Consider the following 103,116-nt stretch of genomic DNA (forward strand, 5'->3'; position numbering starts at 1 on the left):
GCTGCTCCACCCCGCGTCCGTGGAAGCGCACTATACTCCTCATGGGATCTGATGCAACCCATTTTTTAGAAAAAACGTAAAAAAAACCGTGGTCTGCTGAATTTTCCGACGGTTTTTGTCTTTTTATGTAAATCCCCGGGGTGGGGGCGGAGGATGATTTAATTATCCGGTTCCCTCTGCTATCTTCGCCACAGACAAATCATTAAAGGCAGCATTAATGAAAGGAAACCGGGTAAAATATGCAGTGACGGGGGTTATTCTGGCCTTACTTGCCGGATGTTCTTCAAAACCTACCGATCGCGGTCAACAGTATAAAGATGGCAAGCTCGATCAGCCGTTTGCATTAGTTAACCAGCCTAATGCACATGGCGCACCGGTCAATGCCCGGGATTTTGCCAGTCAGGTCAGACAGATTCAACTCGCTTCCGGCGGGCTATTTAACCGCAACCGCAGTACCTATCAGGCCATTGAAAGTTGGCTGGCCGCAGGTGGCAATACCCGGCAGTTACGGCAGTTTGGTGTAAATGCCTGGCAGATGGAAGGGACTGATAATTACGGAAATGTACAGTTTACCGGTTATTACACTCCGGTTATCGAAGCCCGTTATACCCGACAGGGAGCATTTCAGTACCCTATCTACCGGATGCCACCTCGTAAACGAGGCCACAAACTCCCCAGCCGTGCCGAAATCTATAATGGTGCGCTCGATTCACGTTACGTGATTGCCTGGAGTAATTCCTTAATCGATAACTTTATGATGGATGTGCAGGGTAGCGGGTATGTGGATTTCGGCGATGGCCGTCCACTGACCTTTTTTGGCTACGGTGGCAAGAATGGCTGGGCCTATCATAGTATTGGCAAAGAATTGATCGATCGCGGTGAGGTGAAGCGCGAAGATATGTCAATGCAGGCTATTCGTGAATGGGCGCAGAATCATTCTTATCAGGAAGTTCGGGCTTTACTGGAGACCAATGCTTCTTTCGTATTCTTTAAACCGGAAGAGTATACCCCGGTCCGGGGTGCCAGCGCGGTGCCTCTGGTAGCCAAAGCCTCGGTAGCCTCCGATCGCTCACTGATCCCGCCAGGTACGGTGCTGTTAGCTGAAATTCCGCAACTGAATAATCAGGGTAAATTTAATGGTACCTATCAGATGCGGCTGATGGTTGCTCTGGATGTTGGCGGAGCGATTAAAGGTCAACATTTCGATATTTATCAGGGAATTGGCCCCGGTGCCGCACAACTTGCTGGCTTTTATAATCACTATGGACGAGTTTGGGTGTTAAAATCAGCCCCCGGGACAGGACTACTGACCCGTTAATTGTCCGGGCCTCCTGCGGGAGGCCATCAAGAGTATGGTGACCTGAACCCTACAATGTTCCGGTCATGAAGTTAATCAAAGAGGAACTATGCCGGAAGTTACCGATAGCTGGCGCCAGCGGTTTGGCGGTACAGGGCGTCTGTATGGTCAGCAGGCGTTGAATTATTTTGCGCAGGCCCGTTTTTGTGTGGTCGGGATTGGTGGCGTGGGTTCATGGGCCGCAGAGGCGCTGGCCCGTACCGGTATCGGCAGTCTGACATTAATCGATATGGATGACGTTTGTGTCACCAATACTAACCGGCAGATTCATGCACTGCGCGGCAATGTCGGCCAATCCAAAACAGAAGTGATGGCTGAACGTATTCGTCAGATAAACCCGGAATGTGATGTGGTGTGCGTGGATGATTTTGTCACCCCGGATAATGTTGCCTCTCTTATCGGGTCTGGTTTTGATTATGTGATTGATGCTATCGACAGTGTCAGGCCAAAAGCCGCATTACTGGCTTACTGCCGCCGTTACAAAATTCCACTGATTACCACCGGCGGGGCTGGTGGCCAGATTGACCCGACCCAAATCATGGTCGCCGATCTGGCCAAAACTTTTCAGGATCCATTGGCGGCGAAGTTACGCGAACGGCTGAAGTCAGACTATTCAGTGGTAAAAAACAGTAAGGGTAAGCTGGGGATTGATTGTGTCTTTTCCACCGAAGCGCTGGTCTACCCACAACCGGATGGGACGGTGTGTGCCTCGCGCAGTACTGCAGAAGGGCCCAAGCGTATGGATTGTGAAGCAGGATTTGGTGCTGCCACCATGGTTACCGCCAGTTTTGGTTTTATCGCGGTTGCTCACGCGCTGAAGAAATATCTCGCGCGCAGGCAGCGTCAGAGTGCCGCGTCAGCCCTCTGACGAGTCATCCTGTTCAGGTTTCTGCCGCTTGTCTGATGGCGGCAGCCAGTGCATCCAGGCCACTACTGCGGCTGGTACTTAATTGTTGTTTCAGCCCGAGTTTATCAAAGACAGCCAGCGGGTCCAGACTGAGGATTTCGCTGGCTGTTTTTCCTTCGTTGATAGTCAGCAGAACAGCCAGTAACCCCTTGACGATTCGGCCTTCACTGTCGCCATAAAAATGCAGACGGCCATCCGGCAGTTTCTGACTCCCCAGCCAGACCCGGTTTTCGCAGCCAGAGATCTCAATCGCTGGTTGTTTCAGAGTTTCCGCCAGTGGTGGCAGTTGTCGGCTTAACATGATCAGTTGCCGGTAGCGCTCTTCCCAGTGTTGAAAACCAGAAAATTGCTGTAGCAGCTTAGCTTCCGTGATCTCACTCCCAAACGGATGAGGCGCAATTATTTCATTCATGAATTTACTCGCTTAACAACAGAACGGCTGTGCTGACCGCATGGACCAGGGCGTCCACATCCTGCTGATTATTGTATGGGGCAAAAGAGGCTCGTATCGTGCCAGGGGTGTTCAGCGCGGCCATCAGTGGCTGAGCACAGTGTTGTCCGGCGCGCAGAGCAATATTCTGTTCGGCCAGTAAGGTCACCAGATCAGCAGGGTGGATGCCCTCAATAGTAAATGACAGCAAGGGGGCTGAGTGCTGCCGAAAACTGCGGAAGCCGGGCAGCGCAGACAGCCGAATTTCTGCGTCACTGGCCAGCGACTGACTCCACCTCTCTGCGTGTGACAGATTAACCTCAGACAAAAATTTCAGAGTGGCATTAAACCCATAAACGCCGGCAATATTCGGGGTACCAGCTTCAAAGCGCCAGGGCGCGGGGCGCGGGGTAAAGCCTTCAAAGCTGACGTCGTCAATCATTTTGCCACCACCGAGCCAGGGGGTCATTTCACTGAGTCGTTCTTCACGGGCAAACAGTACACCAAGTCCGGTCGGTCCGTACATTTTATGGCAGGAAAACAGATAAAAATCGACCGCCAGTTGCTGTAAATCTGGCGGCTGATGAACCACTCCCTGTGCCCCGTCGACCAGAACCTTCACCCCGGCGGCATGTGCCAGCGCGACGATTTTTTCTAAATCGGGCAGGGCTCCGGTAACATTTGACATCTGACTAACAGCCAGCAAGCGGGTTTTTGGCGTCAGCAGTCCGGGTAACAGGTCATAACGTGGCAATCCCTGCGCGGTGACCGGCCATTTGACCACCTCTGCGCCACGCTGTTTCGCAATCATCAGCCATGGCAGCAGGTTGGAATGATGTTCCATTTCGCTGACCAGAATCTGATCACCTGGCGCTAATTGTTGACTCAGCCAGCTGTTAGCGACCAGATTTACCGATTCGGTCGCCCCCCGGGTCCAGATGATCTGCCGTGCAGCACCAGCATTAAGTAAATCAGCGACCTGCTGACGGGTATTTTCATATAATTCGGTCAACCGCCGGGCCTGAACATGTTGGCTGCGGTGAACCGTGCCTGAAGTGCGGTAAAATTCCCGGGTGGCTTCTGTCATTGCCCGCGGTCTCAGGGCGGTAGCCGCACTGTCCAGATAGATCTCCCGGCTGTCCAGAGCAGGGAACTGGCGGCGAAATTCCGCAGGGTCAAAACCATTCATAACATACTCGTATCTGATAAATTTAAGATAAGCCTGAAAATGCCTCTGTTTACTGGCGGATTATCCACTTTGTCTTATGCTTTTATAAGCTGACTGTCAGCAGAGATTCGCATAAGACAGTTGTCACTGCGATCACTGACAGGCCGCGTCATTCAATGATGACTGACAGTATAAGATACCCTGATTAAGGAGATAATAAATGAAAAAGCCTATTGCAGCAGCATTCGTTGTTTCAGCACTGGTGTTTACCCTGGCGGGTTGTTCTTCTAATTATGTTCTGCACACTAATGATGGTCGTACTGTGGTTACCCAGGGGAAACCCACCGTCGATGATGATACCGGCATGATGGTTTACAAAGACAGTAATGGTAACAAACAACAGATTAACCGCTCTGACGTTAAAGATATGACTGAAGTCGGACAATAATTGGTGACAGCCGCTGTGCTGACAGCGGCTGACTGATGGCCCCAGACACCTTTGGTGTCACGGGGCCATTGCTCCGGGTAACGACTTTCGACAACTGCCACCACCTTGTTTTTTGCTCCCCTGTCAGGCTGTCCATCCTCAGCTTTCTACCAGGTACACCTGCCCCTGTTATGCTTTTTTTGCATTAACTAAATCTATCCAAAATGAGTAAATAATCACGCGCAAACGATTGGCTTCTGATGTGGTACGACGTGGCATGCATAAGTATTGCAAGGGGGTTGTCTGGTAGTGATATGTGCTGATTAGTGGTTTACAGGCAAAAAAAAACACCGCAAAGAGCGGTGCTGTAAAAAATATAAACTATGGACAGACAGGGTATATCACAGGAAATTAAGCAGGTCTGAAAAACAGACCCAATGCAAACACAACATCACCACCCAAAGCCAAAAGCCTCTGGTACCCTGAGGTACAAGACGCTTTCCGTTCCGGCTCAGGAAGTGGCGCAACTATAGGTATTTGCTGGAGCTTCCTCAATGGACAATTTATAATGCTTCGGATTAATATAACTAATACCTGAATCGTGACGGTTTCGGTATCCCTGAGTCTGTGAATCTGAAGAGTGTTATGTCCAAACGTCTGCCACCACTCAATGCGCTGAAAGTTTTTGATGCAGCCGCGCGGCATTTGAGTTTTACCCGGGCTGCCGAAGAGTTGTTTGTTACCCAGGCAGCGGTGAGCCACCAGATTAAGTCACTGGAGGATTTTCTGGGGTTAAAACTTTTCCGCCGCCGTAATCGTTCATTATTACTGACCGAAGAAGGTCAGAGTTATTCGCTGGATATCAAAGAGATTTTTGCCTCGTTAAATGATGCCACCCGCAAACTTCAGGCGCGCAGCGCCAAAGGGGCATTAACCGTCAGCCTGCTCCCCAGTTTCGCGATCCAGTGGCTGGTCCCACGCCTTTCCAGCTTTAACCAGGATTGCCCGGGGATTGATGTGCGAATTCAGGCCGTCGACCGCGAAGAGGATAAACTCTCCGATGATGTGGACGTCGCGATTTTTTACGGTCGCGGTAACTGGCCAGGGTTACGGGTCGAAAAACTCTATGCTGAATACCTGTTACCGGTCTGTTCTCCGGCCCTGCTGACCGGAGAGTTTTCCCTCAAGAGCCCGGCGGATCTTAGCCACTTCACCCTGCTGCATGATGCATCGCGGCGTGACTGGCAAGCCTATACCCGTCAGTTGGGGTTAAGCGGCGTGAATGTTCAACAAGGCCCGATATTCAGCCATTCTTCGATGGTTTTACAGGCCGCAATTCACGGACAGGGGATCGCGCTGGCGAATAATGTTATGGTGCAGAGCGAAATTGAGAGTGGGCGATTGGTTTGTCCGTTTAATGATGTTTTAGCCAGCCAGAACGCTTTTTATCTGGTTTGTCATGACAGTCAGGCAGATCTGGGTAAAATAGCCGCTTTCCGGCAATGGATTCTGGCGCGTGCTGCCAGTGAACAGGAAAAATTTCGATTCAGGTATGATTAATTCTCGCCGCAGTGTCTGAGGGCAGGATGAGGAGCAGGTGATGTCCAGCCGTACTATGTTTATTTTTGTGGCTGTCAGCGGTTTTCTGCTGGTGGCTTTTGGGGCATTTGGTGCCCATGTATTAAGTAAAACTCTGGGAAATAATGAAATGGCCTGGATTCATACCGGGCTGGAATATCAGGCATACCATACCCTGGCCATTCTCGGGCTGGCCGCAGCCATGTTACGCAGAGCGAATATCTGGTTTTACTGGAGTGCAGCGATGCTGGCACTGGGCACCGTCTTGTTCAGCGGCAGCCTGTATTGTCTGGCACTGTCTCACCTGAAGTTTTTCGTGTTTATTACGCCAGTCGGGGGACTCTGTTTCCTGGCCGGATGGTTTTTGATGTTGATTGGCGCTCTGCGTCTGAAAAAGAAGGGTGAGCAGCCATGAATAAAGTCTTGTTATATTGCCGGTCGGGTTTTGAAAAAGAGTGCGCGGCGGAAATTACGGCGCGTGCAACTGAATTACAGGTATTCGGTTTTGCCCGGGTGAAGGACAACTCCGGCTACGTAATTTTCGAATGCTATCAGTATGAAGATGCCGATAAACTGATTCGGGAGATTGCTTTCCAGTCACTGATCTTTGCCCGGCAGATGATTGTAGTGGGAGAGCTTCTGCGGGATTTGCCACAGGAAGACCGGATTTCGCCGATAGCCGGGATGTTGACCGGGGTAGTAGAGAAGGGCGGCGATCTGCGGGTTGAAGTTCCGGATACTAATGAAGCGAAAGAATTACTGAAATTCTGCCGTAAGTTTACGGTGCCGTTGCGTGCGGCATTACGTAAGGAAGGTATTCTGCTGAATTATGAAAGCAGTAAACGTCCGGTGGTTCATGTATTCTTTATCGCTTCCGGGACCTGTTATGTCGGATATTCCTTGCCTGAGAATAACTCGCCACTGTTTATGGGCATTCCCCGGCTTAAGTTCCCGTCCGATGCGCCCAGCCGTTCTACGCTGAAACTCGAAGAAGCGTTTCATGTGTTTGTACCGGCGGATGAATGGGATGAGCGTCTGGCCAGCGGCATGTACGCCGTGGATCTGGGGGCCTGCCCCGGGGGATGGACTTATCAGCTGGTGAAACGCAGTATGATGGTGTATGCCGTGGATAATGGCCCTATGGCGCCATCACTGATGGAGACCGGGCAGGTGATGCATCATCGCGAAGATGGTTTTAAATTCCGTCCACCTAAAACCAACATCAGTTGGCTGGTGTGCGATATGGTAGAAAAACCGGTGCGGGTTGCTTCCCTGATGACAGAGTGGCTGGTCAATGGCTGGTGCCGTGAGGCGATTTTTAACCTGAAACTGCCGATGAAAAAACGCTATGAGGAAGTTTCACAAAACCTGCAAATGATTGAACAGGCACTGACTGCCGGTGGCGTGAATGCTCAGATTCAGGCCCGGCAGTTATATCACGACAGAGAAGAAGTGACAGTTCATATCCGGCGTATCTGGAGTGCTCATCCCGGCCGGCTGGACGAACGGGGGTAACCCCCGGATTTATCTGCTGCCCGGCAGATAACGTAAACTTTTCAGATTGCCCTGCAAACAGAGCCCGGCAGAGAGCCGGGACACCTGACGTGACAGCAGGGCGGTTTCCATTTCCCCTCGTAATTTTTTCTGCCACTTTTCCGGCACCTGATCCAGCTGTTGATATAACTGTTCCAGGTTATGGAAACGACTTATCAGTTCGCTGGCACTTTTGGGTCCGATACCGGCCACTCCCGGGATTTTACTGCTGCTGATACCGCATAATCCCCAGTAATCAGGCAGTTGTTGTGGCGTTACCCCATATTCTTCACGAATAAAAGGCACGTCGAGCCAGCGTTTCTGAAAATAGTCGCGCAAACGGATATCCGGGGCCAGTAACTGGCAATAGCCTTTATCGGTCGACACTATGGTGGCCTGATGCCCGGCCTGCGACATTTTACTGGCCAGCGTGGCGGCCAGATCATCAGCTTCATCTTCACCGGCTTGCCAGCAGTGAACTCCGGATTGTTCAAATATCTGCTGAAGTGTTGGCATCATCTGGCGTAACTGTTCCGGCATTTCCGGACGTCCGGCTTTATAACCCGGCAGCAACTCATGCCGCCAGCCGTGACGATGCAGGGGATTATCAAACACCGCCACCACATGCGTAGGCTGACTGTGCTGCAGTAACTGGTGAGTCGCGGCACGCACACCGTTAACACACTGATCCCCCTGAACGGCATGAATCCGTCGGATAAGGTTTAGCGCATCGATAATTAACAGATGATAAGTCATAACCGCCGGAAATAAGTGACCAGGAGACCATCAGGTGATGGAGAGATTGCCGGCGACCCGGGCCGCCGGCAGACCATACTATCAGATGATAATTTCGTAGCAGGGTTCATAAGCACTGCCCGGTAATTTCATCCGGTGCTGAGCAATGAAGCCCTGCAACAGAGCATCCATCCGTTGCATAATATCGGCATCACCATGAATTTTAAATGGCCCGTGGGCACGAATTTCCCGAATCCCGGTATCTTTCACATTTCCTGCGACAATACCTGAAAACATACGACGCAGATCCGCGGCCAGTTTATCCTTGGGCTGATCCTTATGCAGGTTCAGTGCCGTCATATTGGCATGGGTCGGCTGGAACGGCAGTTGCAGTTCGGGTTCAATACGTAATGACCAGTTAAAACTGTAGGCGTCACCGGTCTGGCGACGATACTCTTTCACTGCCGGCATGGCCTGTTTTATCGCTTTGGCCACTGCCGGTGCATCATCAATAATGATTTGATAATGACGGGTGGCTTCTTCTCCCAGGGTGTTAACGATAAAATCATCCAGCACGCGAAAATAGTCGGCGCTTTCCCGGGGGCCGGTCAGAATTAACGGTAACACCTGATGCTGATTGGCCGGATGCATCAGAATCCCTAACAAATACAACAGCTCTTCCGCGGTGCCTACCCCCCCGGGAAAAATGATGATGCCATGAGCAATCCGCACAAAAGCTTCCAGACGTTTTTCGATATCTGGCATGATAATCAGCTCGTTGACCAGCGGATTAGGGGGTTCTGCCGCAATGATTGACGGTTCGGTCAGGCCGATAAATCTGCCTTCGCGATAACGTTGCTGTGCGTGACCGACCGCCGCCCCCTTCATCGGTGCTTCCATAACACCGGGTCCGCAGCCGGTACAAATATTCAGTTCCCGCAGACCAAGCTGGGTACCCACATCACGGCAGTATTGATATTCAACCGCATTCACTGAATGGCCACCCCAGCACACGACGTTATTCGGCAATTCGCCGATATGCAGTGCACGGGCATTCCGCAGGATGGAAAATACCAGGTTGGTAATAAAGGCTGAATCTTCAGTATGAGGATCCCGAAAAGCCTGAGAATTATTCAGTTGTCCGGTCACGAACAGGATATCACGCAGTACTGCGAATAAATTGGCCTGCAACGAACGGATAATTTGTCCGTCAACAAAAGCATCTTCCGGCGGGTTGATTAATTCCAGTTTCACACCGCGTTCACGGCGTAACACATTAATATCAAAATCCCCGAAGCGGGATAACAGCTGCTGGCTGTTATCGGTCAGACTTCCGGAGTTCAGTACCGCCAGTGAGCAGTTACGGAACAGTTGGTATAAATCACTGCTGGCGGTTTGCTTCAGCATATCCACTTCCATCTGGGAAAGCAGATCCATTGCCCCGAGCGGGCTGATATGTGTAATCAAGAGAACTCCTTACTCCCCATGGGGAACTGCTGCATCATACATCGGCTGAACCAGGAATTGCCGTGACTGAGGCTCCCTGTCCGGTCATCAGTCTGATAACCGGGTTCTCTAAGTATCGCTTTAGTCTGAATTTTAACAAGGTTTATCCGTGCGGATTCTGTGGTAAGACAGGACCGGAAACAGTGACCCCGGGTGTCACGGAGTTGCCGGTCAGAGGAGGTTAACCAATACTCCGCCAGCAGGAACAGGATATTCCCGCAAGGCAGAGATAGAGATAAGGAAAGGGTTACTGGCGGGCCAGACGTACCGTTGGGGCGTCAAAACTGACGTTGCTGCGCCATGGGTTAATATCCAGGCCTCCACGACGAGTATAACGGGCATAGACGGTCAGTTCTTCAGGCTGACAAAATTTAAGCAGATCACAAAAGATGCGTTCCACACATTGTTCATGAAATTCGTTATGCTGCCGGAAAGAGAGCAGATAACGCAGTAGTGGCTCACGACGGATACGCGGTCCGCGATAGCGTATCATCACTGACCCCCAGTCTGGCTGAGAAGTGATCAGACAGTTCGACTTTAGTAAATGGCTAACCAAAGTCTCTTCTACGACCTGAGGTTCGGTGGCACCGGCCAGCAGGGTATTATCAAAACTATAGTTATCTACGCTCACTGGCAGTGAATCGATACATTCTCCGCGGAAGGAACCCACAGGCTGACCTTCAAATTCGTCCAGGTTGTGCAGGGTAATTCTGACATCTCCCTGAGCGCAGGCCGAGAGGTCCTGTTCAAGAGTCTGTCTGACCGATTCCATGTCGGCAAATTTTGTCTGATTAAAGCTGTTGAGATAGAGTTTAAAACTTTTAGATTCAATCAGGTTAAGACTGGCGGCACTCAGGGCCATATGACCGATGGCGACCCGGGGAACTCCCAGAGAATTCAGCCACGAGAGTTCATATAAGGTCCACAGATCCTCTCCGTGGAAGGGTAAATTATCATCGTGCAGCTTCAGGGCATCGCGGTTAAGACTTCGCGGCACCGGCTGTAACAACTGTGGTGCATAATGTTCTGTGTAAGAGGTTTGTTTCCCAAGGGGCAGCCCTTCAAGCGCCTGGTGATGGTCATAATGATTCATAACAGTACCACTGGTAAAATAGAGTTGTGCTCAGTGTACCCGATCAGAAGTGAGAAAATGAATGATGCAGCAAACCTTAGATGCCATGAGGCAGTTTAGCCGCCGTTATTGTGATGAGTGGCAGCAGAAAACCGGCCATCTGCCCTACAGTCGTGAGCTGTATGGCATTGATTCACCCTGTGAAGTCAGCCGGGATACGCAGGGAGTTTACTGGCAGCCGCAATCCTTTACTCTGCCTTCATCGCTGGATGCGGTAGAACGTGGCCTGGAGATAACCCTGCAACCGGCGGTCACCGCCTGGTATACCGCTCAGTTTGCCGGGGACATGCAGGCTGAATGGTTCGGATTGCCAGTAACTTTGCTGCAGGTATGGAATGAAGATGATTTCAGTCGTGTTCAGGAAAATTTGATTGGTCATCTGGTGATGAAGCGACGACTGAAACAGACTCCCACCTTATTTATTGCGGCGACCGACCAGGATACGGAAATTATTTCGATATGCAATCTCAGTGGCGAAGTCATCAGAGAGTCACTGGGTACAAAAAAACGTGAAGTTCTGTCAGAAACTGTCGATGATTTTCTTAATAAATTAGGTGTTGTTGTAACAAAATAACCTGTTTTTAACGATTAATACGTAAGAGATCTCTTACTTCAGGTGTAAGAGATCAAAAATCAGATTTTATTTCAGCCAATCATAATATGCATAAAACCCTATTTTTTCAGTGGTTTATTTTAAAGTCATTGAAATATATAGATAAATAGGATTTTTTCAGTGAAAATTGTGTTGCGAAAAATAGCAACTCTGACAGAATAGCTTCCACAGGCAGGATGCCATGGATACTTAGGTTTTCAGGATGAAACCAACCCAGGGAGGGTGGTGTTTTACAGGATGTAAGACACCGCAAGGCGGGTTAAGGAAGAACCAGCCTGCTCTGACAAAGAGTGAATAACACCTCCGAAGGAGGGAAAATTGCTGTAGCGGATGTATAGCGCCTCATTGGACCGGATCGCAGTCAGGATGACCTTGCTGATACTGAATAAGTCCACTGAATTGCAGGGAGCAAGAATGTAGCCGGATTGCTGCGAACAGACTGGGAGTACTGTTTTTTACAGTACTCCCTTTTTTATCCCCTCGCTTTCGCCGGTTGCAATGTTATGCTGGCGCGGTTTTTATCCGTATTCAGGAGATACCCGTGACTTCGCATTCGATTATTCTGCAGCGGCTGGCTCAGCTGGAACAGATTCTGCGTGACCATCAGTTATGGCAGCAGAGTGCTCCCGAACCTCAAGCCCTGAGCAGCGACCAGCCTTTCTGTCTGGATACGCTGCATCCGCTGGAATGGCTGCAATGGGTATTAATCCCTCGCCTGGCTGCCCTTGTTGAGACCGGTGGAGAATTACCCGCCAATATGGCAGTGACCCCTTATTTTGAAATGGCGCTGGAGCCACAGCTTAGCGTCCGCCCCGTGTTACTGGTGACCTTAAGTCAGCTTGACGGTCTGTTTGTACAAGAATCTGTTTAATGCTTGAAATTATCTATCAGGATCAATGGCTGGTCGCGGTCAACAAACCGGCAGGTATGCTGGTTCACCGTAGCTGGCTGGATCGCCATGAAACTCGTTTTGTCATGCAAACCCTGCGTGATCAACTGGATCAGCACGTATTCACCGTACACCGGCTGGATCGCCCCACGTCGGGTGTGTTGTTGTTTGCGTTATCAGCCGAAGTTGCCAGACTGTTATCTCAACAGTTTGAACAACATCAGATGCGGAAAACTTACCACGCCATTGTGCGTGGCTGGCTGAATGAAGAAGGGATCCTCGATTATCCGTTGATGGAAGAGCTGGATAAAATCGCTGACAAACATTCACAGGTTCCGCGGGAAGCTCAACCGGCGGTGACCGGTTATCAGCCTCTGGGGCAGGTGGAGTTACCGGTGCCGGTGGGACGTTATAACAGTTGCCGTTACACGCTGATGGAACTCAGCCCGCGTACCGGAAGAAAACACCAGTTGCGCCGTCATATGTCTCACCTCCGGCATCCGATCATCGGTGACAGCAGGCACGGTGATTTACGCCAGAACCGGGGGGCCGCTGAACATTTTGGTTGCCGGAGACTCATGCTACACGCCAGCCGGCTGGAGCTGACTCATCCGGTCACCGGAGAACTATTGCAGTTGCAGGCCGGACCCGATAGTGTCTGGGTGCAGGCTTTTGAACACTTTGGCTGGCAGGCGTTGCTGGCGAAATTACCCGCCGTGACTCAGGCTGAGCAAGGGAGCAGCAGTGCCCCGGCGAGCACAGAGGAAAGTTAATGGCTAATATCGGAATTTATGTCGGTACAGTGTATGGCAATGCGTTGCTGGTCGCAGAGCAGGCAGAGCCGCTGTTGGTCGCGGCCGGCCATCAGGTGCAGATATTTGAAGAGCCTGATCTCAGCCAGTGGCTGGATGAGAGTATCAACGTCCGGCTGATTATTACCTCGACCACAGGACAGGGCGAACTTCCTGACTCGATTGCCGGGCTGTATTATGCGATCAAAGAGCAGACAGGTTATCAGCCTTCCGTCCGCTATGGTGTCATTGCTCTGGGCGACAGCAGCTACGAAAACTACTGCGCCGCAGGATTGTTATTTGATGAACTTCTTCAGGAACACCAGGCCCGACGAATAGCTGATGTTTTGCTGATTGATGCCGGTGAACATCCGGAGCCTGAAGAGGTTGCCTTACCCCGGATTGAACAGTGGACCGGCTTGCTGTAGTCCTCAGTCAGGCTGAACGAGGGTTATTCCTCAGCCAGCCATTGTTTTCCTGCGATAATAACCTTTTCTGCTTCATCAAGCAGTTCAAAGATCTCCGGCTCCAGCTGACGGGGATCAGGCTGCTTACGCAACGCTTCCTCCAGCCGTTGACAACATTGTTGTAACTGCGGTACGCCACAATAAGCACAGCTACCCTGCAGTTTATGGACCTGATGCAAAATATCCTGATGCAACCCGGGATGCAGTGGACCGGTTAATACCTGTTGTACCTCGGGGAGTGAATTCAGCAACATTTCCAGCATCTCTTTTGCCAGACTGGTTTTTCCGGCCGCCCGTTGCAGGGCGAGTGGCCAGTCGATGACACTGTCCGGCGAGTGTGGGGGTTGTTTTGTCGGCGGCAGGGCATAGCGGGATAACAGCCGGTAAAGGATTTTTTCATTGACCGGTTTAGCTAACGATTCATTCATCCCGGCCGCTAAAAATTGCTGTTGCTGTTTTTCCAGAGGGAAAGCAGTGACAGCAATAATCGGAGTATGTTGATGCAAAGGCAGTTCACGGATTTGAGCACTGGCCTGCAAACCATCGATTTCCGGCATCTGCACATCCATCAGGATGGCATCGAGTGGCCTCTGACTGGCGATGTCGATAGCCTGTTTAGCGCTTTGACATAATATGCACTCAGTCACCTGATCTTTTAGCAGCGCGCCAATCAGTTTCAGGTTAGCCGCATTGTCATCCACGGCCAGAACGGTCAGTGGCAGGCGAGGCATCGCAGCCAGCGGTACTTCCTGTTTGGATGAGAGTGGCTGATAGCGCAGGGCCTGAAGAATTTTCGCAAGCGTCAGAGGTTTTACGATAACCCGCAGACCCTGTTGTCTTAGTGTTTCAGCATCGGGCATCAGGGGGGCTGGCAGCAGCATAATAATTTTTCGGCCATGCTGATGCAGTGTCTCAGGGAGGCGGGTCGACAGGAGTTGTTGTACTGTCAGGTCCGGCGGCACTGCATAGATCAGCCAGTCAGCCTGTTCAGGCGGCAGTTGCTGTGTGGTCTGGAAATGTTGTACCTGCCAGGGTAAACCGCTCAGGGAGGTAATGCCATCGCAGGCAGCCTGTGGGTGCGATTCAATATAAAATAGCTTTTGGCCGTTGATTGCCGGATACTCTGCGGCCACTGCCGGTGGTTGCTGGCTCAGGGGTAAAGTCAGTAATACGGTGAATATTGTGCCCTGCGGATCATGGTGGCTGACGTCGATGGTGCCGGCCATTTTATGCACCAGCTGACGGGTAATTTCCAGCCCGAGACCTGTGCCGCCATGACGGCGGGAAATACTGGCATCCGCCTGGGTGAAGGCATCAAAAATCCGGCTTTGTTGCTGTTGGCTAATCCCGATGCCGGTGTCACTCACCTGTAATTGCAAAGTGACTTCATCAGGTTGTTGATCCATGGCTTTGATGGCGACTCTGACGGTGCCGCTGGGAGTGAATTTTATGGCATTGTCGATCAAATTCATCAGTATTTGCCGGAAGCGCAACGGATCACCTTTCAGGTTATCGGGGAGCTTCGGATCAATACTGACGGTCAGTTCCAACCCTTTATCGTGGGCGGCGGGCGCCAGAAGTCTGAGTGTTTCATCCAGGGTCGCCTGTAACGCAAACGGAATGGACTCCAGTGTGAGCCGCCCCGCTTCAAGTTTAGAGAAATCCAGCACATCGTTGATGATTGCCAGCAGATGACTGGCGGAGCGCTCAATAGTTTTCAGATAATCGCGCTGAGTCTCATTCAGGGGAGTTTTGAGTAACTGGCGACTGAAACCGATGACACCGTTCAGCGGAGTACGTAATTCATGCGACATGGTGGACAGGAATTCGGACTTAAGGCGCACAACCTGCTGCGCTCTTTTATTCGCCAGGTCCAGTTCAATATTACGAATTTCCAGTTGCTCCAGGGTTTCACGTAAATCTGAGGTCGCCTGATTAATGCTTTCCTGCATCTCTTCATGGTATTCCTCCAGTGAAGCGGCCATCCCGTTGATCCCTTTCTGTAGCAGGCTGAGTTCCCCCGGGATGACACCCGTGACCCGGCTGCCGGGATGTCCGCGACCGATCCGGTCCACCGTCAGGGCCATTTTGCGAATAGGCCGGGTGATATCATTGCTTAAACGCCAGGCAATCAGTAATGCGGTTCCCAGGCTTGTGATGAGCAATAACGCAGAAATAAAAATTTCCTGGTAGAGTTCCAGACGGATAGCCCGTAAATCCAGTTCAATAGCCACATAGCCAAGGATATTTTTCCCGTGACTGCGGCTACCCGGCGATGCTTTTTCCGCCTCATTTCCACGGGATATTATCGGGGTTCGCAGGATGGTGAGGTTTCCCTGACGGATTATGGTCACATCGTCGGTGAAAGGCGTGGTGTGGCTGCTCATCATCAACCCGGTGTTCTGATTATTGTTCGAACTGACATACAGCTGTTTTTGGTTGTCGAACACACTAATCGCACGGACAATAGAAGAATGACGCCGGTGCAACAGACTGACCAGATTTCGAATGGCATCTTTGTCATAATAGGTCATGCCGTATTCGCAGGAGACAGCCAGAGGTTCTATGATATTAGTACCCGCGAATAACAGCTGACGTTGCAATTCACTATAACGATGAATAACAAACCAGGAACTCATTAACAGACCCAGGGCTAAGGTCGGTGCCAGAGTCAGCAGAATCATCCGTGCGCGCAGGCTGAGTTTAGTCATAATTTTTACGGTTGATGTTTTCCATCCGCTCCCTGAAATTTGCCGGCATTTGCTCCGGTAGCTGTTGGGCAATGTGTAATATTAAGAGAATAAATAACTGATGGTGCAATTTTACTCGTCTGCAAAGCGTAGCCGCCCACAAAAAGAGCTGGAGGTTACCATTGATGAACTTGACCCTTTTGGACAGGGGGTCGCCCGCCATCAGGGCAAAACGCTGTTTGTCAGCGGGGCACTGCCGGGGGAACGGGTCCGCGTGACAATACTGGAAGATAAACGCCAGTTTTCCCGGGGTAAGGCGACCCGTTTACTGAGCACAAGTCCGCAACGTGTCGCACCGCGCTGTCAGCACTTCGGGGTTTGCGGGGGATGTCAGCAGCAACATGCTACCCTGGAGTTGCAACACCAAAGTAAAACGGCGGGTTTGCAACGCATGTTGAGTCAGTCTGCTGGCCGCAGTATTGACGTTGAACAGATTATCAGTGCCGATGAGTGGCATTATCGTCGCCGTGCCCGGCTCAGTTTACGGTGGAATAAACCACAGCAACAACTGGATATGGGGTTTCGAAAAAATGGCAGTAATGACATCGTTAATATCAGTCAGTGCCCCGTATTGGTGCAACCCCTCACCCGGTTGTTGCCTGAGCTGCGCCAGTGTTTAACCGAATTACAGGGCGTTCGTCATTTAGGACATCTTGAACTGGTTCAGGCAGACAACACGACGGTACTGGTATTGCGGCACCTGAAACCATTTTCTGCCGAAGACTTAGCAAAACTGGAACGATTTTCGCAGAGTCATCAGCTGACGTTGTTTTTTGCGGCGGACAATGACACTCTGCAACATATTTGCGGAGAAATGCCCTATTATCAGTCGCATAACCTTAAGTTGTCCTTTAGTCCTCAGGATTTTATTCAGGTTAATGATAAGGTAAACCAGCAGATGGTGGCCACGGCGATAGACTGGCTGGCATTGCAGCCCGGGGACAGGGTGCTGGATCTGTTTTGTGGTATGGGTAATTTCACCCTGCCATTAGGAAAATTTGTAGAAAATGTGGTGGGTGTGGAAGGGGTTGCAGCATTAGTCCGTCAGGCAGCGTATAATGCGCAGGATAATGATTTGCCGAATGTCTCATTTTTCCGGCACGACTTAGAGCAGGATGTGACAGGTCAGCCCTGGGCAACACAAGGATTCAACAAGATATTACTCGATCCGGCCAGAGCCGGTGCAGCAGGGATAATGTCACATATAATCGCACTGGCACCTGAGCGAATCCTGTACGTATCCTGTAATCCAGCGACGCTGGCCCGTGACAGCGAACCGCTACTGGCGGCAGGGTATGCCCTGCAACGGGTCGCAATGCTGGATATGTTTCCCCACACCAGCCATCTGGAATCAATGGTGCTGTTTAGCAGAACCGAAACGACCTGACGGGTCGTCATGCAGGAGAAGTTATGGTTGCGGTACGAAGTGCGCATATGAATACGGCGGGGGAATTTGCCCTTGAACAGTGGATTGCCAGTCTCGGGATTGCTAATGAGCAGTCCTGTCAGCGTCTGGCGGACTGCTGGCGTTATTGCGAAACGGAAACCAGAGACCATCCGCTGCAACCTATGCTGCTGTGGCGCGGTATTGAGATGGTCGAAATTCTGACTGAGCTCAGTATGGACAACGATACCTTGCGGGCAGCACTTCTTTTTCCGCTGGCCAACGAGAATGTCGTCACTGAAGAGCAGTTAGAAGAACGTTTTGGCAAAGGGATCGTTTCGCTGGTTCATGGTGTGCGTGATATGGATGCTATTCGCCAGCTAAAAGCCACGCATAATGACTCCATGGCTTCAGAACAGGTGGATAACGTCCGCCGGATGTTGCTGGCCATGGTTGAGGATTTCCGTTGTGTGGTTATCAAACTGGCAGAGCGGGTCGCACATCTGCGGGAAATGAAAGATGCCCCGGAAGATGAACGGGTTCTTGCCGCCAAAGAGAGTACCAACATTTATGCGCCACTGGCCAACCGGCTGGGAATTGGTCAGCTGAAATGGGAGCTGGAAGATTACTGCTTCCGATACCTTCATCCGGACGAATATAAACGTATTGCCAAGTTGCTGCATGAGCGGCGGATTGACCGTGAGCAGTATATTGAGAATTTTGTCGACAGCCTGCGACAGGAAATTGCCCGCGAAGGTGTGCGTGCCGAAGTTTACGGACGACCAAAGCATATCTATAGCATCTGGCGTAAGATGCAGAAAAAATCGCTCTCTTTCGATGAACTGTTCGATGTTCGTGCGGTGCGTATTGTGGCAGACCGACTGCAGGATTGTTACGGTGCGTTGGGGATTGTCCATACCCTTTACCGTCATCTGCCCAGTGAGTTTGATGATTATGTCGCGAACCCGAAACCTAACGGCTATCAGTCGATTCATACGGTCGTCTTAGGGCCTAAAGGAAAAACGGTAGAAATTCAGATCCGCACCCGGCAAATGCATGAAGATGCTGAACTGGGGGTGGCGGCACACTGGAAATATAAAGAAGGTCCGGGGATTACCAGTGCGCGTGGAGCCGCCGGCCATGAAGAGCGCATCGCCTGGTTACGCCGTCTGATAGCCTGGCAGGAAGAGATGGCTGACAGCGGTGAAATGCTGGAAGAAGTTCGCAGTCAGGTGTTTGATGACCGGGTGTATGTGTTTACCCCGAAAGGCGATGTTATCGATCTGCCGGCAGGTTCAACGCCTCTGGATTTTGCTTATCATATTCACAGCGATATTGGTCATCGTTGTATTGGTGCCAAAATTAGCGGGCGGATCGTGCCGTTCACCTATCAATTGCAAATGGGTGATCAGGTCGAAGTGATTACCCAGAAACAACCCAACCCCAGCCGGGACTGGCTGAACCCAAATCTGGGATACATTACCACCAGCCGTGGCCGGGCCAAAGTTCATGCCTGGTTCCGTAAACAAGACAGAGATAAAAATATCCTTGCCGGGCGGCAGATCCTTGACAGTGAGCTGAGCCGCATGGATATCAGCCTTAAAGAAGCTGAAAAGCTATTGTTGCCCCGTTATAACATGACCTCGATGGATGAGGTTCTTGCCGCGATTGGTGGCGGAGATATTCGTCTTAACCAGATGGTTAACTTCCTGCAAGGGAAGCTGAATAAACCGACGGCCGAGGAAGAAGACCGTATTGCGTTACGTCAGTTAACCCAGAAGAACCACAACCCACAGCACGTGCATAAAGAGAGCGGTCGGGTCGTGGTGGAAGGTGTGGGGAACCTGATGCACCACATTGCCCGTTGCTGCCAGCCGATTCCCGGCGATGATATTGTCGGATTCATCACTCAGGGGCGGGGGATTTCCATTCACCGTGCTGACTGTGATCAACTGGCAGAGCTGATGAATCATGCGCCAGAACGTATTGTCGATGCGGTCTGGGGGGAAAGCTACTCCAGTGGATATTCGCTGGTGGTTCGGGTGGTCGCGAACGATCGTAGTGGGTTGTTGCGGGATATCACCACCATTCTGGCGAATGAAAAGGTGAATGTTTTAGGCGTTTCCAGCCACAGCGATACCAAAAAGCAACTGGCGACGATCGATATGGATATTGAAATTTATAACCAACAGGTACTGGGGCGGATTCTGGGTCGTCTGAACCAGGTTCCTGATATTATCGACGCCAAACGCCGCCATTAGCATCTTACAGCGCGGTGACCCGGAGGATACGGAGTCACTGCGATCTTCTGCCCACCTTCCTGATTTCCGGATTGAGCAATGAATGAATCATACACTGCACTTCAACGTCTGCTAACCATTATGCAAAAGTTGCGGGATCCGCAGCAGGGCTGTCCCTGGGATAAACAGCAAACTTTCGACAGCATTGCACCCTATACCCTCGAAGAGACTTATGAAGTTCTGGACGCTATTTCCCGTCAGGATTTTGTCGATTTGCGGGAAGAACTGGGCGATTTGCTGTTCCAGGTCGTGTTTTACGCCCAGATGGCCGGGGAGCAACAGCTGTTTGATTTTACAGATATATGTAACAGTATCTGCGCCAAACTTGAGCGTCGACACCCCCATATTTTTGCCGGTAATGATCGCAGCGATATCACAGAGATTAACCGTCACTGGGAACAGTTGAAACAACAGGAACGTCAGGCAAAAGCCCTCACTTCAGCGCTGGATGATATTCCGCGTGCCATGCCAGCTCTGATGCGGGCCTGTAAAATACAAAAACGCTGTCGCAACGTCGGTTTTGACTGGACGGAAACCGGGCCGGTACTGGATAAAGTGCACGAAGAAATTGCCGAAGTGATGGAAGAGGCCAACCGACCGGTCATTGACCCGCAGCGGCTGGAGGAGGAGATTGGTGATCTGCTGTTTGCCACCGTTAACCTTTCACGGCATCTTGGCAGTAAGGCTGAGACCGCGCTGCAGAAAGCCAACGATAAATTCGAAAAACGTTTTCGTCAGGTAGAGCAGATTATTGCTGAACAAGGATTGACGATGCAGCAAGCCACTCTTCCGCAAATGGAAGAGGCCTGGCAACAGGTCAAAAAGCAGGAGAAATCGGGATCCTGAGTTTCGCAAAACCGCTTCTGCGGCGTTAAAGTACGCCGCAGAAACAGCTATAACCGAAAGTTTTACCTCAGGTTTAGTACTCGCCTTTTTCACCCGGCGCAGGAATAAAGGTTGGCTGTCCCTTCACCCCGGAATAGGTCAGGATAAGTATCGTTTCTTCATTACCGCTGACCCCCCGGTGGTAGTCATTAACAGACTCAGTAAATGCCTGACCCTGTTTAAAGGTTTCTGATTTTCCGGACGCTTTGTCCTGCAGAGTCAGCTGGCCTTTAAGGACATAGCCGGCATTTGGAAAACCATGCTTATGACAGGGGAGCGCTGAATTCGCCGGAATCGTCAGTTTGATGACCGTTAGTTCCGGACGTTCTGTCGGATAATGGTCATAGGGTTTACCATTCCATGATGACTGGCTCTGGGCCAGGATATCTGCCTTACCTGATGCTGTTGGTGGATCCGCAGCCAGAGTAGATGCAGATACAGACAATAAGCTCAACGCGAAGACAGGCAGGGTAAAGTATTTTTTCATATTAACCTCTGATCGTTATTTATTCACTTTAAGCCGTTCAGGCAAACTAAGCGTAGTTAGAGATAACAGGAACTTTCCATTGACAAAAAAAGAACATTATGTTTCACATTTAGTAACATTATGGGTGTTGTTTAGGTGAGGGATTGTTTTACGGCGATGATTGCAAACAAGAATCTTGTTATTTTTTACCCTTTAAGTCAGAAATTAGCGCCCGGGTGTGCTCACAGTCAGTTTTTACCGTGGCTAACACGTTTCAGCTTTTTGATTAAAACTGAAAGAATTGTGATTAAAATCAACCCCTGAGCCCCTTTTATCGCGTAGTGTGTCGGTTACGCAGAGTGAAGAGGCTTTGAATCATCATTTGTGGCGGATGCGCCTTTCAGGTAGACTGTGTTCCCGTCCTGGTGATTCCACCATCTTTAAACCTTAACTCTCAGGTTCAGCATGACAACGAACTATATTTTTGTGACCGGCGGGGTCGTTTCCTCTCTGGGTAAAGGCATTGCTGCAGCCTCTCTGGCAGCTATTCTTGAAGCTCGTGGTCTGAAAGTGACCATTATGAAGCTTGACCCTTATATTAACGTCGATCCAGGCACCATGAGTCCCACCCAGCATGGTGAAGTATTTGTCACTGATGATGGTGCAGAGACGGATCTGGACTTAGGTCATTACGAGCGTTTTATCCGTACACGGATGTCCCGCCGTAATAACTTTACTACCGGACGTATCTACTCTGAAGTGTTACGTAAAGAGCGTCGTGGCGACTACCTGGGCGCGACGATTCAGGTGATCCCGCACATTACTAATGCGATTAAAGAACGCATTATCGAAGGCGGCGAAGGCCACGATGTGGTGCTGGTGGAAATTGGCGGTACAGTCGGTGATATCGAGTCACTGCCGTTCCTGGAAGCCATCCGTCAGATGGCGGTGGATGTCGGTCGTGAACATACTATGTATATGCACCTGACACTGGTTCCTTACCTGGCGGCTGCCGGGGAGGTAAAAACTAAACCGACGCAACATTCTGTTAAAGAATTGTTATCGATCGGAATCCAGCCAGATGTGCTAATCTGTCGTTCGGACCGTGCGGTGCCCGCGAATGAACGTGCTAAAATCGCATTGTTCTGTAACGTGTCAGAGAAAGCGGTTATCTCACTGAAAGATGTGGATTCCATCTATAAAATCCCGGGCATGCTGAAATCTCAGGGGCTGGATGACTTTATCTGTAAGCGGTTTAACCTGAATGCTCCACAGGCTGATTTGTCTGAATGGGAACAGGTGATTTACGAAGAAGCCAACCCTGGCGGTGAAGTGACTATCGGGATGGTGGGTAAATACGTTGAACTGCCTGATGCGTATAAGTCAGTGATAGAAGCGCTGAAGCATGCGGGTCTGAAAAACCGTGTGACTGTGAACATCAAACTGATTGACTCACAGGATGTTGAAACCCGTGGGGTTGAATTACTGGCTGGCCTGGATGCTATCCTGATCCCTGGTGGATTTGGTTCGCGCGGTATCGAAGGTAAAATTATTACGGCCCGGTATGCCCGTGAGAATAAGATTCCGTATCTCGGCATTTGCCTGGGGATGCAGGTGGCACTGATTGAGTTTGCCCGTAACGTGGCAGGAATGACCGGTGCCAGTTCAACGGAGTTCGAACCTGACTGCAAATACCCGGTGGTTGCGCTGATTACAGAATGGCGTGATGAAGAAGGTAATGTTGAAGTACGAGATGAGCAAAGTGATTTAGGCGGTACCATGCGCCTGGGGAGCCAGGCTTGCCAGTTATCTGAAGACAGCCTGGTGAGCAAGATGTACGGTGCTCAGACGATTGTGGAGCGTCATCGTCACCGCTATGAAGTGAATAATCTGTTACTGAAGCCTATTGAAGCCGCAGGTTTACGGATTGCGGGTCGTTCCGGAGACGACCAGCTGGTAGAAATTATCGAAAACCCAAATCATCCGTGGTTTGTGGCCTGCCAGTTCCATCCGGAATTTACCTCGACACCGCGTGATGGTCACCCGCTGTTTGCCGGATTTGTTAAGGCATCGGTTGATTATCAGAAAAGTCTGGCGAAGTAAGCTTATCACTGCAACGCGCGAACTTTTCGCGCGTTGCTTGTCTTAGGATTAAGAAGTTTTAGCTTAACTTGTACTGAGGAAAAACGAATGTCCAAAATCGTAAAAGTCATCGGTCGTGAAATCATCGATTCACGTGGTAACCCGACTGTTGAAGCAGAAGTACATCTGGAAGGTGGTTTCGTTGGACTGGCAGCTGCACCGTCAGGAGCTTCTACGGGGTCCCGTGAAGCGCTGGAACTGCGTGATGGCGATAAATCTCGTTTCCTGGGTAAAGGCGTGACGAAAGCCGTCGCTGCCGTTAACGGGCCAATTGCTGATGCGGTGACCGGTAAAGATGCCAAAGACCAGGCGAACATCGATAAAATCATGATCGAACTGGATGGTACCGAAAACAAGTCTAAGTTTGGTGCTAACGCTATCCTCGCGGTTTCACTGGCAGCCGCTAAAGCCGCAGCCGCTTCTAAAGGCTTGCCTCTGTACGCACACATTGCTGAACTGAACGGAACCGCAGGTAAGTTCTCTATGCCATTGCCGATGATGAACATCATCAATGGTGGTGAACATGCTGATAACAACGTTGATATTCAGGAATTTATGATCCAGCCGGTGGGTGCTTCCAGCATTAAAGAAGCTATCCGTATTGGTTCTGAAGTTTTCCATCATCTGGCTAAAGTTCTGAAGGCCAAAGGCCTGAACACCGCAGTAGGTGATGAGGGTGGTTATGCACCTAACCTGGCTTCTAACGCAGAAGCTTTAGCGGTTATCGCAGAAGCGGTAAAAGCAGCCGGCTATGAGCTGGGTAAAGATGTGACTCTGGCTATGGACTGTGCGGCGTCTGAGTTCTATAACAAAGAAACCGGTAACTATGAACTGAAAGGTGAAGGTAAAACCTTTACTTCTCAGGAGTTCACACATTACCTGGAGCAGTTGACTCAGCAATATCCTATCGTCTCTATCGAAGATGGCCTGAATGAATCTGACTGGGAAGGTTTTGCTTACCAGACAAAAGTCCTGGGCGATAAGCTGCAACTGGTCGGTGATGACCTGTTCGTGACCAATACTAAAATCCTGAAAGAAGGGATTGAAAAAGGTATTGCTAACTCTATCCTGATCAAATTTAACCAGATCGGTTCTCTGACCGAAACTCTGGCTGCGATCAAAATGGCGAAAGATGCCGGTTACACTGCGGTCATTTCTCACCGTTCAGGCGAAACCGAAGATGCGACCATCGCCGACCTGGCGGTAGGTACTGCTGCGGGCCAAATCAAAACCGGTTCAATGAGCCGTTCTGACCGTGTTGCTAAATACAACCAGTTGATCCGTATCGAAGAAGCACTGGGTCAGAAAGCTCAGTTCAACGGACGTAAAGAGATTAAAGGTCAGGCATAATCATTGTCGGAACCTGATACCGGAAACCCTCTGACTTGTGTCAGAGGGTTTTTTTTATCAACAGACAGGGGCTGACATCAGAAGCTGATGGTTAATTTTCTCTATTTCATTAACGCTCAGTAAGCCAAACGGGTAAATCACACTTTGTTGGCTTTGTCCCTGCTCCCGGGGGGCATGACGAAAAATATCTAACGGAAAAAGAGTATGGTTAAGTAACTCTTCGGGGATTAACTTTACTTCGGCACGGAAAGTGAGAAAGCCGGCATTATTCAGTCCACAAGCCCGGGTTTCCGGCCACAGTTGTTGTATCCCCTTCAGTGCCAGAAGCGCTTTATGTTTTCGCGTTTGCAGGCTATCGGTCAGATATTTCATAAAATGTGATGAATCGAAAAATGCACTGAGCAGTGCTCTGGTCAGAGGATTAGTCTCACTATTCAGTAACGGCAGGTAACGCTGCATCAGCTGCATCAGCCTGACCGGCGCCGCGATACAGCAAATATTCATACCGTTACCGGTCAGTTCAGACAAATGGGTCAGGTAGATAATCTGCGGATCGGGATAATGCCGGCTGAGGGCTGGAATGACTGACTGACCAAATCCCAGCATCGCAGCACTATCATTTTCGATAATTAATGCATTGTGTCGGGCTGCCCACTGACAAAGTTTGTGCCGTCTCGTCATACTCAGGCAACTCCCGGTCGGGAACTGCAGTGCCGGAGAAGTAAAAATTAAATCTGCACCTTTTTGTGGAAACTCTTCGACCCGAATGCCCTGTTCATCCACCGTGACCGGAATAACCTGAAAGTTAAGGCAACGGAACAGTTCTTTTACGTTCAGCGGGCAGGGGTCTTCTACCAGAACGGTCACATTTTTTCGGGTGCTGGCCAACGTTTTGCCTATCAGTAGCAATGCTTCCTGCATTCCGGACAGCATCAGCAGGTTTTCGGGTTGTAATGAAATTCCTCTGGAGATCCGGATAAACCGGCACAGACTTTTCCTGAGTTGTCTGTCGCTGACCTCACTCTGATTCCATCCCGCGGGTTGTCTGGCTGAGCTATTATTGAGGCACCAGCGGCGAATAAAATGTTTTGGTAATTGCATTCGGTGGTGATGTTCGAGCCACTGATAAACACAGGTGGCCGGGCTTCTGCTATCTGTAAATTCTGGAATCCCCCCACTGACTGTATCGTCAACCAGTGGGTCGGGCGAGGGGTCTGCCAGTGCGGGGGTACCGGTGACCAGATAACCACTGCGTTCATGACCCTGAATATATCCCAGACTTTCCAGACTTTTATAAACCAGCATAACGGTGCCACGTGAAACTTTATAGCGATCACTCATCGTACGTATTGATGGCAGAAAATCGCCCCGTTTCAGGGTGCCAATAAAAATCATTTGACACACATCATCTATGATCTGTTGTTTAATGGTTTGTTTGTTCAGCATGTAAACATGTTCCCTATGAATATCACTGAATTATTCTTGTATAGATAACATGTAACCAAAGAATTTCGCAAGATAAATAAAATATTGTTACCAGTTTGTATTTAATTATTTTTCAGGTGTTATCATGAGGCTGTGAGATTTTTCTTTAAGGATGAATATCAGAAAGTAGTCAGGTAATAATAAACAAAGTGATGGAATATTCCTATGGGGAAATATATCGTAACGGTATATGTAATGTTATTGATTAACGGGTTTGGTCAGTAATTTCGGTAATATGTCCCGCCCTGGGCAGATTAATTTTAAAATAAGGCCAGTGACATTTTAAAATTTCAATTTTGTTACTTGTTTATCCCCGGGCTGAACGTATCATGAGGTCGTTAACCAGGGCGCCCGGTAACGCAGTATGAAGGATTATTGTTAACTATATTTAATAGATACTATCATATTTAAGGATGACTACTCATGATTAACCAACTGACCTCATTGTCACTGAAAGCACAGATCGCTGTGAAAGAGAGCGGGTACCGTGCATTCAAGGCGCTGTCTAAAGAAGATGGTGTTACTGCTATCGAATATGCGGTAATTGCGGTTGCTATCAGCGGTATGTTGCTGACCTTGTTTGGTTCAGATGATGCGGCATTCCTGAAGGCGATCAGAGAGAAATTTACCCTGCTGGGTGAAAATATCAGTAGCGCTAATGCAAAATCTTAACAGATAATTTAATTAAGGAGGTGTGACTGGCCTCCTTGTTTTGTAAAGTTATATGCTTATATTTCTTTATGGCCTTCTGGCCTTTGTGTTGTTATCAGTGTGCTATACCGATATTTCTTCCAGGAGAATAAAGAATACTGCGGTTGTCTTTATTGCGGTGTTGTCGTTGACGATATCTGTCGTTCAGGGAAACAGTATCAATATATTCTGGCCATTTATTACTCTGGTGTTGGGAATGTTTTTGGTGACCGTGAATGTTATCGGGGCCGGTGATATTAAACTTATTTCTGCGCTCAGCCTGTCTCTTCCTGCGAAGCAGATGGCTGATTTTATCTTCTGGATTACATTATCCGGAATACCACTGATTATTATTGTGGTTGCCTTACGACTGTGGCATCCGGGGAGCAAAAAAATGACTCTCCCCTATGGCGTTGCGATCAGTTGTGGTTATTTACTTCATCTTTTGGGATAAACAGGACATTCAGTGAACCAGAGACTATTGGTAATTTTGGCTGTTTTATTACTTATTGTCGGCGCATTTGGCTTGCTGATGAGTAACGGTACCCCGGAACCCACCGATACCCCGGTCTCCTACCGGCTGGTGAATTATTTTGTCAGTGAAAAAGACCTCCCCGCAGGTAGTTTGTTAAGAGATGAGGATTTAGCCATGAAAACCGAATCTTTGCCCGCGGACAACGCGACAGGGACAGAAATGACTGCCGAATCGCTGCGAGGCATGTTTCTGGTCACCGCAAAACGGCCTGGCGAGCGTATTTTTGCCGGAGATATTAGTCCGGACGATCCAAAGAATAAGCTGGCCGCCGCCAATATGATTCGCTACAACACGGTGATTAATGAGCGGTTTACCGGCGCCATACAGCAACTACGGCCGGGGGATTATGTGGATGTTTATTTACGATTTATGACCGAAAATACCCGGCCCCGGCGTAAGAACAGCGAAGGCATTTTGCAGGGAGAATCCTCGCTGAATTTATTTCGGATCTTCGAAGCCAGAAGGGTGATCAGTCGGCCGGAAAGAGCCTCATCATCGCTGCTGGAGCGTCAGTCATTGACAGAGAGCCGGGATGACAAAGCCACAGGCAGTCTGTCTCTCGATTTAGAGCTTAGCCCGGGCGATCTGAAAAGGTTGTATCTGGTCACCCAGAAATACGAAGTGATTCTTTTTCCTGTCACCCAGGATAAGGTTCAGCGGAAGGCTACCAGCGTAAAGCCAGCGACAGCTAAAGGAACAGCTAAATGAATTGCCTGACCCGACATTTACCCCGGTGTTATGGATTGCGGTTGTGGTCTGTCGCTTTGCTGCTGGCAGGCTTGCTGTTGCCGTTATCCTCTTTTGCCGAAACCCTGTACCTGTCGAAAGGGGGGGCCAGGACCCTAAAAATGAATACCGTGATTGATACCGTATTTACCACCGATCCGGAAATCGTCGATTACAACCTGATCAGTGACCGTGAAGTGGTGATCTATGGCATCCAGAACGGGATTGGCGAGATCCTGCTGGTACAGAATGATGTGACGCGCAAAATTAAAGTGGTGGTAGATCCGCTGGTAGGAAAACTGGCTTCTCAGATACAGGATCAGTTTCCCGGTTCCACCATTGAACTGAGGAAGGTCGGGGACAGCTATATTCTCGCCGGGGTTGCGGTAGATGAAGAGAGTCGCGACGCGATTTACCAGATAGTCGGTGAAGCGCTGGGAATGGAAGCCGAAATTAAAGATACCACCTTTACCACCGAGAATTCCGGTGAGTTAAAGATCACCGCGCTCAGGCAATTCCAGTACAAGAAACTGCAAAACCGTATGCGTCTTCCGCAGGCGAATCAGGTCAATGTCAAAATTTCGATAGTTGAACTGAACAAGACTTACAGTGACAGCCTGGGAATCGAGTGGGGGCAGGCACTGGACGTGGGCAACTTTGTCCTCAATAAACTGAAGTTTAATGCCAACGAACTGACGTCAATGATTCATGCGTTGGGGAATGAATCGGTGGCCAGAGTACTCGCCGAACCGAATTTGTCTGTTTTATCCGGAGAAACTGCAGATTTCCTCGTCGGGGGGGAAATTCCTGTGGTCACCAGTTCATCAAATGGGACTTCCGTGGAGTACAAAGAAATCGGGGTCAGGATGACCATCGGTGCCAAGGTCGAGAACAGCCAGAAGGTCAAGCTGATGATCTTTCAGGAGGTCAGTAATGTCGACTCTCAAAACACATCCACCAGCACCAATTATATTCTTCCTACGCTGAAGTCGCGTAAAGCCAGAACGACAATCGAGCTGGCAGACGGCGAGAGCTTTGTGCTGGCGGGTTTACTGAGCGAATCGGAACAGGAAGTACTGAAGAAAGTCCCCTTTATCGGCGATATTCCGGTGCTTGGCGCATTTTTCCGTTCTACGGCGGCTCACCGGGAGAAAACCGAACTGGTGGTGGTGGCCACGGTTAATCTGGTACGGCCTATCTCCTCCAGTCAGGTCACCTTACCGGCCTGGCAGCGCAGTAGTTTGCTGGAGCGCTACTTTAATATCAGTAACGTGAAAGGCAGCAGCGCAGAGAAAGGCGTAGTTAATTTTATAGAGCAGGGCGGTTTTATTTATTAGCGAGGCAGTGTATGCGGCAATGGATTCTGCTGTTTATAGGATTATGGAGTTGTGCCGCCACGGCCGCTCAGGGGTATCAGTTTCAGCTGAAAGGTCGCAGCGATATAGATCAGGAGATTCTGGTGTCTGAGGTCGTTTCCTTTCACCAGTTTCTCGGCGGTTCACTTTCTGTGCAATGGTATCTCAATGATGCCGATGCCCTGGCGGAGCGCATCAGGCAGCGGCTGATTAATGCCGGAATTTCGCCTAACCGGGTCCGGTTACAGAAAAAGCCGGTACAGAACACCACCTCACAAGTAGCGCTGGTGAGCATTACTCTGATTACCCAAAAAAATGATGCGTTATGTCAGTCGAGGAAAAGCACTTACCAGTTCGACAGTTACCCCGAGCTTGGCTGTGCGATAGACAATAACCTCAATACGTCATTGCGCCAGTAAACGACTGACTTACAGAGCGGCAGGGAGGCCGAATGCTGTTATTTTCCTCCAATGAGAAAAGCCAACAGACTGATAGCGAAAGTGTCCTGGTGATCGCTGCGGATACGCAGGTGATGGATAAAATTTGCGAGCAACTGACGATCCGGGATACCGGAGAAATTCGTCGTTTTTCCGGTTCGGTAACGCAACTGGAAAATTATACCGAATCCGCGGATGTCAACGTGGTGGTTTTTGAAGTCAGTGAAGCCGATACCCCCGAATCAGTCGCACAGCTGATGGAGTTGCATATTTCACGTACCGCAATCCAGATAGCTATTGGTCACCGGGATTCACTGATGCTGGCCGACAGTTATCTGCAACAGCGCATTTTTTACTGCCATTACCCGTCACAGCTTAACCGTATCGGATCGCTTATTGCGGCGAGAAGCCAGCCTGGCAGAGATGTGAACAGCGCAGTCAAAATGGCTATCCTGGGCTGCAAAGGGGGGATTGGGACTTCCTCTCTGAGTTATTACATCGCGGAAGATATTGCCAGACTGCGCCAGTCAGCCACCTTACTGGTGCAGGGCAGTGGAGGCAGCCGCAATCTGGATCTGATTTCCCGGGTTTCGATCAGCAATGAAGTCACGTTGTTGCAGAACAACTTCTATGCAATGTATGAAGAGAAAAACCATGCGTGGTATTTCAACAATCCGGTCTATGACCGTCATCAGTGCGTAATATTCGACTTCAGTGCCTATAACGCCTCTGACGAAGATATCGAAAACGTACTGACCCATTCTGATTGTGTATTACTGGTCTGTGACCGAAATCTGTCTTCTGTCCGTGTGGCGAAGAAAATCATTGAAGCCAATACCCATCTGCAAAGTAGTAATAACGGGATTAAACGGCTCTATCTCTGTTTTAACCAGCATCATCCGAAAGTGAGTGGCGAAGTCAATGCCCGTGAAGCCGGAGACCTGGTAGGACAGCCTGCGGATGTCGTAGTCCCTTATCTGCTGAAAGCCGGAGACCCTTCAATGTCGCTGGATTTCAGTGGTAAGCACAGAGCTACCCTGCAAAACATCAGTTATCTGCTGTTAGGCAAAAAAAGGACCGCTTCAGGAAAATCAACCTCGTTGTTTTCGGACCTGAAAAAACGGCTAACAAGGACGTCTGAATAATTATGAATCAAAAGTACGCAGAGCTTGCCCGGCAATTACGCAGTCTGGCCTTACCCAGGCTTGATCTCGATCAGATAGACAAAATGCTCGATGACCGTAATGCCCTGATCCGCGAAATATCTCAGGTTATCCACCGGACCAGCGTCGAGCACAGTCAGTACCTGCCTGCCGAAGAGACCCGTGAACTGGCATCGGCCATGGCGGATGAAATTCTTGGCGTCGGCCCGCTACGTGAACTGATGGAAGATGAGTCTGTCAGCGATATTCTGGTTAACGGTCCTGAGAATATTTTCGTAGAACGCAGTGGCAAGCTGGTTTTCACCGGTAAGCGTTTTGTTGATAACCAGCAACTGACGGATATTGCTAAACGTCTGGTCAGCCGGGTGGGCAGACGGGTGGATGAATCCCAGCCACTGGTGGATGCCCGTATGGCTGATGGTAGCAGGCTAAATGTGGTGATTAATCCGGTGGCGCTGGATGGTACCTCCATCTCTATACGTAAATTCAGCAATGTCTCCCGTACCCTGCGTGATCTGGTCAACTGGGGGGCGATGAGTGAGCAGATGGCCAATTTTCTGTCCATTGCGGTTCGTTGTCAGGGCAATATTGTGATTTCCGGAGGGACAGGTTCAGGTAAAACGACACTGCTCAATGCTCTGTCACAGCATATCAACAGTGATGAACGCATTATTACTCTGGAAGATGCCGCAGAATTAAAGCTGCAACAGCAACATGTGGTGAGGCTGGAAACCCGGATGGCCGGGGCAGAGAACACCGGCCAGATCACCATGCGGGATCTGATGATTAATACTCTGCGTATGCGTCCCGACAGGATCATTGTCGGGGAGTGCCGTGGCGGTGAAACGTTTGAAATGTTGCAGGCCATGAACACCGGACATGATGGTTCAATGACCACTCTGCATGCTAACTCACCGCGTGATGCGGTGGCCCGTCTGGAAAATATGGTCATGATGGCCAATCTTAGCCTGCCGATTGAGGCTATTCGCCGCAATATTACCTCGGCGGTTAACCTGATTATTCAGGCGAGTCGTCTACACGACGGGTCGAGAAAAATTACCCATGTGACCGAAGTGATGGGACTGGAAGGCGATACTATCGTATTACAGGACATCTTCAATTTCGCGGTGGATGACAGTGTGCAGGGGAAAGTGGTCGGGCGTTTTGTCACCCCTGGTCTGTCAGGCCGTTCCAGCGTCTACCAGCGTGCCAGAGAGCATGGGTGTGAAGACCTGTTAAAATCAGTCTTCGGGTGATCCGATGAACCTGATATTCATTTTACTGCTGGTTATGGCGGGACTCTTTCTGCTGATTGTTCTGCAGAGGAACAAGTTTACCCGCCAGTCGCTCTCTTATTCCGGACAGCGCAAACAGGTACTGATGTCGATTATCAGTCAGAAAACGGCCACGGTATCTGATGAAGCATCGCTGATGACACGGCTGAAATCCGGGACAGAAGAGCGGCTGTCTGCGATTTTTCGGGTGTTTCATGCCGGCAGCAGCGCCGCACTGATAAAAAATCTGCTGATTCCGGTGGTGGTGACGATGGCGCTACTGGCACTCAATGTACTGTACATCGGTTTTCCATTGAGTTGGGTGCTGGCCGTCGGGCTGTTTGCCAGTTACCTGGTCACGTACAAAATTTTGAAAAAACGTCGTTACCAGCAGTTCTCTGTTGATTTTAGTGAAGCGCTGACCACCATTGGCGGCGCGATTTCTTCCGGTCGGACATTTTTACAGGCTATGTCTGATTACAGCCAAAACTCCAACAACTCTCTGTCCCGTGAATTTACGGCAATTTCCCGTCGCCTGAATTTTGGGGAACAGGCCGAAGTGGTTTTTATGGAATCCTGGCGAAATTATCCCTACCGGGAATATTACTTTTTCATTGTCGCCATTCTGCTGAATATTAACAGTGGGGGCAGGTTGCGGGAAGTTCTGAACAAGTTGCAGCGCTCTATTTCGAACAGTATCGCGATGGAAAAAAAGATGCTGTCGATGACCTCTGAAATGCGAATGTCTTCAAAAATAACCGGAGCCATCCCGTTTGTGTTTCTGATACTGCTGAAATTTATCAGCCCGGAAAATTTCCAGTATGTACTGGAAGATGAGGATGGCCGGGTATTGCTGTATTACCTGATTGGCAGTGAGACTTTGGGGCTGCTGGTCATCAAATTTCTGATGAGGAAATTGTAATCATGAGTCCGATGCTGATTATGCTGATAACGGTTGTGATAGTGGTGGCCGGTAACCTGGTGCTTAACAAAGTCAGAGCCAGCAAGCTCAGGCAGGCGCTGGTGGTCGAGGATGCCACCGTGCACAAACTGAAAATACAGCAACTGAAAGATCACCATCATACCGAAATTGTTCTGGAACAGAACAATCCCTTGCTGAATCTCTACCGCAGGCTGGATGCCAATATAGCTTATAAAGGGATGATGTCACTGGGAATGTTTTTACTGATTATGCTGGCGGGCAAGCTGACCGGACAGTCCCTCAGCCGTGAATCGTTGTTGATGGCCGCCATGATAAGTCTGGTCACGACCATTATCCTGCCCGGTACGCTGCGTTCTTTGTTTGTAAAACGGCGGGTTAAAGTCCTGAGTTCTGAGTTGCCCTGGATGATTGAACTGCTGGCCATCAGCGTGCAATGCGGGATGACTATTGAACAATCCTTCCGGTTTTTATCTGACAAAATGTCCGGCATCAATCCGGATTTTGTCCCTTTTATCAACCGGCTGGTGCGAAGAACCGAAGTCAGTGGCCTGAGTTCGGCGTTAGACCATTTCTACCGCGAATTGCCTTCGGCAGAGACCCGCATGTTTTGTGCGATGTTGCAGCAAAGCCTGCAGTACGGATCGTCGATGTACGAACAACTGACCGAACTGGCCCGTGAAATAAGGGAAGTCCAGTTACTGGCCACCGAAGAAAAGATTGGTCAGCTTGGCGCAAAAATGAGTGTGCCGTTAATTCTGTTCTTTATGTTTCCGGTAATCATTATTGTTGCTGCACCGGGAGTCATGAGACTGATGGGACAAATGGGAAATTAATGACGTGAAAATGCTAAAACGGATAGCAACATCAGCAATGATATGTCTTCTGGCCGGTTGCAGTCAGCCTTCCACCACGGTAGCCGGTAAACGTTTTGCTCTGAATGAGGGAAAAGCAGACGAGCAACTATTGCTCAGGACCGGGAACTATTCCGGGCTTATCAAAATGAAGCAGCAGGAACTGAAGAAAAATAATTCACCGGAGACCCGCTATCAGTTGGCGGAATATTATTATCTGTCAGGTGATTTCAACTCTTCATTATTCCACCTGCAAAAATTACTGGCAGCTGGGGGCAGCCTGAAGGTGTATTTACTGGAGAGTAAAAACCTTAGTTCGTTAAAGAAATATAAAGAAGCCCTCAGTTTTGTGGCAATGGCTTTGAACAAAAATAAAAATAATGGTGAGGCGCTGAACCTGAAAGGGGTTATTCAGGCTGAAATGGGCGATCTTAAGGGGGCATTAGCCAGTTTTGAACTGGCACGCAATGCTTATTTCCAGGAAGAATCTGTGGTTAACAACATCGCCATGATTTATATCGTGCAAAAACGTTATCACGAAGCGGTACAGATGCTGTTGCCGGTTTATCTCAGGGGCTACCGTAATCCTCAGCTGGAACATAACCTGGCCTTCGCACTGGTGAAAACCGGTGATTTACGCTACGCCAAAGAGATTATTAAGCGCGGCAACTATGCCAAAAACCCGGATATGCTGGTGGCGGATCTTTTCAGGGTAGAAAGTTTCTGATGTTATTACCGGAGCAGGTTATGCGTATCATGATCAGAATGATAAAGCGTTTAGGGAACCGTGAACACGGATCTATCACCCTGGAATTTGCTTTTATATTTATTATTTTCGTCTTTTTTGTTTTTCTTATTTTTGAAGTCTGCCGGTATATGTATATCTCTGCCTCGGTAGATTTAACCTTAGCTGAAGCCGCAAGGATCACATCGCGCTCAGAAGAAATTGTGGACTACCCTGATTTATTCGCCCGAACGGTGGATGAACAAAGTGATCTGTTGTCGATGTTTATAGATCCTGATGAATTCACCTTAAAAATTACCTATTGCAGCTCTGTCAGTGCTGCCATGACAGGAAATTGCAGCAGCGGTAGTGGCAGCAAATATCCGCTGGCGATTTACAGCGCAAGCTACCGCTATCAGCCGTTACTGTTTAGCTATGATGATGACAGCAGTATCAGCCAGCTTCTCACCAGCCTGAATAAGCCAATTAGCCGGCGGCTGGTCTATGTACAGGAATATGAACGGGGAGATCAGTAACATGACATGGAAGAGAGTGCTGTTACGGCAGGGAAGATCGGAGCAGGGTTCTGTCATCGTTGAAGCTGCCTTTATTTTTCCTTTGCTGGTCATACTGGGTTGTGGAGCGATGGATTATGGGTTCTGGCTGCTGACCCGCAGTAAAGCCGAGCGGATAACGGCGTCTCTGGCCGCAGTGATCCGCGAGCGAACCACCCTTTATGAAGGGCGTGAGACCTTAACCACCACCGATGTGAACCAGCTGGTGAGTCTGGCCAAATATATGGCCAATGATAGTAGTGTCGATAAATTATGTGTGCAGGTGGAAAGCCTGAGTTTCAAAAGCGTCACCACCAGTCCTCAGGCCGATCAGTATCAAAAACTGACGGGCGGGGCCGCAAAGTGCTCCCCGGGGGTGACGCCACTGACCAGTTACAGTGAACTCTCACCAATGAGTATTCGTGGCCGATGGGTGCCGCTCTATCAGGTGACACTGAGTGTCCCCGCCCCCAGGGGGAGTATCTCCGCTCTGCTGAATCACCTGGAAGCACTGCCTGAGACTATTACGGTGTCTAATATCGTGCTGGTGCGCTAAACAGAGGCCGGAGATGAAAAGAGGCTTCCACGTGCTGTTGATCGGTAGCTGTTGTTTATCGGTGGCCGTGGCAGCGACAGGTAAACGTACAACACCTGCGGCTCCTGTGGCAGTCAGAGCCCAGGCTATCATTTTTATCGACAGTAATACTCCCACTGATATTCGTATTAGCCGGGAGATAAATCATCAGTTGTATCTGAGTCCGACTCTGGCACGACGACTGGCAGTCACGCTGATAGACATTAATCCGGCAGGATTCAGTCTGACAGGGGCAGCAAGATATCTGAAAGACCCGGCGGGAATCTGGGTAGAGAAATACCGGCCGCCAGGGATACCGGCTCTGTTTTGTCTGCAAGGCACCCGCCAACAATTTTACAATCTAACTACAGCGGAAGACATACGGAAATGTTTATAAAAAGGCTGAACTCTGTGCTACGCCGGTTCAGGAGTGAACGTGGCGTCATGATTATTCCTCTGGCGATTCTATTCCCTATATTATTCGGATTGATGGCCTTAGGCATTAACAGTGTCTCAATGCTGGCAAACAGGGCGCGTATGGCCGATGCGGTGTCAGAGGCAACCCTGGCAGTATCGACCGCCACCATGGCCAATGATAACCAGACTGTCAGCGGCCGGCAGGAGATAGAAAAAATGCGCGACACCGTGGCGTCGTGGATGAAATACTATTTTCCGGCGATGAAAACTGCACCGGAAGTGGAATTTACCGTGATGGACGGACAGCAACTGCCCGGCTCAGAGACCCGCTACACTTATTATAATGTTGATGTTGCCGTCACCTTACCGCAACTGTTCCTCTACCAGACTGTGACTGTGGATAAGACAGACTATACGCTGAGGGCAGGCAGGGGGCATGTGAACAAATATGTCTCGAAACCGGCCGATTATGTGTTTGTGGTCGATTTTTCCGGATCTCAACGGGGTACCCGCCTCAATATTCTGAAGAGTGTGTTTGCTGAAATTACCGACTTCGTACTAAACAATAGCCCGGGATCGAAAATTGCCATCGTTCCCTTTAGCACCGGGGTGTCGGTGATTATGCCGGGAACCAACCAGCGTGGCGGGCAAAACGTCGGATGTTCGGTGCTGTTTGTGCCAAACCCCGGGTGGGATATTAATTATGCATTCTGGAGTGATAAGAACGTTTCCACCGCCTATGCGAACAGTCCGCTTAATACCCAAACTTACTATATGGACTATTACCGGTATAATTTTTACAGGAGCTACGTTGCAGCCTCTTCCCCGACCATTAATCTGGCAGACATGCGTAAGCGCTGGTGTCGTCAGAACCCTACTAAAGGTGTCAAAGAGGGGCGGGTCGAATATTCCTGTTTTGATCCCCGGGATAAATACCCGGACCCGTCGGACCCCCGTAATCAGCTGGAAGATATTTTCAGTGATGAGTCACTGAAGCTGATTAACAGTGAATATGAGAAGGCGGCCAGGGTCTATTCAAAGCAGTTAACAACATGGACTATTGAACATGATGCGGCGATCAATTATCCGGCCACACTGGAAAGGATGTTTGATAATGACGCCATTATTACCTTTCCTGTCCTCTGGACACCTTATGCATCATCATCTTACCGCCCTTACTACCGAATGTGTCAGCAGGTTGGCTGGTGGAAGCATGTCATAGGCAGTGACCTGACCAAACAGAGTGCCAGGTCGTGGCTGATACCGCTGACGGATTCACAGTCATTACTCGATCAGTTCCAGACGATGGATGCTCACGGCTATACCCATCTCTCTTCCGGGCTTATTCGCTCGGTTCCGGTCATGATGGAGGGCACCAACCGCCGTAAGGTATTTATTATGATGTCGGATGGTGAGGAGAGCGACCACCCGCAGATTACCACCGATAAATGGCTGAAAACCTATAAACTCTGTCAGAAGATTGAGGAGGGGTTTCTGGCCCGCCCGAAAACTAATACCGGCAGTGTTGAGCTCTATTATATCTCCACCACCAATGCTACAAAGTGGGTAAAGTACTGGGCAGAAAACTGTACCGGTGTCGCCCGTTCCAAAACCGCGACTGAACGCGACGATTTAGTGAAGCTGATTAAGGGGATTATTACCGATGAAACCGGCCATCTGGCGATAGATTAATCCACACGGGGAGCCCGGGGTTTGCCGGCGCCGCAGGATCAGACATGATCTGCGGCGTCGGATCTGTAATAATAGCCGATTACTTAAACACGACTATTGAGCCAGTAATGCAGTACCCGATTAACGAAATGTTTCAAACCCTTCAGGGCGAAGGCTTTTTCACCGGTGTGCCGGCGATATTTATCCGTTTACAGGGTTGCCCTGTGGGCTGTGCCTGGTGTGATACCAAACATACCTGGGAAAAATTACCGGAGAATGCGGTCCCGGTGGGGGATATTCTGACCAGGACGGTCGAAAGTGATCAATGGGGCAATGCTGACGCTCTGACTATCCTGAAAATGATTGGCCAGCAGGGCTGGACCGCCCGCCATGTGGTGATTACCGGCGGAGAACCGGCGATTTATGATCTGCGGCCACTGACGGAAGCGCTGGAAGCCTTTGGTTATCGTTGCCAGATAGAGACCAGCGGAACCCATCCGGTGCAGTGTTCGGAGGACACGTTTGTCACGGTTTCTCCGAAGGTCAATATGCGTGGTGGTTATGACGTTCTGACCCCGGCGTTGCTTCGTGCCGATGAAATTAAACACCCTGTGGCACGGCAGCGGGATATCGATGCGCTGGATGAATTGCTGGTCAATATTCAGGATGAGAAATCACGGGTCATTGCGTTGCAGCCCATCAGTTGCAAGCAGGATGCGACAGAGTTATGCATCAGTACCTGTATCGCCAGAAACTGGCGACTCTCTATGCAGACTCATAAATATCTGAATATTGCCTGACCGTCAGGCTGGCGGGAATAGCTGGCGGATCACGCTTGATCCGCTGTGATTATCCGCGATAGGTGCAGCCTGCGGTGCAGGTCTCTTTGATCATGACGGCGCTGAGCAATGGCAACTGAGGTTTCATTTTCTGCCAAATCCAGATGGCCAGCACTTCACTGGTAGGATTTTCCAGCCCTTCGATTTCATTCAGATAATGGTGATCGAGTTGTTCATACAGCGGTTTAAAGCGTGCTTTTAGCTCAGCAAAGTCCATGACCCAGCCGGTATGAGGATCTACTTCGCCGGTAATCTCCAGACGAACCAGGAATGAGTGGCCATGCAGGCGGCCACATTTGTGTCCATCCGGAACATGTGGCAGGTAGTGAGCGGCTTCAAACTGAAATTCTTTGAATAATGTGGTGACAGACATAATAGGTTCCAGGCGTTAAAGGCGCAGATTCTACCGCAAAACCCGTGTTATCTCACATTTTTCCCGGTAATTTTCCCCGGGGTCAGCATGATTAAGCTGGCATCACCGGTCATTGATCTTCTTACCACTTTTTCTGGTTAATACTACCGATAAAACCATTTAGCTAATTTGGTTATGTGATATGCATAAGCCGTCTTTAACGTGCATACTTTTGCCGTTAACCTTACAGTCTTTATTCCTTTTCCGCCGATGATACTGGAATCATAAACGCAATGACCAATCAGGCCCCACAGCTTCCGCTCTCGGCGGAACAGCTGACACAACTACAAAAGACCACTCAGGATTTTTCCGTTACCCAGCTGGCCTGGCTTTCCGGCTATTTCTGGGGAAGGATCAGTGGTGAAACCACGGCCCAGCCAGGCGCTGTGACGCCGGCGGCTGCCAGCACCGTGGCGCAAGCTCCGGCAGTGACGGTCATTTCTGCTTCACAGACCGGGAATGCACGCCGGCTGGCAGAACAGTTACGGGATGATTTACTGGCTGCCGGGGTGACCGTCACTCTGATCAATGCCGGAGATTACAAGTTTAAGCAGATAGGGCAGGAAAAACTGCTGCTGATCGTGACCTCGACTCAGGGGGAAGGTGAGCCACCGGAAGAAGCCGTGGCGTTGCATAAATTCCTGTTGTCGAAGAAAGCACCAAAATTCACCGATACGGCTTTCGCGGTATTCGGTCTGGGTGATACCTCTTATGAGTTTTTCTGTAAGGCAGGGAAGGATTTTGACCAGCGACTGGAAGAACTGGGTGCAGAACGTCTGCTGGCCCGGGCCGATGCGGATGTCGATTTCCAGGCCACCGCGGATCAGTGGCGTCAGGAAATTGTTGCCCTGCTGAAACAGCGTCTGCCGGCCTCCTCTGCGGTTGAGGTTTCACGGGCAGCCAGCGGTGCTACCGATGAGATTGACAGTACGCCGTACACTAAAGAACAACCCCTGGTCGCTTCGCTGTCGGTCAATCAGAAAATTACCGGCAATGATTCAGAAAAAGATATCCGCCATCTGGAGATTGATTTGGGCAGCTCCGGGTTGCGTTACCGGCCGGGCGATGCGTTAGGCATCTGGTATGAAAATGATCCTCAGCTTATTGAAGAGCTGCTGGGGCTGTTGTGGCTGGATGGGTCACAGCAAGTCAGCCTGAATGGTGAAACTCTGCCGCTCTCCGCTGCTCTGCAACAGCATTTTGAACTGACGGTGAATACCCCGCAAATTGTCGAAAAGTATGCCCACCTGTCTGGCAACAGCGAATTACTGGCGCTGGTCAGTGATAAAGCGGCGTTACAGGCTTACGCACAACAGTGGCCGATTGTGGATATGGTGCGGCATGCGCCTACCGAACTGCATGCGGAACAGCTGACCGAACTGTTGCGCCCGCTGACACCGCGTTTGTACTCCATCGCTTCTTCCCAGGCCGAAACAGAAGATGAAGTGCATATTACGGTGGGCGTCGTACGCTACGATATTGAAGGGCGTGCCCGCAGTGGCGGAGCTTCCGGTTTCCTCGCCGACCGTTTGCCGGAAGAGGGTGAGGTTCGGGTATTTATCGAACATAACGATAACTTCCGTTTGCCGGAAGACCCTGAAGCGCCGGTCATTATGATAGGCCCGGGCACCGGGATTGCTCCCTTCCGTGCCTTTATCCAACAGCGTGACAATGATGCTGCCGGCGGTAAAAACTGGCTGTTCTTTGGCAACCCGCACTTTACGGAAGACTTCCTGTATCAGGTGGAATGGCAGAGGTATGTCAAAGAGGGTCTGTTAACCCATATTGATCTGGCCTGGTCGCGTGACCAGCAACAGAAAGTCTACGTCCAGGACAAACTGCGGGAGAAAGGGGCCGAGGTCTGGCGCTGGATTGCCGAAGGTGCGCACCTGTATGTCTGTGGTGATGCCAGCCGGATGGCAAAAGATGTGGAACAGGCGCTGGTGGATATCATCGCCGAATATGGACAGATGGACAGCGAATCAGCCGACGAATATTTGAGTGAGCTGCGCATAGCGCGCCGTTACCAGAGAGATGTGTACTAATGAGTAATAAAAATCCGGGTCCACTCGTGGTGGAAGGCAAGCTCGCCGACGCAGAGCGTCTTAAAAAAGAGAGCAATTATCTGCGTGGTACGATTACTGACGATCTGACCGACGGTCTGACCGGTGGCTTTCGTGGTGATAATTTTCTGCTGATCCGTTTCCACGGAATGTATCAGCAGGATGACCGTGATATTCGTGCCAGTCGTGCCGAACAGAAACTGGAACCGCGCCATGCCATGATGCTGCGTTGCCGTTTGCCGGGGGGGATTATCACGCCTCAGCAATGGCTGGCGATCGACCGTTTTGCCAGCGACAAAACCATTTATGGCAGTATCCGGCTGACTAACCGTCAGACCTTCCAGTTTCACGGGATTCTGAAGAAGAATGTCAAACCGGCCCACCAGATGCTGCATGAAGTCGGGCTGGATGCATTAGCCACGGCCAATGATGTTAACCGTAACGTTCTTTGTACCTCGAATCCGGTGGAATCGGAACTGCATCAGGAAGCTTATGAATGGGCGAAACGCCTGTCTGAGCATCTGTTACCCCAGACCCGTGCCTATGCAGAAATCTGGTGGGATCAGGAAAAGGTCGCCACCACTGATGAAGAACCGATTCTGGGTTCCACCTATCTGCCTCGTAAGTTTAAAACCACGGTGGTGATCCCACCGAATAACGATGTGGACCTGCATGCCAATGATATGAACTTTGTGGCAGTGGCCGAAAATGGCAAGCTGATCGGTTTTAACCTGCTGTTAGGCGGCGGTCTGTCTATCGATCACGGCAATAAAGCCACCTATGCCCGCACCGCCAGCGAAATTGGCTTCCTGCCGCTGGATAAAACGCTGGAGGTTGCGGCGGCGGTGGTCACCACCCAGCGTGACTGGGGTAACCGTACCGATCGTAAAAATGCCAAAACCAAATACACTCTGGAACGTGTGGGTGTGGATGTGTTTAAGGCCGAGGTGGAGCGCCGTGCCGGCATCACTTTTGAAGCGATCCGTCCTTACGAATTTACCACCCGTGGTGACAGATTCGGCTGGATTAAAGGCATTGACGGCAAATGGCATCTGACGCTGTTTATCGAAAATGGTCGTCTTCTGGACTCACCGCAACGCACGTTAAAGACCGGTGTCGCTGAAATTGCTAAGATTCATCAGGGCGATTTCCGGCTTACCGCCAACCAGAACCTGATTGTCGCCGGTGTTCCGGAACAGCAAAAACAGGCGATAGAAGATCTGGCCCGTGCACATGGTTTGATGGAGTCGGTGACGGCTCAGCGTGAAAACTCCATGGCCTGTGTGGCTTTCCCGACCTGTCCGCTGGCCATGGCAGAAGCTGAACGCTTCCTGCCGGCTTTTGTCGATGAAGTCGAAACCCTTATGGCCCGCCATGGGGTGGCAGAAGAGCACATTGTATTACGTGTCACTGGCTGTCCTAACGGATGTGGCAGGGCGCTGCTGGCAGAAGCGGGCTTAGTGGGTAAAGCTCCGGGTCGTTATAATCTGCATCTGGGCGGTAACCGGATTGGTACCCGTATTCCACGGATGTATCGTGAAAATATCACCCAACAGGAAATCCTGGCGGTGCTGGATGAACTGATTGGTCGCTGGGCGAAAGAACGTCAGGCTGATGAAGGTTTCGGTGACTTCGTGATCCGTGTCGGGGTAGTTAAACCGGTTCTGGATCCGGCCCGGGACTTCTGGGAATAACGGAGGAAACGATGGCAGAGTTGCAGTTATCTGAACTGAATACGCTGGATAAGTCACAGCAACAACAGGCGCTGGCTGAAGTCAATCAACATCTGGAAACGCTGAGTGCTGAACAACGGGTGGAATGGGGGCTGGCGAATCTGCCGGGTAATTTTGTGCTCAGTTCCAGTTTCGGCATTCAGGCTGCGGTTTGCCTGCACCTGGTGACCCGCCAGCAGCCGGATATTCCGGTCATTTTGACCGATACCGGCTATCTGTTTCCGGAAACCTATCAGTTTATCGACCAGCTGACTTCTCAGCTACAACTGAATCTTCAGGTGTTCCGTGCAACAGAATCCGCCGCATGGCAGGAAGCCCGTTACGGAAAATTATGGGAACAGGGCGTTGAGGGTATCGAAAAATATAATACCCTCAATAAAGTCGAACCGATGAACCGGGCCCTGGAAACGCTACAGGCTGCCTCATGGTTTGCCGGTTTGCGTCGTGAGCAATCCCAAAGCCGTGCCGGGTTACCCGTGTTATCGGTACAGCGCGGGGTATTTAAGCTTCTGCCCATTATTGACTGGGATAACCGTCAGGTTTACCAGTACCTGAAACAACATGGGCTGCAATATCACCCGTTGTGGGATCAGGGGTATTTATCGGTGGGGGACACCCATACTACCCGTAAATGGGAACCCGGTATGGCAGAAGAAGAAACCCGCTTTTTTGGTCTGAAGCGGGAGTGTGGCCTGCACGAAGGCTGACTCAGCGGCCGCCGGTGTTTAGCCGGCGGTAGTGTTCATTTGCCTGATGAACGGCAGCAATATACTGACAACCTCGCGGCTGCGTTTTGCCAGCCGGTCCGGCATCCGCTGGTCGATGTATTCCAGATTATCCCTGTCGGTCAGATCACCCAGTAAGGTTGCCTGGCGGCGATGTCCATCATTGTCTGCGGTGACCAGCAGGTAAGGCAGTCCTGCTTTATCGAACGGTGTTGCCTGACGATTATCCGCGCCACTGAGCCGGGTCGCATGGGCCGGTATCCCCAACCGGTGTGCAATGGCCAGTGCTTTACCGGCGGTATCTGCCTGCTCTGTGGCGGAGGTTTTGACGCCACTGACAAAATCCAGGCTTTTACCGGCGATGAGTTCATCCAGATTGATGACTAACCGCGTGTTTTGTCGCTCGTTATCACTCATCCGGGAAAGGTAATTTTCCATGCCCTGCATGCTGTTTTCGGTGGCACTCAGCGCCACAAAACGGATGCCATAACGCAGACGGTCATTCGCCAACTGCTTCGCCAGTTCCAGCATAACACCCAGTGCGGCAGCATTGTTATCCACTCCCTGCAAACGTAATCCGCCAATATCCTGTTGCTGCTGGCGGGTATTTTCGGGGATACGGGTATCAAGGTGCGCCATAATGACTATCTCACCGGGTAACAGGCCATTTTTGGCTGCGATTACCGAGGTTGCCGTCACCTTCTGCAGGACCGCTTCACCGGACTGAGGCTGCCAACGGTAGGCGGTATTCTGCTGACGCGTGTCACTCTGGTATCCCAGTGTTTTAAGGTGCTGATTAATATATTCTGCAACCATCAGCTCGGCGGGGCTGCCGGCCATTCTCCCCGGAAAAAGACTGGCAATTTGCCGGGTTTGTTGGTCAGCATACTGCCCGGCGGAGGCCGCAGACGCCGCAATGGCACTGAAACTCAGGCCGCAACAGAGTGCCAGCAGGCAGGCTCTGTGGCGGTAAGGGGCTGGCATAGTACAGATTCCTCTGGGATAAAGGGCAAAGCCGGAATAGCGGTTAGTATGAAACTCTGTCAGGTAATCCGCCATACCTGTTTATCCGAAAGCCTGGCTGTTTTGTGCTGTTTTGAAACGCCTTGATTTGTATATATATTCCATTCTGTTACTGCTCATTCCAAAACGACATTTCAATACCGGCTGGTCAGTCGTATAGTGCCTGTTATTCAGAATAAAAATACCAGGGATACTGTGGATTATCTTCCAGTCTTTGCAGACCTCACAGGCCGGCCAGTTTTAGTGGTGGGCGGTGGGGATGTTGCTGCGCGAAAAATTCACCTGTTGCGTCGTTCAGGTGCCGTCATTCAACTGGTTGCCCGTGAGTTATGTTCAGAACTGCAGGAACTTCACCAGCAACAGGAGATCCTCTGGCAGGCCACGGAGTTTACCGAACAGCAGCTGGACACCGTCTTCCTGGTGATTGCTGCGACCGATGATTCGGCGCTGAATCAGCGGGTGTTCGAGGCGGCTGAGTTACGGCAAAAGCTGGTAAATGTGGTAGATGATCAGTCCCGTTGCACCTTTATTTTTCCTTCGATTGTTGACCGGTCTCCGCTGGTCGTCGCTATCTCTTCCGGCGGGACTGCACCGGTTCTGGCGCGGATCTGGCGTGAAAAACTGGAGGCATTATTGCCGGCCAGCCTCGGAGATATGGCCCGGATTGCCGGCCAGTGGCGGGATAAGGTGAAACAGCAGTTTCCTTCGATGAAACAGCGCCGTTACTACTGGGAACGGTTACTGGGGGGACGTTTTGGTGCCCTGGTCGCCGCCGGACGCTTTAAAGAGGCGGATCAACTGGCGGAAAGAGAGTTACATCACCAGGATAATCCGAAAGGTGAAATTTATCTGGTGGGTGCAGGCCCGGGTGACCCGGGACTGCTGACTCTGCGTGGATTGCAGGTGCTGCAACTGGCGGATGTGGTGTTGTATGACCACCTGGTGAGTGACGAAGTTCTGGATCTGTGCCGTCGTGATGCCGACAGAATTTGTGTCGGTAAACGTGCCGGTGCGCATCTGGTCATTCAGGAAGAGACTAACCGGTTGTTGGTCAGTCACGCATTACAGGGTAAACGGGTCGTCCGGCTGAAAGGCGGCGATCCGTTTATTTTCGGGCGGGGCGGCGAAGAATTGCAGGTCGCAGCTGAAGCCGGGATTCCGTTTCAGGTGGTACCGGGAATTACCGCTGCTTCCGGTGCGACGGCCTATGCGGGGATTCCGCTGACCCACCGTGATCACTCGCAGAGTGTGTTGTTTATTACCGGACATTGCCGTGCGGGCAGTGAACTGGACTGGCCTTCACTGGCCCGGGCCAGACAGACCCTGGCGATTTATATGGGGGCTGTGAATGCTGCCACCATCAGCAGCCAACTGATTGCCCATGGGCGGTCAGGGACAACGCCGGTGGCGATTATCAGTCGCGGTACCAGAGCGGATCAACAAATTATAAAAGGCACATTAGCTGGCCTTGAATCACTTGCACAACAGGCGCCTTCTCCGGCGTTACTGGTTATCGGTGAAGTGGTCCTGTTACAGGATCAACTTGCCTGGTTTCAAACTTCATCATCGCAGCTTCACGAAGACCCGCTGCTGAACCCTTCTGTTTGAGGAACGTTGTATGGATCAAAAACGATTAACTCATCTGCGCCAGCTGGAAGCAGAGAGTATTCATATCATCCGCGAGGTGGCTGCTGAGTTCAGCAACCCGGTCATGATGTATTCCATTGGTAAAGATTCCTCAGTGATGCTGCATCTGGCCCGCAAGGCATTCCACCCGGGGAAATTACCTTTCCCGCTACTGCATGTGGATACCGGCTGGAAATTTCGTGAAATGTATGAATTTCGCGACCGCACCGTAAAAAATATTGGTGCAGAGCTGCTGGTTCATCGCAACCCTGAAGGGGTCGCGATGGGGATTAACCCGTTTGTCCATGGCAGTGCCAAACACACCGACATCATGAAAACCGAAGGCCTGAAACAGGCGCTGAATAAATACGGTTTTGATGCGGCATTCGGTGGCGCGCGCCGGGACGAAGAAAAATCCCGTGCCAAAGAGCGAATTTATTCGTTCCGCGATCGCTTTCACCGCTGGGATCCGAAAAACCAGCGTCCTGAGTTATGGCACAACTATAACGGCCAGATTAATAAAGGCGAGAGCATCCGTGTTTTCCCGCTGTCAAACTGGACCGAGCTGGATATCTGGCAATATATTTTCCTGGAAAATATCGAGATCGTTCCGTTGTACCTGGCAGCTCCGCGTCCAGTGCTGGAACGTGACGGTATGCTGATGATGGTGGATGATGACCGGATTAATCTGCAACCGGGTGAAGAGATTAAGCAACGGATGGTTCGTTTCCGTACCTTAGGCTGCTGGCCGCTGACCGGTGCTGTGGAATCTGAAGCACAGTCACTGCCAGAAATTATTGAGGAGATGCTGGTCTCAACCACCAGTGAACGCCAGGGCCGGGTGATTGACCGCGATCAGTCCGGTTCGATGGAACTCAAAAAACGCCAGGGATACTTCTGAGGAAACTGCCATGAATGAATTATTAGCACAACAGATTGCCGATCAGGGTGGCGTAGAAGCCTGGCTGACTGCACAACAACATAAAAGCCTGCTGCGTTTTCTGACCTGTGGCAGCGTCGATGACGGGAAAAGTACCCTGATCGGTCGCCTGTTACACGATACCCGGCAGATCTATGAAGATCAGCTCTCTTCCCTGCAAAATGACAGTAAACGTCATGGTACTCAGGGTGAGAAACTCGACCTGGCATTACTGGTTGATGGTTTACAGGCTGAACGTGAGCAGGGGATTACCATTGATGTCGCTTATCGCTATTTTTCGACCGAAAAGCGTAAGTTCATTATTGCGGATACCCCGGGACACGAACAATATACCCGCAATATGGCCACCGGTGCCTCAACCTGTGATCTCTCTATTTTACTGATTGACGCCCGTAAAGGGGTGCTGGATCAGACCCGTCGTCACAGTTATATCTCCACGCTGTTGGGGATTAAGCATCTGATTGTGGCAGTGAATAAAATGGACCTGGTGGACTACAGCCAGGAGGTTTTCAACAACATTCAGACCGATTATCTGGATTTTGCCAGTCAGTTGCCGGATGACCTGGATATTCGTTTTGTCCCACTTTCCGCGCTGACCGGCGATAACGTGGTCAGTACCAGCGAAAATATGCCGTGGTACAACGGTCCGGGCCTGTTGGAAATTCTGGAAACCGTACAAATACGTCGCGACACAGAACAGCAGGCCATGCGCTTCCCTGTTCAGTATGTTAACCGTCCAAACCTCGATTTTCGTGGTTATGCCGGTACGCTGGCGTCAGGACAAGTGCGGGTGGGCCAGCAGGTCAAAGTGTTGCCTTCAGGCGTAAAATCGACGGTCGCGCGGATTGTCACCTTTGATGAAGATCTGACCGAAGCTTATGCCGGAGAAGCGATTACGCTGGTGCTGGCTGATGAAATTGATATTAGCCGTGGTGATTTGCTGCTGGATGCCGAAGATACTTTGCAGGCAGTGCAAAGCGCAGAGATTGATGTGGTCTGGATGGCGGAACAACCCCTTAAAGTGGGTAGCAGTTATCAGGTGAAAGTGGCGGGCAAACAGGCCCGTGCGACCATTGATAGTATTTTGCATCAGGTGAACATTAACACTCTGGAAACCTTTGAAGTGGATGAACTGCCACTTAACGGAATTGGCCGTGTGGTCGTGACTTTTGATGAGCCAGTGGTGATTGATGCGTATGCCCAAAATGCAGTGACCGGCGGGCTAATCTTTATCGACCGGTTAACTAATGTGACCGTCGGGGCAGGGATGGTATTTGCGCTCCGTGATTCGCCTGAGACACAGGATGCACAGCAATACGGTGCCTTTGAGCGTGAATTAAATGCGTTGATTCGTAAACATTATCCGCATTGGGGTGCCCGCGATATTTCAGGGGGCCGTTAATGGCGGAACATGATGAAAATGTAGTCTGGCATCCGCACACCGTTACCCGTGCGGATCGTGAACAGCGACAGGGTCATCGTGGTGCAGTGGTGTGGTTTACCGGGCTGTCAGGGTCCGGTAAATCCACGCTGGCAGATGCGGTTGAACAGCAACTGTTTCAGGCCGGGGTAAACACCTTCCTGCTGGACGGTGACAATGTGCGGCATGGCTTATGCCGTGATCTTGGTTTCAGTGATGCCGACCGGAAAGAGAATATTCGCCGTGTCGGTGAAGTCGCCAGACTGATGGCAGATGCCGGCCTGCTGGTACTTACCGCCTTTATCTCGCCACACCGTAGCGAACGGCAGATGGTCAGAGAATTACTGGAAGCGGGGCAGTTTATCGAGGTGTTTGTGGATACCCCCCTGCATATCTGCGAAGCACGGGACCCGAAAGGACTTTACCGTAAAGCACGTGCCGGTGAACTGACCAATTTCACCGGGATAGATGCTGTTTATGAGGTGCCGGAGCAGCCGGAATTGCATCTGGATGGCGAACAATTAGTTACAAAACTGAGCGAGGAAATCATCGATCTACTGCGCAGGCAGGATATTATCGATCTTTAAGACGGCGGGGTGTTTGAAAGACCCTGACGGTTACTGACAGGATTGATATGCAGAACGTGACTACCTTACCAGCCAAACAACATGATACCCCCGCAGAGCGGCCGGCGGCCTCTCTCTCCGGGGGCATCATCGGCTTTTTTGCGTATCTTCTGGCGCTGGCGACACCGTTTTTCTATTTCGGTGCCAGCGTGTTGTTCTTTTTTATGTATACCTGGCCTTTTTTTCTGGCACTGCTTCCGGTCTCCGTCATTACGGGGATTGCCCTCAGTATCTGGTTCAATAACCGCCTGGTCCGGACGTTGATATTCACACTTCTGATTGTGATTTCTTTTTTCTGGGTGTTATTTTCCTTCCTTGCTGGCTGGAAATAGCCATCAGCTGCGGTTCCCGCCTGACAAAAAAAAGCCTTTGTCGCCCGGGTTTCACGGTTTCACCTTCTGAATTATCATGAAAAACACGACATTTTTCTCTCCACAGTGGAGTCCTGCCAAAAGTTATGGGATGATTGAGCCGTTTTTCAGGGGGCGGGGATGGGAAAACTGACAATATTGTTACTGGTTTTACTTGGCTGGCTACAGTACTCGCTGTGGCTCGGTAAAAACGGTATTCATGATTACACCACAGTAAATCAGGAAGTGGCGGTTCAGCAGGCTGGCAATGCCAAACTGAAAGCGCGAAATGATCAGTTGTTCGCTGAAATCGATGATCTGAACGGTGGTTCCGAAGCTATCGAAGAGCGGGCACGTAATGAGCTGGGTATGATACGACCCGGCGAAACTTTCTATCGTCTGGTGCCAGAGCAAAATAAACGCAACGCGCAATCCGCAATGCCAAACCAACAACGATAATAAAGACAATAATGAATAGCACCGTATCCCTTCCGGATGTGATTGCTGTAGTCCCGGCTGCCGGCATCGGCAGCCGGATGCAATCCGATCGTCCAAAACAATACCTGACCATTGGCCAACGTACTTTGCTCGAATACAGCATTACGTCTTTGCTAAGCCATCCGTCGATAAAACAGGTGGTGGTTGCCCTGCACCCCGATGATCAGCAATTCTTCAGGTTGCCGTTATCTGCTGACCCACGAATTCGTACCGTCACCGGCGGCGATTCGCGTGCTGACTCTGTGCGCGCGGGTCTGGAGGCCATTCATGATGCCCGATGGGTACTGGTTCACGATGCGGCGCGACCCTGTCTGCATCCTGACGATCTGCAACGCCTGCTGGAGCTGACACTCAGCAGTCAGTCGGGAGGCATACTGGCTTCTCCGGTACGTGATACCATGAAACGGGCTGAACCGCGTAACCCGCTGATTGCCCATACTGTTGACCGCGAAGACCTCTGGCATGCGCTTACCCCGCAGTTGTTTCCGTACCGACTTCTGGCAGATTGCCTGCAGCGGGCGATAGATGAAGGGGCGGTGATCACCGATGAAGCTTCTGCACTCGAACACTGCGGTTACCATCCGCAACTGGTCTACGGGCGCAGTGATAATATTAAAGTGACCCGACCGGAAGATTTGGCGTTGGCAGAATTCTTTTTAACCCGCATTCACTCAGAGGAGAACGCATAATGCGTATCGGCCATGGATTTGATGTTCACGCATTTGGCGGCGAAGGCCCGCTGGTGATAGGCGGAGTCAGAATTCCGTTTGACCGTGGATTTATTGCACACTCGGATGGTGATGTGGCGCTGCATGCCTTAACAGATGCACTGCTGGGCGCGGTGGCGATGGGAGATATCGGCAAACTGTTTCCGGATACTGACCCCGCATTTAAAGGTGCAGACAGCCGTGGGCTGCTGCGCGAAGCCTGGTCACGGATCAGCAGCAAAGGGTATCAGATAGGCAATGTGGATATCACGCTTATCGCCCAGGCCCCAAAAATGTTGCCACATGTTGCTCAGATGCGGGTCAACATCGCAGAAGATTTAGGTTGCCATATGGACCAGGTTAATGTGAAAGCCACCACCACCGAAAAACTGGGTTTTACCGGGCGTGGTGAAGGCATTGCCTGTGAGGCAGTAGCATTACTGACGGTGACCGAAAAATGAACATGAGTGACCTCCTTTATCTGCATGGTCAGCCGCAGATATCAGGAATGATAAAAACGGTAGCTGAAGATTTCCGGGTCACCGAAGACCTGGGCTATTCACCCGATGGCGAAGGCGAGCAGTTACTGGTCCGGTTACGTAAAACGGGGTGTAATACCCGCTTTGTGGCCGATGCACTGGCAAAATATCTGAAAATTCCGGCCAGAGAGGTCAGTTTTGCCGGGATGAAAGATCGTCATGCGGTCACTGAACAGACGTTTTGCCTGCGCTTACCGGGTAAAGATATGCCGGATATGAGTGGTTTTGCGCTGGAAGGCTGTGAAATCCTGCAGGTCAGCCGTCACAAACGTAAAATCCGGACGGGTGCGCTGGCAGGAAATGCTTTCAGCCTGATACTTCGCCAGGTCAGTGATCAGGCGGCTGCAGAACAGCGGCTGGCTTTGATTGCCCGTGACGGGGTGGTGAACTATTTCGGTGAGCAACGATTTGGTCGTAACGGCCATAATCTGACCATGGCCGGCCAGTGGGCGAGGGGAGAAATCACGGTTCGTGATCGCAGTAAGCGTAGTTTGCTTCTCTCTGCGGCGCGAAGTGCTATGTTTAATCAGGTCACCAGTGCACGGCTGGCTGCTCAGGGAAATCTGATCACCCTGGTTGAAGGGGATTGCGTACAGCTGACCGGGCGGGGAAGTTGGTTTGTTGCGACAGCCGAAGAGTTCGATGATGTGCGTCAGCGGTTGCAGCAGGGAGAGCTTCGTCTGACCGCACCCCTGGCAGGCAAAGGTTCCGCAGGGCCACAGGCTGAAGCGCTAAGTTTCGAACAACAGATTCTGGACAGCCACTCTGATCTTTGTGCATTGCTGGTTAAAGAAAAAGTGGACGCTGCACGACGAGCCATGCTGGTGGTTCCGAAAGAGTTGCGTTGGCACTGGCTGGACACGACTACGCTGCAACTGGATTTCTGGCTGCCTGCGGGGAGCTTTGCAACCAGTGTTGTCCGTGAACTGTTACAACAAGGAGGTGGGTTTGAGGATATTGCTGAGTAATGACGACGGGGTATTTGCCCCGGGTATCCAGGTCCTGGCGGGTGAGTTACGGAAAATGGCCGATGTACAGATTGTCGCACCGGACCGCAACCGTAGCGGTGCTTCGAACGCACTGACGCTGGAGTCACCATTACGAATATTTACTCACAGCAATGGCGATATTGCGGTGTTAATGGGCACTCCAACCGACTGTGTCTTTCTGGGGGTGAATGCACTGATGCAGCCAAAACCGGATATTGTCGTTTCAGGCATTAATGCCGGGCCGAATCTGGGCGATGATGTCATTTATTCGGGCACTGTGGCTGCGGCGATGGAAGGACGTCACCTGGGGTTACCCGCGCTGGCGATTTCGCTCAACGGGCAGACTCACTACGCTACGGCTGCCGCGGCCGCCTGCGCGATTTTACAGGCTTTACAACGTGTACCGTTACGCACCGGACGCATTTTGAATATTAACGTTCCTGATCTGCCGATGCAGGAGATTAAGGGCTACCGGGTCACCCGATGTGGCCGGCGGCATCCTTCTGATCAGGTCATTACCCAGAAAGATCCGCGCGGTGAAACTATTTACTGGATTGGTCCACTGGCCGGGGTTCTGGACGCCGGACCGGATACGGACTTTTCGGCTATTGAACAAGGTTACATTTCAATTACCGCACTGGATGCCGACCTGACTGCACATCGTGCTCAGGAAAAACTGGCAGACTGGCTGGAACTGGCTGAGGTTGCATTGCCATGCTGAACAAACGCATTGAAACGTTACTGACATTGCTGCGTAAGCAGGGAATCACTGATGAGCATATTTTACGTGCCATCGCCGACGTCCCGCGGGAACATTTCATTGATGAAGCGTTTGAACATAAGGCCTGGGACAACAATGCATTGCCGATTGGTTATGGCCAGACTATTTCTCAGCCCTATATGGTGGCAAGAATGACCGAGCTGCTTGGGCTGACTTCCCGGTCCCGGGTACTGGAAATTGGTACCGGGTCAGGATATCAGACAGCCATCCTGGCTCATCTGGTGGATCATGTTTATTCTGTAGAACGGATTAAAGGACTGCAGTGGCAGGCAAAACGGCGGCTAAAGCAGCTGGATTTGCATAATATCTCTACCCGCCATGGCGATGGCTGGTTGGGCTGGCCTTCCCGTGGTCCATTTGATGCTATTATTGTAACCGCAGCACCCCCGGAGATTCCGGCAGCCTTGTGCGGGCAACTGAGTGAACAGGGCGTGATGGTCCTGCCGGTGGGGGATGAGCATCAGGTATTACGACGAATTCAACGTTCAGGGGATAATTTCATCGACGATGTCATCGAACCTGTACGTTTTGTACCCCTGATTCAGGGTGATCTGGCCTGATATTAATGATTTACTGAACGTTACTATATCGCGTAGCGTGGCACTGTCAGGATTGTCAGTACCACCCGCCCTTTAAGTGACCGTCACGACAGAGCAGAAGGAAGGCCTTCTGTATCCGTGGCTGGTCATCACTCTTCCGCTTGTTATCATGGGGGAAAAATGATCACGGGAAGCACACTATTTCAATTTCGCCGTTTTGCGGTAATGGCTATCGCCGCGGCCGTACTGGCAGGATGCAGTTCCGAAAATAATCAGGCCCCAATTTCCGCCATTGGTGGCACTGCAGGTGGACATAGCAGCAGCGCTCCGCTTAACAATGCCCGGCGTACCGCCACGCCTCAGATAAACAGCACTGTTCCCTCTGGCCCCGGTACCGGAATGACGGCTGCGTCACCGCGCGTCGAATCTTCCTCTGCTGTACCGGCACAATCTCCGGTCCGGACCGAAAATGGCCATATTGTTTACAACCGCAGTTATGGGAATATTCCGAAAGGCAGCTATAATGGACCTACCTACACAGTAAAACGAGGCGATACCCTGTTTTACATTGCCTGGATCACTGGTAATGATTTCCGTGACCTTGCACAACGTAATAATGTTGCGGCTCCTTATAGCCTGAGTGTGGGACAGGTATTACAGGTAGGTAACAGTTCCGGTCAGCCGATTACCGGTGGCAATGCTATTTCAATAGCTGATTCCTCTCAACCTTCCAAAAATCAATCGGCGACACCTACCTCTCGCCCGGTTGCGCAGCAGCCAGTAATTACGTACTCTGAAGATTCTGATGACGAAACAAGCAGTACCGTAAGCAGTGGCAGTAAATTGCTGCCGTCAAAACCACTGGTCACAGGAAGTGCTTCTGCACCGATTACTGCGCCAGCGAATCCTCCGACGGCCAGCAGTACTTCAGCCAGTTCAGCGCCAATCACCGGATGGCGTTGGCCGACTGAAGGTAAAATTATTGACAATTTCTCTGCCTCTGAAGGCGGCAATAAAGGTATTGATATTGCCGGCTCCCGGGGACAGCCAGTTGTCGCTACAGCTGCAGGTCGTGTTGTTTATGCGGGTAATGCGCTCAGGGGCTACGGCAACCTGATTATCATTAAACATAATGATGATTACCTGAGTGCTTACGCACACAACGATACGATGCTGGTCCGCGAACAACAGGAAGTGAGCGCTGGACAAAAAATTGCAACTATGGGCAGTACCGGTACCAGCTCAGTAAGATTGCACTTTGAAATTCGTTATAAGGGGAAATCCGTCAATCCGTTGCGCTATTTACCGCAACGTTAACAGGCAGAGCTGAAATGGCTCTGCCCGGGATAAGGGGAGGAGCCATTGATGAGCCAGAACACACTTAAAGTTGATGAGTTACATGAAGATGCGTTTGATGAGAATGGTAATGAGACCTTCGATGAGACTGCACTGGTAGCAAATGACTCTAAAGATGATGAAGTTACGGATGATGACCTGCTATCTCAGACAAGTAATCAACGGGTCATGGATGCAACCCAGCTCTACCTGGGGGAGATTGGATATTCACCCCTGCTGACAGCTGAAGAGGAAGTGCTGTTCGCACGCAGAGCACTGCGCGGGGATGCGGCTGCACGCCGCCGGATGATCGAAAGTAATCTGCGGTTAGTTGTAAAAATCTCACGTCGTTACAGTAATCGTGGGCTGGCATTGCTGGATCTGATCGAGGAAGGAAACCTTGGCCTGATTCGCGCGGTAGAAAAATTTGATCCGGAGCGTGGATTCCGTTTTTCCACCTATGCAACCTGGTGGATCCGCCAGACTATTGAGCGGGCGATTATGAATCAGACACGGACCATCCGTTTACCAATTCATATCGTGAAAGAGCTGAACGTTTATCTGCGTACTGCCCGGGAATTAGCTCACGTACTTGACCACGAGCCAAGTGCCGAAGAGATTGCCGAGCAACTGGATAAACCCGTTGAAGATGTCAGCCGGATGCTGCGCTTAAACGAAAGAATTACGTCAGTAGATACCCCGTTAGGTGGAGACTCTGATAAGGCGTTGCTGGATATCCTGTCGGATGATAATGATACCGGGCCGGAAGATCGTACCCAGAACAATGATATGAAACAGAGTATTGTGAAGTGGTTGTACGAGCTGAATCCAAAACAACGTGAAGTTCTGGCAAGACGTTTCGGCTTGCTGGGCTATGAGGCTGCGACTCTGGAAGATGTCGGCCAGGAAATTTCCTTAACCCGTGAACGTGTCCGTCAGATTCAGGTGGAAGGTTTACGCCGGTTGCGGGAGATATTACAGGGACAGGGTTTGAGCATTGAAGCGTTATTTCGCGAGTAACATGGACAGTTAACAGGGAATGTGTATTCGCGAAAAAATCCTTCATCATTGATGATGAAAACCGAGAGCAGCCTGTTTCAACAGGCTGCTTTCTTTTTGGGTTGCGGTTAAGTGTTAAGCGCAACCACTACAGATTCAGACCAGATTTTTTAACCGGTATAACCACTCCAGTGCCTGGCGGGGCGATAAACTGTCCGGGTCTAAGGCTTCAAGTGCCTCTACGGCAGGTGAGACCTCACTGGTCAGCAGGTTTAGCTGAGAACCATCGGCTTGTGAAGGGGGATTCTGAGCCGAAATTTGCTCGAGTTCGCGCAGTTTTTGTCTGGCCCGTTTTATCACTTCTTTCGGTACCCCGGCCAGAGCCGCCACCGCCAGCCCGTAACTTTTGCTCGCCGGGCCATTCTGCACACTGTGCATAAAAGCAATGCTGTCACCATGTTCCATCGCATCCAGGTGGACATTCTCCACTCCCTCAAGACTGTCCGGCAACGTGGTCAGCTCAAAATAGTGGGTGGCAAACAAAGTCATCGCTTTAATGCGGTTAGCCAGATTTTCGGCACAGGCCCAGGCCAGTGACAGGCCATCGTAAGTGGAAGTCCCCCGGCCAATCTCATCCATCAACACCAGGCTGTGTGCCGTCGCGTTGTGCAGAATATTAGCCGTTTCGGTCATTTCAACCATAAAGGTGGAACGGCCCGAAGCCAGGTCATCGGCAGCGCCCACGCGGGTGAATATCCGGTCAATCGGGCCCAAAGTCACGGTATCGGCCGGCACATAGCTTCCGGTCCAGGCCAGCAGAGCAATCAGTGCTGTCTGACGCATATAGGTACTTTTACCGCCCATATTCGGTCCGGTAACTATCAGCATCCGGCGTTGCGGAGAGAGTGAAAGCGGGTTGGCAATAAACGGTTCTTTCAGCACCTGCTCAACCACCGGATGGCGTCCTTCACGGATAGCTATGCCCGGAGAATCCTGCAGTTGCGGGCAACAGTAATTCAGCGTTTGTGCCCGCTCAGCCAGGTTACTGAGCACATCCAGTTCGGCCAGAGCACTGGCACTGAGTTGCAGCGCTTCAAGATGCGGCAGCAGTTGGTCAAAAAGTTCGTCATACAACGCTTTTTCCAGAGACAGCGCCTTGCCTTTGGAAGTCAGAACTTTATCTTCGTATTCTTTCAGTTCAGGAATAATGTAGCGTTCGGCATTTTTCAGTGTCTGACGACGCACGTAATGCATCGGAACCTGGTGGCTCTGCCCACGGCTTACCTGAATATAGTAACCGTGAATGGCATTGAAGCCGACTTTCAGGGTATCCAGACCGAGTTTTTCGCGCTCCCGAATTTCCAGCTTATCCAGATAATCGGTCGCACCGTCAGCCAGTGCCCGCCATTCATCCAGCTCAGCATTATAGCCGGGGGCGATAACTCCACCATCACGCACCAGCACCGGCGGGGATTCAATAATGGCCTGTTCCAGCAGTTCACGCAACTGAGTGAACTCACCACTCTGTTGTGCCAGGGTGGTTAAACGTGGGCTGGTGACACCCGCCAGCAGCTGTTGAATCTCCGGAAGCTGACGAAATGCATGGCGCATCCTGGCCAGGTCACGGGGCCTGGCGGTACGTAACGCCAGACGGGCCAGTATCCGCTCCAGATCGCCAATCTGATGCAGTAGTGGCTGCAACTGCTCGCTGAGATCCTGTAATTCGGCAATACAGGCCTGGCGACCCAGGATCACCTGCGGATCGCGCAGTGGCATATGCAGCCAGCGCTTCAGCATCCGGCTGCCCATTGGCGTGACCGTTTTATCCATCACTGCGGCCAGAGTGTTATCAGTGCCACCGGCCATATTCTGGGTAATCTCCAGATTCCGGCGGGTCGCAGCATCCATGATAATAGTGTCCTGCTGTCGAACCATGCTTAGCGAACGAATATGGGGCAGGGAGGTCCGCTGGGTATCACGCACATACTGCAACAGACAACCGGCCGCCGGCAGGCCAGCCAGTGATTCTTCCACCCCAAATCCACGTAAGTCGCGGGTGCCAAACTGCAGATTGAGTTGCTGCCGGGCGGTATCTGTTTCGAATTCCCATAACGGACGGCGGCGAAGTCCACGTCGCCCGTCTATCAGGGCCATGGCCGCAAAATCTTCAGGGTAGAGTAATTCGGAAGGGTTGGTGCGTTGCAACTCAGCGGCCAGCGCTTCCTCATTTTCCGGTTCGCTGAGTAAAAAACGCCCCGAACTGATATCCAGCGTGGCATAACCAAAACCGGTGCCTTTCGGACTGGCATAAACTGCGGCCAGCAGGTTGTCCTGGCGTTCATTCAGCAGCGCTTCATCGCTGATGGTTCCCGGGGTGACAATACGCACCACCTTGCGTTCTACCGGACCTTTACTTAATGCCGGATCGCCCACCTGTTCACAGATGGCGACAGACTCTCCTAACTGAACCAGTTTTGCCAGATAGCCTTCCACCGCATGGTAGGGCACCCCGGCCATGGGAATCGGCTGACCCGCAGAAGCTCCCCGTTTGGTCAGCGAAATGTCCAGTAACTGCGATGCCTTACGGGCATCGTCGTAAAACAATTCATAAAAGTCCCCCATCCGGTAAAACAGCAGGATTTCCGGATGCTCTGCTTTAAGGCGCAGATACTGCTGCATCATCGGGGTATGAGAATCTAAGGTTTTGTTGTCAGTCATAGACATAATTTATGTATTCCATTGAATTTTAAGTAAATTGTGATTTTAGTTATTATCATTGAGTATCACGTTGTCTGATAAAAAAGTCGCTTAACCCCTGCTGGTCAGCAAAGGTTACGCCAGGGGGGTATAACGCCCGGTAAACCCACCACCGACATCAGGCCAGAACCCCGGGATTTTGCCTGTTTAAGTCAGGGAGCGATTCCTGAAATGGATCTTATATGACGGATAAACCGGCAGGCAAACCTTTGTCGTGTAAAGCGGTTACAATGACGGGGTCCCCGGACAAAAAAAGCCAGTACCCTTCGGTACCGAAGGCTTGTGGGTCACCTGCAATGCTTTATCTGTCAGAGGCTTTTCCTCTCCCTTATACTATCCTGGTAACCCGTCAGCTGTCACAGGCAAAACCCGGACGTTTGCCGCAAACCTTGTGATTAATGGCCGTAAAACGTTGCAGTCAGTAATCTCACCGGCAGTCAACGTCGCTGTCCTCACGGCATACCAGGAGATGCTGTTTCCTGCTCAGGTGGTTGAGGAAATATCAGGGCACAGGCTGGCGGTGCTAAAGGGAAATATATTCTGTAAAAATATCAGGGCAGGTGTCGAAGTCGCTGCATTCCTGGAATGCCAAAACGGAAAGAATTGATAATTCTGCTGTGATGAAAATAGCTTTCAGTCATCCGGCTTTTAAAATTTCGCGCTAAATTCTGAAAATTATCGCTTCTGTTTAGTTTCTTTAAAAAAAGGTTTATTCTTTATTCGTTATTATCGTGATTGTATTTCTGATAAAGGATAAGTTATGGAAAGGGAATTTGGCCGTCAGGCAGGTTTTCAGGGGGAATCAGATAACAATACCATTTCGCAGTACCTGGCTATATTGCCGGCATCCCTGTTATAAGCGGGTAATGCGATGAATAAGAACTTTGTATTAATTCCGGTTTTATTGATGACTTCCTGTCATATTAATGATCCGCGCCCCGAAATTCATCGGGCTATGGTGAGTGTGGTTGACGACAGAGTTTGTATTACGCTGCCAGATACAAAAGACGAAAGCATCTCTTTATTCACTATCAATGAGACTGGTAATAGTGAAAACAGGATAAGCAAGGCGTTCGCTTTGGAAAATAAAACTGAGCTATATCCGGATAAATGCCTCTCTGTTTTCGGTTTTACCTTTAAACCAGGTCAATCATATGTGTTTTCTGTGAATACCCTAAGAACAGAACAATGGCGCATGATGAAAAATGGGAATAGTTATAGCGTTACTTTTTCTGTGTGGAGAGATAATGGCGGGTTACAGGTGAAAGATATAAATTAACAATACCCGTGATATTAACGGCAAAGGTCAGAGTATCAGGCGGGTTACTGACGGTAACCCACTGTACACTAATGCCCGGCAGACTTACCGGGCACCACAGGCAACAGATTAAGGGGAATTTTATCGTTCTGCGGTTCAGTATTTTATTTATCCACCCCATTGGTCGATGGATGAACGTATAGTCGCCGCTCATTTTGGTATAAATATTTCCTGCTCCTGCTTTCCTCTTCCTGTGACAGCGTGATAACACTCTTTTAAGCCCAAAAAAGTCGTTGATTTGATTGTTTTCAATCCCTGATTAGAAAAAATGGCCCTTTGTTTGTAATATTTGTAATTATTGATATTTAAATATTTTATATTAAAATCAATATCTTGTGTCGTTTTCTCTTTGTTTTTTGAGGTTTTGTTTCCGGGGTTTCCTGCAATGTAATAATAAGATCAGAGGAATGTAACAAAAAATAAATAAGTGAATATTATATTGGCGCCTTTCATTTTTTAGGAGAGTGAAATGCGTCGTTGGAGTGAACCTAAAAAGAATAAGGCTCATATCGAACTGATCCCGATGATCGATGTGATGATGTTTCTGCTGGTTTTCTTTGTCCTGATTAGTCTGAATGTCATACCTGCTCAGGGGCTGAAAACACGGTTGCCAACGGCAGGCAGTGCCAGTCAGCTCAAACCACAGAAAAAAGCCATTATTACTCTCAGTACCGGCGACCAGTTACAGCTGGATGGTCAGCCGCTGCTACTGGATGCACTGGTCAATACCCTGAAACAACAGCAGCCGGAAAATCAAACAACCACCATTATTGTGAACAGCGATAAAGACGTTGCGGTAGAACGTCTGGTCGAAGTAATGGATACCCTGCGTCAGGGGGGATTTTTCTCCATTTCCATCGCGACACGGAAGCAATGATATGTATCTGCTTTATCGTTCACGTCACGTTGTCAGTTGGTTACCCGCGATACTCATTGCCGGGGGATTATTGCTGGTTAGCCGGCAAACAGTGCTGCAGGTGAAGCCACACTATGACACGAAGGAAATGACGTTATCACTGGCCGAACCTGAACCTGAACCTGAACCTGCGGCGGCCGAGCCAGTACCTGAGTCTAATCCCGAACCAGAACCACAGTCTGAACCGGAGCCAGAACCTGTTGCTGCCCCTGTGCTACCTGATCCGGAACCCGTGGTCCGGGCTAAACCTGTGGTGAAACCGAAACCTGTACAGAAGCCAAAAAAAGTTCAGACGAAAAGGCTAAAGCCAGAGGAACGCACCAGCAGGGTACGTGAAACTGTGCCCCACCGGCCAGCGGCTGTGCACAGTCCGGTGAATCCGCCTGTGGCACCGCCTTCACCTCCGGTACCTAAAGCCAATGCGCAGGCGGTGGAAAACGGCTATCTGCAGGCGCTACGTCGTGAACTTGAACAACGTAAACGCTACCCGACCGGTCGTCAGGCTTCACTTGAACGGCCAGAGGGAAATGTAGAGGTATGGCTTGAGGTGGATCGCAGTGGCCGGGTGTTGGCCTCCGGGGTCTCTCAAGCCAGCAGTATGCTGCTCCGCCGTGCTGCGCTCAGCTCTTTACAAAGTATAAACCAGCTCAAGCCCTTTCCTGAAGGTGCTTTTGCCGGACAACAAACCCAAAAATTTACCGCGACCTTTAATTATCAGGCTCCTTAATGCCTGGCTACCTTTGGTTTTTACAGGAATGGATATGAAAAATTTTAATTATTCCGGGATTGCTATAGCAGTGGTGTCAGCATTGTTCTCTGGTTCTGTACTGGCGGCAGAAAATACTGATGTTGGGAAGATTAATGTCAAAGGGCGAACGCCTGGCGGTGGCCTGATGGTTCAGGAAGACAGTAGTAAAGCAAGATCTACAGTGACCAGAGAGGCAATGGACAGGGCCGGAGGAGCCGCGAATGCCATCGACATGTTAAAGTCCACACCAGGTATCAACGTTAACAGTAATGATGCCAGCGGATTGAGTGGTATCGATTACACCATGCGCGGGATGAATTCGGATCAAATCGGTCTTTCAATGGATGGGATCCCAATTAACGATTCCGGCAATTATGCGGTGTATTCCAACCAGTTGGGGGATGCGGAAAACCTTGAACAGATCTTTGTTACACAGGGGTCCTCCGAGGCTGACGGACCGCATATCGGGTCCAGTGGTGGGAACATAGGTCTGGTGACAAAACGTCCTTCTAAGAAATTCGGCGGATTCGTCAAACAAACACTGGGAAGTCATAATCTGAGTAAAACTTTTGCCCGTCTGGAAACCGGTGAGTACAACGGCTTTAGCAACTGGCTTTCTTACTCTCATACCGAAGCTAAAAAATGGCGTGGTGAAGGGCGCAATTATTCTGATAAGTTCGAAATGAACTCACTGTATGAAGATGGTAATGGCAACAGCAGTAATCTGATTCTTAAATATAATCGTCAGAATAACATGAACTACAATACTCTGAGCAAAGCTCAGTTTGAGCAGGATCCCAGCCAGGATTATTCGACGATACCTGTCTATAACAATAAAGGGCAGTTGAGCAAATATTACAAACTGAACCGTAACCCGTTCGACACGCTTAACTTATCTTTCACACAGAAACTTCAGCTACGTGACAACCTCCAGTTAACTGTCCAGCCCTATTACTACTGGGGGAGTGGTGGCAGTTTTACCGGTCAAACGGCATCGGTACTGTCTAATACGTCCGACAAAGCCGGACAGTATGATCTCAGTAATTTGCACTCTGATACTTACTACCGCCCCTCCTGGACCCAGACCTGGCGGCCGGGGATCACCACCAAATTACGTTGGGATATTAATGACCAGCACAGTCTGGATGTAGGATACTGGTATGAACGCGCACGTCAGTCCCAGACCCAGCCATTTATTGCTATTGGCGAAGATGGTAACCCCGTGAAAATTTCCGGAAAAAATGGCGGGTCGGATCAGGTGAAGGATGCCAACGGCAATACGGTCCAGGGCCGTAACCAGTACACGATTACACCGGCACAAAAAGTATGGCTGCAGGATACCTGGTTTGTCAGCCCCGACTGGACCCTGACCGGCGGACTGGCGTACGAGCATGTTGAACGTATTGGCGATAATAAAGGTAGCTTGTATAACGTGCCGGAAAAACGTAAGGCGACCTACCATGAGTTTTTGCCAAACTTCAGCATCAGTTACAAGCCGGATATGGAAAATCAGTTGTTCTATAACCTGACGCGTAATATGCGTACCCCACCAAACTACGTACTTTATAACGTCGGTGATTCTATAAATACCAAACCTGAACTCAGTTGGAACCATGAGCTGGGTTGGCGTTTCCAGCGGGATGATATGCTATTGAGCGCAACGCTATTCTATATGCGCTACTCCGATCGTCAGATTTCTACCACCGATGCTGACGGCGACTACGAAATGATGAATATCGGCAGCGTTGAAAGTAAAGGTATGGAACTGGAGTGGAGCGGTGAACTGCCTCATAACTTTAATTACTACGCCTCTTACACTTACACTCGTTCTGAGCAGAAAGATAATATTGTCAGTAACGGGGGGAACCCGTTGCCCACCGCAGACAAAACAGTACCTAACGTCCCGAGAAACATGCTCAATTTCTCGCTGGGTTATGATGATGGTCTCTATTACGGCAGCATCGGTGGCAAATACGTTAGCTCGTTTTATGGTGATTTAACGAATAACGAAAAAATTGGTGGCCGTACCACTTTTGATGTCTCCACAGGTATTCATTTACCGGTGGATAAAAAATTAGTGAAAAGCGCAACCCTGCGTTTCGGCATCGATAACCTTTTCAATAAACAGTACCTGACCTCCGTACGTTCGACGACCTTTAATGCGGCGGCTTATAGCGGCGTGAAGGCCAGCATCCCGTATTACAACGTCGGCGAAGAACGCACTTTTAGCGTTTCGCTGGAAGCTACTTTTTAACTAACCGGAGGACACGTTGATGAATGCCAACCTGATTCACGACATTATTTTTTATGTGATGTATGCCGCGCTGACGATTGCCGTGGTGATTCTGATTGAACGCGGACTCTATTTTTTATGGGCAGGGCGCCTGGCTCTGCGTTTTGAGAAGGTGCTGACGCCCGATGTGCGCAGTTTGTCTGACCTGCCGCCAGAACTGACTGTGCGTAACAGTCTTCCATTGAGCATCATTCGACCGGTTCTGGAGAAAAAACATATCACGGGCGATCGGGAAGCTATGAATGATTTGATTGATGCCCAATACCTGTTGAGCAAACCGCAGATGTCTCGCGGGTTGTGGATACTTGAAACCGTGGTGACGGCTGCGCCGTTGCTGGGGTTGCTGGGGACCATTCTGGGGATTGTCGACACCTTTAAGGCACTCTCTGCCTCCGGAAACTCCGATGCCAGTATGGTTTCAGCTGGCATGGGAACAGCTTTATACGCTACCGGACTCGGGATTGCGATTGCGCTGTTGTGTCTGGTGGGTAATAACTATCTGCAGAGCCGGATGGAGCGGATCAACGAACTATTAAAAGTGTTACTAATCCGTGCAGGAAGTCCGCTCAGTCGCCCGGAGAAGGCGGCTAACCACTGGGAAGATCGTGAGGAGCAGCGCTATGCCTGAACAGAGTCAATACAGGCGATACCGGGGCAGCCTGATTAGCCTGCTGGCAGGCGGTTTGATGCTGCTGAATCTGCCGGTGCAGGCAGATTTCCGGATACCTGGTTACGAGCTGGTATATAACGCGCCCCGTGAAACGACGCTACAAAATAGTGACTTACGCAACGCTGCAGTGGTGTGGCAACAAATGTTTGATGCTGCACATAGCCATATTGACCTGGCGCAATTCTATGTTGCGAACGAAAAAGGATCTCTGCTGGATGGGGTGTTGGCGCATCTGCGCCAAGCCGGAGAACGGGGGGTGAAAATTCGTTTTTTGATGGAAGAGAAGGGGGTCGGAATTTCTACGCCGGAAACACTGGCGGCGCTGAAAACGATTCCTAATCTGGAATTGCGGACGATTCCATTCCATCGACTGACAGGCGGTATTGTCCATGCTAAATATCTGCTGGTTGATGGACAGCAGGCGTTTGTCGGCAGTCAGAATTTTGACTGGCGGGCACTGGAGCAAATCCAGGAAACCGGCCTGCTTATCAGTGACGAACCTACTGTAAAACAGATTCAGGCTATCTTCGATCAGGACTGGCGGGCTCAGGCTCTGCTGGCTGAGAGTAAACCGGTGCCGAAACTGGAGTGGCAGGCACCGGCGTCTGTTCCGCAGGGGAATTATCTGGTCGCCAGTCCGCGGGATTACAATCCGTCCGGGGTAATCGACTCTCAGACGGAACTGCCGCGTTTGCTGGCAAATGCTAAATCACGGATCCGGGTCCAGGTGATGGATTATGCCCCGCTCTCATGGGGAGAGCATGGGAACCGGGCCTTCTATGCTCCTATTGATAATGCCTTACGCAGTGCGGCAGCTCGTGGTGTGAAGATAGAACTGATGGTTTCTAACTGGAATTTAAAAAAACCTGATGTGTTCTGGCTTAAAAGTTTGTCACTGGTACCCAACGTTCAACTGAAGGTGGTGACCATTCCCCAGGCCAGTCGTGGTTTTATTCCTTATGCCAGGGTGGTGCACAGCAAAATAATGACTATTGACGGTACGGTGGCGTGGATAGGAACCAGCAACTGGAGCGGAGGGTACCTGGATAATTCGCGCAATCTTGAACTGGTGCTGAATAGTGTCCCCATGACCGCGCGCGTGGATGCGTTGTTCAGCCAGTTGTGGAACAGCCAATATGCGCAGCCTGTCAGGGTTGATTATGATTATCCGGTCCCGCATCCGGGCCGTCAGGAGTAATGAGCTGAGCAGACTGGCCCGGAATTTCCGGATTGACTGTCTCACCCGGTGGCTGAAAACGGCGACCGGGTGATCAGCAATTATCGTCAGTGCAGGGAGTCTGCTCAGGCGTAAAGCTATTGATCATCCGCCGGTAGTGCTGACGCTGGGCATCGGTAAACTCTCCGTGGCTGGCCAGGGTAAAAATAATCAGTTTTCGTTGCTGTGGATTACGCTGTGGGTCGGCGGGCAAGGTAATGACAGAAGATATCTGATTCATCCATTTTCCCTGGTGCAGATATTTGTTGGCTGTCTGAACCACCGGTAATTGCGCCGGACCAATCTGATGACGGATTTGCTCTGGTTCCGGGGTATATCCCGGGGTAAAGCGTTGCATTCTTTCGGCCTGGGCATTCAGGAAGTCATCTACCGACTCGTCTGGTTTGAGTTCTGCCCGGTTGACGATAATGTCATAGGCTTGATGTTCCGGATCGAGAAAGCTCAGAATATTAATCGTTTGGTCCGTCGCCGGAGGCAGTGTCAGGAAACAGCCTTCATGTAAGGGGTAAGAGATGGGGTGTGTGTTCATGGTATTTTTCCTGAAAGCATGTGTGAAATAACGGCGGTATCCTCACCGGCTACCGCCGAGGGGTTGTCTGATTGTTGTCTTTCACCAACGAAATTCTGTCACTGGCCCCCAGCCAGCTAACGGCTGCCAGCCACATAAACGGATAGTGTCGGGGGGATGTCCTGACTTTCCGCGGAAGGCAATGTTGAGTTGTGCCGGCGGATTATCGGGGAGTAATGGCAGCAGGGAAGGTGACAATTCGTTTTTAAATAACAGCTGATTCTTTGCATCAAAAACAGCCAGCAAGAAATACTGGTACTCCTGTTCGGCAGAGTGAAGGTCAGTGGTTTTCACCGTCAGTTGTTGCTGGTATTCGCAACAGAACTGCTCTGCCCATGCGGCATCACTTTCCGGAGGAGTGGCGAAGAAGGCCCGGGGATTTTCCGCCGTCACTTCAGGCAGCGTCTGGCGGTTTCGAAAATCAACGCCGCTCCGGTACTCAAATTCCCGCAGGGTCCTGAGTGTTCCGGGGCCATAATCAGGCGTTATATCGGTATCAGAGGTCAGCCCGAGCAACGCTAAAACACGTTGTTTCGATAACTGGTCTCGCTGCCACCAACTGACAGAAATATCTCCTCGCCGGCAGGCCTCATCGGTGTGGTCCTGCCAGACTTTTGGGGAGTCCTGACGCTGGTAATAGTGCCAGAGCAGGATTTTATGCGGATGGTAGATATCATAACCCCGGGTAAAAGCGCGTACAGCCATCGCAATCTCTTCGCCGCTGAAAAAAATGTCCGGGTCATTGGGAACATCCCGCACAAAACTTCCGTAGCTGAAAATAAATCCTCCGGCCAGATAACTCCCGGCGACAGGGTGCTCTGCACTAAAAGGGAAGGAACTTGTTTCCGGCAGCCCTGACGCAGAAAACTCCCTGAAAATAAGCCGGCTCACGGTGGTTCCTCTGGCAGAGACCTCATCATTTTCAGGCTGGTAAGCCGGGGGGTAGGCGCTCAGAACGGGTAAGCGACTCTGTTGGCTAAGCTGTTCCAACAGGCGAATCATTTGCCGGTCCCAGCCACAGATAAAGCGTGAATGGGCATCAATCTGTAAAAAGTATTCTTCACCTGCATACAGAGACTCACAGCGATGGCGTGCCCAGCCGACCCCCCTGGCAGAAAAATAGTGGCAGGGCAACAGCCGGATACTGGCACCGCCATAGGTGAAACTCAGCATATTTTCACCCGTAGTGATACCTGCCGGGCAGGGACGAAAACCAGCCAGTGAAAAGATCCCGGGACTGGCGTCATCCTGCCAGCAGACCGCAATGTGGAGTGCCTGCGGGTCCGCCGCCTGACGGATAAGATCCATGAGTGTCGGAATCAATTCTGTATCGCGGTAACTGGCAATGCTGACAAAAATCCTGGAAGGTGTGTGCATCAGAGCTCTCTGCATCGCTGTTTACTGAATATCAAACACAATCTCGGCTTTGGCCGAGAAGTTACCCGCGACAGGGGAGGTGCTGCCCACCGGTAACAGGGTTGCGGTCCAGTGGAATTCGGCATCACTCTGGCTGACAGTGCTGCTCAGTTGCTCACTGTTGCTGCCGTTGACCATAATGGTTTTACCACTACTGTCTTCAATTTTTATCTTCAGCCGATCGGTATTGCCGCCTGCATCGGTGACCAGAATTGTGCTGGCATCGGCAGAGGGCGTTTTGGTGGTCAGAGATGCTGAGGCGATAAAGCTACCGTAATCACTCTTACAATTGATGGCGAAATCGAGTTTCTTTGCCACACCGTTACGTAACATTACCGGAGTAACCTGCTCAAAATTCACTGTTTTTGCACTGTCAGCCGTACAGACCGGGGTACTGACCAGCCGGATTTCACTGACTGCTAATTTGGTCAGGAATGCAGACGGATCACTGTTCATCAGATAGGTATAGGCAATATCCCCCGGAGTAATCAGCAAATCACCATCAGGATCAGAAAGTTGTACATTATCGGAAATTTTAAAAAACTGAATTTTGAACTTAGAAATTGAAGGATGGTAATAGATAACGGTGGGAGAATCGCCATGCGGTGGAATATAACTGGTGGATGGAAAGCGCCCCCATCTTCCGTCGCCGTTCTGCCATAACGGTTTAATCACAATTCCGGGAATATTGGTTTTAAAGGTACGTTCTGAGGTGTCGTAATCCAGAAGATCGATCACCCGCTTTCCGTATTCAGATCCAATATCACAATGGGAATAGATAATATCGTGTCCCAGTTGTGAGCTCTCAAATTCCGCAATAGGTTTGCTGCCGTCCACCGCAGTATCGGCACTGATCTGAATAGTGGCCGGAGGGATCGTGAAAATACTGCGTGCGCCCGAGTTAAACTTACAGACTGCGTTGGCACTATTAGCGAACAGTAATCCAATACTCAGCAGCAGGGATATCCTTATCATAATATGGTCCTTAATGATGTTTCATAAGTGAGATGATTTCCGGAGGATACAAGTCCAGTAGCTCGGGAAAACTTTTGCCAATCCCCGCTTCGGTCAGTGCCAGCAGTTGAACCGCAGGACTTCCGGGTTCGGCCTCACTAAACCAGTGTCTTAACTGCTGTAAATACCCTAATGCCTCATCTCTGTGGCGAATAACCAGATGAATGGTAGTCTCCGGGGCCGGTATGACCGGTTGTCGGGTAACCGTGGTGCTTTCCTCAGGTTTCGGTGAGGAGGAAAGTTGCTCCGTTGGCGAAATAGCAGGATGTTCAGCGTGTTGTCCGGAGTTAAAAAGTGACAGCAGTCCGGCAAGCCGGTTGATATCCGGAGCCAGAGGATCGAGATGTAGCTGTAACTGTTGTTTTAACAACTCCAGAAAATTCCCTGCCTGCCGTAGTGCAATGATTTCCGGACAGTCTGTTGTCTGCCAGTGTTCAGATAGGCGGGCGGCAGTCTCGACCGATACCGTTCCGCGGCTGGCTGGCAGGGTTCGGGCTTTTTCATATTCCCCTATGGTCATTTGTATCCCTGCCGTTTTAGGCAGAGGGTAGTGACGAATATCGGCGAGCAGCCCTTGTGGATCTTCAAGTTCCGCAAAAGCATTGGCCCGAATCTGTGGAATAAACTCTCCGTCGTCGTATAACTGAGGATGAAGGTGTTCCGGCCAACGTTTTAGCAGCTCAAGTAATACCTGAATCCCTCCGGCCAGAGCGGACAGGCCTGTGGCTTTTATCCGGCAACGCATCAGGATTATAATCAACCGGATGTCTTTACTGTTAGCCAGTAGCTTGCTGGCTAAGCTGGCACAATCTGCCCAGTTTACCGGTTCTGCCGCTTCGTAATAGTCTCCGTATTCTGTGTCAGATTTTGGCCGCAGGCTGGCCTGTAGCAGCAGAAATTCGGGGTCATCATCAGGATTGTCACCGCAAGGGGAAAGCGGACTGACCGGGAGATATAAGGCCTGGTAGTCGGTATCGGGCGGCGGTAACTCTGAGGATTTCGCCTGTGTCATGATAATTCCTGTAAATTTGAATCGCCGCAGATTTCCGGCTCAAAGCACATTCCTGCCAGTGGCAGAGGGGAGGGATGTCGTTCAAGCCATACCGCATGCCCAAGCTGATGACTGCCGTTCAGACTGGCCAGTGGTACTTCGCTGGCGGAAAGTAGCAGCCGGACATCCCAGCAATATTCCAGCCCGGTGAAAAAGCGTACCCATTCCCTGAGTACCGGCAGGTCTCTTCCCCACGGAGTGAAAGAGAGATAATCATTCAGTGACAGAGGGCCGATGATTAACCGGAATTTATGCTGTCTGTCCATCAGCTTGTCACCCAGTATCGCGCCATCGCCGAGCGTACACGCAGTATGCGGATGACCGAGAGAGGTGTGGTCGGCCGGGTCCAGAGAAATCCACTGCGTAACATATTCTTCAACCCTTGCCGGGAAACCAAAATAGTGTTGCAGAGTATTGGCCAGATCTTCCGGATTTCGGGCTTCACGTAATAAATGAGAGACAGCTGAAAGCTGGGCATGTGCCGGTAGCCGGGCCGGATCTTGTTGCGGGAATGTCAGGCCCGCCAGACAACTGAGACGGGCAGAAAACAACTCATCCTGAGAGTTATCCAGAGTTGCGCAGTCCTGGCACACAAACCAGGCCCGGTAAAACAATGATAATGCGCGGTGATGGAAGATATCGGTGAAATCATTCAGCACCGGGTCCTGACGACTGGTCCTTAAATAGGCCATTTCAGTCAGGTGTAATGGCAGAATACTGTGCGGGCCCCAGACTCCCAGTGAGTACAGCGAAATTTCCGGGCAGGCGGTATTGTCACTCAACCCGGCAATTTCACCAGGCGGAAACAGTAAACTGGCGGTCTGTTTGAGACGGAAGGGGTCTTCAGCCGGCAGACCGGCCGTCCCTGGCGCAGGGGCCGCAGGTGAACGCGCTGCAATGACCCGCATCAGACTGATAAACCCGCTGTTCCACGGGGCGGCGCTGTTATACCAGTGGCTAAGGTCGCCGGTCCGGGGACTGTTTAGCTGAGTCATAATATGCCTCGCTTACCGGGCCTTGCGGGCCACTGACCAATACAACCGCGTTGTACAGACCAGAGCCAGGTTTCGGTGAACACGTTGATTGCCGCATGCCGGGAAAGATAATTTTCCATCACCAGACCAAATAACCAGGGACTGCAACCGGAAAAGCCTTGTTCATCAATCGTCAGGGTACAACGGACCCCGCGACCATAGTTGAGTAGCCCATCTCCTTTCAGTCTGCGGGTTACCGCTTCTGTACGACATCCTGTCAGGCTGTTTATCTGTGTCGCGGCTTGTGGGTCATCCCCGCGGGTATATAAATGCAGTAACTCCCGTAGTGCTTCTGCGCCGGCAGGCGCTGTGACCCCGGTAAAGGGCAGGTAATTCAGGCTTAGCTGGCGGATAAGCTGCCAGGCTGATTCTCCGGTAGCCAACGGGGGGCGGGGAGCGGTTACCGGAATGACAAATCGGGCGGCTGACACCGGTACGCCTTCCGGCATGGTCAATCCGCAGGTCACATCACTGGTTAACTGCCGCGGCCAATCCCGGTTGGTGACCATCGCTTCGACCCTCAGATAGCGAAGATCGTCACAGTAGGGAGCATCGTGCTGGTCGATCAGAGAGATAAACAGTTCGGTACCCTGATATTGACTCACTGGCGAATGTCCGCCCGTTGGCTGAAGCGTCGGTCTCCTTTGCAGTGAAAAATAGCGCCCGCCAGGGCCCGTTGAGTTATGCCGGGTCTGATACAAAGGTTTAAACATCATTTCCGGACGGTGATTGCCGTCCATACCGCTGACGCTCTCCACCGAGAACACTTCATACTCCATTGGGTTACAGCGATCGGGGACGAGATGAAAACTATTTTTGGCGCGATCAATCACCGTCTGATCGAGTTGCTTCGGGAACAGATTAATCACCGGGGTACAAAACAGCAGGAAGCGGCTCGCATTGACATGAGCTATCAGATGTTGCGGCAGTTCTTTCAGCAGGATAATGATGTCGGCCTGATTGCTGTGGATGTTTTTTAAACCGTGCGCCAGTTGCCGCAGGGTAAAAAAATAAAAACGCTGACGGAAACAGAAATACTCCTGCAGCAGATGATGGCCGTGAAACATATTCCAGCGAACCGGCAACAGGCTTTGTTCTGCAGACAACCCTTCGAAACAGAGTGCTTCCCGGCCAGCCACTATAGTGGGTTGTTGGCTGTCCTCCCCGATAATGCACAGTGCCACACACTGACGATGTATCAGTTCAAACAACTGCGAAACAATATGCTCGTCTCCCTGAATGTAAAACGGCAGATTGTCCGGCCCTTCAATGGCAGAAAAAGTCTGCTCCCCGGCCAGCTCTAGCCGGAGTCGCAGTGCCCCTTTGCAGTCAGAAATATCTACAGGTCCGGCAGAGAGCGTTTCCAGGGTGGCGGGGAGGGTGCTCAGGCTGGCCGCACTGAGGGTCAGTGGCCAGAGCGTCACCGGCTGGCTGTTGCGGAATTCGCAGCGGATATTGTGGCCCGGTAACAGTTTACTCCGTATGGCTGTGTGGCGTGGGACGGTATAGCCCCGGGATAAATCGCCGGCTTGCAGGTCCGGTGTCAGTTGGACTATGCCCATCGATGGCGTCGGCGCGGTAAATTCAGGGCAGAGGATATCCAGCAGTCGCTGAGTAAACTCCGGGAATCCGGTATCCAGTTTTATCTGTGTACGGGCAGACAAAAAGCAGAAAGCCTCGATCATCCGTTCGACGTAAGGATCGGCAATCCCCGCCCCCTCTATTCCCAGACGACCGGCAATGTGCGGATGCTTAGCGGCGAACTCCAGTGCCATTTCGCGCATGAAGGTGAGTTCACGGTTGTAATATTCAAGAAATTGTTGTTCCACGGCGTTCCCTGCCTGGCTGTTAATGAATGACAGTCCCTCATTCCGCTCAGGGTAACGGTCGCCTGTCATATATTCAGATAATTTTTGTCTCTGACTAAAACCACGGGTCTGCGGGAAAACAGCAACAGTCATTCCGTTATTGTTGCCGTACCCGTAATACTTACCCGCTGGAGTTATTGATCTGTTAATCAATGATTGAATTAAACCCAGTGATAAGCAGCCATAACTCCTCGTCAGTCTCTTATCGCTGGTGATAATGATTCTATTATCGCTTTCTGTCATGCGGGAAGATAAGCCGAAAGTCTTTTTTTTATTTTTTTAGGAATTTGCATCGGGCTGTTTTCTTAAATTAATCCTGATGTGAACAGGATGTTTTTATTTGGTCAGTGGTTTAGTTATTCTCTGCAGCGAAGTGAAATGGATATCACTGCAGTCTTATTGTTGAAAATAGGTACTGCGCTTACGTCAGACAGGATGAGTTATTATGGAAATCTCCAGAAGAACGTTATTCGGAAAGCTGAATCCGCTACTCTCAGAGACTCTGGAGCGTGGAACGGATCTCTGTCGTCTGAAGGGAAATCCTGAAGTAGAGTTAGTACACTGGCTGAAAATTTTATTAATGCAACCAGACAGTGACCTGCAATGTATCCTGCGCTTTTTTGCTGTGGATTATGCACAGCTGGAAACAGATATTTTGCTGACCCTGAGCCGGTTACCTGCCGGTTCTGCTTCGGTAAGTGATTTTTCGCCGCTCATCGATCAGGCGATAGAAAGTGCCTGGATGATTGCCAGTCTGGAAGACGCACCCGCCCCGCTGATTCACAGTGGGCATCTGTTAGTCACATTGCTCACTCAGCCTGAATTGTGTCGGGCGTTACTGGCTATTTCACGGGTTTTTGCTGTGCTGTCAGCCGATGAAATCCGTCGACAGTTTACCACCATCACCGCACACTCGCCGGAACGTCAGTCTACGGTGAATCCGGGGACTGTGCCGGGTCATCATGACATCAGCCATCAGAGTTCATCGCTTAATCACGCACTGGCCATTTACACCTCAGATCTTACGATACTTGCGGGTCAGGGGAAAATTGACCCGGTCTGCGGCCGGGACAATGAAATCACCAGCCTGATTGATGTGCTGTTGCGCCGCAGGCAAAACAATCCATTACTGGTGGGGGAGGCCGGTGTCGGCAAAACTGCGGTGGCAGAAGGCCTGGCGCTGGCGATTGCTGCCGGTGAAGTTCCGCCACAGCTCAGTGATGCCCGGATACTGGCCGTCGATATGGTGGCTTTAACCGCCGGTGCCGGAACCCGGGGTGAATTTGAAGCTCGCCTGAAGGCAGTGCTGGACGCTGCGACACAGTCGGTGTGGCCGGTGATTTTGTTTATTGATGAAATCCATACTCTGATGGGAGCCGGTGGGGCCGCCGGCACGGGTGACGCCGCAAATCTGATGAAACCTATGCTGGCCAGAGGAGATTTACGGACGATAGGCGCGACCACCCGCGGGGAATACAAACGTTATATCGAAAAGGATCCCGCATTTTCCCGCCGTTTTCAGGTCGTCAGGATCGAAGAACCTTCAGAAGATCTGGCCATACAGATGCTCAGGGGAGTCTTACCGGTGCTTGAACAGCATCATCATGTTCTGATCACAGACCAGGCCGTCCGGGCTGCCGTCAGGCTCTCCTACCGCTATCTTCCGGAACGTCAGCTACCGGATAAAGCCATTAGCCTGCTGGATACGGCCTGCGCCAGAACAGCCGTGGCGGAATATACGCCACCGGCAGAACTGCAGCGGTTGCGGTTTCTGGCAGAGTCAGCGCAGAGAGAGCTGGCACTGACCGACTCTCCTCGTCGTCTGGCCGGAATGACAGCAGATCCGCTTCAGTTACAGGAACAGATTGCCCGTTATAACTCTGAGGCTGAAATCATTGAACAACGCTGGCGCCAGCAATGTCAGCAGTTGTCTGAAATCCGTGAGTTGCGTTCACAATGGCAATCTGCCGAAGGTGAGCAACAGCAGAATCTGGAACAGCAGTTACAGCAACTGCAGCCTGATCTCAGTGATCAACAGGCTACCCTGGTTCTGGTGCGGACTGAAGTTAATGCGGCGGCAGTGGCCGATATTGTTGCCCAGTGGACCGGTATTCCTGTGGGTCGGGTCCTTAAAGGTGATCTGCAGGCGTTGCAGGAACTGCCTGATAAGCTGAATTGCAGAGTACGTGGTCAGGTTCATGCCACGCAGCAACTGAGCAAAAATATCAGCATCGCCAAAGCAGGACTGGCAGACCCGCAAAAACCCTGTGGGGTATTTCTGCTGACCGGCCCGTCAGGCGTTGGCAAAACTGAAACGGCATTGGCACTGGCGGCGGAGTTATACGGTGGCGAGCAGCATTTAATCACCATCAATATGAGTGAATACCAGGAAGCCCATAGTATTTCCGGGCTGAAAGGTTCACCCCCGGGTTATGTCGGCTATGGCGAAGGCGGGGTTCTGACTGAAGCCGTTCGGCGCAGACCTTACAGCGTTGTACTACTTGATGAAATTGAAAAAGCCCACTCTGATATCCATGAGCTGTTTTTTCAGGTGTTTGATAAAGGGCGAATGGAGGATGGCGAAGGCCGACAAATAGATTTCCGGAATACACTCATTTTAATGACCAGCAATATCGGCAGTGAATTACTGGCGAATACGACAGAGGAGGCAGAGAGTACTTTACTGACAGAACAATTGTACCCGGAGCTACTTAACTATTTCCCTGCTGCGTTTTTGGGAAGAGTCTGCGTGATACCTTATTTGCCACTGTCTTCCGGGGTACTTAATGACATTGTCCGGGGTCAGATGGATAAAGTCTCTGCGCGTTTCTTTCAGCAGCACAATATGAGTCTGAAATACTCTGAGTCGTTACTGAATTATATTATTAACCTTAGCCGGACAACAGGTTCTGGTGCGCGAGGTATTATCCATGTGATTGAACGGAAAGTATTACCGGTAATAGCCGCTTATATTTTGTCACTGTCCAGTCCGGATGTAATAGCGGTTGAGGGTGTGATGGTCAGCTATTCTGACGCTCATGGAGTGAAAGTGAATCCTCAGGGAACCTTGCCAGGGGGAATAACTGAATAATCTGCCAGTATGCCGTAATACATTATTGTGTTTTGCTCTGTTGAATATCATTAAATAGGGAATTTTTATGAAAATAACAAAGTTATCTGCAGCTCTGCTAGTTTTAATCCCGGCAATATCATTACCTGTTTCTGCGTTACAGGTTGGTCAGGGGCTGGTGACCTTTAATGGTGAGGTGGTGACGGATACCTGCACTATTGAGAATGATAACCTGGTCGTGTTACTGCCTACCGTTTCCAGTAAGTCTATGCAAACCGCGGGTATTGAAGCGGGCATCAGAAACTTCAATATCAAGGTCAAAGACTGCCCAGACTCCTTTAAGAAAGTCCAGGCACATTTTGAACCGCTCGGCAGTATCGGCACCGGGGAAATTAACTATAAGACCTGGAACCTGGTCAACGATTACAGTGCTACCAGCGGGACCACCAATGCGGCCACCAATGTTGAGGTGAGGTTATTTAACTCAGACCATACACAGATCCGTCCGGGCGATACCGGCGCGGAAGTGGATGTTGTGAACGGTGCCGCCACCATGACTTATGCCGGGGGTTATTACTCTACCGGCGCTGTCGGGGCGGGTATGGTCAGTGCACATATCGTTTATACGCTGGCTTATCCATAATCCGCGTCCACCGATATACGTTAAGCCCGGGAGCAGGAGTTCAGGTTTCCTGTTCCCGGAAGGCCCGGTTTCATTTTTTAATGCACGGTTATGAATATGAGATGTTACAAGGCAGTACTCTCACCACTGACAGCGTTATTTATGCTACTGGCGGGATTCTCATCACCGGCCAGTTCAGGTGTCACTATCACCGGTACCCGGATCATTTTTCCGGGAGCTGAACGTGAGGCGACTGTGAGGACAATCAACCGGGGAGGATCTCCGGTACTGGTTCAGGTCTGGGTCGATGATGGCAGTAAGAACGCTGACATTAATACGATGACCGTGCCATTTACGGTGACTCCCCCGGTCTACCGGATAGACCAGGGAAAAGGCCAAAGTGTGCGGCTTATCTATAACGGTATGAAACTTCCCGACGACCGAGAATCGGTGTACTGGTTTAATTTGCTGGAAATTCCTGCGGTGAATGAGGAATACCAGAAAAAAGACCGGCTGGAACTGGCTTTTCGCACCAGGATAAAAATATTTTACCGCCCGGCCATCCTGACGGCAGACAGCACGTTAAATACCGAAAAACTGCGTTGGACGGTAATGCGCTCAGGTAAATCAGCCGGGGTGTTAGTGAATAACCCCACTCCTTATTATTTTAATTTTGGTCGGATGCAGATCAGCGCTGGCAATTCGGTGTATCCGCTGAACTCCGGGATGGTCGCTCCTTATTCTGAAGCGGTTTTTTCTCCCGCCGGCAAGAAAGGTCTGCCGAAAAATATTAGCTCGATAGATTTTGAGTTACTGAATGACCATGGAACTGCGATTGCGGGGAAAGCCTCCTGGCGCGCACCTGAAGGGTGGTCAGTGAAATTCCCGTCCGCCGATAATTCGTAACCGGTGACCGGAACGCCGACAGGATATAGCCGGCAGGAACACGATATCCGCTTCAATGAACTGAAAGGAGTCAGAGAGTTGAAAATGTTAGCCTCGGTAGTTGAACAGTGCAGCGCTGTCCGCAGTTGTATAAAACTGTGGGTTCCGGTGCTCAGCAGCACACTGATGATAGCGCCGGTTGCCCTGGCTTCTTCTCCGCCCCCTGTACAGATCATCACGGAATATGCGGACGGGACGGGTGAAACTTCGGTGGTCAGATTTAACAGTGCTTTTGTTCACGGGCTGACCATTGATGTTGGCAACTTTTCCTCCGGAAACCCGGTACCGCCAGGCAAGACATCAGTCAATATTATTGTTAACGGGCAGACCCGTGGGCGTTTTTACGTCTATTTTGTCCCGGTGACCGGCAGTGACAGTGCGCAGCCTTGCTTCTCATTTGATGAGTTACAGCAGTTTGGGATCAATCCGCCGCTGATGGGGCATCGCCCTCAGGCTACTCAGGATATTGCTGCACAGTGCAGCCGGCTGGAGCAATGGGTGGAAGGGGGGAGCACTCAGTACGATCAGTCTGACTTTAATCTGCAACTGGCGGTTCCTCAGGTCTATTTAATTAAATATCCGCAAGGGTATATCGACCCGTCCCGGTGGGACAGTGGCTCCAATGTAGTATTTTTAGACTACAGCACCAATTTTTATAGCCAACAGTTATCAAAAGCCTACAGTGGCGGCAGAGGACATAGTGTCAGTGCTAACCTGGGGCTACTGACAGGGATTAATGCTTACGGCTGGCGATTCAGAACCCGTTCGACCAGTATTCTCTCTGACACTTCATCTGCGAAAACCGACAACCTTTATACCTGGCTGCAACGGGATATCCCACAGTTGAAAGGCCAACTGACACTGGGAGAAACCACGACCGAGGGAGAACTGTTTGACAGCGTTGGATTGCGGGGCGTTCAGCTGGCTTCTGACGACCGTATGCTGCCGGAAGGATTACGTAGTTATTCTCCGGTCATCCGGGGAACCGCCGAAACCAATGCCAGGGTCCAGGTCACCCAGCGTGGACAGCTGATTTATGAAACCACGGTTCCTCCCGGCCCCTTCGAACTGAACAGTGTCGGAGCAATGGGATATGGTGGTGATTTACAGGTGACGATTATCGAAGCCGACGGCCAGCGTCGCAGCAGCCTTGTCCCGTTTTCTGCCCCGCCAATGCTGCTGCATACCGGTGTTTCCCGCTATTCTGTTGCGGCCGGAGAACTGGCAGAAAGCGGAATGCAGAAAAAACCCTGGTTTTTACAGGGGTTCTATCAGTACGGGTTAGGCAACCTTTATACCTTATATGGCGGCGGACAGTTTTCGGAAAATTATCTGTCGGTGGCTGCCGGACACTCCTTTAATACGCCGTTGGGCGGGGTATCGATGAATATTACCCGCGCCAAAAGCCGCCTAAAGAATAATAAAACCTCTACCGGGAACAGTTTTAATCTTGGATTCAGCAAATATATGGATATTACCGGCACTAATATCAATCTGGCGGCTTACCGTTATTCATCGCGGGGCTTCTATTCACTGCGGGATGCGGCTGCCGAACGCTACGGAATGTATCGTGATTACTATCTGACTGACTACCGGACAAAGCAGCGCTTTTCTTTAAATATCTCTCAGCCGCTACCGTGGAACAGTCGTATTACATTGTCCGGTAGTTTTTACCAGTACTGGAATGATCGTCGTCCGGTGAATCAATATGCCATCACTTTCAGTAAATCACATCCATGGTTCTCGTGGTCGATTGGGGTAGGACGTAGCTTTGACGGTGAGGGAAATAACAATAACAGTATTCTGCTGTCGGCCAGTATTCCTCTGAGCCCCCGGTATAACATTAGTGATAAACCGTTGTTTAACAGTCTTTATTCAACATTCAGCCACGATAGCAGTGGTAATAACTTCCTGCAGATGAATGCCTCGGGAAGCCGGGGTGAACAAAATGCGCTGAGTTACGGTATAGGGACGACAACGACTAAAAGCCGGGATGATACGACCCACTATGCATTTAATGGCAATGGTAGCTACAACACGGCCGCGGGTCAGTTTAGCTCGACTCTGTCGGTGGGCGATCAGTCACGACAGTTATCACTTAGCGCCAACGGCAGTCTGGTCGGGCACAGCGGCGGAATCACTGCCGGGCCTACGCTGGGTGATTACCCGTTCGCTATTGTCAATGCACCAGGGGCAACCGGTGCCCGTCTGATGAATGGTTATGGAGCGGAAATCGATAGCCGGGGCTATGCCATCGCTCCGTCATTAACGCCTTATCGTGAAAATCAGGTATCGGTGAATACCCGTGGTCTTCCGGATACGGTGGATGTGCTGGAAAATGAACAGGTAGTTGTTCCACGCATGGGAGCGGCGATACCTGTCAAAGTGAAAACGATTGTCGGAAAACCTCTGATTTTGGTTATTCGTGATGTGTCAGGAAATTTCCTGCCCATTGGCAGCCAGCTGGTCGATGGCGAGGGGGCTTCAATGGGCATTGTGGGGCAGGGGGGAATGGCTTTTATACGTGGGTGGAATGCAGCGACGGCCCATCTGTATGTCAATTCGGCTACCAATACCCGGCTTTGTACCATCGGCACCAGCCAGGCGGTCGCCAAAATAATGGCCTCAGGCACAGACGGCAAGCTTAGCCGTGCGGAGGTGATATGTCGCTAAGTTTACGCAATACAGGCCTTTGCTGTTGCCGGTATCTGTTTCTGTCGGTTTGTTGTTTTTCGGTTCAGGCAATGACTTTTGGTACACCGCTGAATGTGGATTTTCAGGGAGTATTTGTCGATGAAACCTGTGATGTGGTGATCAATGGCAGCAGCAGCAGCGAGACAGTTGTTATGCCGAGGGTTTCCAATATTACCCTGAGAAATAACGGAGGAGAGGCCGGCAGTACGCCTTTCAGTATCCGACTGGAGGGATGTCCGTCGGGTAAAACGATGAAACTGGTATTCAACAGTGATCCGGCAGCGATGGATAGTGCAACCGGTAATCTGCTGAATCAGACCGGGACAGGTTACAGTCGCAATGTTCAGGTTCGCGTACGTAATGAAAGCGGTGCTCAGATGGTGATTAATGATTCCGCAACGGCGCAGGATTATGTCATTCCGGCCGCGGGAGGGGCGGTGAGTCATCAGTTTAGTGTGAGCTATTTCTCTACACGACCGCTCGCCGCGACTTCTGGTGATGTGCATTCGGTAGCCAGTATCACCGTCGATTATCAGTAATACAGGCACTGAGCGGCAGGACGCTTACGCTGTCCTGTTCTAATGACACGTAACAGTTGCCTGTAACAGTGTTGTAATTTTCTTCAACCAGAGAGTAACAGCCATTATGTCTAAGGAAAATTCACAGAAGTTTATCGCCAGGAATCGTTCTCCACGGGTACAGATTGAATATGATGTTGAAGTTTATGGCAGCGAAAAAAAGATTGAACTGCCATTTGTCATGGGGGTGCTGGCCGATTTATCCGGACTGAGCAAACTCCCCCAGCCTGCAGCAGAAGAGAGAAAATTCCTCAACATTGATATTGATAATTTTGATGAGCGGATGAAAGCGATCCAGCCACGGGTAGCTTTCACCGTGCCCAATACCCTGAGCGACGGCGGGGTGATCCCGGTCGATATGACGTTTGAAAGCATTGATGATTTCCTGCCAGATGCTATTGCGCGCAAGGTCCCTCCGTTGGCAGAACTTCTGCTGGCCCGCACACAACTGGCAAACCTTCAGACTTATATGGATGGTAAAGCCGGGGCTGAGAGTCTGGTCATGAATATTTTGCAGGATAAAACACTGCTTGCCAGTCTGGCGAACAGGCCTGATGTACAAGACTGTTCTTCTGAGGAACAGGAAAACAGATAATCCGGAGGAATCGGAGATGGCTATTCAGGAAGAAAAAGCACCACAGCCCATAATGACAACCACAGAAGCAGGAGATTTCAGTGCGTTGTTGGCGAAAGAGTTTAAGCCCCGCAGCCGGCAGACCCAGTCCGCGGTCGAAAATGCGGTGAAAACCCTGGCAGAACAGGCGCTGGCCAATTCGCTGATACCCCAGGATGACGCTTATCTGAACATCGCGGCACTGATTGCTGAAATAGATCGTAAGCTGACGCAGCAAATTAATCTGATACTGCATCATTCCCAGTTTCAGACGCTGGAAAGTGCGTGGCGTGGGCTGCATTACCTGGTTTCTAACTCAGAAACGGATGAAAAATTAAAACTGCGTTTTATGGATATTTCCAAGCAAACGCTGAGACGTAACATAAAGCGCTATAAAGGCATTGCCTGGGACCAGAGCCCGCTATTTAAACAAATCTACGAAGAAGAATACGGGCAGTTGGGCGGAGAGCCTTACGGCTGTCTGGTTGCCGATTATTATTTTGATCACTCGCCTCCTGATGTTGATTTGCTGGCATCTATTGCTCAGATTGCAGCCTCTGCACATGTTCCGTTTATCTCGGGTGCCGCACCCGCGGTAATGCAGATGGAAAGCTGGCAGGAGCTGGCGAACCCCAGGGATCTCACCAAAATATTTACCCAAAACCTGGAATATGCGGCCTGGAATACATTACGGCAGTCTGAAGATGCCCGTTATATTGGCCTGGCAATGCCACGTTTTCTGGCCCGTCTGCCCTATGGGGTTGCTACCCAGCCGGTGGCAGCGTTCAGCTTTGAAGAGGCGACTGACGGTGCTGATCATAACAAGTATGTGTGGGCGAATGCCGCCTATTCCATGGCAGTGAATGTAAATCGTTCATTCAGGCAGTATGGCTGGTGCACTATGATTCGCGGAGTGGAAAGTGGCGGGCTGGTGGAAAATCTGCCCTGCCACACCTTCCCGACCGATGACGGCGGGATTGATATTAAATGTCCGACAGAAATTGCGATATCTGATCGCCGTGAAGCGGAGCTGGCGAAAAATGGGTTTATTCCGTTGATTCACCGTAAAAATACCGGCTACGCCGCGTTTATTGGTGCCCAGTCGTTACAGAAACCGGCGGGATATTACGATGCGGATGCCACGGCAAATGCCAGCCTCTCAGCGCGTCTGCCTTATTTATTCGCCTGTACCCGGTTTGCTCACTATCTGAAATGTATTGTCAGGGACAAAATAGGCAGCTTTAAAGAACGTGAAGAGATGCAAAAATGGCTGAATAACTGGATCATGAATTATGTAGACGGAGATCCGAAAAATTCTTCTCAGGAAACTAAAGCCAGGAGACCCCTGGCCGCGGCTGAGGTTATTGTCGAGGATGCAGAAGATAATCCGGGATATTATCAGGCGAAATTCTTTCTGCGCCCTCATTTTCAGTTAGAAGGTCTGACGGTATCACTGAGAATGGTTGCCCGACTTCCGTCACTAAAGGATGTTGCCTGAAAACGGCAATAAACGATTGAATATCTGACCGGAACATAACCTGCGGATAGATTACTCTGAATTTCAGGGGAATGATTTTTCTGTGTTCTGATATTCAATTCCATTATCACTTGTTTCACGAACTGTTCATAAAAGGATTATTATGGCTCAGGATATTTTTTTAAAAATAGAAGGCATTGAAGGTGAATCACTGGATGCCACCCACAAAAATGAAATTGAAGTTCTTACCTGGAATTGGGCGAGTCTTCAGCATTCAAATATGCACAGCGGTTCTGGTGGGGGGGCCGGGAAAGCGACAGTAGAAGATTTTAATTTTACTCATTATGTCGATAAGTCCAGCCCTAACTTATTAAATTTCTGTTTGTCTGGTAAGCATATTAAAAATATTGATTTTGTGATACGAAAAGCGGGAGGTGATCCCCTGGAATATCTGACGATAAAATTCAGTGATGCCATCATTACCCGGGTGAGCCTCTCAGGTAATGCCAGTAATGACGACCGGCCTGTAGAGGAAGTGACCTTCTCTTTTACTAAGTTTACTGAGGATTACGTCATTCAAAATGCCGAAGGTAATAAGTCTGGGATTATTTCGGCCAGTTATGACATTAAAGCCAATCAGAAAAACTAATCGTGATGCCGGATGGTGGTATGACATCCGGCAGTATTCGTGAGAACGAAAATGTCATCTTAAGATAATAGTGGCTGCCTGTGAATTATCAGCAGTGAGAGAATCGCTGAGACTGACGGAAAATATCAGGGGTGAGGAACAGGGTATAAAGGATAATGATAAGAAAGATATTATTAGTGATAATGATCACTGTTTCCGCTTCCTGTAGTTTTTTTCGTCCTGAAAGTTCCGGAGGAGTTATTAACGTCACATTAACAGCCGATGGCGATATTAACCCGAATATTTCCGGAGAACCGGCGCCTTTACGTATTATGCTGTTTAGTCTGGCAGACACTGAATTTTTTAAGGAGAGCAATTACTTCGGGTTTACTGGCAGGAGGCAAGGTTCTTTACAAAATGGAATCACAAAGTTGTATGACGGGGTATTAACACCCGGGGAAACAAGGAAATTGTCGCTGCATATTACAGAGCAGGTTGCGGCAATTGGTGTGATCGGTGGTTATCGTGAAATTGAATATGCGCGCTGGAAATCCAGTGTAAAACTTTCGCCCGGCTGGAAGCCAACAGTGTGGCGCAGGCTAATTCTCCCGCAACACAACGCCTTTTATGCGCATTTTCAAAAATCCGAACTGACTATTGGTGAAACGGAATGAACCATGAAAACGAATAAAGTCGTCTGGAGTGAGGGGCTTTTCCTGCGCCCACAAATTTTTCAGCAACAGGAGCGCTATCTCGAATATTTTATTCACCGTCGCTCCGGTTCATCAGGCATTTTTTTCTGGGGTTTTAGCCGCTGTGAAACAGACCATGAGGCGCTGAAATACGGAAAGCTGGTCATGCGGAGTGCAGTGGGTGTGTTCCCCGATGGTACGCCGTTTGATTTGCCCGGGCATGCGGCATTACCTGTGCCAGTGACCTTACAGCCCTCAGATGCCGGCAAGGTGTTTTGGCTGGCAGTGCCGCTGCGGTTAGATAACTGTGATGAGACCATTTTTAATCCCGATGAACCGGGCTCTTTGGCCAGATTTTGCGCCATGGAGGAAGATATCTGCGACAGTAACGCGATCCGCCAGGGGGTAAAGCCTGTTCAGTTGGGCAGATTACGGCTGGCACTCCGTTCTGAAACGGAAATGAATGAATCATGGATTGGTCTGCCCGTAGCCCGTGTCAGGACGATACGCCCTGATGGCAGTGTGGAACTGCATGATGATGATTACCTGCCGCCCGTCACTCAGCTCGGGACCAGCGCTTTACTGACCGACTGGCTGAATCATTTGAGCGGGCTTTTGAAGATTCGGGCAGAAATGCTGGCCAGCTACCTGTCGTCAGGTCAGGGAGGTACTGTTGCCGGCGGAGATCTGACAGATTATCTGTTGTTGCAGATTTTCAATAATTACCAGGTGCAACTGGATTGTCTGAAACAGATTCCTGAATCTTCACCGCTGGTGTTCTACCAGATTCTGGCGTCCCTGGCTGCCGAATTATCGACTTATATTCGGGTCGACAGCAGGAAGCCCTCGCCCTTGCCAGGTTATCAGCATTCACAGTTGTATCCCTCTCTGCGTCCATTGGTTGACGAAGTTCATGATCTGTTGAACCAGGTATTAGTCAGAGCCGGGGAGATGATTGAGTTGCAACCGCAGGGCAATGGCCTGTGGACAGCGAAGCTGCTACCGGCAGAATTTGCTGCATTTTCAGCAGTCGTTCTGGCAGTCCAAGCCGGAATGGCTCCCGATATCCTGCAACAGCAGTTTTTATCGCAAAGTAAAATCAGCTCCCCCCAACAACTTCCGGAGCTGGTTCGTTCTCATCTGTCGGGGCTGTTACTGCTGCCATTACGCCAGCCTCCCAGGCAGATCCCATGCCAGGCGGGTTATGTCTATTTCGAATTACTGCGTGACTGTGATATCTGGCGCAGTATCGCTGCCAGTGGTGCACTGGCTCTTCATGTCGCCGGGCATTTTCCGGGGCTGAGCATGGAACTTTGGGGGATCAGAGCATCATGACCAGTGACCAACACCCTGAAGATTCTCAAACCACCAGTGCGGCTGGTACTGACAGTGACCACTCCGCCCAATCCTGGGGCGATTTTTTACTGGACCGCCAGGATATCTGGGAGACAGGAGAGTCAGCAAATCATACCGGGCCTGGCCCGGAACCCTGGACAACGGCCAGTCTGTCGCCAGAACTCAGCGCACTGCTCCTGTCTGTGGAGACCGACAGGCAAACCCCTGAATCTGTTCTTTCCGCCACCAGCCCTCTGCAGCAAGCCTGCGCACCGTTGCTAAGAGTACTGGCTGACCTTCCGGATTCGGTTGAAGATCTACAACATGTTCAATGGCTGAAAGAGATCCTTAAACGTGAAATAACCCGGTTCACCCAGCTATGCGACGAAACTAATATTCCCTGGAAGAAAATGGCCATTGTACGTTACTGCCTGTGTACCGCTCTGGACGAGGCAGCACACAGTAAAACCTGGGGGGTTGCTACCGGCTGGTCACAGAGTAACCTTCTGAATTATTTCGAGAATGATAACGATGGTGGTAATAAGTTTTTCCTGCTGATTGGCCGGATTTCAATGCATCCTGCTGACTATTCCGATGTACTGAACATCCTGTTACGCATTCTGGGGCTGGGATTCGAGGGACGTTACAGCATTTTGCCCGAAGGTGACCGGCAACTTTACGGGATCCGTCAGCGTCTGCTGGTACTGGCGGAGAACTACCAGAAAACCGCCCAGCTCCCGGTGATTATGGGGGATTTGCCCGGGAAGCCTCCACTTCCTGCCAGGCGATTTGCTGTTTCCTGGCCTAATGGTCTGGTGGTCGCGGTTGTGATACTCGGTGCTGTCTGGCTGGCAGAAAAAATGGTGCTGTTTGCTGAAAAGCAGCCACTGATCGCCGGAATTTATGCGTTGCAGAATTTTCGCTATCCATCGCCGGTCGCTGTGAGCCGGTTGCGCCTGAAAAACCTGTTACAGGAAGAGATTCGTCAAAACTTACTTACGGTGAATGAGACTCCGCAACAGAGTCATGTGACGTTGCAGGGGGACACCTCATTTCGTTCCGGCTCCGCGTTATTGTCTCCTGCGACCAGCAATCTGCTAAAAAAAATTGCTCAGCAGATCATTCGGGTCAACGGGCGGGTAGTGATTGTGGGGCACACCGATGCACTGCCGGTCCGTTATTCCGCCTTTCCTGATAATCAACAGTTATCACTACAGCGTGCTGCGGCGGTTGCCAGGCTGTTTACCCGGAATGGGATTGAGGAGAACAACATTACGGTCCGGGGGCTGGCCGACCAGCAGCCAGTCAGTAGTAACTCCACCGTGGCAGGCCGGGCTAAAAATCGCCGGGTTGAGCTTTTTGTCACTTATTAGGTGAGGTTCTTAATGTCTTATGTCAGCCGAATTTTTTCATACCCTTTATTCAGAGTTCTGTTGGGTGTTGCCGTCATTGCCGTGCTGTTGTTGCTGGTCTGGTTTATTGCTGTGTATCCGGGAAGCGAGGAGGACCGCCATTTCACTGGCATAGCGGTTCGTATCCTCAGCGTCCTGCTCATCGCGATACTGGTCACGGTGTTGTTGTCCGGGTGGGTTTTGCTTTATCGCCGCTCGGTCCGGCGTCGCCAGCTACGTGTTACCCGGCAATCTACAGATACATTTAGTCAGACAGGACGGATGCTGAGCCGTGTTATCCGCAGGACGACACGACGTCCCCCGGTTTCACATGGTTGGCGGTTTATTTTCAAAGAGCCGGTCCGTGTCCCCTGGTACTTACTGTTAGGTGCCAGCCGGTCAGGAAAAACAGCGGCCGTTTGTCGTTCGGGCCATTATTTTTCACCGGGGGGGGAATCGATAGCCGAAAAATTCCACGAAACTGATGAGGCTGACTGTCACTGCTGGCTGGCAAATGATGCGGTATATGTTGAAAGCCGTGGAGAAGTTATCAGCGAACCGGAAACGTCGGTGGATAAATGGCAGGGATTTGTTCGTCTGTTAAAAAAATATCGTCCATCAAAATCTGTTCAGGGAACCATAATCACTGTTTCAGCGATTGATCTTCTGACAGGTGATAAATCCTCTGTCAGTGAACTGGCCGGAGTATTCAGAACCCGGTTAGCGGCGTTACAACAGATTCCGGGTATCAGTTTTCCAGTCTATGTTGTGGTGACTCATCTGGATCGACTTAAGGGGTTTGAGGAGTATTTTCATTATCTGAGCGATACAGAACGACGTCAGATCTGGGGGGTCACTTTGCCCCGGGAGACAAAGAGTACCTCAGTGGCTGAATATGTTCACCTGCATTTAGGCCAGCTCCTGCAGAGGATAGATGCAGGTCTGAACCGTCGTTTGCAGAGTGAGTATGATTTAGAGAATCGTCGGGCAATGTATACATTTCCTGAGGAATTACAACTGCTTTGTCAGCGGTCAGAACAATTTATTTGCTCACTGTTTTTTGTTTCCCTCTATGAGGATTTATCGTCGCGAACTGCACTGCGGGGAGTCTATCTGACCAGCAGTGGGCAGACAGACCGGAAAGTCTGCAGTTATGCCCCGGGAATTATCAGCCGCTGGCATTCGCAGTTCACTGCTGTTCAGGAAACTCACACTCAGACTGCTGAAACAACGGTGGCGGATGCTCAGACAGAAGATATCAAAGGACGTCCGTATTTTCTTCAGCAGCTATTTTGCGAACTGATTATCAATGATCAGCAGCTCGCTCAGGATACCCGGCTGACGTTTCTTCGCTTCTGCAGGCTGCGTTGGCCGATATATTTACTCCTGCTGTTAATCATTTGCGGGCTGCTTTACGGGATGGCCAACAGCTTTGCCAGCCATTCCCGCTACCTGAAGGGGGTAAGATATCAGCTGAACCTGCTGCATCAGCAACAGGATTATCTGCAACGTGAACATAGTCTGGCGACTATCGCCCGACTGCTGGAAGGGCTAAGGGGATTATCACAGCAGCCTGACAAGGATTCGGGGCGAATAGTCTTTGTGGACGGTGAGGTGGCTAAGGTTTCCGAAGGAGTTTATCAGTCAGCGCTACGTCAGTTACTGCTTCCGCCGGCGGAGGATTATGCCAGAGTGGCACTGGAGCAGGCGGTAGCCCGGGGCGATATGGCAATATTGTTCAGGCAGCTGAAAATTTACCTGATGGTCTACGGAGTAGTCCCGGCTGACGCGGTTTATCTTGCCAGCATGCTTTCTCCGGCATTGCTCCCGTCCGGGGAGAGTCCTGATTATCGTAGCGAAATTGATTTCGGCCCGGACCTGTTAGCTTTGTTTAGTTATCCCCTGGAACGTGAACGCGGGGAGGAGGCCGACCCGCAGTTAATCCTGCGGGCCCGTGAACTGTTGGCCCGGCAACCCCGTCCGGCAAGAATATACCAGCAGTTGTTACAGCGCTTATCCTCTCTTTCACCGCCGGCATTCTCGCTGGCAGCTCTTAGTGAGGGAGCGGAAGGGAAATGGTTTGTGCAACGTACGGATGTCCCGCAACAAAATATCGACGGACTGTTTACTGCGCGGGGATATTTGCAGTTCAGAAAACAGCTACTGCTGTTGTTGTCTGGTCTGGACAGGGATGACTGGCAGGTAATGAACAACAGTGAACACGGCTCCGGGGCTGCGGATATCACAGAAATAGCCGCACTTAGTCGTGATGTCCTTATCCGTTATCTGGACGAATACACCCGTTACTGGCAGCAAATGTTGGGCAGCATCCGTATTTCACAGCCGCAGATGACTGGCCCGCAGTCTACAGAAGCAGGGCAGCAGAGGGATCTTTACCGGCTTTCACGGTTAGTGACTGCCGGGTCTCCTTTGGTCAGGCTACTTGAACGGCTGGTGGCTGAAACCACATTGTTATCGGCGGAATCCTGGATACCTGCAGTCGCCGGCGCCGTCACCAACAGCACGGCATCACAACGGTTGATGAGTGCCGGTCAGCGCGGGTCTGAGACGCTGGATCAACTGGTATGGCAGCACACGGACAGTCACTTTACCGGGTTGCGTCAGTTCGTCACCGGACGTGAAAAAGGTTTTATCAAGAATCAGCCGCCTGAACCCGGAAACGGTTTGAATCAGTTACTGGGCCAGCTTAATGAGCTGCAGTTATTGTTCCGACTGAATGAGGACCCGCTGACCTCAAAGGCTCCAGCCACCTGGCCGGTACTGGCCGCCGGGTTGCAGGCCGGTTCACAAAACTGGCCGGATCCACTCAGGAATATCATTCTGCCATTACTTGATCAGATCTCACTACGGATCAGGAGTATCTCTGTCGGGCGAAGTTCCAGCGGAATCAGTGACGGCCCCGGGGCATTTTGCCGCAAAAATCTCGCCGGGCGCTATCCGTTCGCAGACAGCAAGCGGGATGTCAGTCTGGCAGATTTTAGCCGTTTTTTTGCCCCGGGGGGGATTGCCGACAATTACTTCCGTCAGCATCTGGCCGATAAAGTCGATACCACGGTAAACCCATGGAAATTTATCAATATCCCTGTGGGAGATCCGCAGAATCAGTCCCTGCAACTGTTTCGCAGGGCCAGGGAAATTCGCAGCCTGTTTTTTCCACGGGGTGACAGTCATCAGCCCTCTCTGTCGTTGAGTTTGTCTGTTCAGTATCTTTCTCCTGCAATTAACCGGCTTGAGCTGGTGATGGGCTCAGAGAAACTGAGCTATTCCCACGGTCCGGTTCGCCCTCTTAATCTGCAATGGCCGGAGGGAATCGCTTCCCGACCGGTGACTCTGAGTCTGACTGCCAGTCATCCCGGAGATATCGGTGTCAGTCAGTGGACTGGCCCCTGGGCTCTGTTTCGCTGGCTTGAGAGCGCTAACGCTCTGCGGATTCAGCCATCGGGAGAGCTGACAGCCGAATTTAATCCGGCAGGAAAAAAAGTGGTGTTTTCGTCGAACGGTCTGGTCTCTGAACAGCAACCGGTCGTGAGATTACTCCGGCGGTTTAGCTGCCGTTAACCGAACGGGCGGCGGGTAACGCCAGGGAAGGCCGAAGGGAGTTGAACTACTGTCGGCCAGCAACCCTTCATACAGGTGACATATGCAACGAACAATCTGTCTAAAAAGTGCAGCAATGCCGTACTTAGCCGGTGAACCGGGACTGGTGATCTCTCAGTTTAAGGGCGAGGAATCTTTGTCCGGGTTATATAGCTACACCGTAACCGCAATGACTCCGGACTCCCCTGCGATTAACTGGCAGGCCGCATCGAATATTGATATCCGCTCGTTGATTGGCAAACAGATGACGGTCAGCATGCAGCAGGGTGGAGGCTCCCGGCCAGAGGTAACTCTCCTGCCAGCGCGGGAAATATCGGGGATCGTTCAGCAAATGCGTTATGTTGGCCGCCAGGGGGATCAGGCTGTTTACCAGATAGTACTGAGGCCCTGGTTATATCTTGCCGAACTGACCGAAGATTTCCGGATCTTTCGTGATAAGAGTGTGACCGGAATTATTGACCAGATACTTGAAGAATATGATTTCCCTTATGAAAAACGCCTGGTTACGGTTTATCCGCCACTCGATTTTCAGGTGCAGTACGGTGAAACAGATTTTAATTTTATGCAGCGTTTGATGGAAGAATGGGGGATTTACTGGTTCTTTGAACACTCTGAAGGTGAGCACAAATTAGTGCTGGTAGATAATGTTCGCAGCCACAAAACCTCTCCTGAACAGCCACTGTACTACGCGGCACATGCCCCGCACAAAGATGCGGACTATATCGCAGAGTTTCACTACCAGCAGACGATCACGCCCGGACGCTGGGTGACTGATGATTATGATTTTACCCGTTCCCGGGCCGATATTATGTCGCTTGACAGCCAGCCACAGCAAATCAGTTTTGGTCAACAAGAGATCTTTGACTGGCCTGGTAACTTTGATAATACCGCAACGGGTGAACTGCTGGCCAGGGTACGCATGGAAGAGCGGAGGGCGATGGGGCTCCGTAGCAGCGGGTCTGGTCCGGTCTCGACACTGGTCACTGGTTGCCGTTTTACTTTACAACGCTATCCGCTGGAACAGGCAAACTGTGAATATCTGGTGCTGCGGAGCAGGCTGGAGATCAGTGAGATCCAACAACGCAGCAGCGGTCACAGCTTTAGTGTGCATTGTGATTTTAGTGTGCAGCCCTCCTCTGAGATTTACCGGCATCCCCGTACTATCCCCAAAAAAAGAACCTGTGGGCCGCAAACTGCACTGGTGGTTGGACCGCCAGGAGAAGAGATTTGGACAGACGAATACGGTCGGGTCAAAGTTCGGTTTTTGTGGGACCGTTACGGCACTAACCGTGAATCAGACTCCTGCTGGCTCAGGGTGAGTCAGCCCTGGGCCGGAACCCAGTTTGGTGGTATCTGCATTCCCAGAATTGGTCATGAGGTTATCGTTGATTTTATTAATGGTGATCCAGACCGGCCGCTGATTCTTGGCAGTCTGTACAACAACTTTACTATGCCTCCCTGGGAATTGCCGCAGAATGCCACGCAAAGCGGGCTGATCAGTCGATCACTTGGCGGAGGGCGTAATAATTTCAATGGTATCCGTTTCGACGATAAACCCGGGGCGGAAATCTACCAGGAGCAGGCTGAACTGGATATGCATCGCCTGACAAAAAGAAATGAACAGCAGATAGTAGGGCAGTCGAGAAATGTATTTATTGGTGCGGATGAAACCGTAGCCATCAGTGGTAATAGTCAGCTGGCCGTCGGCGGGATAGTGGGCATCACGGTCGGAGGGGCTCAGAACGATAATGTAGCAGGGGCTAAAGGGATCAATGTCGGCGGTGCGTTTATGACGGCGGTCGGTGGATATCATGCTATTGCGGTGGGGGGCGCTCACCAACTGGCCGCGGGTGGGGCAGCGACCTTCTGCGCTGGTGGAATAATGACGCTTACTTCTGGAGGGGAACTGGTGATTAGCGCACCCAGAGTGCGAATAATTGGTAGTAGTCAGCTCATCCTGCAAGGTGGGCAGGTGGATATTAACCCTGGTGACGGACCTGCCTATGGCCCTGATGTTTGTTGTTGTGGTGCGATAGTGGGTATGCCCGGTCTGCCTTCAGTCGCGGGACTGATAGGCTTATACATCCGTCCGGAACCCCGGCCGACACCGACACCGACACCTACGCCAACACCAACACCAACACCAACACCAACACCAACACCAACACCAACACCAACACCAACACCGCCCTTTAGTCCGGATCCGGAGTTGGTGGCGAAAAAAGTGATTAAATAAAGGCAGGTAAGACTAAAAAGATATTATTGAGAAGGAGTGAATATGTTAAGCGCGGCCAGAGTCAGTGAGTTAACCAGCCACGGCGGGACAATCATCTGTGGTGCCTCAACGGTATTTATTAATGGTCAGCCAGCAGCTATCAGCGGTGGAAGTATAGCCACCTGTGCTGCAACTCATGTGGCTGCTTCTGTATGCAGCGGTTCCGGTCAGGTTTTTATCGAAGGATTTCCGGCGGCCAGATCGGGTGATGTTACCGGTTGTGGGGCTGTTATTGTCAGTGGTTCCGGGAATGTTTTTATTGGCTAAGTTTGTCATCGCGTATGCCAGACTGGGTGTCTGTCAGGCGTGAGTAGTCTGAGGCACTTCGTCAGAAATCCATGACTTCAAAAACAAGGAAACCTGATATGAAAGGTGTGTTACTGATCGATGATATTTTGCCTGTCGGCAGTTATGTGGGCGAAAATCTGACCCGCCCCCCTCTGGCCGGTGAAGCCTTGCCGGTTGATAGTGATGTTCTCAAAATGCTGGAACAGGAATACATCCGCTATCTTTCTGAGGGAGAAATTGCCGGGATACCGACACGGGAGAGTCAACCCGCTGCGGTAACACACCGACAGAGTGAACTTCAGCCACTGGATGCCGGACAAACGATAACAGAACACCTGCTTGGGCAGGGGCGGATGATCGATAAGCTATTTGCATTACCAGAACTGGTAGAGGATGCGGATGATCTGTTGTTTGAACCGTCACAACAGCCACTATTATTTCGTCTCTCACCCTTAGACCTTACTATTAATAATACCAGGCCCTGTTTACGGACTCTCACGGATAAACTCTTTTTATTCCCCGGTGATGATCAGTGACGTATAGCAACCCATGCGGATTTAAATAGAATGAAGCCTTTATGGTACCCACCAGCATTAGCGGAAAGACTTACAGGAATTAATGCCGGAGGTTCTGGTGAGTCTTCTTTACCATTAACCTCTGAAAAAATGCGACAACTGGTAATTAATGAACTGCTGGAGTTATTTAATCATACCAATATCGAGCCTGTTCTTGAGGAGAAAGGCTATCATCAATTAGCCGAATCGGCGATAAATTATGGTATTCCCCGAAGATTAGCTTATGATAGTGAACAACAATGGCCATCGATACGAGAAGATATTCATACTGCTGTTTTACGTTTCGAACCACGGATTATTCCTGAGACATTAACTGTTCGTGTATTAACTGGCGGAGAGTCTCAGGGGAAGTATGGTATCATCTCTTTCGCTATCTCTGCATTGATCGACTGGTTGCCTCAGCCGGTTGAGTTGTTTATTCATGGGCACTATGACAAGGGGAATGATACCTTTAGTCTCAGCTAATTTTTATAAGAATACAGCGTTAATCAGGTCTGGATTATATTTCCCCACCGGGGGAGCCGGGATTATCACCATGGTGTCAGGGACAAAGTGAAAACTTTCATTTTTAATATGATGTGGTCTGATTATCCGGCAACAGACTGAGTTAATAGTTCGTGTAATTGACAGTGTAATAATCCAGCAATCCCGGCATTACCGGTTGTTGTTATTTATTCTATGGATAATCCCCGGGGGCGGGGTTTTATCTTACTCATTAAGCGTGGACGAAATGCAGGTGTAATGGATGACGTTAGAAATCTGTTTTACGGAATCAAATATTTACCAGGTGATGGGGATTAAATCATTGCTGTATCAGTATTATCAGGGTGATAAATCCGATATACATTTTGTCTCATCGACGTCATTCTGCCTGAAAAACAGTGCCGGGATAATATTTGGAGAAGATGTCATCACTATGAGTCTGCCGGTTGTTTCCGGACATCGTGGGATGAAGGGCCAGCCTTCACAAGTAATGACCTGGTATATTCCATTTCTCAGTCGTAATTGTCCGATAGATGATATTGCGCTGAAGATAAAAAAATTACTTAATTTTGTCACTGCAGTCGGCGCACCATTTCGGGGTCCTCTTTCAAAGCTGAAAAGTTATACCCAGTTGTCAGAGGCTGAGTACCGGGTTTTGGTGCTGACTGGTAAAGGATATCATTGTCATGATATCGCCAGAATGCTTAACCGTTCCGGGAAAACAGTGAGCGCGCATTATCGCAGTATCAGCCGTAAAATGGGCGCGGCTAACCGGGCTGAATTTTATCGATTTGCCTGCTACATTGCCGGTCTGGAAGATGAACCGGTGAATACACTGTTTCTGTAAACTGCTAAGCCGCTGTTCCCTGAACAGGGCGGCAGGACCATTTTTTCGGCTATTCTTATCCCCCCGGAATGATATTTTTTCCCCGTCATCACCAGGATTTTTACTATTTTATTCGATAATCCTGGTTTTTTTCGTGTTTTTTTGCCCGACTCTACTGTTTGTCGGTTAAACAAAGCATTAACATGGGCGAATGTCTGCTTCTGGTTGATGGGTTTCTGATGCGCTACAAAATTTCTTTGTTACCGTTATTCGTGCTGCTGGTTGCCTGCAGTAGTAAAACCGAAAATGTACCACGCTCTGCTACCGTGCCACAGGGAGGTTTCCTAAAGGCACCTCCTGCTGCACAGGGAATGCTTTCAGGTGATTTTATCGGGCGTCCGGAAACCGAAAAATTTATTAATATGATGGTGGCAAAACATGGTTTTGATCGCCAGCAACTGGAGTCATGGTTGGGACAGGCCCGGCGCTTAGATTACGTGCTGCGTCTGATGGACCGCCAGGCTCCCACCGCCGCCGCTCCGGTCGGCCCTAACGGCGCCTGGATACGTTACCGTAACAAATTCATTACTCCGGGTAATGTGAAAAATGGCGTAGCTTTCTGGAACCAGTATCAGGGTGATTTACTGCGGGCTCAGCAGCAATACGGTGTTCCTCCGGAAATTATTGTCGGTATCATCGGGGTGGAAACCCGTTGGGGTCGCGTAATGGGCAAAACCCGGATCCTTGATGCGCTGGCGACCTTGTCCTTTGATTATCCGCGTCGGTCCGCCTACTTTAGCAGTGAACTCGAAACGTTCTTATTGATGGCCCGCAGTGAGCAGGATAATCCACTGGAACTGAGAGGATCCTTTGCCGGTGCAATGGGCTACGGCCAGTTTATGCCATCTGCTTATAAACAATATGCGGTCGATTTTGATGGTGACGGTCACATTAATCTTTGGGATCCCGTAGATGCTATCGGCAGCGTCGCCCATTATTTCCAGCAGCACGGCTGGCAACCCGGGCAGGCGATAGCTATCCCTGCCAGCGGGCAGGCCCCTTACCTTGATAATGGTTATAATGCCGGCTATACCGTCAGTCAGCTGGCTGCCGCCGGTCTGATGCCTCAGTCACCACTCGCCGCTTCTCAGAAGGTCAGTCTGTTACGTCTGGATATGGGGCAGAGTTACCAGTACTGGTTTGGGCTACCTAATTTCTACACCATCACCCGTTATAATCACAGTACACATTATGCCATGGCCGTATGGCAGTTGGGCGAAGCCGTGCGTAATGCCAGGAGTAACGGAGTTTTTTAGCGGTATGACTTCCCTTAGTCTTTGTATGGATATAGGATGGCGCCCTTTGCCGGCGCCTCTGCCTGATGTCATGATAAGGACTAATGATGCAAACACTTCCTCCCTGCCCACAATGTCAATCCGCCTATAGCTGGCAGGATGGTGAAAACCTTAACTGTCCAGAATGCGGACATCTGTGGTCTGCCGTTCAGGCGAGCCCGAATGACGAGATGATGAATGTCCGTGATGCCAACGGCAATTTACTGACTGAAGGTGATTCGGTCACGATTATCAAAGACCTTAAAGTCAAAGGTAGCTCATCAGTGCTCAAAATAGGTACCCGGGTGAAAGGAATTCGTCTGGTCGGGGGCGACCACAACATCGATTGCCGTATTGACGGTTTCGGTCCGATGAAACTGAAATCCGAATTTGTGAAGAAGAGTTAATTTCCTCTCACCAGGCAGTTGCCGGTACCACCTGTTATTGGCTTCTGTACTGTACCTTGTTGTGTGGCAATTCACAGTAAACTGTACAGCGTTTGTGATTGTTAAAATCGCTTAGGTAGTCTCTCGCGATACAGAGCTCATGAAAACGGTTATGGCTTGATAGCGGTAATTAATCCCTGGTATCTTCTGTCACTGAAGCTGGATCATTAATGTTGCAACACGGAGGACACCGGATGGATAAGGATTTACGTCAGTTAAGCATCACTACCGGACAGTATTTACTGTCACAGGGGGCCACTCTCACCAGCGCGGAGTCCTGCACCGGTGGCTGGATAGCCAAAGTCATTACCGATATCAGCGGCAGTTCAGCCTGGTTTGAACAGGGATTTGTCACTTACAGTAATCAGGCAAAAATAAGTCAACTGGGGGTGAGTGCCGCCACGCTGGAGGCTCACGGGGCAGTGAGTGAAGCAACGGTTCGCGAGATGGCGATCGGTGCATTGCAAGCGGCAGGGGCCGATTATGCCGTGTCGGTGAGTGGGATCGCCGGGCCGGACGGCGGCAGTGATGAAAAACCTGTCGGCACGGTCTGGTTTGGCTTTGCGTCGGTTGACGGCCGGGTGCTGGCTGAGTGTCGGCATTTTGACGGTGACCGGGACAGCGTTCGCTCTCAGGCCGTGGCATTTGCGCTGCGGACACTGTGCGGTGAGTTTCTGGAAAAATAAACTTGATACTGTATGACTATACAGTATAATTGCTTCCAACAGAGACAAAGAATATCCACAAATTTGCCTGGCTAATCCGGCATAATCAGGAGTTGAAATGGCGATCGACGAAAACAAACAGAAGGCTTTAGCCGCAGCGCTGGGGCAGATTGAAAAACAATTCGGCAAAGGCTCCATTATGCGTCTGGGTGAAGACCGCACTATGGATGTTGAGACCATTTCAACCGGTTCACTGTCACTGGATATTGCCCTGGGTGCCGGTGGATTACCTATGGGTCGTATTGTCGAAATCTACGGACCTGAATCTTCCGGAAAAACGACACTGACTTTGCAGGTTATTGCTGCAGCCCAGCGTAAAGGTAAAACCTGTGCATTTATCGATGCCGAGCATGCGTTAGATCCGGTCTATGCAAAAAAACTGGGTGTAGATATTGATAACCTGCTCTGCTCGCAGCCAGATACCGGTGAGCAGGCTCTGGAAATTTGTGATGCGCTGGCTCGTTCAGGCGCAGTGGATGTCATTATTGTTGACTCCGTGGCCGCTCTGACGCCAAAAGCCGAAATTGAAGGTGAGATTGGTGATTCTCACATGGGGCTGGCAGCACGAATGATGAGCCAGGCGATGCGTAAACTGGCGGGTAACCTGAAACAGTCTAATACTCTGTTGATCTTTATTAACCAGATTCGTATGAAAATTGGTGTCATGTTTGGTAACCCGGAAACGACGACCGGGGGTAATGCACTGAAGTTTTACGCCTCTGTACGACTGGATATCCGTCGCATCGGTGCTATCAAAGAAGGTGATAATGTCGTTGGTAGCGAAACCCGGGTTAAAGTTGTGAAGAACAAAATCGCTGCGCCATTTAAGCAGGCTGAGTTCCAGATTATGTATGGAGAAGGCATCAACTTCTACGGTGAACTGGTTGACCTGGGTGTTAAACACAAACTGATTGAAAAAGCCGGTGCATGGTACAGTTACAACGGCGATAAAATTGGCCAGGGCAAGGCGAATGCCAGCAACTATCTGCGCGACAACCCTCAGGCTGCGACAGAAATTGAACAGAAACTGCGTGATATGCTGCTAAATAATCCGACTCAGGAATCGTCTGAAACTGGCAAAGAGTCTGCCAGCCAGGATGAAATGAGCGAGGATCATCAGGAATTCTGAGACAGATAATCTACAGATTATCGTACAAACGGGAGATGGCTGTCAGGCCATCTCCCGTTTTTGTTTTTTTATTGTCGGTGCAGGTAAAATGACGAGGTAACTGTGATATCCGACAGGAAAAGGAGCCGTCATGCTGTTTACGGAAACCGAACGTCACCCTATGTTTTCCTCTTTGCTGGACAAAGCCACGCGACTGCTGGCTCAGCGAGACCATTCGGTAGAGGAACTGAAAGAAAAAATTCGCCACTCTGTATGGCGTAGCCAGCAACGGGATGCTGTGAACCATACAGCCATTGATGAAACGGCGTTAGCGTCAGTCATCGCCTGGTGTGAAGAAAATGGCTGGCTGGATGACCAGAGATTTACCCGGTTGTTTATTCAAAGCCGCGGACGGAATGGCTACGGACCGCAGAGAATTCGTCAGGATTTGCAGCAAAAGGGGGTTGAGCGGGAGTTGATCAATCAGGAAATGGCTGAAACTGATATCGACTGGCAACAACAGGCAGAAAATGTTGCCAGAAAAAAATATGGTCATAAATGGCCAACAGAAGCGCGCGAAAAAGCCCGGTTACAGCGATTTTTACACTCCAGAGGGTTTCTGATGGAGGATATTCGTTCTGTTTTGGTAAATTTTTCCGGCTGAGTCATAATGAGGTTTTACTTCCCTGTGAAGAAAACTTATCTTATTCCCACTTTTTTGTTCCACTGTCACCGGCAGACCTCGATCTACAGGTTGCCCGGACCCAAAGGAACTTCCGTTAGCGTGATACCAGGATATATATGAGCAAGAGTACTGCTGAGATCCGTCAAGCGTTTCTCGATTTCTTTAAGAGCAAGGGACATCAGGTTGTAGCCAGCAGCTCCCTCGTACCGAATAATGATCCGACGTTGCTGTTTACCAACGCCGGTATGAATCAGTTTAAAGACGTTTTCCTGGGTCAGGACAAACGCGATTACACGCGCGCCACAACATCGCAGCGCTGTGTTCGTGCCGGTGGTAAACACAACGATCTTGAAAATGTGGGTTATACCGCTCGCCATCATACTTTTTTTGAAATGCTGGGTAACTTCAGCTTCGGTGATTATTTTAAATCAGAAGCCATTGCTTTCGCGTGGGAACTGCTGACCGGAGCTGAGTGGTTCAGCCTGCCTAAAGAGCGTCTTTGGGTCACCGTCTACGAGACCGATGATGAAGCCTACGATATCTGGGCAAATGATATTGGGGTTCCTGCAGAGCGGATTATTCGTATCGGTGATAATAAAGGCAGTGCTTACGCGTCAGATAACTTCTGGCAGATGGGCGATACCGGGCCTTGCGGGCCGTGCAGCGAGATTTTCTACGACCATGGCGATCATATCTGGGGTGGTCCTCCGGGAAGTCCTGAAGAAGATGGTGATCGCTATATCGAAATCTGGAATATCGTGTTTATGCAGTTTAACCGTCAGCCGGACGGAACCATGCTGCCATTGCCGAAACCCTCGGTCGATACCGGAATGGGGCTGGAACGTATCAGTGCCGTACTACAGCATGTAAACTCTAACTACGAGATAGATCTGTTCCGTAACCTGATTGCATCGGTGGCTGAAGTGACCGGCGCCACCGACCTGAGCAATAAATCCTTGCGGGTCATTGCAGATCATATTCGTTCCTGTGCCTTCCTGATTGCTGATGGTGTTATACCGTCGAATGAAAACCGTGGTTATGTATTGCGTCGTATTATTCGTCGTGCTGTCCGGCATGGAAATATGCTGGGAGCCGGTGAGAGCTTCTTCTATAAACTGGTACAACCGCTGATTGATGTCATGGGCAGTGCCGGCGAAGACCTGAAAAAGCAACAGGCTCATGTTGAATCAGTACTCAAAACAGAGGAAGAACAGTTCGCAAAAACCCTGGAGCGTGGCTTGGCTCTGCTGGACGAAGAACTGGCAGCACTGAAAGGGGATACTCTGGACGGTGAAACAGTCTTTCGTCTGTATGACACCTTTGGTTTCCCGGCAGATCTCACCGCTGATGTGTGTCGCGAACGTAATCTGAAAATTGATGAAGCTGGTTTTGACGCTGCAATGGAAGCACAGCGTCAGCGAGCCCGTGATGCCAGTGGCTTCAGTGCCGACTATAACAGCCTGATCAGAGTTGACAGCGAATCTGTATTTACCGGTTATGAGCATTTGCAGGAACAGTCAAAAGTCACCGCCATTTTCGTGAACGGACAAGCGGTTGATCAACTGACTGGAACTGAAGAGGCTGTCATTATTCTCGATCAGACACCATTTTATGGTGAGTCGGGCGGTCAGGTCGGTGATACCGGTGTACTGAACGCCAGTGGAGCCACGTTCTCCGTGACAGATACTCAAAAATACGGTAAATCCAATGGTCATGTTGGACGTTTGACCCGGGGTAGCCTGCGGGTGGGTGACAGCGTGTCAGCGCAGGTGGATGAAGCCCGCCGGGCACGGATTCGTCTGAATCATTCGGCAACTCACCTGCTGCATGCAGCATTACGTGAAGTATTAGGTGATCACGTGGCGCAGAAAGGCTCACTGGTCAATGACAAATATTTGCGTTTCGATTTCTCTCACACTGAAGCAGTGAAGCCTGAGCAGTTACGTCGGGTCAATGACATCGTTAATGCGCAGGTGCGTCGTAACTTGGCCGTAGAAACTGATATCATGGATCTGGAAGCCGCTAAAGCGAATGGCGCTATGGCGTTGTTTGGCGAGAAGTATGATCAGAAAGTCCGTGTACTGACGATGGGGGATTTTTCGGTGGAACTGTGCGGTGGTACTCATGCCAGCCGTACCGGTGATATCGGACTGTTCCGTATTATCTCTGAGTCCGGCACTGCAGCAGGTGTCCGCCGTATCGAGGCGGTGACCGGGGAAAGTGCACTGGAGACAGTATTCGCTCAGGATCAACAGTTACAGGATATTGCTCATCAGGTGAAAGCGAACAGCAGCAATCTGAATGAAAAAGTACGTTCACTGGTTGAACAGGTACGTACACTGGAAAAAGAACTGCAGCAGTTGCAGGATCAGCAGGCCGCGCAGGAAAGCAGCTCTCTGGCGACCAAAGCGGTAGAGATTAAAGGTGTGAAACTGCTGGTTAGCGAATTACGTAACACTGAACCTAAACTGTTACGTACTATGGTTGATGATTTAAAAAACCAGTTAGGATCTGCCGTCATTGTGCTGGGAACTGCCAGTGAAGGTAAAGTATCGCTTATTGCTGGTGTAACGAAAGATTTAACTGACAGAATTAAAGCAGGGGAACTGATCGGTATTATTGCCAGTCAGGTCGGTGGAAAAGGAGGAGGGCGTCCGGATATGGCTCAGGCCGGCGGGACCGATCCTTCTGCATTACCAGCGGCTCTGGCAGGGGTTGAAGCCCTGGTCAGCGGGAAATTGTAAAAGATAAACAAGCTACCGGTGAATGCGCCCGTGGATCATTCTCAGGGCGTTATTTACACGATAAGCAACCTAAAATGATAAAGTCAGGTAGTGATGGTGTATTTCGGCTAAACTAACTATTAGCGAAATGTATTGGCGGGCTGATTGAATTTTCTGTATCAGTCGTAGTCAATAGATAGCAATGCGTTATACGATGGATTTGCCGGGAGCCAGAACTGGCCCGACTCTTTTAATCTTTCAAGGAGCAAAGAATGCTTATTCTAACTCGTCGAGTTGGTGAAACTCTCATGATTGGCGATGAGGTGACGGTCACGGTATTGGGTGTTAAAGGGAACCAGGTACGTATAGGCGTGAATGCTCCCAAAGAGGTGTCTGTACACCGCGAAGAGATCTACCAGCGTATTCAGGCAGAAAAAACCCAGCAGCCGGACTATTAACAGATTCAGCGCCTCGTATCTGACGAGGCGCGCCATCTTTTTGCCCCTTTTTTAAGTGATCCCTGACTCTTTCTCAGTCGCTGTGCCATTGAAAATACACTCTTTTTGGCTTTTAAATGCCCTGATTGATGACTAAACGCGCAAACAAACAATCTTGCGGAAAAATTGTTTGACTTATAAGTCGGGGGAAGTAATATGTGCGCCAACGCAGCGACGAAGCGCAGTTTTAAGCACAGCGTCGGGGCGGGTAGCGTAGTAACAAGTGGTGAGGTGGCCGAGAGGCT

At 50.5% G+C, this 103,116-nt stretch carries 93 protein-coding genes; 76 read left to right on the forward strand and 17 right to left on the reverse strand.

The features are described from left to right. Positions 1-217: 217 nt before the first annotated feature. Positions 218-1,318, forward strand: a complete 1,101-nt coding sequence (gene mltA, locus B3Z23_RS12760) for a murein transglycosylase A (RefSeq protein WP_294910603.1) — start codon at positions 218-220, stop codon at positions 1,316-1,318. 88 nt (positions 1,319-1,406) lie between these two features. Continuing rightward, a complete protein-coding gene (tcdA, locus tag B3Z23_RS12765; RefSeq protein WP_294910605.1) occupies positions 1,407-2,225 on the forward strand; it encodes a tRNA cyclic N6-threonylcarbamoyladenosine(37) synthase TcdA in 819 nt (272 codons plus the stop codon). A gap of 13 nt (positions 2,226-2,238) precedes the next feature. On the opposite strand, the gene csdE is transcribed toward tcdA, so the two are convergent. Together csdE and csdA are read right to left on the reverse strand one after the other, a co-directional pair. Beyond that, positions 2,239-2,676, reverse strand: a complete 438-nt coding sequence (gene csdE / locus B3Z23_RS12770) for a cysteine desulfurase sulfur acceptor subunit CsdE (RefSeq protein ID WP_294910607.1) — start codon at positions 2,674-2,676, stop codon at positions 2,239-2,241. A gap of 4 nt (positions 2,677-2,680) precedes the next feature. After that, on the reverse strand, positions 2,681-3,883 hold the full coding sequence (gene csdA / locus B3Z23_RS12775; protein WP_294910609.1) for a cysteine desulfurase CsdA: 1,203 nt from the start codon (positions 3,881-3,883) through the stop codon (positions 2,681-2,683). Positions 3,884-4,082: 199 nt separating this feature from the next. On the opposite strand from csdA, the gene B3Z23_RS12780 reads away from it, so the two are divergent. The 4 genes from B3Z23_RS12780 to rlmM all read left to right on the forward strand — a co-directional run bounded on the left by B3Z23_RS12780 (position 4,083) and on the right by rlmM (position 7,382). Continuing rightward, a complete protein-coding gene (locus B3Z23_RS12780; RefSeq protein WP_038018295.1) occupies positions 4,083-4,310 on the forward strand; it encodes a YgdI/YgdR family lipoprotein in 228 nt (75 codons plus the stop codon). Between the two features lie 624 nt (positions 4,311-4,934). Beyond that, positions 4,935-5,849 (forward strand): transcriptional regulator GcvA, encoded by a 915-nt coding sequence (locus B3Z23_RS12785; protein WP_294910613.1) that lies wholly within the window; start codon positions 4,935-4,937, stop codon positions 5,847-5,849. Positions 5,850-5,889: 40 nt separating this feature from the next. Continuing rightward, positions 5,890-6,282 (forward strand): DUF423 domain-containing protein, encoded by a 393-nt coding sequence (locus B3Z23_RS12790; RefSeq protein WP_294910616.1) that lies wholly within the window; start codon positions 5,890-5,892, stop codon positions 6,280-6,282. Continuing rightward, on the forward strand, positions 6,279-7,382 hold the full coding sequence (gene rlmM / locus B3Z23_RS12795) for a 23S rRNA (cytidine(2498)-2'-O)-methyltransferase RlmM (protein ID WP_294910619.1): 1,104 nt from the start codon (positions 6,279-6,281) through the stop codon (positions 7,380-7,382). Before B3Z23_RS12790 ends, rlmM begins: the two co-directional genes overlap by 4 nt. A 9-nt stretch (positions 7,383-7,391) precedes the next feature. Here the strand turns inward: rlmM and xni are convergent, their stop codons facing one another. From xni to queF, 3 genes are all read right to left on the reverse strand, one after another. Beyond that, entirely contained in the window at positions 7,392-8,156 is a 765-nt protein-coding gene (gene xni, locus B3Z23_RS12800) for a flap endonuclease Xni (protein WP_294910622.1), read from the reverse strand. Positions 8,157-8,237: 81 nt separating this feature from the next. Then, entirely contained in the window at positions 8,238-9,602 is a 1,365-nt protein-coding gene (ppnN, locus tag B3Z23_RS12805; protein ID WP_294910625.1) for a nucleotide 5'-monophosphate nucleosidase PpnN, read from the reverse strand. A 286-nt stretch (positions 9,603-9,888) separates the two neighbouring features. Beyond that, a complete protein-coding gene (queF, locus tag B3Z23_RS12810) occupies positions 9,889-10,734 on the reverse strand; it encodes an NADPH-dependent 7-cyano-7-deazaguanine reductase QueF (RefSeq protein ID WP_294910627.1) in 846 nt (281 codons plus the stop codon). A gap of 61 nt (positions 10,735-10,795) precedes the next feature. On the opposite strand from queF, the gene syd reads away from it, so the two are divergent. From syd to B3Z23_RS12830, 4 genes are all read left to right on the forward strand, one after another. Then, positions 10,796-11,347 carry a SecY-interacting protein gene (gene syd / locus B3Z23_RS12815; protein WP_294910630.1) on the forward strand — a complete coding sequence of 184 codons (552 nt, stop codon included), beginning with the start codon at positions 10,796-10,798 and terminating at the stop codon, positions 11,345-11,347. Between the two features lie 580 nt (positions 11,348-11,927). Beyond that, the gene (locus B3Z23_RS12820; protein ID WP_294910632.1) at positions 11,928-12,257 is read left to right on the forward strand and encodes a YqcC family protein; all 330 of its coding nucleotides are present in this window, start codon (positions 11,928-11,930) and stop codon (positions 12,255-12,257) included. Beyond that, entirely contained in the window at positions 12,257-13,048 is a 792-nt protein-coding gene (truC, locus tag B3Z23_RS12825) for a tRNA pseudouridine(65) synthase TruC (protein ID WP_294910634.1), read from the forward strand. The genes B3Z23_RS12820 and truC overlap by 1 nt, the downstream gene beginning before the upstream one ends. Beyond that, complete coding sequence (locus B3Z23_RS12830; RefSeq protein ID WP_294910636.1) at positions 13,048-13,494, forward strand: flavodoxin; 447 nt, start codon at positions 13,048-13,050, stop codon at positions 13,492-13,494. Before truC ends, B3Z23_RS12830 begins: the two co-directional genes overlap by 1 nt. A 23-nt stretch (positions 13,495-13,517) precedes the next feature. Here B3Z23_RS12830 and barA read toward each other — a convergent pair whose 3' ends face one another. Further along, a complete protein-coding gene (barA, locus tag B3Z23_RS12835) occupies positions 13,518-16,244 on the reverse strand; it encodes a two-component sensor histidine kinase BarA (RefSeq protein WP_294910638.1) in 2,727 nt (908 codons plus the stop codon). 100 nt (positions 16,245-16,344) lie between these two features. Here barA and rlmD point away from each other — a divergent pair, with 100 nt between their 5' ends. The 3 genes from rlmD (at position 16,345) to mazG (ending at position 20,813) form a co-directional block, all read left to right on the forward strand. Beyond that, positions 16,345-17,670 carry a 23S rRNA (uracil(1939)-C(5))-methyltransferase RlmD gene (gene rlmD, locus B3Z23_RS12840; RefSeq protein ID WP_294910640.1) on the forward strand — a complete coding sequence of 442 codons (1,326 nt, stop codon included), beginning with the start codon at positions 16,345-16,347 and terminating at the stop codon, positions 17,668-17,670. Positions 17,671-17,693: 23 nt separating this feature from the next. Then, complete coding sequence (relA, locus tag B3Z23_RS12845) at positions 17,694-19,928, forward strand: GTP diphosphokinase (RefSeq protein ID WP_294910641.1); 2,235 nt, start codon at positions 17,694-17,696, stop codon at positions 19,926-19,928. A 78-nt stretch (positions 19,929-20,006) separates the two neighbouring features. Further along, positions 20,007-20,813: a nucleoside triphosphate pyrophosphohydrolase gene (gene mazG / locus B3Z23_RS12850; protein ID WP_294910644.1), complete on the forward strand. Its 807-nt coding sequence runs from the start codon at positions 20,007-20,009 to the stop codon at positions 20,811-20,813. 73 nt (positions 20,814-20,886) lie between these two features. Here the strand turns inward: mazG and B3Z23_RS12855 are convergent, their stop codons facing one another. Continuing rightward, entirely contained in the window at positions 20,887-21,339 is a 453-nt protein-coding gene (locus B3Z23_RS12855; RefSeq protein WP_294910646.1) for a cupin domain-containing protein, read from the reverse strand. Positions 21,340-21,783: 444 nt separating this feature from the next. Here B3Z23_RS12855 and pyrG point away from each other — a divergent pair, with 444 nt between their 5' ends. Together pyrG and eno are read left to right on the forward strand one after the other, a co-directional pair. Then, entirely contained in the window at positions 21,784-23,421 is a 1,638-nt protein-coding gene (gene pyrG, locus B3Z23_RS12860) for a glutamine hydrolyzing CTP synthase (protein ID WP_294910648.1), read from the forward strand. A gap of 87 nt (positions 23,422-23,508) precedes the next feature. After that, positions 23,509-24,810, forward strand: coding sequence for a phosphopyruvate hydratase (gene eno, locus B3Z23_RS12865; protein WP_038018348.1), 1,302 nt, complete (start codon positions 23,509-23,511; stop codon positions 24,808-24,810). Positions 24,811-24,867: 57 nt separating this feature from the next. Here the strand turns inward: eno and B3Z23_RS12870 are convergent, their stop codons facing one another. Then, on the reverse strand, positions 24,868-26,256 hold the full coding sequence (locus B3Z23_RS12870) for a PLP-dependent aminotransferase family protein (protein WP_294910652.1): 1,389 nt from the start codon (positions 26,254-26,256) through the stop codon (positions 24,868-24,870). Positions 26,257-26,718: 462 nt separating this feature from the next. Between B3Z23_RS12870 and B3Z23_RS12875 the strand changes: the two genes are divergently transcribed. From B3Z23_RS12875 to queE, 15 genes are all read left to right on the forward strand, one after another. Continuing rightward, complete coding sequence (locus tag B3Z23_RS12875) at positions 26,719-26,967, forward strand: Flp family type IVb pilin (protein ID WP_294910654.1); 249 nt, start codon at positions 26,719-26,721, stop codon at positions 26,965-26,967. Between the two features lie 52 nt (positions 26,968-27,019). Further along, on the forward strand, positions 27,020-27,439 hold the full coding sequence (locus B3Z23_RS12880; RefSeq protein ID WP_294910656.1) for an A24 family peptidase: 420 nt from the start codon (positions 27,020-27,022) through the stop codon (positions 27,437-27,439). A 12-nt stretch (positions 27,440-27,451) separates the two neighbouring features. Continuing rightward, positions 27,452-28,228: a hypothetical protein gene (locus B3Z23_RS12885; RefSeq protein WP_294910659.1), complete on the forward strand. Its 777-nt coding sequence runs from the start codon at positions 27,452-27,454 to the stop codon at positions 28,226-28,228. After that, positions 28,225-29,583 carry a type II and III secretion system protein family protein gene (locus tag B3Z23_RS12890; RefSeq protein WP_294910661.1) on the forward strand — a complete coding sequence of 453 codons (1,359 nt, stop codon included), beginning with the start codon at positions 28,225-28,227 and terminating at the stop codon, positions 29,581-29,583. The genes B3Z23_RS12885 and B3Z23_RS12890 overlap by 4 nt, the downstream gene beginning before the upstream one ends. 11 nt (positions 29,584-29,594) lie before the next feature. Further along, positions 29,595-30,020 carry a hypothetical protein gene (locus B3Z23_RS12895; protein WP_294910663.1) on the forward strand — a complete coding sequence of 142 codons (426 nt, stop codon included), beginning with the start codon at positions 29,595-29,597 and terminating at the stop codon, positions 30,018-30,020. A gap of 32 nt (positions 30,021-30,052) precedes the next feature. Continuing rightward, positions 30,053-31,183, forward strand: coding sequence for a hypothetical protein (locus tag B3Z23_RS12900; protein WP_294910665.1), 1,131 nt, complete (start codon positions 30,053-30,055; stop codon positions 31,181-31,183). A 2-nt stretch (positions 31,184-31,185) separates the two neighbouring features. Further along, positions 31,186-32,457 carry a CpaF family protein gene (locus B3Z23_RS12905; protein WP_038018368.1) on the forward strand — a complete coding sequence of 424 codons (1,272 nt, stop codon included), beginning with the start codon at positions 31,186-31,188 and terminating at the stop codon, positions 32,455-32,457. A gap of 4 nt (positions 32,458-32,461) precedes the next feature. Continuing rightward, the gene (locus tag B3Z23_RS12910; protein WP_294910668.1) at positions 32,462-33,397 is read left to right on the forward strand and encodes a type II secretion system F family protein; all 936 of its coding nucleotides are present in this window, start codon (positions 32,462-32,464) and stop codon (positions 33,395-33,397) included. A gap of 2 nt (positions 33,398-33,399) precedes the next feature. Then, the gene (locus tag B3Z23_RS12915) at positions 33,400-34,251 is read left to right on the forward strand and encodes a type II secretion system F family protein (protein ID WP_294910671.1); all 852 of its coding nucleotides are present in this window, start codon (positions 33,400-33,402) and stop codon (positions 34,249-34,251) included. A gap of 10 nt (positions 34,252-34,261) precedes the next feature. Then, a complete protein-coding gene (locus B3Z23_RS12920) occupies positions 34,262-34,996 on the forward strand; it encodes a tetratricopeptide repeat protein (RefSeq protein WP_038018370.1) in 735 nt (244 codons plus the stop codon). Between the two features lie 20 nt (positions 34,997-35,016). Then, positions 35,017-35,529 (forward strand): TadE/TadG family type IV pilus assembly protein, encoded by a 513-nt coding sequence (locus tag B3Z23_RS12925; RefSeq protein ID WP_294910674.1) that lies wholly within the window; start codon positions 35,017-35,019, stop codon positions 35,527-35,529. 1 nt (position 35,530) lies between these two features. Next, positions 35,531-36,103, forward strand: a complete 573-nt coding sequence (tadF, locus tag B3Z23_RS12930; protein WP_294910677.1) for a tight adherence pilus pseudopilin TadF — start codon at positions 35,531-35,533, stop codon at positions 36,101-36,103. Between the two features lie 13 nt (positions 36,104-36,116). Next, the gene (locus tag B3Z23_RS12935) at positions 36,117-36,518 is read left to right on the forward strand and encodes a hypothetical protein (protein WP_294910679.1); all 402 of its coding nucleotides are present in this window, start codon (positions 36,117-36,119) and stop codon (positions 36,516-36,518) included. A gap of 47 nt (positions 36,519-36,565) precedes the next feature. Then, positions 36,566-38,230, forward strand: coding sequence for a TadE/TadG family type IV pilus assembly protein (locus tag B3Z23_RS12940; RefSeq protein ID WP_294910682.1), 1,665 nt, complete (start codon positions 36,566-36,568; stop codon positions 38,228-38,230). 107 nt (positions 38,231-38,337) lie between these two features. Further along, positions 38,338-39,009, forward strand: coding sequence for a 7-carboxy-7-deazaguanine synthase QueE (queE, locus tag B3Z23_RS12945; RefSeq protein ID WP_294910685.1), 672 nt, complete (start codon positions 38,338-38,340; stop codon positions 39,007-39,009). A gap of 49 nt (positions 39,010-39,058) precedes the next feature. Here queE and queD read toward each other — a convergent pair whose 3' ends face one another. After that, positions 39,059-39,421 carry a 6-carboxytetrahydropterin synthase QueD gene (gene queD / locus B3Z23_RS12950; protein ID WP_294910708.1) on the reverse strand — a complete coding sequence of 121 codons (363 nt, stop codon included), beginning with the start codon at positions 39,419-39,421 and terminating at the stop codon, positions 39,059-39,061. A 272-nt stretch (positions 39,422-39,693) separates the two neighbouring features. Here queD and cysJ point away from each other — a divergent pair, with 272 nt between their 5' ends. The 3 genes from cysJ to B3Z23_RS12965 are packed head-to-tail and all read left to right on the forward strand — an operon-like array spanning position 39,694 to position 43,963. Next, a complete protein-coding gene (gene cysJ, locus B3Z23_RS12955) occupies positions 39,694-41,505 on the forward strand; it encodes an NADPH-dependent assimilatory sulfite reductase flavoprotein subunit (protein ID WP_294910710.1) in 1,812 nt (603 codons plus the stop codon). Continuing rightward, on the forward strand, positions 41,505-43,217 hold the full coding sequence (cysI, locus tag B3Z23_RS12960; RefSeq protein ID WP_294910713.1) for an assimilatory sulfite reductase (NADPH) hemoprotein subunit: 1,713 nt from the start codon (positions 41,505-41,507) through the stop codon (positions 43,215-43,217). The genes cysJ and cysI overlap by 1 nt, the downstream gene beginning before the upstream one ends. 11 nt (positions 43,218-43,228) lie before the next feature. After that, positions 43,229-43,963 carry a phosphoadenylyl-sulfate reductase gene (locus B3Z23_RS12965; RefSeq protein WP_038018385.1) on the forward strand — a complete coding sequence of 245 codons (735 nt, stop codon included), beginning with the start codon at positions 43,229-43,231 and terminating at the stop codon, positions 43,961-43,963. A gap of 18 nt (positions 43,964-43,981) precedes the next feature. Here B3Z23_RS12965 and B3Z23_RS12970 read toward each other — a convergent pair whose 3' ends face one another. After that, positions 43,982-45,040, reverse strand: a complete 1,059-nt coding sequence (locus B3Z23_RS12970) for an aminopeptidase (protein ID WP_294910716.1) — start codon at positions 45,038-45,040, stop codon at positions 43,982-43,984. Positions 45,041-45,199: 159 nt separating this feature from the next. On the opposite strand from B3Z23_RS12970, the gene cysG reads away from it, so the two are divergent. The 13 genes from cysG (at position 45,200) to rpoS (ending at position 56,374) form a co-directional block, all read left to right on the forward strand. Continuing rightward, positions 45,200-46,612, forward strand: coding sequence for a siroheme synthase CysG (gene cysG, locus B3Z23_RS12975; RefSeq protein ID WP_294910719.1), 1,413 nt, complete (start codon positions 45,200-45,202; stop codon positions 46,610-46,612). Between the two features lie 10 nt (positions 46,613-46,622). Then, complete coding sequence (gene cysD, locus B3Z23_RS12980) at positions 46,623-47,531, forward strand: sulfate adenylyltransferase subunit CysD (protein ID WP_038018387.1); 909 nt, start codon at positions 46,623-46,625, stop codon at positions 47,529-47,531. Between the two features lie 10 nt (positions 47,532-47,541). Beyond that, complete coding sequence (gene cysN, locus B3Z23_RS12985; protein ID WP_294910723.1) at positions 47,542-48,972, forward strand: sulfate adenylyltransferase subunit CysN; 1,431 nt, start codon at positions 47,542-47,544, stop codon at positions 48,970-48,972. After that, positions 48,972-49,577, forward strand: a complete 606-nt coding sequence (cysC, locus tag B3Z23_RS12990) for an adenylyl-sulfate kinase (RefSeq protein ID WP_294910727.1) — start codon at positions 48,972-48,974, stop codon at positions 49,575-49,577. The genes cysN and cysC overlap by 1 nt, the downstream gene beginning before the upstream one ends. 47 nt (positions 49,578-49,624) lie before the next feature. Next, positions 49,625-49,948, forward strand: a complete 324-nt coding sequence (locus B3Z23_RS12995) for a DUF3561 family protein (RefSeq protein ID WP_294910730.1) — start codon at positions 49,625-49,627, stop codon at positions 49,946-49,948. A 159-nt stretch (positions 49,949-50,107) separates the two neighbouring features. Then, the gene (gene ftsB, locus B3Z23_RS13000; protein WP_038018398.1) at positions 50,108-50,425 is read left to right on the forward strand and encodes a cell division protein FtsB; all 318 of its coding nucleotides are present in this window, start codon (positions 50,108-50,110) and stop codon (positions 50,423-50,425) included. A gap of 11 nt (positions 50,426-50,436) precedes the next feature. Beyond that, positions 50,437-51,153 carry a 2-C-methyl-D-erythritol 4-phosphate cytidylyltransferase gene (gene ispD / locus B3Z23_RS13005; RefSeq protein ID WP_414716490.1) on the forward strand — a complete coding sequence of 239 codons (717 nt, stop codon included), beginning with the start codon at positions 50,437-50,439 and terminating at the stop codon, positions 51,151-51,153. Beyond that, positions 51,153-51,632 (forward strand): 2-C-methyl-D-erythritol 2,4-cyclodiphosphate synthase, encoded by a 480-nt coding sequence (gene ispF, locus B3Z23_RS13010; protein WP_294910735.1) that lies wholly within the window; start codon positions 51,153-51,155, stop codon positions 51,630-51,632. The genes ispD and ispF overlap by 1 nt, the downstream gene beginning before the upstream one ends. Continuing rightward, the gene (gene truD, locus B3Z23_RS13015; RefSeq protein ID WP_294910738.1) at positions 51,629-52,678 is read left to right on the forward strand and encodes a tRNA pseudouridine(13) synthase TruD; all 1,050 of its coding nucleotides are present in this window, start codon (positions 51,629-51,631) and stop codon (positions 52,676-52,678) included. Before ispF ends, truD begins: the two co-directional genes overlap by 4 nt. After that, positions 52,659-53,420 (forward strand): 5'/3'-nucleotidase SurE, encoded by a 762-nt coding sequence (gene surE, locus B3Z23_RS13020; RefSeq protein WP_294910741.1) that lies wholly within the window; start codon positions 52,659-52,661, stop codon positions 53,418-53,420. The genes truD and surE overlap by 20 nt, the downstream gene beginning before the upstream one ends. After that, positions 53,414-54,040 carry a protein-L-isoaspartate(D-aspartate) O-methyltransferase gene (locus tag B3Z23_RS13025; RefSeq protein WP_038018408.1) on the forward strand — a complete coding sequence of 209 codons (627 nt, stop codon included), beginning with the start codon at positions 53,414-53,416 and terminating at the stop codon, positions 54,038-54,040. Before surE ends, B3Z23_RS13025 begins: the two co-directional genes overlap by 7 nt. A gap of 159 nt (positions 54,041-54,199) precedes the next feature. Further along, on the forward strand, positions 54,200-55,336 hold the full coding sequence (gene nlpD, locus B3Z23_RS13030) for a murein hydrolase activator NlpD (RefSeq protein ID WP_294910746.1): 1,137 nt from the start codon (positions 54,200-54,202) through the stop codon (positions 55,334-55,336). Positions 55,337-55,384: 48 nt separating this feature from the next. Next, entirely contained in the window at positions 55,385-56,374 is a 990-nt protein-coding gene (gene rpoS, locus B3Z23_RS13035; protein ID WP_294910749.1) for an RNA polymerase sigma factor RpoS, read from the forward strand. A gap of 135 nt (positions 56,375-56,509) precedes the next feature. Here rpoS and mutS read toward each other — a convergent pair whose 3' ends face one another. Next, a complete protein-coding gene (gene mutS / locus B3Z23_RS13040; protein WP_294910752.1) occupies positions 56,510-59,077 on the reverse strand; it encodes a DNA mismatch repair protein MutS in 2,568 nt (855 codons plus the stop codon). Positions 59,078-59,981: 904 nt separating this feature from the next. Here mutS and B3Z23_RS13045 point away from each other — a divergent pair. From B3Z23_RS13045 to B3Z23_RS13070, 6 genes are all read left to right on the forward strand, one after another. Further along, complete coding sequence (locus B3Z23_RS13045) at positions 59,982-60,389, forward strand: putative T6SS immunity periplasmic lipoprotein (RefSeq protein ID WP_294910755.1); 408 nt, start codon at positions 59,982-59,984, stop codon at positions 60,387-60,389. Positions 60,390-60,897: 508 nt separating this feature from the next. Continuing rightward, the gene (locus tag B3Z23_RS13050; RefSeq protein WP_294910758.1) at positions 60,898-61,305 is read left to right on the forward strand and encodes an ExbD/TolR family protein; all 408 of its coding nucleotides are present in this window, start codon (positions 60,898-60,900) and stop codon (positions 61,303-61,305) included. 1 nt (position 61,306) lies between these two features. Beyond that, positions 61,307-62,071 carry an energy transducer TonB gene (locus tag B3Z23_RS13055; RefSeq protein WP_294910761.1) on the forward strand — a complete coding sequence of 255 codons (765 nt, stop codon included), beginning with the start codon at positions 61,307-61,309 and terminating at the stop codon, positions 62,069-62,071. A gap of 34 nt (positions 62,072-62,105) precedes the next feature. Next, on the forward strand, positions 62,106-64,346 hold the full coding sequence (locus B3Z23_RS13060; RefSeq protein ID WP_294910764.1) for a TonB-dependent receptor family protein: 2,241 nt from the start codon (positions 62,106-62,108) through the stop codon (positions 64,344-64,346). A 19-nt stretch (positions 64,347-64,365) separates the two neighbouring features. Continuing rightward, a complete protein-coding gene (locus tag B3Z23_RS13065) occupies positions 64,366-65,013 on the forward strand; it encodes a MotA/TolQ/ExbB proton channel family protein (RefSeq protein ID WP_294910766.1) in 648 nt (215 codons plus the stop codon). Next, on the forward strand, positions 65,006-66,253 hold the full coding sequence (locus B3Z23_RS13070; RefSeq protein WP_294910768.1) for a phospholipase D-like domain-containing protein: 1,248 nt from the start codon (positions 65,006-65,008) through the stop codon (positions 66,251-66,253). Before B3Z23_RS13065 ends, B3Z23_RS13070 begins: the two co-directional genes overlap by 8 nt. A gap of 73 nt (positions 66,254-66,326) precedes the next feature. Here the strand turns inward: B3Z23_RS13070 and B3Z23_RS13075 are convergent, their stop codons facing one another. The 6 genes from B3Z23_RS13075 to tssF all read right to left on the reverse strand — a co-directional run bounded on the left by B3Z23_RS13075 (position 66,327) and on the right by tssF (position 73,204). Further along, positions 66,327-66,821, reverse strand: a complete 495-nt coding sequence (locus B3Z23_RS13075; protein WP_294910770.1) for a DcrB-related protein — start codon at positions 66,819-66,821, stop codon at positions 66,327-66,329. A gap of 81 nt (positions 66,822-66,902) precedes the next feature. Beyond that, positions 66,903-68,237: a GlcNAc-transferase family protein gene (locus B3Z23_RS13080; protein ID WP_294910774.1), complete on the reverse strand. Its 1,335-nt coding sequence runs from the start codon at positions 68,235-68,237 to the stop codon at positions 66,903-66,905. Between the two features lie 21 nt (positions 68,238-68,258). Beyond that, positions 68,259-69,251: a fimbrial protein gene (locus tag B3Z23_RS13085; protein ID WP_294910776.1), complete on the reverse strand. Its 993-nt coding sequence runs from the start codon at positions 69,249-69,251 to the stop codon at positions 68,259-68,261. Positions 69,252-69,261: 10 nt separating this feature from the next. Further along, complete coding sequence (locus tag B3Z23_RS13090) at positions 69,262-70,302, reverse strand: ImpA family type VI secretion system protein (protein ID WP_294910778.1); 1,041 nt, start codon at positions 70,300-70,302, stop codon at positions 69,262-69,264. Beyond that, complete coding sequence (gene tssG / locus B3Z23_RS13095) at positions 70,299-71,336, reverse strand: type VI secretion system baseplate subunit TssG (RefSeq protein ID WP_294910780.1); 1,038 nt, start codon at positions 71,334-71,336, stop codon at positions 70,299-70,301. The genes B3Z23_RS13090 and tssG overlap by 4 nt, the downstream gene beginning before the upstream one ends. Further along, on the reverse strand, positions 71,333-73,204 hold the full coding sequence (gene tssF / locus B3Z23_RS13100; protein ID WP_294911133.1) for a type VI secretion system baseplate subunit TssF: 1,872 nt from the start codon (positions 73,202-73,204) through the stop codon (positions 71,333-71,335). The genes tssG and tssF overlap by 4 nt, the downstream gene beginning before the upstream one ends. A gap of 484 nt (positions 73,205-73,688) precedes the next feature. Between tssF and tssH the strand changes: the two genes are divergently transcribed. The 24 genes from tssH (at position 73,689) to csrA (ending at position 102,832) form a co-directional block, all read left to right on the forward strand. Then, a complete protein-coding gene (tssH, locus tag B3Z23_RS13105; protein ID WP_294910783.1) occupies positions 73,689-76,334 on the forward strand; it encodes a type VI secretion system ATPase TssH in 2,646 nt (881 codons plus the stop codon). 67 nt (positions 76,335-76,401) lie between these two features. Continuing rightward, a complete protein-coding gene (locus B3Z23_RS13110; RefSeq protein WP_294910786.1) occupies positions 76,402-76,956 on the forward strand; it encodes a fimbrial protein in 555 nt (184 codons plus the stop codon). Positions 76,957-77,097: 141 nt separating this feature from the next. Next, positions 77,098-77,841 carry a fimbria/pilus periplasmic chaperone gene (locus tag B3Z23_RS13115; protein ID WP_294911136.1) on the forward strand — a complete coding sequence of 248 codons (744 nt, stop codon included), beginning with the start codon at positions 77,098-77,100 and terminating at the stop codon, positions 77,839-77,841. An 84-nt stretch (positions 77,842-77,925) separates the two neighbouring features. Continuing rightward, entirely contained in the window at positions 77,926-80,553 is a 2,628-nt protein-coding gene (locus B3Z23_RS13120) for a fimbria/pilus outer membrane usher protein (protein WP_294911139.1), read from the forward strand. After that, positions 80,544-81,113: a fimbrial protein gene (locus B3Z23_RS13125; RefSeq protein ID WP_294910789.1), complete on the forward strand. Its 570-nt coding sequence runs from the start codon at positions 80,544-80,546 to the stop codon at positions 81,111-81,113. Before B3Z23_RS13120 ends, B3Z23_RS13125 begins: the two co-directional genes overlap by 10 nt. A gap of 103 nt (positions 81,114-81,216) precedes the next feature. Further along, positions 81,217-81,747 (forward strand): type VI secretion system contractile sheath small subunit, encoded by a 531-nt coding sequence (gene tssB, locus B3Z23_RS13130; protein ID WP_294911142.1) that lies wholly within the window; start codon positions 81,217-81,219, stop codon positions 81,745-81,747. Positions 81,748-81,763: 16 nt separating this feature from the next. Beyond that, on the forward strand, positions 81,764-83,263 hold the full coding sequence (gene tssC / locus B3Z23_RS13135; RefSeq protein ID WP_294910791.1) for a type VI secretion system contractile sheath large subunit: 1,500 nt from the start codon (positions 81,764-81,766) through the stop codon (positions 83,261-83,263). A 142-nt stretch (positions 83,264-83,405) separates the two neighbouring features. Then, positions 83,406-83,891: an Hcp family type VI secretion system effector gene (locus B3Z23_RS13140; protein WP_294910794.1), complete on the forward strand. Its 486-nt coding sequence runs from the start codon at positions 83,406-83,408 to the stop codon at positions 83,889-83,891. 155 nt (positions 83,892-84,046) lie between these two features. Further along, positions 84,047-84,544: a type VI secretion system lipoprotein TssJ gene (gene tssJ, locus B3Z23_RS13145; protein WP_294910796.1), complete on the forward strand. Its 498-nt coding sequence runs from the start codon at positions 84,047-84,049 to the stop codon at positions 84,542-84,544. A gap of 3 nt (positions 84,545-84,547) precedes the next feature. Then, positions 84,548-85,897: a type VI secretion system baseplate subunit TssK gene (gene tssK, locus B3Z23_RS13150; RefSeq protein WP_294910799.1), complete on the forward strand. Its 1,350-nt coding sequence runs from the start codon at positions 84,548-84,550 to the stop codon at positions 85,895-85,897. After that, complete coding sequence (gene tssL, locus B3Z23_RS13155; protein WP_294910802.1) at positions 85,894-87,270, forward strand: type VI secretion system protein TssL, long form; 1,377 nt, start codon at positions 85,894-85,896, stop codon at positions 87,268-87,270. The genes tssK and tssL overlap by 4 nt, the downstream gene beginning before the upstream one ends. Before the next feature lie 12 nt (positions 87,271-87,282). Continuing rightward, positions 87,283-90,867 (forward strand): type VI secretion system membrane subunit TssM, encoded by a 3,585-nt coding sequence (gene tssM / locus B3Z23_RS13160; protein WP_294910804.1) that lies wholly within the window; start codon positions 87,283-87,285, stop codon positions 90,865-90,867. An 82-nt stretch (positions 90,868-90,949) separates the two neighbouring features. Beyond that, positions 90,950-93,142: a type VI secretion system Vgr family protein gene (locus tag B3Z23_RS13165; RefSeq protein WP_294910807.1), complete on the forward strand. Its 2,193-nt coding sequence runs from the start codon at positions 90,950-90,952 to the stop codon at positions 93,140-93,142. Positions 93,143-93,184: 42 nt separating this feature from the next. Next, positions 93,185-93,448, forward strand: a complete 264-nt coding sequence (locus B3Z23_RS13170) for a PAAR domain-containing protein (RefSeq protein WP_294910810.1) — start codon at positions 93,185-93,187, stop codon at positions 93,446-93,448. A gap of 98 nt (positions 93,449-93,546) precedes the next feature. Continuing rightward, complete coding sequence (locus B3Z23_RS13175) at positions 93,547-94,005, forward strand: hypothetical protein (protein WP_294910812.1); 459 nt, start codon at positions 93,547-93,549, stop codon at positions 94,003-94,005. Between the two features lie 30 nt (positions 94,006-94,035). Further along, positions 94,036-94,509, forward strand: coding sequence for a type VI secretion system baseplate subunit TssE (locus B3Z23_RS13180; RefSeq protein WP_294910814.1), 474 nt, complete (start codon positions 94,036-94,038; stop codon positions 94,507-94,509). A 280-nt stretch (positions 94,510-94,789) separates the two neighbouring features. Beyond that, the gene (locus B3Z23_RS13185) at positions 94,790-95,374 is read left to right on the forward strand and encodes a helix-turn-helix domain-containing protein (RefSeq protein WP_294910817.1); all 585 of its coding nucleotides are present in this window, start codon (positions 94,790-94,792) and stop codon (positions 95,372-95,374) included. 218 nt (positions 95,375-95,592) lie between these two features. After that, positions 95,593-96,669 carry a lytic murein transglycosylase B gene (gene mltB / locus B3Z23_RS13190; protein ID WP_294910820.1) on the forward strand — a complete coding sequence of 359 codons (1,077 nt, stop codon included), beginning with the start codon at positions 95,593-95,595 and terminating at the stop codon, positions 96,667-96,669. A gap of 86 nt (positions 96,670-96,755) precedes the next feature. Continuing rightward, positions 96,756-97,094, forward strand: coding sequence for a zinc ribbon domain-containing protein YjdM (locus B3Z23_RS13195; RefSeq protein ID WP_294911144.1), 339 nt, complete (start codon positions 96,756-96,758; stop codon positions 97,092-97,094). A 233-nt stretch (positions 97,095-97,327) separates the two neighbouring features. Next, positions 97,328-97,819, forward strand: coding sequence for a nicotinamide-nucleotide amidase (gene pncC / locus B3Z23_RS13200; protein ID WP_294910823.1), 492 nt, complete (start codon positions 97,328-97,330; stop codon positions 97,817-97,819). A gap of 97 nt (positions 97,820-97,916) precedes the next feature. Further along, complete coding sequence (gene recA / locus B3Z23_RS13205; RefSeq protein WP_294910831.1) at positions 97,917-98,987, forward strand: recombinase RecA; 1,071 nt, start codon at positions 97,917-97,919, stop codon at positions 98,985-98,987. 130 nt (positions 98,988-99,117) lie between these two features. After that, a complete protein-coding gene (locus B3Z23_RS13210) occupies positions 99,118-99,630 on the forward strand; it encodes a regulatory protein RecX (protein WP_294910833.1) in 513 nt (170 codons plus the stop codon). A gap of 137 nt (positions 99,631-99,767) precedes the next feature. After that, the gene (alaS, locus tag B3Z23_RS13215; RefSeq protein ID WP_294910835.1) at positions 99,768-102,395 is read left to right on the forward strand and encodes an alanine--tRNA ligase; all 2,628 of its coding nucleotides are present in this window, start codon (positions 99,768-99,770) and stop codon (positions 102,393-102,395) included. 251 nt (positions 102,396-102,646) lie between these two features. Beyond that, complete coding sequence (gene csrA / locus B3Z23_RS13220; protein WP_025902553.1) at positions 102,647-102,832, forward strand: carbon storage regulator CsrA; 186 nt, start codon at positions 102,647-102,649, stop codon at positions 102,830-102,832. The last annotated feature ends 284 nt before the right edge of the window (positions 102,833-103,116 follow it).

Origin of the sequence: Tatumella sp. UBA2305, from assembly GCF_002345795.1 — a bacterium.
Taxonomy (GTDB): domain Bacteria; phylum Pseudomonadota; class Gammaproteobacteria; order Enterobacterales; family Enterobacteriaceae; genus Tatumella; species Tatumella morbirosei.

Bases quoted from the DNA above. Each gene is read 5' to 3' on its own strand.
- tssK (WP_294910799.1), top strand. From the start codon at position 84,548: ATGAAAACGAATAAAGTCGTCTGGAGTGAGGGGCTTTTCCTGCGCCCA.
- B3Z23_RS12965 (WP_038018385.1), top strand. From the start codon at position 43,229: ATGGCAGAGTTGCAGTTATCTGAACTGAATACGCTGGATAAGTCACAG.
- alaS (WP_294910835.1), top strand. From the start codon at position 99,768: ATGAGCAAGAGTACTGCTGAGATCCGTCAAGCGTTTCTCGATTTCTTT.
- B3Z23_RS13120 (WP_294911139.1), top strand. From the start codon at position 77,926: ATGTTAGCCTCGGTAGTTGAACAGTGCAGCGCTGTCCGCAGTTGTATA.
- csrA (WP_025902553.1), top strand. From the start codon at position 102,647: ATGCTTATTCTAACTCGTCGAGTTGGTGAAACTCTCATGATTGGCGAT.
- B3Z23_RS13060 (WP_294910764.1), top strand. From the start codon at position 62,106: ATGAAAAATTTTAATTATTCCGGGATTGCTATAGCAGTGGTGTCAGCA.
- queE (WP_294910685.1), top strand. From the start codon at position 38,338: ATGCAGTACCCGATTAACGAAATGTTTCAAACCCTTCAGGGCGAAGGC.
- B3Z23_RS12970 (WP_294910716.1), bottom strand. From the start codon at position 45,040: ATGGCGGATTACCTGACAGAGTTTCATACTAACCGCTATTCCGGCTTT.
- B3Z23_RS12880 (WP_294910656.1), top strand. From the start codon at position 27,020: ATGCTTATATTTCTTTATGGCCTTCTGGCCTTTGTGTTGTTATCAGTG.
- B3Z23_RS13125 (WP_294910789.1), top strand. From the start codon at position 80,544: ATGTCGCTAAGTTTACGCAATACAGGCCTTTGCTGTTGCCGGTATCTG.
- B3Z23_RS13185 (WP_294910817.1), top strand. From the start codon at position 94,790: ATGACGTTAGAAATCTGTTTTACGGAATCAAATATTTACCAGGTGATG.
- rlmM (WP_294910619.1), top strand. From the start codon at position 6,279: ATGAATAAAGTCTTGTTATATTGCCGGTCGGGTTTTGAAAAAGAGTGC.
- B3Z23_RS12830 (WP_294910636.1), top strand. From the start codon at position 13,048: ATGGCTAATATCGGAATTTATGTCGGTACAGTGTATGGCAATGCGTTG.
- mutS (WP_294910752.1), bottom strand. From the start codon at position 59,077: ATGTCTATGACTGACAACAAAACCTTAGATTCTCATACCCCGATGATG.
- B3Z23_RS13140 (WP_294910794.1), top strand. From the start codon at position 83,406: ATGGCTCAGGATATTTTTTTAAAAATAGAAGGCATTGAAGGTGAATCA.
- B3Z23_RS12940 (WP_294910682.1), top strand. From the start codon at position 36,566: ATGATTATTCCTCTGGCGATTCTATTCCCTATATTATTCGGATTGATG.
- cysJ (WP_294910710.1), top strand. From the start codon at position 39,694: ATGACCAATCAGGCCCCACAGCTTCCGCTCTCGGCGGAACAGCTGACA.
- tadF (WP_294910677.1), top strand. From the start codon at position 35,531: ATGACATGGAAGAGAGTGCTGTTACGGCAGGGAAGATCGGAGCAGGGT.
- B3Z23_RS13195 (WP_294911144.1), top strand. From the start codon at position 96,756: ATGCAAACACTTCCTCCCTGCCCACAATGTCAATCCGCCTATAGCTGG.
- B3Z23_RS13170 (WP_294910810.1), top strand. From the start codon at position 93,185: ATGTTAAGCGCGGCCAGAGTCAGTGAGTTAACCAGCCACGGCGGGACA.
- B3Z23_RS12895 (WP_294910663.1), top strand. From the start codon at position 29,595: ATGCGGCAATGGATTCTGCTGTTTATAGGATTATGGAGTTGTGCCGCC.
- rlmD (WP_294910640.1), top strand. From the start codon at position 16,345: ATGGTGCAATTTTACTCGTCTGCAAAGCGTAGCCGCCCACAAAAAGAG.
- ispF (WP_294910735.1), top strand. From the start codon at position 51,153: ATGCGTATCGGCCATGGATTTGATGTTCACGCATTTGGCGGCGAAGGC.
- B3Z23_RS13045 (WP_294910755.1), top strand. From the start codon at position 59,982: ATGAATAAGAACTTTGTATTAATTCCGGTTTTATTGATGACTTCCTGT.
- B3Z23_RS12900 (WP_294910665.1), top strand. From the start codon at position 30,053: ATGCTGTTATTTTCCTCCAATGAGAAAAGCCAACAGACTGATAGCGAA.
- cysI (WP_294910713.1), top strand. From the start codon at position 41,505: ATGAGTAATAAAAATCCGGGTCCACTCGTGGTGGAAGGCAAGCTCGCC.
- B3Z23_RS12780 (WP_038018295.1), top strand. From the start codon at position 4,083: ATGAAAAAGCCTATTGCAGCAGCATTCGTTGTTTCAGCACTGGTGTTT.
- recA (WP_294910831.1), top strand. From the start codon at position 97,917: ATGGCGATCGACGAAAACAAACAGAAGGCTTTAGCCGCAGCGCTGGGG.
- cysC (WP_294910727.1), top strand. From the start codon at position 48,972: ATGGCGGAACATGATGAAAATGTAGTCTGGCATCCGCACACCGTTACC.
- syd (WP_294910630.1), top strand. From the start codon at position 10,796: ATGATGCAGCAAACCTTAGATGCCATGAGGCAGTTTAGCCGCCGTTAT.
- relA (WP_294910641.1), top strand. From the start codon at position 17,694: ATGGTTGCGGTACGAAGTGCGCATATGAATACGGCGGGGGAATTTGCC.
- ftsB (WP_038018398.1), top strand. From the start codon at position 50,108: ATGGGAAAACTGACAATATTGTTACTGGTTTTACTTGGCTGGCTACAG.
- B3Z23_RS12910 (WP_294910668.1), top strand. From the start codon at position 32,462: ATGAACCTGATATTCATTTTACTGCTGGTTATGGCGGGACTCTTTCTG.
- tssM (WP_294910804.1), top strand. From the start codon at position 87,283: ATGTCTTATGTCAGCCGAATTTTTTCATACCCTTTATTCAGAGTTCTG.
- mltA (WP_294910603.1), top strand. From the start codon at position 218: ATGAAAGGAAACCGGGTAAAATATGCAGTGACGGGGGTTATTCTGGCC.
- cysN (WP_294910723.1), top strand. From the start codon at position 47,542: ATGAATGAATTATTAGCACAACAGATTGCCGATCAGGGTGGCGTAGAA.
- ispD (WP_414716490.1), top strand. From the start codon at position 50,437: ATGAATAGCACCGTATCCCTTCCGGATGTGATTGCTGTAGTCCCGGCT.
- queF (WP_294910627.1), bottom strand. From the start codon at position 10,734: ATGAATCATTATGACCATCACCAGGCGCTTGAAGGGCTGCCCCTTGGG.
- B3Z23_RS12925 (WP_294910674.1), top strand. From the start codon at position 35,017: ATGCGTATCATGATCAGAATGATAAAGCGTTTAGGGAACCGTGAACAC.
- B3Z23_RS12920 (WP_038018370.1), top strand. From the start codon at position 34,262: ATGCTAAAACGGATAGCAACATCAGCAATGATATGTCTTCTGGCCGGT.
- B3Z23_RS13050 (WP_294910758.1), top strand. From the start codon at position 60,898: ATGCGTCGTTGGAGTGAACCTAAAAAGAATAAGGCTCATATCGAACTG.
- B3Z23_RS13180 (WP_294910814.1), top strand. From the start codon at position 94,036: ATGAAGCCTTTATGGTACCCACCAGCATTAGCGGAAAGACTTACAGGA.
- pncC (WP_294910823.1), top strand. From the start codon at position 97,328: ATGGATAAGGATTTACGTCAGTTAAGCATCACTACCGGACAGTATTTA.
- B3Z23_RS12995 (WP_294910730.1), top strand. From the start codon at position 49,625: ATGCAGAACGTGACTACCTTACCAGCCAAACAACATGATACCCCCGCA.
- B3Z23_RS13085 (WP_294910776.1), bottom strand. From the start codon at position 69,251: ATGATAAGGATATCCCTGCTGCTGAGTATTGGATTACTGTTCGCTAAT.
- B3Z23_RS12785 (WP_294910613.1), top strand. From the start codon at position 4,935: ATGTCCAAACGTCTGCCACCACTCAATGCGCTGAAAGTTTTTGATGCA.
- B3Z23_RS13110 (WP_294910786.1), top strand. From the start codon at position 76,402: ATGAAAATAACAAAGTTATCTGCAGCTCTGCTAGTTTTAATCCCGGCA.
- pyrG (WP_294910648.1), top strand. From the start codon at position 21,784: ATGACAACGAACTATATTTTTGTGACCGGCGGGGTCGTTTCCTCTCTG.
- B3Z23_RS13175 (WP_294910812.1), top strand. From the start codon at position 93,547: ATGAAAGGTGTGTTACTGATCGATGATATTTTGCCTGTCGGCAGTTAT.
- B3Z23_RS13210 (WP_294910833.1), top strand. From the start codon at position 99,118: ATGCTGTTTACGGAAACCGAACGTCACCCTATGTTTTCCTCTTTGCTG.
- tssG (WP_294910780.1), bottom strand. From the start codon at position 71,336: ATGACTCAGCTAAACAGTCCCCGGACCGGCGACCTTAGCCACTGGTAT.
- B3Z23_RS12905 (WP_038018368.1), top strand. From the start codon at position 31,186: ATGAATCAAAAGTACGCAGAGCTTGCCCGGCAATTACGCAGTCTGGCC.
- truC (WP_294910634.1), top strand. From the start codon at position 12,257: ATGCTTGAAATTATCTATCAGGATCAATGGCTGGTCGCGGTCAACAAA.
- B3Z23_RS13070 (WP_294910768.1), top strand. From the start codon at position 65,006: ATGCCTGAACAGAGTCAATACAGGCGATACCGGGGCAGCCTGATTAGC.
- mltB (WP_294910820.1), top strand. From the start codon at position 95,593: ATGCGCTACAAAATTTCTTTGTTACCGTTATTCGTGCTGCTGGTTGCC.
- rpoS (WP_294910749.1), top strand. From the start codon at position 55,385: ATGAGCCAGAACACACTTAAAGTTGATGAGTTACATGAAGATGCGTTT.
- B3Z23_RS12875 (WP_294910654.1), top strand. From the start codon at position 26,719: ATGATTAACCAACTGACCTCATTGTCACTGAAAGCACAGATCGCTGTG.
- B3Z23_RS13075 (WP_294910770.1), bottom strand. From the start codon at position 66,821: ATGAACACACACCCCATCTCTTACCCCTTACATGAAGGCTGTTTCCTG.
- B3Z23_RS13025 (WP_038018408.1), top strand. From the start codon at position 53,414: ATGCTGAACAAACGCATTGAAACGTTACTGACATTGCTGCGTAAGCAG.
- B3Z23_RS13165 (WP_294910807.1), top strand. From the start codon at position 90,950: ATGCAACGAACAATCTGTCTAAAAAGTGCAGCAATGCCGTACTTAGCC.
- B3Z23_RS12855 (WP_294910646.1), bottom strand. From the start codon at position 21,339: ATGAAAAAATACTTTACCCTGCCTGTCTTCGCGTTGAGCTTATTGTCT.
- truD (WP_294910738.1), top strand. From the start codon at position 51,629: ATGAACATGAGTGACCTCCTTTATCTGCATGGTCAGCCGCAGATATCA.
- xni (WP_294910622.1), bottom strand. From the start codon at position 8,156: ATGACTTATCATCTGTTAATTATCGATGCGCTAAACCTTATCCGACGG.
- tssH (WP_294910783.1), top strand. From the start codon at position 73,689: ATGGAAATCTCCAGAAGAACGTTATTCGGAAAGCTGAATCCGCTACTC.
- B3Z23_RS12915 (WP_294910671.1), top strand. From the start codon at position 33,400: ATGAGTCCGATGCTGATTATGCTGATAACGGTTGTGATAGTGGTGGCC.
- cysD (WP_038018387.1), top strand. From the start codon at position 46,623: ATGGATCAAAAACGATTAACTCATCTGCGCCAGCTGGAAGCAGAGAGT.
- mazG (WP_294910644.1), top strand. From the start codon at position 20,007: ATGAATGAATCATACACTGCACTTCAACGTCTGCTAACCATTATGCAA.
- barA (WP_294910638.1), bottom strand. From the start codon at position 16,244: ATGACTAAACTCAGCCTGCGCGCACGGATGATTCTGCTGACTCTGGCA.
- tssL (WP_294910802.1), top strand. From the start codon at position 85,894: ATGACCAGTGACCAACACCCTGAAGATTCTCAAACCACCAGTGCGGCT.
- B3Z23_RS13055 (WP_294910761.1), top strand. From the start codon at position 61,307: ATGTATCTGCTTTATCGTTCACGTCACGTTGTCAGTTGGTTACCCGCG.
- tcdA (WP_294910605.1), top strand. From the start codon at position 1,407: ATGCCGGAAGTTACCGATAGCTGGCGCCAGCGGTTTGGCGGTACAGGG.
- B3Z23_RS12935 (WP_294910679.1), top strand. From the start codon at position 36,117: ATGAAAAGAGGCTTCCACGTGCTGTTGATCGGTAGCTGTTGTTTATCG.
- B3Z23_RS13080 (WP_294910774.1), bottom strand. From the start codon at position 68,237: ATGCACACACCTTCCAGGATTTTTGTCAGCATTGCCAGTTACCGCGAT.
- B3Z23_RS12790 (WP_294910616.1), top strand. From the start codon at position 5,890: ATGTCCAGCCGTACTATGTTTATTTTTGTGGCTGTCAGCGGTTTTCTG.
- tssJ (WP_294910796.1), top strand. From the start codon at position 84,047: ATGATAAGAAAGATATTATTAGTGATAATGATCACTGTTTCCGCTTCC.
- csdE (WP_294910607.1), bottom strand. From the start codon at position 2,676: ATGAATGAAATAATTGCGCCTCATCCGTTTGGGAGTGAGATCACGGAA.
- B3Z23_RS13090 (WP_294910778.1), bottom strand. From the start codon at position 70,302: ATGACACAGGCGAAATCCTCAGAGTTACCGCCGCCCGATACCGACTAC.
- B3Z23_RS12870 (WP_294910652.1), bottom strand. From the start codon at position 26,256: ATGCTGAACAAACAAACCATTAAACAACAGATCATAGATGATGTGTGT.
- nlpD (WP_294910746.1), top strand. From the start codon at position 54,200: ATGATCACGGGAAGCACACTATTTCAATTTCGCCGTTTTGCGGTAATG.
- queD (WP_294910708.1), bottom strand. From the start codon at position 39,421: ATGTCTGTCACCACATTATTCAAAGAATTTCAGTTTGAAGCCGCTCAC.
- B3Z23_RS13065 (WP_294910766.1), top strand. From the start codon at position 64,366: ATGAATGCCAACCTGATTCACGACATTATTTTTTATGTGATGTATGCC.
- eno (WP_038018348.1), top strand. From the start codon at position 23,509: ATGTCCAAAATCGTAAAAGTCATCGGTCGTGAAATCATCGATTCACGT.
- tssC (WP_294910791.1), top strand. From the start codon at position 81,764: ATGGCTATTCAGGAAGAAAAAGCACCACAGCCCATAATGACAACCACA.
- B3Z23_RS13115 (WP_294911136.1), top strand. From the start codon at position 77,098: ATGCTACTGGCGGGATTCTCATCACCGGCCAGTTCAGGTGTCACTATC.
- B3Z23_RS12890 (WP_294910661.1), top strand. From the start codon at position 28,225: ATGAATTGCCTGACCCGACATTTACCCCGGTGTTATGGATTGCGGTTG.
- csdA (WP_294910609.1), bottom strand. From the start codon at position 3,883: ATGAATGGTTTTGACCCTGCGGAATTTCGCCGCCAGTTCCCTGCTCTG.